This window comes from Sediminimonas sp. (assembly GCF_024637375.1).
Classification (GTDB): Bacteria; Pseudomonadota; Alphaproteobacteria; order Rhodobacterales; family Rhodobacteraceae; genus Sediminimonas.
The window spans coordinates 1-99365 of record NZ_JAGXFK010000087.1 but is presented as its reverse complement, the minus strand read 5'-3'; the positions used below and the strand labels follow the sequence as shown (position 1 = coordinate 99365).

Here is a 99365-nt window from a genome sequence, read left to right as displayed (position 1 = left end):
CCGTGAGCGACCCGATGTCGCCGCGCAACAACCGGCTGGAACTGATCTTGCTACGTGAGAAAGGTGTGTAGAGTAACAAGGATTTTAGCCGTTAGCGTCGCGTTAAGCTCGCGGCGGTAGCTCTGGTGCATGACAGGATGTAGATGCAGCAGAAAGGCGTATCAATGACGATTTCCTCCTCGCTCAATGCAGGTGTCGCGGGCCTGACGGCCAATGCCAGCCGCCTTGCCGCGATATCGGACAATATCGCGAATTCGGGAACCTTTGGCTACAAGCGGATGGATTCCGACTTTCACTCGATGGTGACAAGTGGCAATTCCGGCCCCTATTCCGCCGGCGGCGTGCGCGCGACCACGCAGCGCTTGATCGACGAACGCGGCGCTCTCGTGTCGACCGGCAATCCCACCGATCTGGCGGTGCGGGGGCGCGGCTTCCTGCCGGTTGCCAAATCCACCGAAGTCGCCAGCGGCAATGGCGCCAACCAGATGCTGCTGACGACGACAGGATCGTTCCGGACCGATGCCGACGGTTATCTAAAGACCGAATCCGGCCTGATACTGATGGGCTGGCCCGCGCTGGCCGACGGCAGCATTCCGGCGTTTCCCCGTGACACCGGTGCCGGGTTGGCGCCGGTCCAGATCGACGTCAACCAGTTTTCCGGCGAACCGACCAGCCACATCGACCTCGGTGTGAACCTGCCGGCCACGGAAACCGAGGCGGCGGCCCCCGGTGACCCGCGCCAGTTGTTTGTGGAATACATCGGCAACCTCGGTCAGTCGGAAAGCATCGAGGTCAGCTTCACGCCGCGAATTCCAGCGACGGGTGCGTCCAATGAATGGACGATGCAATTGCGCGATACCGCGAGCGGCGGCGCGCTGATCGGCGAATACGCGCTGCAATTCGACAGCACGCGCGGCGCCGGCGGCACCTTGCAATCGGTCAACACCTTAATCGGTGGGGCTTACGACCCGGCGACAGGTAGTTTGACGGTCAACGTCGCCGGCGGACCGATGGAGATCAACATCGGCACGCCCGGCGCGGCCGATGGGCTGACGCAGCTTTCGGACAGCTTCGCGCCGGTCTCGATCTCGAAGGACGGGTTCCCGGTCGGCAACATGACCTCGGTGGAGGTGGATGAAAGCGGCTTCGTCCACGCCATTTTCGATACCGGGATCAACCGCAGGGTCGCGCAGATCCCGTTGGCCGACATGCCGAATCCGAACGGGATGATCTCGCTGGATCAGCAAACCTACATGCCCTCGCCTGAAAGCGGCACGTTCTTTCTATGGAACGCCGGCGAGGGGCCCACGGGCGAGGTGGCGGCCTTCGCGCGCGAGGAATCGGCAACCGACGTGGCCGGCGAGCTTACCGACATGATACAGACGCAGCGCGCCTATTCGTCCAGCGCCAAGGTTATCCAGACCGTGGCGTTGTCCTTGGCCGAACCCACCTTCTTGCCGGTGGAGATCTGGCTTTGGGTGTCGGAAAGGTTGGTGTTGATGGTCTTGAGCGTTTGCAGCGCAACCATCGCGCTGTTGTTCGTAAGAACGCTGGACATGGCATTTCTTCCTTCAATCTGCGGGCGGTTTCGCGCCCTGTTCATGGTCCTGCCGTTTGCAGGAACGATCAAAGGTCTTCTGACCCGTGCAACCGGGGTCTTTCTGCTGGCTGCGCCATCCGGGTTTCCGAATGCTGGTCAAGCCTGTGGCCGAAAACGCTAAGAGAATGCTAAGCATCGCGCGGCGAGAGCCCGGAATTCACCTAAAATGCCGATCATCTGCGCTGATGCAGTCGGTGCGCGTCTTGCCCGATAACGGTGCGTGCGCCGGTCATGTCGTAGGTATTGAGCGCCTGCCGGCGCGCGCCGATGGCACGCATCGCCGTGCGCATCCCTTCCAGCGCGCTGTCCAGCAGCGCGCGGTTGCGCGCGATATGCGCCCTCGCCCTGTCGAGGCGCGCGCCGGTCGCGGCGCCGTGAGCCTCCAGGTCGGTCACCAGCCGCTCCTTCTCGGCCAGCAGGCCTGGCAGTGCTTCGACGTCGCCGTCGAGTGCCGCGCGGCGTTCCCTGTCAAGCATGTCTTCGAGACGGTCGAGGATCGATCACTATCCATCGTGTCGCTCCTTGAGGGCATGAAACAGCGCCTCGGACAGGCCGATGCCGCCGGCCTTTGCCATCTCTTCGGCCTGTGCCTGCCGGAGGAAAGAGGCGAACTGCTCCTCCCCGGCGCCACCCCCGAACGTGTCACGGGTTTCCCCGAGCCCCGCTGATTTCAACATCTCGGCAAGAAAGCTGGTTTCGAGCTTCCGCGCCGCGTCACGCAGCGCGGCGTCGCCATCGGGCACGGGGCCGCGGCGCGATGGCGGCAATGTCACGGCTGCCGGGGGCGGCAGGGGTGCGGGGCCGGTCATGGGCAGTACCTCCAATTCGACGGGTTTTTCCCAGCCTGCCCGTTGACGGGTAAACATGCGGTAACCGAATCCGGGTTATCTGCGGTACGTCCCCAGGCAGCAGAGGTTCTTATGCCAGACGTTCACAACGCCCTGTCCCCGGCGCCTCGTGTTGAGCGGACGACGCAGTCCGTGGGCTGGCCGCCCGCCGCCGAGGGGGTGGCCGATGCGGGCCTACGCACGCCCTTCGCCGCGTTCTTCCAGGAGGATGCCATCCGTGGCCGGCAACCGGACGAGGACATGGCAGAAGGGGACATGGCGGAACAGGGCCTGTCCCCAGCCCCGGCCGATGGCGACGACGAAGCGGCAACGGGGGAAGTGCCGCAATTCCCGGTGCGGCCGCAGGCCCAGGCGGATTCGCTGCGAACCGATGGTCTTTCCGGCGGCCCGGCGGCCCCCGGGCCGGCCAGCATCGCCTCACCCATGGGGCAAGCCGTTGGCGGTGCGCCCGCTGCCGCCCCGGCGCCGCCGATGGTGGCGACCACCATCCCGGCGCAAGCCGCTCCCGAAGGGCGGCAGACCTCGCTTGCGCCCGCCGAATCGCCGCCCGAACGGCAAGCGACCGCTGCAACGGTGCAGCCCGCCCTTCTGCGCTCCGCCGACGAGCCTGCAAACCAGGCCGCCGCTGTCCGCACCGATGCCGCCGCTCGGCCCGGTTCGCGGGCGGGCACCGCCGTGGTGCAGCCGGCCACCGTGCCAGCCGCCGGTGAGACGGCTAGTGCCCCCGCCGCTATACGCATCGACGCGGCCCCGAACGCGCCGCGCCGGCAAGGGCGGGCCGAAGCGGGCAAGCCGGATCGCGTCGCGACCGATGCCGGGATGCGTGTCGGCGTGCGCCTTTCGGGCCGGGTGGCGGCGGTGTCGGGACAGGAATCCATCGCCGTGATGCGGCTCGCATCCGGGGCGCAGACGGCTGAACCGACCGCCGGAAAGCCTGCCTTTTTCTCCGAACGGGAGCTTTCCGAGATGTCGTTTCCCGCTCCGGGGCAAACCGCCGGGGCGGCCGTGCGCCTTTCCGCGGCCGCCCAGGCGCCGGCAGAGGTTGCACGCCACATCGCCACGCAACTGGCCGATGCAATCCCGCAGGCCGCGGGCGGCGATGTGGAACTGGCGCTCAACCCGCGGGAACTGGGCCGTGTCCGGATCAGCCTGAGTCATCAGGACGCCGGGCTGGCGATGGCGATCACTGCCGACCGTAGCGAAACGCTGGAACTGATGCGCCGCCATATTGATCAGCTCGCGCGGGAATTTCGTGACCTCGGTTACGGCGACGTGACCTTCAGTTTCGGGCAATCGGGCCAGGGGCGCCCGGATTCCGGCACCGGGCCGAACCCGGAGACCGCGATCGCCGCTGCCCCAGCGGATGAACAGGCGATGCCCCGCGCATCGACGCCACCTGGCGGCGGCACGGGCGGGGCAGGCGGTCTTGATCTCAGGGTATAGGAGTCAATCATGGACATCGCCGCGACAGCCGCACAGACCGGCACGCAACCGCAACCATCGAAGACCTCCGGCGCGGGTGCGATCAGCTCGGATTTCGAGACCTTCCTGAAAATGCTGACGGCGCAGATGCGCAACCAGGATCCGATGAATCCGGTCGATTCAACCGATTACGCGGTGCAACTGGCCACGTTCTCATCGGTCGAGCAGCAGGTTCTGACCAATGACCTTCTCTCGGGGCTTTCGGCGCAAATCGCCAGCGGTATCAGCGACCTGGCCGGGTGGATCGGCATGCAGGTACGCGCCCCGGTTTCGGGCCGTTTCGATGGCGCGCCGGTGGAATTGACCTACGCGCCCCAACCCGACGCCGGGCGCCATGTGCTTGTCGTGCGCGACGCGCAAGGCGATGTCGTCAGCCGCAGTACCCTGCCCCCGGGCGAGAGCACCACGTCATGGGCCGGGGTCGATTCCCACGGTCGCCCGGTCGAACCGGGGCGCTACCGCTTCGAGGTGGAAAGCTACACTGGCGACACCTTGCTGGGCACGCAGCAGGCGCAGGTTTATGCGCGCGTGACCGAGGCGCGAATCGAGGACGGCGAGCCGGTCCTTATCCTCGAAGGCGGGGCGCGCGTTGCACCCGGCACGGTAACCGCGCTGCGTGCCGGCGACTGAGCGGGCTTGTCGCCGATGGCCGCTTTGCCTAGCGTCCGCCGACATCTTGGAAGATGATCGGAATCGACCGTGCCGGACGCAGACGACCAGACGGAACTTGCATGTTTCCTGCAAGCGCAGGGCGTCGTGCCGGCGGCTGCGCGCTGGACCGCGATGCCGGGTGGGCGCACCAATCGGCTGTGGCGGGTTTCACACGGCGCGGAGGGCGAATCCCTGGTCGTCAAGTCATATGCGGGCGCGGCGGCGAACCCGATGTTTCCCAATGATCCGGTGGCCGAGGCGCTGACGCTGCGCCACCTCTCGGGGCGTGGATTGGCGCCCGAGTTCCGGGCGCTGCTGCGCACCCCGAAGGGCGCCTGCCTTGTCTACCGCTATGCGCCCGGCGCGGCGTGGCGGGGCAACCCGGCCCCCGTGGCGCGACTGCTGCGCCGGCTTCACCGGTTGCCGGCGCCCGATGGACTGCGCGCCCTGCCGGGCGATGCCGATGACCTGGTCGCGCAAACCCGCCGCATCCTGGCCCACCTGCCCGTGGAGCAGGCGCAGCGCCACTTGGCGCGTCAACCGGCGCAGGCGCAGCCACCCCCGGCGCGCTGCGACGCGCTGCTGCACGGCGACGTGGTGCCCGGAAACCTGGTGGTGGAGGGTGATCGGGCAATCTTGATCGACTGGCAATGCCCGGCGCGCGGCGACCCGGTCGAGGATCTGGCGATATTCCTGTCGCCCGCGATGCAGCAGCTCTATCGCGGCAGCCCGCTGAGCGGGTCTGAACGCGCCGCGTTCCTGGCCGAATATGACGATCCCGAAACGGTCGCGCGGCTGCACGCGCTGGCACCTTGGCATCACTGGCGCATGGCGGCATATTGCCTGTGGCGGATGCATTGCGGCGCGAGCGAATACGCGGCCGGTTATGCGATGGAGCGCGATGCACTGCGGCGACGCAAGGGGGCTTGAGGCCCCGCGCGCGGGGTTCAGGACAGCAGAACCAGGGCGGCGAACATGCCACCGGCCCCTGCGGCAGTACCGCCGATCACCCACATGGCGGGCCACAAGCGGCTGGGGCGCGGCGCCGGTTCTGGGTCCGCGGCCTGCCGGATCAGCGCGGCCTCCACCAGCCGCGGCAGACGCGGGCCGAACCGCGCCAGCACTTGCGCCGTGCGGGCCAGGTCGCGGCTCAGGGCGCGGGGACCGATGCTCTGGCGGATGTAGTCCTCGACGATGGGCTTGGCGACCTCCCAGATGTTGATCTGCGGATACAGGGAACGCGACACCCCTTCGACCACCACCATGGTGCGTTGCAGCAGGATCAGTTCGGTCCGGGTTTCCATGCCGAACCGTTCGGTCACCTCGAACAGGTAGCTCAGCAACCGCCCCATCGAGATGTGCGAGGCATCCATGCCGAAGATCGGCTCGCCGACCGCGCGCAGGGCACGGGCGAACTCGTCGACATTGCGGTCGGCGGGCACGTACCCCGCCTCGAAATGCACTTCGGCGACGCGCTGGTAGTCGCGCTTGATGAATCCGTAGAGGATCTCGGCATAAACGCGGCGTGTGTACTCGTCGATATGCCCCATGATGCCGAAGTCGTAGGCGATGATGTCGCCATTCGCCGCGACCTTCAGGTTGCCCTGGTGCATGTCGGCATGGAAGAACCCGTCGCGCAGCGCGTGGCTGAGAAACAACCGCAGCACGCGCTGGCCCAGCGCCGCGCGGTCGTGCCCGGCGGCATCCAGCGCGGCGTTGTCGCCTAGGGGCACGCCCTCGGCCCATGTCATCGTCATCACCCGTCGCGCCGATAGCGGCCATTGCACCTCGGGTAGGCTGAATCCGTCGTCGTCTCCGGTGTTGGCCGCGAATTCCGATGCCGACGCGGCTTCGAGTCGCAGGTCCAGCTCGCCCATGACCACACCTTCGAAATGGGCGATCACCTCGGTCGGGCGCAGCCGTCGCGAGCTTGGCGACAGCAATTCGATCATGCCGGCGGCAAAGTAAAAGGCGTCGATGTCGCGGCGGAAGGCGCGTTCGATCCCCGGGCGCAGCACCTTTACCGCCACGTCCTGGCCGTTGTCGCGTCGCCGCGCGCGGTGTACTTGCGCGATCGAGGCTGCGGCGACGGGTTCCGACAAGTCCACGAACGCCGCGTCTACGGCGACGCCCAGCTCGTCCTCGATGCTGGCCTTGGCCGCCTCGATCGAAAACGGCGGCAGCTTGTCCTGAAGCACGCGCAACTGAACCGCAAGTTCGTCGCCCACGACATCGGGCCGAGTGGAAAGAATCTGTCCGAACTTGATGTAGGCCGGCCCCAGCGCGTTCAGCGCCCGCGTCGCCGGCGGCATCATGGGGTCGCCCTTGTAGCCCAGCCACCGAAACGGCCATGCCAGCGAGCGGAACACGATGCGCAGCGCGCGCGGCGCGTCGAAGGCATCAAGCACCACGCCCATGGCGCCGGTGCGCTCCAGTGTCGCGCCGGTGCGCATGAGGCGCCATATGTTGTGGGGCCCGCGCATCGCTCAGAGTTTCCAGCCGGAATGCAGGGCCGCGACACCCATGCTCAGGTTGCGGTATTTCGCCTGCTCGAACCCGGCATCGCGCAGCATCCCCAGGAATGTCTCCTGGTCGGGAAAGCGGCGGATCGATTCGACGAGGTACTGGTAGCTGTCGCGGTCGCCCGCGATAAGCTGACCCATGCGCGGGATCATGTTGAAACTGTAGATGTCGTATACCCGTTGCATCAGGTCGTTGGGTATCTGGCTGAATTCCAGCACCATAAGCCGCCCGCCGGGGCGCAGCACGCGCCATGCCTCGGCCAGCGCATCGGCCGGGCGGGTGACGTTGCGGATGCCGAAGCTGATCGTATAGGTGTCGAAACTTGCATCGGCGAACGGCAGCGCCATCGCATCGCCCACGACCCAGTCGAGCGAATCGGCAAGCTGCGCGGCCTCGGCGCGCTTGCGCCCCTCGATCAGCATCGGCTCGGTCAGGTCGAGCACGGTGGCGTGACCATGGCCGGCCCGTGCGAGGTAGCGGAACGCGATGTCACCGGTTCCCCCCGCCACGTCCAGCAGCCGCGTGCCCGGACGCGGTGCCAGCCAATCCATCATTGCATCCTTCCAGATGCGGTGAATGCCGGCCGACATGACGTCGTTCATCAGGTCGTATTTCGAGGCGACGCTGCCGAACACCCCGCGCACGCGCGTCGCTTTTTCCGATTCCGGCACCGTCTGGTAGCCGAAATGCGTGGTTCTGTCGTCCTGCTCGCTCATCAAACCTTGCCGATCCTATACCTCACCCTTCTTATAGGGCGCGGGCGGGCGGCTGCAATGCGCCCGTATGTCCCTGATCAGGAGGTGCCCATGCCGGAACTGCCCGAGGTCGAAACCGTGCGCCGTGGTCTTGCCCCGGTAATGGAGGGGCATCGTATCGCGCGGGCCACGCTCAAACGCGCCGATCTGCGCTGGCCGTTCCCGCCGGATATGGCCGCGCGGCTGACGGGGCGGCGGGTCACGGTGCTCAGGCGGCGGTCGAAATACATCCTCGCCGATCTTGATTCGGACGAGTCGCTGCTGATCCACCTGGGCATGTCGGGGCGGATGCTGGTTTCGGGCGATCCAACCGGCGATTTCCTGCACGCCCACGCGACGCCGGAAAAGCACGATCATGTCATCCTCGACATGGACAATGGCGCGCGGATCACCTTCAACGATCCGCGCCGTTTCGGAGCGATGGATTTGTTACCCACTGCCGCGCAGGAGGCGCACCCGCTGCTAGCGTCGCTTGGCCCCGAGCCGCTGGGAAACGCCTTTGACGAACCCTATCTGATTGCCGCGCTGCGCGGGCGCCGGGCGCCGGTCAAGTCGGCGCTGCTGGATCAGAGAATCCTGGCCGGGCTGGGAAATATATATGTCTGCGAGGCGCTTTACCGCGCCGGCATCTCGCCGCGGCGGAGGGCGGGACGGATCGCGGCGTCGCGCGTTGCGGCGCTGGTCCCGGTGATCCGGCAGGTACTGCGCGACGCGATCGCGGCGGGCGGCTCGTCACTGCGCGACCACCGTCGCACCGATGGCGAACTGGGATATTTCCAGCACCGTTTCGATGTCTACGGCCGCGAGGGCGCCCCGTGCCGGACACCGGGCTGCAGCGGAACGGTGCGCCGCATCGTGCAGTCGGGGCGGTCGAGCTTCTACTGCCCGCGCTGTCAAAGATAGCTTGAACCGACTCCGCGAATGGGTCAGGAGTCGGGCCTGATCGAAACAAGCGAAAGCAGATTTCATGGCCTATGAGACGATCATCGTCGAAATCGAAGATCACATTGCCCTGATGAAGCTCAACCGCCCCGAAGCCATGAACGCGTTGAGCGAAACGCTGCTGAGCGAGCTGGCGCAGGCGCTGACCGAGGCACAGAAGAACGACAAGGTGCGGTGTATCGTCATCACCGGGTCGGACAAGGCCTTCGCCGCCGGCGCCGACATCAAGATGATGAGCGAGAAAAGCTTTGCCGATGTCTTCGCCGGGGATCTCTTCACGCCCGAAACCGAACAGATCATGCGCGTGCGCAAGCCGATCATCGCGGCGGTGTCGGGCTATGCGCTGGGCGGCGGGTGCGAACTGGCGATGATGTGCGATTTCATCATCTGCTCGGATACCGCCAAGTTCGGCCAGCCCGAAATAAACCTCGGCGTCGTGGCCGGCATCGGCGGTACGCAGCGCCTGACCCGGCTTGTGGGTAAGTCCAAGGCGATGGACATGAACCTGACCGGCCGCTTCATGGAAGCCGAAGAGGCCGAGCGCTCGGGCCTTGTCAGCCGCGTGGTGCCGGCCAAGAAGCTCATGGAAGAAGCGATGAGCGCCGCCGAGAAGATCGCCGAAAAATCCATGATCACCACGATGGTGGTCAAGGAGGCGGTGAATCGGTCCTACGAGACGACCCTGCGCGAGGGGTTGCTGTTCGAACGGCGGGTGTTCCATTCGCTGTTCGCGACAGATGATCAGAAGGAAGGCATGAACGCCTTCCTGGAAAAGCGCAGCGCGCAGTTCCGCGACCGCTGAGCGGCGCAGACGCACGTCCGGGGCGAGGGCGTCGCGGCGCCTGCGAGGCGGGGATTTTGCCCTTTGCAACCGCTTGGAATTGGCGTATAGGCGCCCGATGTAAATGCGCGTGATGCCCGCTCTGGCAGGACACTTCCGGTGGTTCCCACCCGGTCGAGCTGAAATGCGCAAGAGATATCGTAACAGCCCGGAAGCAAGGGAACAGACATGGCCAACACGCCGCAATCCAAGAAACGCGCCCGTCAGAACGAAAACCGTTACCAGATCAACAAGGCGCGCCGCTCGCGCATCCGCACCCAGTTGCGCAAGGTCGAAGAGGCAATCGCCTCCGGCGACAAGGACGCGGCCACCGCCGCCCTGCGCGCGGCTGAACCCGAACTGATGCGCGGCGTCACCAAGGGCGTGTTCCACAAGAACACCGCAGCGCGGAAGGTTTCGCGGCTGGCATCGCGCGTCAAGGCGCTCGGCTGATCCGCAACGCCACAGTCGCCAAAACGCACCGCGTTTCAAAGCGTCGCCATGTGCGGCGCTTTTCGCGTTTTGTGTGGTATTTCAATGCATCCGAGATTCTTTTTCGCGATATCGGAGTCAAGGCGTAAGTTCAGTTGCCAGTGCCAGAGCCGCGTTGCTACCTTGCGGGTGCGATTCACGTCGTCTTGGGGGGACAGGCCAGGTCACAAGCCCGAAATTGCGGGCCGACAACGTGCAGTTGTGCGTGCTGCCCCGCAGTGCCGTATGACCGCTTGTGCTGAATTCAGGGGTATACCCTGGCCTTGTCCGACAAGTTGCAGTGCGCGTTTCTCGCGGCCACCCGTGGCGTGCCGGCGATCCGGCAGCAACGGCAGGGTGTGGTCGGTCGCGTGCAGACGGTCCGGTACAGGCCGCATTCTCCACCGCCGTGGCGGTGGTGCGTGCGACGGGGGTATCGCGTGCCGGTATCAGTAATGCGGATGCGTTGGTGTCTATGTCCGCAGGCGGAATGGAAACGGTGTGGAACGGGGACGCATGACACAGGATCAATGGGGCGAGTTGCAACAAGGGCTGCTCGCGACTGTGGGCAAGAACAACTATACGAACTGGATCGAGCCTCTTGAATTCGCCGAGATTTCCGAAGGTGTCGTGACCTTCCGGGTGCCGACCAGTTTTCTGGGCAATTACGTCTCGCAGAACTTCGGCGATCTGATTTTGCACAAGTTCATCCAGGCCGGCGAAGACGTCCGGCGCATTCATTTCCAGGTGGTCGAGCACGGCGCGCCACGCGGCAATGGGCGCCCGGCCCGCAAAACGCCGGACGGCGCGCAGCAGGGCCGCGACCGCGAAACCGGACGCGGCGGCGCCGTACCGGGCGCGCCCCTGGACGAGCGGTTCACCTTCGACACCTTCGTGGTGGGCAAGCCCAACGAACTGGCCCACGCCGCGGCACGCCGCGTTGCCGAGGGCGGGCCGGTCACGTTCAATCCGCTTTTCCTCTATGGCGGCGTCGGGCTGGGCAAGACGCACCTGATGCACGCCATTGCGTGGGAGTTGCGCAGCCGCCGCCCCGAACTCAACGTCGTCTACCTGTCGGCGGAACAGTTCATGTACCGGTTCGTGCAGGCGCTGCGCGACAGCAAGATGATGGATTTCAAGGAACTGTTCCGCTCGGTCGATGTTCTGATGGTCGATGATGTCCAGTTCATCGCCGGCAAGGGCTCGACCCAGGAAGAGTTCTTTCACACCTTCAACGCGCTGGTTGACGGCAACAAGCAGATCATCATCTCCGCCGATCGCGCGCCGGGCGAGATAATGGATCTGGAAGACCGGATCAAAAGCCGCCTGCAATGCGGCCTGGTCGTTGACCTGCATCCCACCGATTACGAATTGCGGCTCGGAATTCTGCAAACCAAGGTCGAAACCCACCGCAAGCAGTATCCGGGGCTTGAGGTTAGCGATGGCGTGCTCGAATTCCTCGCCCACCGGATCAGCACCAATGTCCGGGTTCTGGAAGGCGCGCTGACCCGGCTTTTCGCCTTTGCCTCGCTGGTCGGGCGCGAGATCACGATGGAACTGACGCAGGATTGCCTGGCCGATGTGCTGCGCGCCTCGGAACGCAAGATCACCATCGAGGAAATCCAGCGCCGCGTCAGCGAGCACTACAACATCCGCTTGTCCGACATGATCGGGCCCAAGCGCGTGCGCAGCTATGCGCGACCGCGGCAGGTAGCGATGTATTTGTGCAAGCACCTGACCAGCCGGTCGCTGCCGGAAATCGGCCGCCGTTTCGGCGGGCGCGATCACACCACCGTCATGCATGGTGTTCGTCGGATCGAGGATTTGAAGACCCAGGATGGTCAGATCGCCGAGGATCTGGAAATGCTGCGCCGCACGCTCGAGGCCTGACGGGTCGCCGCCCGCCCCCCGCGTGCGACAACGCGGGGGCTTGCAGTCTTGACGCCCCCGCGTTTCCGTTGGACAAAACTCCGAAAAAAACATCTTGAGCCGGCCGGGGAAACCGATACCTTGCCCCACCCGGCAGGAAAGGGAACGAGGGTCATGAAACTGAGCATTGAACGCGGCGCGCTGCTCAAGGCTGTCAGCCAGGCGCAATCGGTCGTCGAACGACGCAACACGATCCCGATTCTTGCCAACCTGCTGATCGAGGCCGAAGGCGACCAGGTGCAATTCCGCGCCACCGACCTGGATATCGAGGTGGTCGATATCGCGCCGGCAAAGGTGGAACGCGCGGGCGCGACCACGGTTTCGGCGATGACCCTGCACGAAATCGTGCGAAAGCTGCCCGACGGAGCGTTGATCACCCTGAGCGAGGACAGCGCCGCCGGACGCCTTTCGGTGCAGGCGGGGCGGTCGCATTTCAACCTCGCGACGTTGCCGCGCGAGGATTTCCCGGTCATGGCAAGTTCCGAATACGCGTGTAATTTCAGCGCCCCGGCGCCGGTGTTGCGGCGGCTTTTCGACAAGTCCAAGTTCGCCATCTCCACCGAGGAGACGCGCTATTACCTCAACGGGGTCTACATGCACGTGGCCGAGGCGGAAGGCGGCCGTGTGCTGCGCTGCGTGGCCACTGACGGCCACCGCCTGGCCCGGATCGACGCCGATCTGCCCGAGGGCGCCGCCGATATGCCCGGCGTGATCGTGCCGCGCAAGACGGTGGGCGAGTTGCGCAAGCTGCTGGAAGACGACGACACGCAGATCGCCGTGTCGGTGAGCGAGACCAAGGTACGCTTCGCCACGCCTGGTATTACCCTGACATCCAAGGTGATCGACGGCACCTTTCCCGACTACACCCGTGTCATCCCGCAGGGGAACACGCGCAAGATGGAAGTGGACGCGCGCGAATTCGCGTCCGCCGTCGATCGGGTCGCGACCGTCAGCTCCGAACGCTCGCGCGCGGTCAAGATGACTCTCGACGAGGACCGCCTGGTGCTGTCGGTGAATGCCCCCGACAGCGGCGCCGCCGAGGAAGAACTGGCCGTGGCTTATGGCGACGAGCGACTGGAAATCGGGTTCAACGCGAAGTACCTGCTGGAAATTGCCAGCCAGGTTGACCGCGAGAACGCGGTATTCCTGTTCAATTCCTCGGGCGATCCGACGCTGATGCGCGAGGGCAACGACACCAGCGCCGTCTACGTGGTCATGCCGATGCGCGTGTGACGCCCGTCGGAGTCTCCGGCGGGCGTATTTCGGGCAAGATGAAGGGGCGGTGAATGCCCGGTGTCCATCTGTCGCGGCTGATCCTGTCGCATTTCCGCTCTCATGGCGCCGCGCGGCTTGATCTTGACGCTCGCCCGGTGGCGATTTTCGGCCCCAACGGCGCCGGCAAGACCAACATTTTGGAGGCGGTATCGCTGTTTTCGCCCGGTCGGGGCCTGCGCCGCGCCAGCGCCGAGGAAATGTCCCGCCGGCCCGAGGTGCTGGGCTGGAAGGTTTCCGGCGTGGTGCAGGGGCCGGGGCGCGCGCACGAGGTCGAGATCTGGTCAGAGGGCGGCGCGGCACGGCAGCTCAGGCTTGACGGCAAGGCGGCCAGCCAGACGGCTTTGGCCCGCACCGCGCGGGTCTTGTGGCTGGTGCCGTCGATGGACCGGCTGTGGACGGAAGCCGCCGAAGGGCGGCGGCGATTCGTGGACCGTGTTGCGATGAGCTTTGCGCCCGAACATGCCGAGGCAACGCTGGCCTACGAGAAAGCGATGCGCGAGCGTAACCGGCTGCTCAAGGACCAGGTGCGCGATGCGCATTGGTACGCGGCGCTGGAACGTCAGATGGCGGCGGCGGGCGCGCACATCCACACCAACCGCCTTGCCGCGCTGACCAGGCTGCACGCGGCGCAGGATGCGGCGCAGACCGCGTTTCCGGCGGCGCAGATGGAACTGACCCAGACCGAGGGCGCGATGCCCGAGAGCGAGGGAGATCTGCTGGAGGCACTGCGCGAAAGCCGCTTTCGCGACCTGGCCGCGGGGCGCACCCTGGTCGGGCCGCACCGCACGGACCTGCACGCCGTATTCGCCGCCAAGGGCGTGCCGGCGCGGGAGTGTTCGACCGGCGAACAGAAGGCGCTGCTGATATCGCTGATCCTTGCCAATGCCCGCGCACTGCTGGGCGATCTGGGAGCGTCGCCGATTCTGCTGCTCGACGAGGTCGCCGCGCATCTTGACGCTGGCCGCCGCGCCGCGCTTTACGACGAAATCCTGGCGCTGGACGCGCAGGCGTGGATGACCGGCACCGGGCCGGAGCTTTTCGCGGAACTGGGTGCGTGGGCGCAGTATTTCGAAGTGACGGAAACCGGCGGTATCAGCCATACTGAAAGGAAGGACAATCCGTGACCCCTCAACGCGTAAGCCTGATCACCCTTGGCGTGACCAGCCTCGAACGGTCGAAAGAGTTCTATGCCGCGCTTGGCTGGACACCGGCCGAAGAGCAGGACGGCGTTGCCTTCTACCAACTGGCCGGTCTCGTGCTGGGTCTTTTCGGGCGAGAGGCGCTGGCCGCGGATCAAGGTCGGCCCGATGCGGTGCTGGGCACCGGCGCCATGACCCTTGCGCAGAACTTTGCGACCGAGGCCGAGGTGGACGCGGCATTCGACGCGGCGCTTGCCGCCGGGGCGAAGGCACTCAAACGGCCCGAAAAGGTGTTCTGGGGCGGCTACTCGGGATATTACGCCGACCCTGACGACCATGTCTGGGAGGTGGCAATGAACCCGTTCTGGATTCTGGCGGCGGACGGGTCGCTGACATTAACGGACGCGAAATGACACTCTCGGGCGGTGACCTGGTGCTCTATGCGGGGGCGCTTCTGATTTTGTTCATCACGCCGGGGCCGGTTTGGCTGGCGGTGATGGCGCGGGCGCTTTCGGGCGGGTATGCGGCGGCCTGGCCGCTGGCCTTCGGGGTTGCGGCGGGCGACGTGGTCTGGCCGTTTCTGGCCATTCTCGGCATGAGCTGGGTGGTGGCCGAACATGAAAGCGTGCTCACAGTGATGCGCTGGGTGGCCTGCGCGGTGTTCCTCTACATGGGTTTGTCCACGATCCGCCGCGCCGACGCGGCGGTCGCCGCCGACCGCCGGCTGACCCGACCGGGGCGATGGGCCGGGTTCGTCGCGGGCGTGGCCGCGATTCTGGGCAACCCGAAGGCGATTCTGTTCTACATGGGCGTGCTGCCGGGCTTTTTCGACCTGGGCCGCGTGACCGGCCCGGATATCATGGCGATCGTGGCGCTGTCGGCGCTGGTGCCGTTTGTCGGCAACCTGGGAGTCGCTCTCGTGGTCGACCGGATGCGGCGCATTCTGACCGCGCCGGCGGCATTGCGAAGGCTGAATCTGGCCGCCGGTACGCTGCTGATCTTCGTGGGCGTGATCGTGCCCTTCACATGACACAAAATATGGGGCGGAGACGTGACATTCCCCCCCATGGGTCGTATAAAATCACAGCAATCACAAAGGGTTTTCCCTATGGCCGAAGACAGTCAGGCAGGCGGCGCATACGGCGCTGAATCTATCAAGGTTCTCAAAGGGTTGGAGGCGGTTCGCAAACGCCCCGGCATGTATATCGGCGACACCGACGATGGTTCGGGCCTGCACCACATGGTCTACGAGGTCGTCGATAACGGCATCGACGAGGCGCTGGCCGGTCATGCCGACGCGGTGAACGTCACGATCCATGCCGACAGCAGCGTATCGGTCAGCGATAACGGCCGCGGTATTCCCGTCGGTATTCACGAGGGCGAGGGCGTCTCGGCGGCCGAGGTCATCATGACCCAATTGCATGCCGGCGGGAAATTCGACCAGAATTCATACAAGGTGTCGGGCGGTCTGCATGGCGTCGGTGTGTCGGTGGTAAATGCACTGTCCGACTGGCTGGAACTGCGCATCTGGCGCGACGGCAAGGAACATTACGCCCGGTTCGAGCATGGCGACACCGTCGAACACCTGCGCGTTGTCGGCGATGCCGGTGGCCGCAAGGGCACCGAGGTTCGGTTCCTGGCCTCGACCGACACGTTTTCCGACCGCGACTATGTTTTCGAGATGCTGGAAAAGCGCCTGCGCGAGCTGGCGTTCCTGAACTCGGGCGTGCGCATCATCCTTGTCGACGAGCGCCCCGCCGAACCCCTGCGCAGCGAGCTGTTCTACGAGGGTGGCGTGCGCGAGTTCGTCAAGTATCTCGACCGGTCGAAGGTTTCTCTCATGTCGGAACCCATCCACATGATCGGTGAGCGTGACGGGATCATCGTCGAGGTGGCGATGTGGTGGAACGACACCTTCCACGAAACGGTGCTGCCGTTCACCAACAACATTCCGCAGCGCGACGGCGGTGCGCACATGGCGGGATTTCGCGCCGCCCTCACGCGGACGATCAACTCCTATGCGCAGTCCAGCGGCATCGCCAAGCGCGAAAAGATCAGCTTCACCGGCGACGACGCTCGCGAAGGGCTGACCTGCGTGCTTTCGGTCAAGATGCCCGACCCGAAGTTCTCCAGCCAGACCAAGGACAAACTGGTCAGTTCCGAGGTGCGCCCGGCGGTCGAGGGGCTGGTCAACGAACGCCTGTCCGAGTGGTTCGAGGAAAATCCGAACGAGGCCAAGGTGATCGTGTCCAAGATCATCGAGGCCGCGCTGGCCCGCGAGGCGGCGCGCAAGGCCCGCGACCTGACGCGCCGAAAATCGGCGCTGGACGTGAATTTCCTGGCCGGCAAGCTCAAGGATTGCTCCGAGAAAGACCCGTCCAAGACCGAGCTTTTTATCGTCGAGGGCGACAGCGCCGGCGGCTCGGCCCAGACCGGGCGCGACCGGGGCACGCAGGCGATCCTGCCGCTCAAGGGCAAGATCCTCAACGTCGAGCGTGCGCGCTTCGACCGGATGCTCGCCAGCCAGGAAATCGGCAACCTGGTGATGGCCCTTGGCACCGGGATCGGGCGTGACGAATTCGACATCTCGAAACTGCGCTACCACAAGATCGTCATCATGACCGATGCCGACGTGGACGGCGCCCATATCCGCACGCTGCTGTTGACGTTCTTCTATCGACAGATGCCCGAACTGATCGAGGGCGGCTATCTGTATATCGCGCAGCCGCCGCTCTACAAGGTGACGCGCGGCAAGTCCGAGGTCTATATCAAGGACGAGGCGGCGATGAACGACTACCTGGTCCAGCAAGGCACCGAGGGCGCGGTGCTGCGGCTGGCGGACGGGCAGGAAATCGTCGGCCCCGACCTGGTGCGCGTGGTCGAAGAGGCGCGGCGCCTGAAGCGCGTTCTGGATGCATTCCCCACGCATTATCCGCGCCACATACTGGAACAGGCGGCGATCGCGGGGGCCTTTGCCCCCGGCGCGATCGACGCCGACCTGCAGGGCGTGGCCGACAAGGTGGCGGCGCGCCTCGACCGGATCGCGGCGGAATACGAACGCGGCTGGCAGGGCCGCGTCACCCAGGACCACGGCATCAGGCTGGCCCGCATGTTGCGCGGGGTCGAGGAAGTGCGCACCCTGGACGGCCCGATGCTGCGCTCGGGCGAGGCACGCAAGACCGGCAGTTTCACTGAAAAGCTGCAAGAGGTGTACGGCGCCCCGGCCGAGTTGCACCGCAAGGACCGGCATACCCGTATCTACGGGCCGCTGGGGTTGTTGCACGCGATCCTGACGGAGGGCGAAAAGGGCCTGACATTGCAGCGCTACAAGGGGCTTGGCGAAATGAACCCCAACCAGTTGTGGGAAACCACGCTGGACCCGGACGCACGCACCCTGTTGCAGGTCAAGATCGACGACGTGGCCGAAGCCGACGACCTGTTCACCAAGCTGATGGGCGATGTTGTCGAGCCGCGGCGCGAATTTATCCAGACCAATGCCCTGAGCGTCGAGAACCTCGATTTCTGATCGCCTGCAAGGAACCGACCATGACCAATCATCTTTACCGCCACGACCTGCCTGACGATCTGAACCTTGGCACGGTCGTGGCCATTGATTGTGAAACGATGGGCCTCAACCCGCATCGTGACAGGCTTTGCGTGGTGCAACTGTCGGGCGGCGACGGTGACGCGCACATCGTGCAAATCGCGCAAGGACAGCAAGAGGCGCCCAACCTGTGCCGCCTGCTGATGGACCCGCAGGTGCTCAAGCTGTTTCATTTCGGCCGCTTCGACATCGCCGCGATGCACAACACCTTCGGCGCGCTGGCCGCGCCGGTCTATTGCACCAAGATCGCCAGCAAGCTGGTGCGCACCTATACCGACCGGCACGGGCTCAAGAACCTGCTACAGGAACTGTTGGGCATCGACGTGTCCAAGCAGCAGCAAAGTAGCGACTGGGGCGCACCCGAACTGAGCGCGGCGCAGCGCGACTATGCCGCCAGCGATGTTCTGCACCTGCACAGCCTGCGCGATGTGCTGGATGCGATGCTGGCGCGTGAGGGCCGCACCGATCTTGCGCAGTCCTGTTTCGATTTCCTGCCGACGCGCGCCCGCCTCGATCTTGCGGGCTGGCCCGAGCAGGACATTTTCGCGCATTGATGGACTGGCGCGACTCGATCCGCTTTCACGTCATTGCATGGCTCAAGATCCTGTTGCCACTGGCGGCGCTTGGGCTGCTGGCCACGTTGTTCATGTTTTCCAGGACAATCGACCCGACGGCGGTCGAACCGATCACGGACCTTGATCTGCGCCAGCGTGCAAAAGACGAACAGATGACCGCGCCGGTCTTTGCCGGTGCCTCGGATGCCGGGGACCTGGTCAGGTTGACCGCCGACGCGGCGCGCCCCGACCCCGAAACACCGGGACGGATGGTGGTCGACGCGCCGCGCGCGCACATGACGATGGTCAGCGGCGGCCGCATCGACCTGCGGGCGAACACGGGGGTTTTCATGCTTTCCGAAAGCCGCGGCAGCCTGGCGGGATCGGCATTCCTGAGCAGTTCCGCGGGATACCGGGTCTGGACCGAGCGGCTGGACATGGCGCTGCGGGAGATCCGTGTGGAAAGCCGCACACCCATAGAGGGCGAAGGGCCGCCGGGGCGCTTCACGGCGGGGCGAATGCTGATTACCGCCGAGCCCGACGGCACCGGCGTGCAATTGCTTTTCACAGACGGTGTCAAGCTGGTATACGAACCCGACAGATAGGATACGCGCCCCATGTCCCTTGCCCGATACTGCCTGCTGGTTCTTCTTTGTGTGCCGTCCATGGCTGCTGCACAGCAGGCCGACATCGCGTTCGGTGCCGAAACGCAGGACACCGACCAACCCGTCGAGGTGACGGCTGACGCGCTGTCGGTGGATCAGGAAAGCGGACACGCGGTGTTCTCGGGCAATGTGCTGGCCGCGCAGGGCGAGATGAAGCTTTCCGCCGACCGCGTGCTGGTGGTCTATTCCGCCGATCAGGCCCGCATCGCGCGGCTCGAGGCAAGTGGCGGTGTCACCCTTGTCAGCGGCTCCGACGCCGCCGAAGCGCAAAGCGCCGATTACGACATCGACGCCGGCGAGATCGTGATGCGCGGCGATGTCGTCCTGTTGCAGGGCGACAACGTGCTCAACGCCCAGAACATGACGGTGGACCTGAATACCGGCACGGCGCGCATGGATGGCCGCGTGCGCACGATCATGGCGCCGGGGGACTGAGCGATGACCGCCGCCGAGCTGTCCGTGACCGATGGCGATTCCGGCCTGGCCGCATGGAACCTGCGCAAGAGCTATCGCAAGCGCGTGGTCATCCGCGATGTCAGCCTGACGCTCAACCGCGGCGAAGTGGTCGGCCTGCTGGGACCGAACGGGTGCGGGAAATCGACGACCTTCTACATGGTCGCCGGGCTCATATACCCCGAGGCCGGGCAGGTGCGGATTGACGGGCGCGATGTCGGCAACCTGCCGATGTTTCGCCGCGCCCGTCTGGGAATCGGCTATCTGCCGCAGGAAATGTCTATTTTTCGTGGCCTTAGCGTCGAAGACAACATCGCCGCGGTTCTCGATATCTCGTGCCCCGACCGGCACAAGCGCCGCGAGCGGCTTGAAGAGCTGCTGTCGGAGTTCTCGATCGAGCACCTGCGTCGGGCCCCCGCGCTTGCCCTTTCGGGGGGCGAGCGGCGGCGCGTGGAAATCGCGCGCTGCCTGGCGTCCGATCCGAAATACCTGTTGCTGGATGAGCCCTTTGCCGGGGTCGACCCGATCAGCGTCGGCGACATCCGCCACCTGGTCGCCGACCTGCGCAACCGCGGCATCGGCGTGCTGATCACCGATCACAACGTGCGCGAGACTCTCGAAATCGTCGATCGCACCTACATCCTGCACGATGGACAGGTCTTGATGTCCGGCACGCCCGACGAAGTTGTGCAGAACGAAAACGTGCGCCGCGTCTATCTTGGCGAAAGTTTCCGGGTTTCCTGACGGAATATCCCGCGGTTGTGATTTGCCGACGCCGGGCAAACGGATTCGATTGACAGAGCCCCTTGCTGTCGCCTCAAATGGGGCCATGACATTCGAAGATCGTGCAGCGTTGAGGCTCATGGCTTTGCAGGCAAGGCCCGCACGCATGCAGTATGGCGGAATGTCTAATCCCAGCACTCGAACCTGAAACGCACGCTGCAATTCGTGCATTTCCGTGTGGGTTCGAACTGTCACGTAAAGGAGAAAACATGCTCTATCAGGTCAGTGGAAAGCAGATCGACATCGGCGACGCGCTGCAAACCCATGTGAAGGATGAACTGGGCGCGATTCTGACCAAGTACGCGCAGCGCCCCACGGATGCCAATATCGTTTTCTCCAAGTCCGGGCACGAGTTCGTGTGCGAGGCGATGGTACACCTTTCCACCGGTCTGACCGTCCAGGCCAAGGCGCACGCCCACGAAATCTATGCTTCCTTCGAGGCCTGCGCCGAGAAGATGGACAAGCAGTTGCGGCGCTACAAGCGACGCCTGAAGGATCATCACCGCGAGCGTCAGGGCCCGGTTGAAGTCATGGCGGCATCCTCGTATATCCTCGCCTCGGAACAAGGCGGTGAGGATTCGGAACCCGACACGTTGCAGCCGATGATCATCGCCGAGACCGAGACGCGCATTCCATCGCTGTCGGTTGGCGAAGCGGTGATGCAGATGGAGCTTGCCGGGGCACCTATCCTTGTTTTCAGAAACGAACGCGGCGAAGAGGTCAACGTCGTCTATCGCCGCGAAGACGGAAACATCGGCTGGATCGAGCCGCGGTACTAGAACACGCCACCTCGCGGGCGCGAAACCACGACAGGACGGATCATGCAGATTTCGGGAATTCTCAAGCCAGAGGCGGTAAAGGTCGTCACCTCGGCGTCCAGCAAGAAGCGGCTTTTGCATGATCTGGGCGATCTGGCCCATGCCGCCTACGGGGTCAGCGCCCCGGCCACGGTCGAGGCGCTGATCGAGCGCGAAACGCTTGGCCCCACCGGTGTGGGGCATGGCGTGGCGCTGCCCCACGCCCGGCTGGACGAGATCGACAGCGTTTGCGGGGCGTTCATCGTGCTGGAAAAACCGATAGACTATTCCGCCGTTGACCGGCAGCCCGTGGACCTGGTCTTCGCGCTGTTCGCGCCGCAGAACGCCGGCGTCGAGCACCTCAAGGCGCTGGCGCTGGTGTCGCGGACGCTGCGCGAATCCTCGGTCTGCGCCAAGCTGCGCGCCAATCGCGACCCCGAAACGCTGCACACGATCCTGACCGAGGCCCAGGCGGCGCAAGCCGCCTGATGTCGGGCATGTTGCCCACTCGGTAAGGTCGGACAGAACCGACCAAGCGCCGCGATCTCTAACCCCAGCGGTCGAATCCGAAGGTCACATAGTCGCGCTGGTATACCTTGGCGGCAAGATCCTCGATCTTGTCGTCGTAGATATCGGCCAGCGCGAAGGGCGTGTCTATTGCCGGGCCGGGCGGCGCAGGAGCATCGGGATATCCCGTCGCACGGGCAAGCGCGGGTAGCGCCTGCGCCATTTCATCTTCGCGCAGCACCTGGTCGGGAAGGGCGAAACCCGCGAAATCCTGTAGCGCCTGGGTTTGCGTGGCCCAGGCCGAATCGATCCGCAGCCCGGTTTGCCCGGCCAGGTTCGCCTTGACGAATTTCAGGAACGCCACGAACGCCTTGCGGTGCGCATCGTGGTCGTAGCGCGCATCGGGCATCTTGCCGGGAATCGGCAGGTTGTGGACCCGCCGCAGCGTCTTGCGGATCTCGGCAAGATTGCCCGGACCGGGCATCAGGATGCGCTGGCAAAACGCCGCATGCGCACGTGCCACCGGGTGACGCAGCACCGTGAAGCTGCGGTGGCCGGGGCGGTCGCGTTTCCATTGCCGCAGCGTCTTCTGGGTAAAGCCCGATTGCAGGTCGTCATCGGCGACACCGTCCAGCGCGGCCAACCATTGCCGAACCTCGGCCTCGGGCCCCGAGCGCACCGGCAGGTAGAGAAGCGGTGCCCGCGCGGCGGCCACGTAGCTGGGCACCGCCGGCCCGCGGCGGGGCTCGAAATTCGGCGTCCGGCTGAGGTTGAAGCGGTCGAGATCGGCCAGCGCGGTCTGCATGGCGTCGAAGTTCTCGACCTTGGCCGAGAGGGGCGCGGGGTTCTGCGGCTTGAGGCTCTGGTCCAGCGACGCCAGGCTTTCCTCGACGCCCAGGAACCGCGCCAGCCCGTTCATCACGTTGAGATCCTGCAAGTCCTCGTAAGCGATATGGAACGCCGTCTGCCCGCTGGTTTGCAGCGCGTTGTGCAGCCTGATCTGGAACTGCTGCAACTGGTCGAGGAAGTCGTGAAACTCGCCCGCGTCGAAGGCGGCGACCGCGTCCTTGCGCCGTTTCACGTTGGTCAGCTTCCACTGGCCCGTCTGCTGCACGATCTTCCACGACACGTAGCTGTCGACGGGGTTGCGTGTCAGGATGATCTTGGCGCAGCGCGGGTCGGGCAAGGCGATATCCAGCACCCGCGGATCGTGGTCATGGAAGAACCGGAACCCCGCCAGAACGCCGGACTCGTCCCGTATGGCATTGATCAGGGCCTGCGGGTCGGCCTCGCGCTCGGCCTGCGTCAGGCCCAGAAGGTCGTCGCGGTTGGGATAGCCGATGAAATGCGGATTGAATGCCTCGCCGTGACAGGCAATCCCGGGCAAGGTGTTGAGATTGGTCTCGAGGAAATTCGATCCGGTTCGCATTTCCGCGAAGATCACGAAATAGTCGAAGGGTCTGGGCATGTTGTTCTGTCACCGTACCAGATAGGGTTTCGGCGGCGATCCGTGGCGTGTCGGTACCGTCTGTTCCACCGGGAAGTCACCCATCAGGTACGGATGCATCCCCTGGTTCTTGAGGTTTTGAAGGAACTGGCCGAACCCGGCCAGATCGACCATGCGCGGCGCCTCGGACAGGCGGCGCGCCGTTTTCTGGGTGATCTCGTCGATGACGGTTTGCAGCGGTTCCATCGGGGACTCGACGAATTCCGCCATCGTCCATATCCGGATTCGCGCCTTGACATAGGGCGAATGCAGCACGTCCAGGAAATCGTTTTCGATCTTTTGCAGCAGCGCCGCTTCCTTGCGGATGTCTGCGAAATCGCGGTTCGACTGGAACAGCGGCACCGCCCAGGCCCCGCTGATCACCGAAATCTGCGCGTTGGGGTCCTTGGCGATATCCCAGTTGATGGCCTGGTTGTCGCGCGGTCCGATGCTGAAACATTGTCGCTCGCCGCGGGTGTTCCAGATCAGGTTGGTCAGAAACCCCTTGGGGTTGTAGTCGCGCAAAATGGCGCAATCCGAAAGCGCCCCGTTCATCACCGATTGGCTGTCGGCGAATTCCGCCCGCTCCGGCGCGAACAGATGCCCGTGTACCCGCGTACCGGTCGCCCGCGCCAGCCACGGCTTGAAGTCGTCGAAAAGCTCGGCGAAGCCCTGGAAAACCGAGTACCGCCCCGCGGTCACGCCGTTTTCCCAGCCCTCGTTCGGGAACCGGCTTTGCATGTAGAGGCCCGCCCGCCCCCGCGTGCGCCGCTCGACCGCCTTGGCAAAAAGACGGTCGATCTTGCCGGGGTTGGGTTCGGTCTTGTTCATGGCGCCGGCGCTGTCGGTCAGGAACGCGTCATAGAGCCGGTCGGCATGGGCCCATATCTTGCGCGCCACGAAGCAATCCGACCGGCGCAGCAATTGCAGGTGGTCGTCGTAGAAAATGTGCGGCTTTCCCTGGAAGTCGAACTTCGACAGGGTCAGCGAGCGGCTTTCGATATTGAGCGAATATTGCCGCGCGAGGGTCTGGAAATAGCACTCGTCGGGGATCCAGACGCGCTTGAAATAGCGGTCGAGCACGGGGCGGCGCGGATCCTGCAGGATGGACGACAGGGTCCGTCGGGTTAGGCACCACCACTGGCTGCCCATGTGCGGGACGATCCCGTCGGGGATCCTGCGCTTGAACCCGACGCGGCGCTGGAATTCGACGTATTTGTCGAAAAGATAGCGGTGCTTGCGCCAGCTGAACGGAAACCGCAACGTGAATCGTTCGTGATCGAGGCCGCCGACCGTCCAGGGCACATCCGCGGTCGTCGCGCTTTCGACAAAATCGGTGCGCGGGCGCGCCTTGAGGTAGTCAATCAACTCCTGGACGGGACGCAGCGGCAGGCACGACCCCGAGGTCAGATAGACATGGGTGACATCGGGAAACGCCTCCAGCATGCGTTCGGCGGCATCCTGCGTTGCCGCGACAATTCCCCATGTGCCCCATTCGCAGCGATGTCGCCGGCCGAACCTTACATCGTCCAGGTCGGACAGGGCGGCGACAAAGGCGTTGTGCGTTTTCGCGGGCACCGACTTGTCGATATGAATCACCACCGGGCAGCCGGCGGCGTTCCAGTGCCGGGCGACCTGTTCCGCGCGCCCCAGCGCGGTGTGCACGAGCATCACGATGCCGACGCTCATGCCCAGTTCCCCTTCGACATCAGGCCCAGGATCTCCAGTTGCCGCCAGTTGATGTACCGCTCGGACCACTTGCACCACAGGTCCGGTTCGTCCTTGAGGCGGGCCGCGTAGGTACGGTATTCAAGGCTGGCGGCGTAGTGTTGCTTGCGCTTGAGTTCCTCCATCGCCTTCTCGGTAAAGGTGTCCAGGAACTTTGTGTGCAGCAGCGCGCCGCTGGCCTTTTCGCCGCCCCACTCGTCGTAAACCCTGTTTAAACCCCGTGGCAACAGCATGTGGGTGGAACTGACATAGGCATAGCGCCAGTTCCACTTGACCAGCGGCACCTTGTTGAGGGCCGGCGCCTTGTCCGGCATATCCCGGAAGAACACGCGCGACCGCGGGCCGCCCTGAATCCACAGGTTGCCATAGTAGTCGTTGCGCCGGATCGTGTAGTTGCCCGCATCGAACCAGTTGGCGATCTCAAGCGGGTCCTGGCCGGCGCGATAGGGTTGCGCGTCGAGACGACCCTTTGGGTACATGTCCAGCAGCATGGCGCTGAACGACCTGATCGACGACGCATCCAGCCAATCGGTCAGCGCCCTGAGCGGGCGGGTGTCGCAGAACGGGTAGATGAAGAATTCGTCCGGGTCCACGACCAGCGACCAATGGTCATGGGCATACCGCATCTGCAACCAGTTGAGCCAGTCGACCCCGAAGCGCGCCCGCTTGTAGCTGCGCCGCGTCGTCCACAGCGATACGTCTGATTGGTCGGCCAGGTAGTCGAGCGACCCGTCGGTGCTGTCGTTGTCTACGATCAGAAAGTGGTTCACCCCCAGGTCGCGGTAGTACTGCAGGAAGTAGGGCAGGCGCACCGCTTCGTTGCGCAGGGTCGAGAACAACAGGATGTCGCCGGGCTTGATACGCTTGGTGCGGTTGGCCACCAGGCGCAGATCGCGGCGCTTGCGAATGGCACGGACAAGGAAGCGCCGCCGCTCGACCCTGAGGCGATATGACTTCCACGCACCCAATACGTTTTCCTTCACCCGGACAGCGCGACCTGACAACCTGAGGTTCAGGCGGGGCTATCACAGGACCGTAAACACGGTCTTGAAATGCATGTCCCAAGTCGGCGGTTGAAATGGGCGCGCGTGCCTGCCTGCCGAATGCCCTGCCTCGTGGTCGGCCATCAGCCCGATTATTGTTCTGCGCCAAGGATACCGATCCTTAGGGCTAACGTAAATGGGAATGTCGCCAAGGATTTCCCGGTACACCGGCAACGGCGCGCAAACGACCGGAGTGCCCAGTGCCGCCGCCTCGATCGGTGGCAGGCCATAGCCCTCGACCCGGCTGGGAAACAGCATGCCGGCCGCGCGGTCGACAAGCCCGGCCAGCGCCGCGTCGTCAAGCCCCGGCAATTCGTGGATGTGCGGGCTGCCGCGCACCGCGTCGAGACGCGCGAACACCGTATCGTTCATCCAGCCGCGCGCGCCGCAGATCAGAAGTTGCGGCATTTTCGCGTCGGGCAGTTCGCGGGCCAGATCGTCCCATATGTCCAGCAACAGCGCGTGGTTCTTGCGTGGCTCGATCGTGCCCACGGTGCAGAACCAGGGCCTGGTGGGGTCGATTCCCGGCGGCAGCGCGGCCTGGTTGCTCACGGTCGGCATGTCGACACCCAGATGCGCCACCAGGGTGGGCGGCACCGGGCCATGGCCCTGCATGTGGCGGTGCACGTCCGCCTCGGTCGCGGCCGAGTTGCACAGCACGACATCGGCAGTCTCCTGTACCCGGCGCAGCATCGCGGCAAAGGCCGCGGGCGTTTCCGGGCGTTGGAATTGCGGATCATCGAGCGGGATCGTGTCGTGGATCATAACGGCGATACGGGCGCCGGGAAGCTGGCGCAGGGCTGCCAGAACGCGGTGCGTCAGGTTGGAATGGCCCACGTTGACATACTGCACTCCGCCGGGGAAATGCCGCCGCATCATCCGCGCCAGCCCCACCGGCAAACAGCGCGCCCGCGCCAGGCGGCGCAGGTCGGCCTCGGCGCGGCGGCGCGCGGGGTCGAGACGGCGCGCGAGACGAGACAACCCGTCGGGCCGGCCCCACGCGGTGCGCCCCTCGACCCGGTCGAGCAGCGCCGCCATGCCGTCGCGGTCCAGAAGGACGAAGCCGTAGCTGCTGCGCACAAGCGCGAAAAACTGCGTCTCCAACCCCGCGAAGCGGCGCAGATAGGCCAGTTCGACCCGGTCCACCCCGGTGGCGACGCGCCCGGCCCGCCGGACAAGTCGCGTCAGGTCCAGCAGGCGCGGTGGCGTGCGGTCATTGCTCATAGTGCCCGGTCTGGTGCCAGCGCCACGCGTCCGTGATCATCTGCGCAAGGCTTGAACGATGCGGTTTCCATCCAAGCTCGGCCTCGGCCCGCGTCGAGCCCGACACAAGCTTGGTGCAATCGCCGGGCCGGCGGGGGCCCTCGCCATGCGGGACGGCGTGACTGGTGACGCAACGGGCGGCGTCCATCACCTCGCGCACCGAAAACCCGTGTCCGGTGCCAAGGTTGAACACTCGGCTGCCCTTGCCTGCGCGCAGCCATTCCAGCCCCAGGACATGCGCATCGACCAGGTCGCAGACATGCACATAGTCGCGGATGCAGGTGCCGTCGGGCGTGTCGTAATCGGTGCCGAAGATGGTCAATGCCGGCCGGGTGCCGGCGATCGCTTCCAGCATCACGGGGATCAGGTGCGTCTCGGGGCGGTGAAACTCGCCCACCGCGGCCTCCGGGTCCGCGCCGGCGACGTTGAAATAGCGAAAGATCACCGCGTTCAGCCCGTGCGCGGCGCCGAAATCGTTCAGCATGTCCTCGATCGCGCGTTTCGAGGCGCCGTAGGCATTGATCGGCTGTTGCGGGGTCGCCTCGTCCAGTACCACGTTGTCGTGCTCGCCATAGGTCGCACAGGTCGAGGAAAAGACGAAATCCAGGCACCCGGCCGCCACCGCGGCCTCGATCAGGGTCAGCGATCCGGCGGCGTTATTGCGCCAGTAAAGGCCGGGCTGCACCATGCTTTCGCCGACTTGGCTGAGCGCCGCGAAATGCATCACCGTGACGGGCCGGTAGCGTTCGAATACCGCGTCCAGGCGCGCACGATCCAGCAGGTCGCCCTGCTCGAACGGCCCGAACCTGACCGCGTCGCGCCAGCCGGTCGAGAGGTTGTCATAGGTGACGGGCACGTATCCGGCGGCCTTGAGTGCCTTGCACGCGTGTGAGCCGATATAGCCCGCGCCGCCGGTGACCAGAACGTGTTCCACGCGCGATCCCCCGGTTATTGCGCCGCTGCCGCGCCCGCGTAAAGCCCTCTGAGATAGCCATCCAGATCGTCGTGCAGGTCTTCACGCGCCAGCCCGAATGCCACGGTAGCTTGCAGAAAGCCGGCTTTTGATCCGCAGTCGTAGCGCGTGCCCTCGAAGCGGTAGCCGTGTACCGGGTCGTCGGTGCCGATCTGTCCGGCGATGGCGTCGGTCAGCTGCACCTCGCCGCCGGTGCCGGTCTTGATCTTGTTGAGGTTGCGCAGGACGTTGGGCGTCAGGATATAGCGCCCGATCACCGCCAGGTTCGAAGGCTGCGTGCCCGGTTCGGGCTTTTCGACCATGCCTTTGACATTGACCAGCCGCCCCTCGCTCGATGCGCAGTCCAGGATGCCGTAGGACGACGCCTTGTCCTCGGGAACCTCCATCGCGGCGACCATGTTGCCGCCGATCTCGGCATGCGCCTCGACCATCTGTTGCAGGCACGGCTTGTCGGCCGCCACCACGTCGTCGGGCAGGATCACCGCGAAGGGTTCGTTGGCGATCAGGTTGCGTGCGCACCACACCGCGTGGCCCAGTCCCATCGCCTTGTGCTGGCGGACATAGGCAATGGCGCCGCTTTCCATGTTGGTGGTCTTGAGCGTTTCCAGCAGCGCATTCTTGCCCTTCTTGCGCAGCTCCTGCTCAAGTTGGGGCGCGTGGTCGAAGTAATCCTCCAGCGCGTTCTTGCCGCGCGAGGTGACGAAGATGAATTCCTTGATCCCGGCGGCGCGCGCCTCGTCGATCGCGTACTGGATCAGTGGACGATCGACCAGCGTCATGATTTCCTTGGGGATAGACTTCGTCGCCGGCAGGAACCGCGTACCCAGCCCGGCGACGGGAAAAACCGCCTTGGTCACCTTTTTTTTCATGAACGCCCTCGTATCTGTTCGGTGCCGCTTGCGCAGCCATGAAAGTTCGGTTCAGGAGCGCGCTGCGCACGCCCCGACAATTCAATTGCGCGTTCCGCCCGGGCACCGTGCGAACACGGGGCCCTAGCCTGCATATTGTTCCCGGTTTAAGGACGGAGTGCCAAGAAATCAACGCAGATCGAAAACTCTTTGCGCCTCGCGCTCGCGGCGTTTCGACAGGGTCCAGAGCCTGAGGGGCGGGTCGCGCCGGTCGCTTTTTCCGAACAGGCCACCGGTCTGTTCCCAGTAGCCCGCCTCGCGGAACCGGACCCGGTGATAGAGGCTGGTGTGTGTGACCAGCAGCAAGCTCACCGTCACGCCTTGCTGCGCCAGCCCGGCCGCGCGCCGGCGCAGGCGCGCGGCATCCCATATTCGCCCGCCAAGGAATGCGTCTTCGCCGGTTGCCAACGACGGAAAGGGCGTGAACGCGCCCGCCTCGTCCCGCAGCGGCGGCAACGAGCCGGGCAAGTCGCGCGCCAGCCCGTCGGCGATCCCGTCCTCCAGCCCGCGCAGCAGCGGCGCGACGTCGCGCGGCTCGACCGCGCCCATGACCATGCGTGCCAGGACGCGGCGGCGTTGTTCGTCGCGCAACCGGTCGAGGTGGCGCGCGTGGTCTTCGTCCGGGCAGTGCCGCCGCAGGAACACCGCCGTTGACGCGCCGACGTCATGCAGGCCGTACAGCCGCCGCCCGGTGCCGCGCCGGGCCGACGGCGCAGCGGCATGGTGCACCTGCGCCAGCGGCACGATGACGGTGCGATACCCCGCCTGCGCCAGCCGCAAGTTGAGGTCGGTTTCGTCGTGGTAGAACCTGTAGGCCGGGTCGAACCCGCCCAGCCCGGCCAGCACCGCGCGTCGCACCGCCATGTTGGTGCCCTCGGTGCGTGGCACCTCGCCCGCGCCGGTCGTCGGCGTGGCGGGGGTGGGGCCTTGCAGGGCCACATCCCGCGACCATCCGCCGCAGTCTATCACCCGCGCTTCGGCCTGGAAGGTGATGCCGTTGCGCCCGCGCACGAACCCGCCGGTGGCGGCGACGCCCGGGTCGGCGAAAGGCGCGGCAAGGTGATGGAGCCATTTCGGCTCGGCCACCGCGTCGTCGTCGATGAAGGCGACGACGTCGCCCGCCGCGGCGGCGATGCCGATGTTGCGGGTCGCCCCGATATTTGCCACGTCGCACCGCCGCTGCACGATTTCGCCGGCAAAGGGCAGGCACTGCACCGCGTCCAACCCGGCACGGTCGGCGACGACGATCACCTCGTAGGCGGGGTATTTCAGCCGCGCCAGCGCGCTCAGGCACAGCCGCAATTCGCGCGGGCGCGCGCGGCTGACCACCACCACGCTGACCGCGGGCGCGGTCATTCCATGCCCATCTCGGCCATCATCGCCTCGATGCGGGGTATGTCCTCGGGGTTGTTCAACTCCCAAAACTGACGCCCGCGGGCGGCGACCTCGACGCACAGGATCGGGAGGTCGTGTTCGAGAAAGCGCAACTGCTCCAGCCCTTCCAGCCCTTCCAGCGGGCCGGGGGCACGGCGCGCGTAATCGGCCAGCGCCGCTGCGCGATATGCGTAGGCGCCGACATGGTGAAAAACGGGCGTTTCGGCCTCCGGGGCGTAGTTGCCCGGCGTGTAGGGGACGACCTCTTTCGAGAAGTAGAGCGCGCGACGCGAGCGTCCGAAAACGGCCGTTGTGCCGCCCACGCGACCGGCGCGGCGGTCCTCCAGAAGGCCGTTCAGCGCCCGTCCGTCGCAGCGTAACACCGGGGTCGCAACCGCCGCTGCCGGGTCGGCGCGCAGCCCTTCCACCAGGTTCTCGATGAACCATGGCGGCGTCAGCGGCGCGTCGCCCTGGAGGTTCACCACGATGTCGAAGCCGCCGCCAAGCGCCGCATGGGCCGCGGCGCAACGTTCGGTGCCGTTGGCGCAGCTTTCGGGCGTCATCACCACCTCGGCGCCGAAGGCCTGCGCGGCATCGCGGATGCGCGCGTCATCGGTGGCCACCACCACCCTGTCGCTGCCATGCACCCCGCAGGCCGCGTGCCACGACCGTTCGATCAGGCTGCGGGCCGCGCCACCGGCACCGCGCAGCATCGCCAGCGGTTTGCCGGGGTAGCGGCTGGAGGCATGGCGCGCGGGGATGACGATCAGCACGCTCATGACGCGGGCTTCAGCTCCACCCCGGGGGCGTAGGCGATGAAGAACGGGTTCTCGAAGCCCGGTTTGCCGTAGCGCAGCGGTGCATGATCGTCGAAGCGCACGACGTGCCCGCCGGCGCCGTGCAGCACCGCGTGCCCGGCGGCGGTGTCCCATTCCATCGTCCGCCCCAGTCGCGGGTAGAGGTCGGCCTCGCCCGTCGCCACCAGGCAGAACTTCAGCGACGATCCGGCGCTGGTCATGTCCCTGACGGCGTAGCGCTTGATATAGGCGTCGGTGGCCGCATCGCGGTGTGATTTACTGGCCACCACCATCAGCGCCGAGTTGTCAGGTTTCCCGGTACGGATTGTACGGGTTTTCCCGATCGTGTCGGGGTTGAGTTCGCCCGTTTCCTCGACGCTGCTGCCGTCGGCAAGGGTCAGGAACATGCGCCCCTTCGCCGGGGCATAGACCACGCCGCGGGTCGGCACGCCATCCTCGACCAGCGCGATGTTGACGGTGAAATCGCCGCGCCGGTGGATGAATTCGCGGGTGCCGTCCAGCGGGTCTACGATCAGGAAGGTCGCCACGCTTTGTGCGTGCGACGCGGCCTGTTCCTCGGTCACCAGCGCGATGTCGGGAAAGGCGGCGCGCAGCCCGTCCGAGATCAGGGCATCGGCGGCCTCGTCGGCCTCGGTGACCGGGCTTTCGTCGGACTTGAGCTTGACCGCGAAATCGTCCGCGTCATAGATTTCCATTATCCTGTTGCCTGCCGCAATCGCGAGGCGGCGCATCTCGCCGATCAATGTCTGGTGATCCAATGTTTTCTCCGGGTCAGTCGTGGCCGCGCAGGGGCGGTTTTGTTGCCAAATTCGCGTGGCTCCCTTATGGTACGGCATCATCGGAACGGCAAGAATTCCCTGATACCCGTCCCTTGGACAGCGGAGAATTGAGGCGATGTTTCAACAATCGACGCGCCGGTCGGGCGTGGTCTCGGCCCTGATATTCGGGGAACTCGTCTATCACGGCATCGTGCGCGATATCCGCAAGACGCACGGTAACGCGCTGATGTCGATCCTGCTGAACATGCTGCAGATGTTCATCCTGGTCGCGGTGTTTTACGTGATGTTCACGGTGCTGGGCCTGCGTGGCGCGGCGCTGAGGGGCGATTTCCTGCTCTACATCATGTCGGGCATTTTCCTGTTCATGGTGCACAACAAGACGTTGGGCGCGGTCGTGGGCTCGGAAGGGCCGGCATCACCGATGATGAAACACGCCCCCATGAACACCATCGTGGCGATCGCCTCGGCCTCACTCGGGGCGCTGTACATCCAGGTTCTGTCGCTGGTGGCAATCCTGTTCATCTACCATGTCGGCTTCCACCCCTTCGTGATCGATCAGCCGATACCGGCCTTCGGAATGGTGCTTCTGTCATGGTTCGCCGGGCTATCGATCGGGCTGGTCCTGTTGGCGCTGAAGCCATGGTTTCCCGTCTTCGTCGGCGTGGTCACCACGATCTACCAGCGCGCCAACATGATCGCCAGCGGCAAGATGTTCGTCGCCAATACCTTGCCGCCGTCGATGCTGGCGATGTTCGACTGGAATCCGCTGTTTCATGCCATCGACCAGTGCCGCGGGTTCACCTTCATCAATTACCTGCCGCGCAACAGTTCGGTGGAATACCCTGTCTATTTCGGCATCGCGTTCCTGATGATCGGTTTGATGGGAGAGTTCTACACCCGCCGCCATGCTTCGTTGAGCTGGTCCGCCCGCCAGTGACCCGCCAGCCGGGTCAATCCACCACGCGTAGCGTCAGGTTGATGCGCCCGCCGCGGGGCAGCAGGGTGCTGCTGCCCGGCTTGACCCGGTCGATGCCGTGATACACCAGCCGCACCTCGCCGCCCATGCGCAGCACATCACCCGAGCGAAGCCAGATCGACTCGGTCTTGCCGCCGCGGGTGGTGTTGCCTATGCGGAACAGCCCCTCGTCGCCCAGTGACAGCGACAGAACGGGCCAGCCGAAATCGGCTTCGTCGCGATCCTGGTGCAGGCCCATGCGCGCGCCCTCGTCATACCAGTTGACCAGGCAGCAATCCGGGGCACGTTCGGGGCTCACCAGATCGCGCCAGACGGCCAGGACGCGTTCGGGTATCGGTGGCCATGCGTCGCCGTCGGGGTGGTGTGATGCATAGCGATAGCCGCTGCGATCCGACACCCACCCATAGCGCCCCGCCGATGTCATGCGCACGCTCATCCGCCGGCCCCCGGGCGTGACCGGTGAAAACAGCGGTGCCTGACGGATCACCGCGCGCAGATCCTCCACCAGGGCCTGCTGTTCCGGCGGACTCAGATACGCCTCGAAAACGTCCACGCCACGTATCGAAATCGTCGGCCGCGTCATCGAAACCCCTTTCGTGTCATTTCCGTCCTGCCGGCTTGGGCGGGATTCGTTTCAGTTGTCCGGCGCGCGGCGCTTGCAGCGTGCCGGCCCCCTCCTTATATACCCCTCGAAACGCGGCGGACGACCCCCGGACGCCGCACCCCGGATCGGGGCAGGATGCCATAACGGGTCCGTGCCTCGTGTAATCGCCTTGACTCAAGAAGGGATCGAAAAAAGATGTCCAAAGTAATCGGTATCGACCTCGGCACCACCAACAGCTGCGTCGCCATCATGGATGGCAGCCAGGCGCGCGTGATCGAAAACGCCGAGGGCGCGCGCACGACGCCGTCGATCGTCGCGTTCACGGATGACGAGCGGCTTGTCGGCCAGGCGGCCAAGCGCCAGGCCGTGACCAACCCGACCAACACCATTTTCGGCGTCAAGCGCCTGATCGGTCGCCGCAAGGATGACCCCGATCTGGCGAAAGACAACAAGAACATGCCGTTCAACGTCGTCGACGGCGGCAACGGCGACGCCTGGGTCGAAGCCAAGGGCGAGAAATACAGCCCCAGCCAGATTTCCGCCTTCATCCTCGGCAAGATGAAGGAAACCGCCGAATCCTACCTGGGCGAAGAGGTGACGCAGGCCGTGATCACGGTGCCGGCCTATTTCAACGACGCCCAGCGCCAGGCCACGAAGGACGCGGGCAAGATCGCCGGCCTCGAAGTTCTGCGCATCATCAACGAGCCCACGGCGGCCGCGCTGGCCTATGGTCTTGACAAGAAGACCAGCGAAACGATCGCGGTCTACGACCTCGGCGGCGGTACCTTCGATATCACCATTCTCGAAATCGACGATGGCCTGTTCGAGGTGAAGTCCACCAACGGCGACACCTTCCTGGGTGGCGAGGACTTCGACATGCGGGTCGTCAACTACCTCGCCGAAGAGTTCAAGAAGGAACACGGCGTTGACCTGACCAAGGACAAGATGGCGCTGCAGCGGCTCAAGGAAGCCGCCGAAAAGGCCAAGATCGAGCTGTCGAGTTCCAGCCAAACCGAGATCAACCAGCCGTTCATCTCGATGGACAAGGACACCGGTCAGCCGCTCCACATGGTGATGAAGCTGACGCGGGCCAAGCTGGAAAGCCTGGTGAACGACCTGATCAAGTCGTCGATGAAACCCTGTCAGGCGGCGCTCAAGGATGCTGGCCTGACCAAGGACGACATCGACGAAGTGGTGCTGGTCGGCGGCCAGACGCGGATGCCGAAAGTCATCGAGGAGGTGACCAAGTTCTTCGGCAAAGAGCCGCACAAGGGCGTGAACCCAGATGAGGTGGTCGCCATGGGTGCCGCCATCCAGGCCGGGGTGCTGCAGGGTGATGTCAAGGACGTGGTCCTTCTGGACGTGACGCCGCTGAGCCTCGGCATCGAAACCCTGGGCGGCGTGTTCACCCGTCTGATCGACCGCAACACCACCATCCCCACCAAGAAGAGCCAGGTATTCTCGACGGCAGAAGACAACCAGTCTGCCGTGACCATCCGGGTCTTCCAGGGCGAGCGTGAAATGGCGGCCGACAACAAGATGCTCGGCCAGTTCAACCTCGAGGACATCCCGCCGGCTCCGCGCGGCATGCCGCAGATCGAGGTGACCTTCGACATCGACGCCAACGGGATCGTGAACGTTTCGGCCAAGGACAAGGGCACCAACAAGGAACAGAAAATCACCATCCAGGCATCCGGCGGCCTGTCGGAGGACGACATCGAGAAGATGGTCAAGGACGCCGAGGAAAACGCCGAGTCCGACAAGGCACGGCGTGCGTTGGTCGATGCCAAGAACCAGGCTGAAAGCCTCATCCACTCGACCGAGAAGTCGCTCGAAGAGCACTCCGACAAGGTGGACCCAACCACCGTCGAGGCGATCGAACTGGCCATCTCGGCGCTCAAGGACGACCTCGAGAAAGACGATGTCACCGCCGACAAGATCAATTCCGGCATCCAGAACGTGACCGAAGCGGCCATGAAGCTGGGCGAGGCGATCTACAAGTCCAGCCAGGAAGAGGGCGAGGAAGCCCCCGAAGCGGCCGACGAGCAGGCCAAGGCCGGTGGCGACGACGATATCGTCGATGCAGATTTCGAGGATCTCGACGACGAAAACAAGCGCTCGTAACCGCGCGCCAGAACCTGAGCGGGCCGGTCCGGGTGGCTGGGCCGGCCCGTCACGTTCCTGACAAGGGGAAACCCAATGGCAAAACGCGACTTCTACGATGTGCTGGGCGTCCCTCGGGGCGCCTCGGCGGACGAGATAAAGAAGGCCTACCGCAAGAAGGCCAAGGAACTGCACCCGGATCGCAACGCCGACAACCCCGAAGCCGAAAAGCAGTTCAAGGAAGCGAACGAGGCGTACGAGGTTCTCAAGGACGCCGAAAAGAAGGCGGCCTACGACCGGTTCGGCCATGCCGCCTTTGAAGGCGGCATGGGCGGTGGCGGACCGCGGCCCGGTGGGCCGGGTGCGGGGCAGGGCGATTTTGCATCGGCCTTCTCGGACGTGTTCGACGACCTGTTCGGCGACTTCATGGGCGGTGGACGCGGCGGCGGTGGCCGCGGCCGGGCGGCGCGCGGCTCCGACCTGCGCTACAACCTGTCGGTGACCCTGGAAGAGGCCTATTCGGGGCTGTCGAAAACCATCCGCGTGCCCACGTCCGTGCCTTGTGACGCCTGTGACGGCAGTGGCGCCGAAAGCGGCTCGCAACCCACCACCTGCCCCACCTGTTCGGGTATGGGAAAGGTGCGGGCGCAGCAGGGCTTTTTCACCGTTGAACGCACCTGCCCCACCTGCGGGGGGCTGGGCCAGATCATCCAGAATCCATGCAAGGTTTGTGCCGGGCAGGGGCGCGTCGAGAAAGAGCGCGCGCTGTCGATCAACGTGCCGGCCGGTGTCGAAACCGGCACCCGCATCCGCCTTGCCGGCGAGGGCGAGGCCGGGATGCGCGGCGGCCCGACGGGCGATTTGTACATCTTCATCGACGTGGCGCCGCACGAGTTGTTCGAGCGCGACGGCAACAACCTGCATTGCCGCGTGCCGGTGTCGATGGCCACCGCCGCGCTGGGCGGCGATATCGAGGTGCCCACCATTGACGGCGGCCGGGCGCGGGTGAAAATCCCCGCAGGCAGCCAGTCGGGCCGCCAGATGCGCCTGCGCGGCAAGGGCATGCCGGCGCTGCGCGGCGGTGGCCATGGCGACATGTTCATCGAACTGGCGGCGGAGACCCCGGTGAACCTGACCGCGCGGCAGAAGGAGTTGCTGCGTGAGTTCGATGAGATGTCCGAGGACAATAACCCCAATTCCAAGACCTTCTTCTCGTCGGTCAAGAGCTTTTGGGATGCGATGAAAAGCTGAACCACTGCCCGTGTGAACGGATCGGCCGCGAAAGGGCGCCGCGTTGTTGCGGCGCCCTTTGCACATCCCGGATCACGCAGCCATGCACCACCGTGGCCGCGTTAACCGGATATTCACGCTGCGTGCGCAGGCTGCGGACATGACCCGCCGAAACGCCTTTTGCGAGGGGCCTTTGCCCCTGTTCGACAGCGACGAAGTGCAGGCCGTACAGCCGCTGCCGGGCGGGCGCGTGCCTTCCTACATGGCCGACCACCGCCAGCGGCTGCGTGCCCGCTTCATGCAGGGCGGCGCGCAGCCGATGCCGGACTACGAAATGCTGGAACTGGTGCTGTTCCGCGCCATCCCGCGGCAGGACGTCAAACCGCTGGCGCGCGCCCTTATCGACCGGTTCGGGGATTTCAACCGCGTCCTGTCGGCCCCCGTCGCCCGCCTGCGCGAGGTGCGCGGCGTCGGTGTGCGCGTGGTGGAGGAACTCAAGATCGTCGAGGCCGCGGCACACCGCATGGCCCGCGCGCGCGTCATTGACCGCCCCGTGATTTCGGGCTGGGATGCGGTACTCGACTACTGCCATACCACCATGGCGCACCGTGATACCGAACAGTTCCGCATCCTTTACCTGGATCGCAAGAACGTGCTGATCGCGGACGAGGAACAGGCCCGCGGTACCGTCGATCATGTGCCGGTCTACCCCCGCGAGGTGGTCAAGCGCGCGCTGGAGCTGAACGCCAGCGCGCTGATCCTGGTACATAACCACCCGTCGGGCGACCCCGGCCCGTCGCAGGCCGACATCTCGATGACCGCGCAGATCGTGGCAGCGGCCGAGGCACTGAACATCGCGGTGCACGATCACCTGATCATCGGCAAGTCGCGCGAGCTGAGCTTTCGCGCCGAGGGCTACCTCTGACGGGGCCGACTCAGCGCACCCATACCTCGACCCGCCGGTTGATGCGCCGCCCCCAGGCGCTGTCATCGCAGGCCATGGGCATGGCCTCGCCGAAACTGGTCACGTCGATGGCAAAGCGCGCGGTATCGGCGGTCGGGGCCGCGTCCAGAATGGCCTTGCGCGCGTTTTCGGCGCGGCGCAGCGCGATGGTACGGTTCAACCCGGCGGAGCCCTGGCCATCGCTGAACCCCACAAGCAGAAGGCGTCGCCCGTCATATTCCCCGTCTTCGAGCGCCCGCGCCAGTTGCCGCACATTGGTGCGCGATTGCGCATCCATGCGCGTCGACCCGGTGTCATAGCGAAATGTGGTCGTCAGTCGCTTCAGTGGCGCCAGGGTGGCGACCATGTCCTGCAAGGCGTCCAATCGGGCCTTCCCTCCGCCCGCGCGCGAGATCGCGTTGACCAGGCGGATGCCTTGCGCGTCGATACCGATCTCCTCGGCGCCCAGATCGGTGAAGCCTGCGCGCTGGATCACCTGCTGCGCCGCCGGGCCGCCGATATAGGCCATGAACTCGCGTCCCAGTTGCGGCAGCCGGCGCATCGGGCGGTAGAGCAGCAGCGGCATGGTGAGTGGGTAATCCTCGGTCTTGACGGAGCGGCGGCTGGCGCCGAGGGGAAAGCCGCAACTGCCGCTCAGCGCCAGCCGCCGCGTGCCGTCGCTGGCTGCGCTGCTGGCCAGCCCGATACCGAACGGATCGGCCGCGACGGCCGCGACCAGCGCCGCGTCGCTGTCGTGAAAAACCGTGTTCGCTGCCGGCGTGTTTCGTACCGGCGTCAGCATGAGATCGACCACCGCCTGACCGGCGCCCGCGTCGCTCTGGCCAAGATGCGGGGTAATGGGCGCGTCCGGTCCGCCCAAGGCGGCCCAGTTGTCGATACCTCCCGAAAACACCCGCGCCAAATCGGCGAGCGTGATCGTGTCAAGCGGGCTGTCCCGGGCGACGATCGGCACCAGCGCGTCAAGCGCGATCACCCGGCTCTGTCCCGGCGCCGCGAGATCGCCCAGCCCGGTGGCGCGGCCGCGGGCGGCCTCTTCCGCGCGTACCTCGCGGCGCGACATGACGATGTCGGCCTCGTTGGCCAGCAGATCGGCAAAGCCCTCGTCGCTGCTGGAAGACCTGATGCGGAACCGGCCTGCCTTGCGGCCCGTCCGTGGGTGCGACAGCAGATAGTGCTGCGCGCCGTTGGGCGACGCCTCTTTCTGCAGCGTGTAGCCGGCGCGCCGTGCAAACCCCCTGACCAACGCCGGCAACAGGACGCGCGCCATCGTGGGCGCCCCTGAAATTCTTATCTCGGCGACGAAATTCTCGAGGTTGGGGCAACCGGGCCCTTCGCACAACACACCGCTGCCATCCACCGTCAGTTCGCCGTAAACCGTCTCGACCCGATAGAAGCGCCCGTCAAAGCCCAGCAGGGTGCCGGAAATCTCGATGCCGCCATCGCGCGACGACAGCCGTACATCCTGCGCCGCCACAGGGCTGGCGCAGATCGCGAAAACGGTCAGTGCGGCGGCGATGGCCGCACGCGCAATGGTCATTTGAGCTGCCTCGACTACCCACGCCTCAGTTGCGGGCGATATTCAGGTCTCGGTCGAGGTTTTTCAACACAAGAAAATCGCCCTTGGCGTCGCAGTCGGGCATTGCCATCGACAGGTCATGCGACTTCAGCGCGTCGCCGGATGCCAACTGCAACACCTGCGCGCTCACCTCGTGGCCGCAATTGGCGCCGGTGACCTCGGCCTCGATATTGACCACGACATCGGCGTTGCCGCCGGGAAAGGTGTAGACATCGGCGCGCAGGCCATCGGGCCCGGTTCCGTCGCCGAAATGGTGAAACATGCCGTCGTCGTTGCGAGGCGCCGCCTGGTCGCCGCTGCCGGCCCAAAGGTGCCCGGGCTCGCCGTAGGCGGCACCATCTTCGAAGGCGTGCAATTGCAGGCCGTCGTCGCCCTGCCATTGCAGGACGACGCGTTGATGCGTGGGCAGGTCCGGAACATGGGCCTGTGCGACGGCGCCGTTGCCATCGCCGAAAGAGACGATGTAGATCGCGCGCTCTGCCAGCGCCGGGGCGGTGACGGTGGCCGAGCCGTTCGGTCCCACCGGGTGGGAAAACATCATGCCATTGTGGTGAAAGGTCACGTTGCGCCCTGCAAGGCAGGGGTCGGAAAGCGCCAGGCGAACCATGGCGTCGGGCGCGGCCGTGGCGATGAATTGCGGCTCGCAATCGGCGCGCGGGGTATCGTCGCCGCCCGTCACGCCGCGATCGGGGCCCGCGACAAGCATTTTCCGCGGTGCGACCGGGCGCGCGACCGGGTCGATCGGGCGCACCGCCATGTCGGGGGCGGCAGCGGTGAAGGTGATGTCGGTGAGCGTCAGCTCGGGGCCCCGTGATTGCAGCGCCGGCTGCGCCTGGGCCACTTGTATGGCGCGGGTCGGGGCCGGGGACGTGGTGTTGGCGAGATGGAAGCCGTAGCCGATACCCAGTGCCGAGGCCACGGTTCCCCCCACCAGCATCAAGGGTGGCAGCTTGATCATTTCAAACCCCTTCGCGGTTTGCGGTTCAGGGGCAATTGAAGCATCGAAAATGGGCGCCACTGTGGCGTCGCCGCGGAGTCAATGAGGCGTGCGCCGCCGCGCGTGCGAACGGATCAGAGAAGATCAGAGAAACCGCCCGTGGCAGTGCTTGAATTTCTTCCCCGAGCCGCAGGGGCAGGGCTGGTTGCGACCAGGGTTGCCCCATGTCGACGGGTCGCTTTCGACGAAGCCCTCGACCGCGTCGGGCAGGGCCGCGCCCGTTCCGGCGGTCTCGTCCGGTCCGGTGGCCTGCGCCTGATCGGCGGCCTTGTCCAGTTCGGCCTGCTGGGCCTGCATCTGCTCGATGAGTTCCTGCTGCTCGGCCTCGGTCATCGGGCGTACCTGCGCCAGCTTTTGCGTCACGTCTTCGCGCAGGCTGTCGAGCATGCCCTCGAAGAGCTGGAATGCCTCGGTCTTGTATTCGTTGAGCGGGTCGCGCTGTGCATAGCCGCGAAAGCCCACGACGCTGCGCAGGTGTTCCAGGGTCAGCAGGTGTTCGCGCCACTTGCCGTCGATGGTTTGCAGCAGCACCTGCTTCTCGATCCGGCGCATGGTATCGGGACCGAAGGCGCCGGCCTTTTCGGCCATCATCGCCGCGGCGGCCTCTTCCAGGCGCTCGGCGATGTGCTCGTCGTCCACGCCTTCTTCGTCGGCCCATGCGACAACCGGCACGTCAATACCCAGCTTGTCGATGCACGCGGCGTGCAAACCTTCTGTATCCCACTGATCGGCATATGTTTTCGGCGGCATGTACTGGTCGATCAGGTCGTCGATCACCTGGCTGCGCATGTCGGAGATGATCTCGGATAGGTCATCGGCCTCCATGATCTCGCGGCGCTGGCTGAAGATCACCTTGCGCTGGTCGTTCATCACGTCGTCGAATTTCAGCAACTGCTTGCGGATGTCGAAGTTGCGCCCTTCGACCTTGGCCTGCGCGCGTTCCAGCGACTTGTTCACCCACGGGTGAACGATCGCCTCGCCTTCCTTCATGCCGAGGCCCGACAGAACCTTTTCCAGGCGCTCGGACCCGAAGATTCGCATCAGGTCGTCTTCGAGGCTGAGGAAGAATGCCGACCGCCCCGGGTCGCCCTGGCGTCCCGAGCGGCCGCGCAACTGGTTGTCGATACGCCGGCTTTCGTGGCGTTCGGTGGCCAGCACGAACAGGCCGCCGGCCTCGATCACCTTGGCGTTCTCCTCGGCGTGTTCGGCCTCGATGCGCGCGCGCACTTCCTGCGGGTCGGCATCGGGGTCGGCGTCGAGCGCGTCCTGCACCTTCAACTCGACATTGCCGCCAAGCTGGATGTCGGTGCCGCGCCCCGCCATGTTGGTGGCAATGGTCACCGCGCCCAGTTTGCCGGCCTCGGCGATGATCTGCGCCTCTTTCTCGTGGTGGCGCGCGTTGAGAACGTTGTGCTCGATACCTGCCTCGGTCAGCAGCGTGCTGAGCATTTCGGACTTGTCGATCGAGGTGGTCCCCACCAGCATCGGCTGCCCCTTGGCATGCGCCTCGCGGATTGTCTCGACGATGGCATCCAGCTTTTCCTGCTGGGTGCGGTAGACGGCATCGTCGTCGTCGACCCGCGCAATGGGGCGGTTGGTGGGTACCTCGACAACGCCCAGCCCGTAGATCTCGGCGAATTCATCGGCCTCGGTCAGTGCGGTGCCGGTCATGCCGGCCAGTTTCTCGTAGAGGCGGAAATAGTTCTGGAACGTGACCTGCGCCAGCGTGACGTTCTCGGGCTGGATCTCGACCCCTTCCTTGGCCTCGATCGCCTGGTGGAGCCCGTCCGACAAGCGCCGCCCGGGCATCATCCGGCCGGTGAACTCGTCGATCAGCACAACCTGTCCGTCGCGCACGATGTAGTCCTTGTCGCGCGTGAACATCTTGTGGGCCTTCAGCCCGTTGTTGACGTGGTGCACGATGGTCGTGCTTTCGGGATCGTAGAGCGATTGCTCCTCGGGCAGGATGCCGCGGGCGTGCAGTATCTGCTCCAGCTCCTCGTTGCCCTCGTCGGTGAAGGTGACGGTGCGCTGCTTTTCGTCGAGGACGAAATGCTCGTCCGTCAACTCCGGGATCAGCTTGTCGATGGTCGTGTAAAGATCGCTGCGGTCGTCCGACGGCCCCGATATGATCAGCGGCGTGCGCGCCTCGTCAATCAGGATGCTGTCCACCTCGTCCACGATGGCGAAGTGGTGGCCGCGCTGGTACATTTCTTCGAGGCTGGCCTTCATGTTGTCGCGCAGGTAGTCGAAGCCCAACTCGTTGTTGGTGGCGTAGGTGATATCGGCGGCGTAGGCGCCCTGTTTCTCGTCCTCGGCCTGGCCGGGATAGACCACCCCGGTGGTCATCCCCAGTGCCCCGTAGACGCGGCCCATCCATTCGGCATCGCGCCTGGCGAGGTAGTCGTTGACGGTGACGATGTGCACGCCCTTGCCGGTCAGCGCATTCAGGTAGGCCGGAAATGTGGCAACCAGCGTCTTGCCTTCGCCGGTCTTCATCTCGGCGATGTTGCCCTGGTGCAGGAAAATGCCGCCCATCAGCTGCACGTCGAAGGCGCGCAGGCCCAATGTGCGGCGCGCGGCCTCGCGGCAGTTGGCAAATGCCTCGGGAAGCAGGTCGTCGACACTTTCGCCGTCGGCCAGGCGTTTCTTGAATTCGTCGGTTTTTTCCCTGAGGCCTGCGTCGGGTAGCTTTTCGAACTCGGGTTCCAGCGCGTTGATCTGTTCGACCATCGGGCGCGTCGCCTTGATCTTGCGGTCGTTCGGGGTGCCGAAGACCTTCTTGGCGATTGATGAGAAACCCAGCATGTTCAATCCGTTCCCGTATTTCCGCTCGTGCGTGGCCACAGGCTTGCCCGCGGTTTCCACTATGCCTACAAGGGACGGGAAATGCAGCCTGACCTTGGCCCTACCGCGATGTAAGGGGAGGCTGCATGAGTGTCAACGCCGCGCGCGGAAAGCGTGCAAATCAAGGACGAATCAATGACTGGACACCGCAGATTTCTGTCAGCGCTGGTGCTGGCGGTCTTCGCCGCCTCGCCGGCCGCCGCGCAGGACACCACCGACACCGCCGACAATTCCGGCGCGGCAGCGGCGGCCGACACCGTCGTGGCCACCGTGAACGGCGATGAGATCACCCTGGGTCAGATGATCATCGCGCGCAGCAGCCTGCCCGAGCAGTACCAGTCGATGCCGGACGATGTACTGTTCCAGGGCATTCTCGACCAGTTGGTGCAGCAGACATTGCTGGCCCAGACCATCGAGGACAAGATGCCGGCGCGGGTAAAGATGGCGCTGGAAAACGAGAAGCGCACGCTTCTGGCCTCGGAAGTGGTCAATTCCATCGTCGGCGGGGCGCTGACCGAGGATGCGATCAAGGCCACCTACGAGGAAACTTACGCCAACGCCGAACCGGCACGCGAGTGGAACGCCTCGCATATCCTTGTCAAGACCGAGGAAGAGGCCGCCGCACTGGCCGCCCGCGCCCGCGAGGGCGAGGACTTCGCCAAGCTGGCGCGCGAGCATTCGACCGGCCCTTCGGGCCCTGGCGGCGGCGAATTGGGATGGTTCGGAGGCGGCGAGATGGTGCCAGAGTTCGAGCAGGCGGTCACCGAGTTGGAGGCCGGGCAGGTCTCGGACCCGCTAAAAACGCAATTTGGCTGGCACGTCGTCCGCCTGAACGATACGCGGCTCAAGGACGTGCCGGCGCTTGACGAGGTACGCGAAGAGCTGACCGCGCAGGTGCAGCGACAGGCCGTCGAGGCGCGGGTGACCGCGTTGCGCGAGAGTGCCGAGATCGCGTTGCCCGGACAGGAAGGTATCGACCCGGCCGCGCTCGGGAATATCGAGCTTCTCAAGGACTGAGCCATGGCCATGACGCCCGCGCGCTCGCCGCTTGCCCCCGATGGTTTCCCGCGGTTGCCCCGGGTCGCCGGGGTGCGCTTTGCCAGTGCCGAGGCCGGGGTGCGCTATGCGGCCCGTGCCGATGTCATGCTGGCCCACCTGGCGCCGGGCAGTACCGTCGCGGGCGTCTTCACCCGGTCGGCCACCCGCGCGGCGCCGGTGCTGGATTGCCAGGCCAAGATCGGCGCCGACAGCGATGCCGGCGCCGCGATCATCGTCAACTCCGGCAATGCCAACGCCTTTACAGGCAAGTATGGTGCGCGTTCGGTAGAGGCGATAAACGCGGCGGTCGCCGAACGGCTGGGCCTGCCGGCGGAACGGGTGTTCCCGGCCTCGACCGGGGTGATAGGCGAGCCACTGTCGCATGATCGCATTGTCGCCGTACTTGACGAACTGGCAACGGGGCTGAGCCCGTCGGGCGTCGAGGGCGCAGCGCGCGCCATCATGACCACCGACACCTTCCCAAAAGGCGCCGGGCGCGAGATTTCGGTGGCCGGCGGCGGCACGGTGCGCATCGCCGGCATCGCCAAGGGCTCGGGGATGATCGCGCCGGACATGGCGACGATGTTGGTCTATATTTTTACCGACGCGCGGATCGCGCGCCCGGCGCTGCAATCGCTGCTGGGGCGGCTGACCGATCGCACCTTCAACTGCATCACCGTCGATAGCGACACTTCGACCTCCGACAGCCTGATCGTCGGCGCCACCGGCGCGTCGGGGGTGGACGTGGACGACGACCCCGCCTTTGCCGCGGCGCTGGAGGCGGTGATGCTGGACCTGGCGCAGCAGGTGGTGCGCGACGGCGAGGGGGCGACCAAGTTCGTCGAGGTGCGCGTGACCGGTGCGGCCAGCGACGCCGATGCGCGCACCCATGCGATGTCGATCGCCAATTCGCCGCTGGTCAAGACCGCGATCGCCGGCGAAGACGCCAATTGGGGCCGCGTGGTGATGGCAGTGGGCAAATCCGGTGCCGCCGCCGACCGCGACCGCCTGTCGATCCGGTTCGGCGATATCACCGTGGCCGAAAACGGCTGGGTCGCGCCGGGCTATGACGAGGCTGCCGCCAGCGCCTACATGAAGAACGCTGAACTGGTCATCGGTGTCGATATCGGGCTCGGGCAGGGGCAATGCACGGTCTGGACCTGTGACCTGACCCATGGATATATCGACATCAACGCGGATTACCGGTCGTGAAAATCGTTCTTGTTTCGGCCGTGGCCCTGATCGACCGCGACGGGCGTGTCCTGCTGACGCAGCGCCCCGAGGGCAAGGCGATGGCCGGCCTGTGGGAATTTCCCGGCGGCAAGGTCGAGCCGGGCGAGACACCCGAAACAGCCCTGATTCGCGAACTCCGCGAGGAGCTGGCCATCGACACCTGGGAAAGCTGCCTCGCGCCGCTGACCTTTGCCAGCCACGGCTACGACGATTTCCACCTGTTGATGCCGCTGTTCGCCTGCCGCAAATGGCAGGGCATACCGGCCCCGCAGGAAAAGCAGGCACTCAAATGGGTGCGCGCGGATGCCTTGCGCGACTACCCCATGCCGCCCGCGGATATCCCACTGGTCCCGATCCTGCGCGACTGGCTTTGACCACGAAAAAGGGCCGCAATAGCGGCCCTTTTCGCATGATCGCATTCGCTTTGGATCAGGCGAGCTTGCGCTCGACTTCCTCGCGTTCGAAAATCTCGATCACGTCGCCGGGGCGGATGTCGTCGTATTTCTCGAACGCCATCCCGCATTCCTGACCAGACTGAACCTCGTTAACGTCGTCCTTGAAGCGTTTCAGCGTTTTCAGCGTGCCTTCGTGGATCACCACGTCGTCGCGCAGCAGGCGCACGCCGGCCGAGCGGCGCGCGATGCCTTCGGTGACCAGGCAGCCGGCCACCTTGCCGACGCCGGTGACCTTGAAGACCTCGCGGATCTCGGCATAGCCGATGAACCGCTCGCGGATCTCGTTGCTGAGCAGGCCGCTTGCTGCCGCTTTCACGTCATCGACGAGGTCGTAAATCACCGAGTAGTAACGGATCTCGACGCCCTTCTGGTTGGCGCTGTTGCGCGCCGGCGCGTTGGCCCGCACGTTGAACCCGAAGACCGGCGCGCCCGATGCTTCGGCCAGGCCGATGTCGGATTCGGTGATCGCGCCGACGCCCGAGTGCAGCACGCGCACGCGCACCTCGTCGTTGCCGATCTTTTCCATCGCCTGAACGATCGCTTCGGCCGAGCCCTGCACGTCGGCCTTGACCAGAATCGGCAATTCCTTGACGTTCTCGTCTTCCTTGGCCTTGGCCATGAGCTGTTCGAGCGACGTGCCGGCCCCCGCGGTGGAGCGCTTTTCCTTGGCCTTTTCCTGGCGGTATTCGGCGATTTCGCGCGCTTGCGCTTCGGTTTCGACCACGTTGAGCACATCGCCCGCTTCGGGCGTGCCGTTGAGGCCAAGCACCTCGACCGGCACCGACGGCCCGGCCTCGTTCACTCGGTCACCGTGATCGTTGATGAGGGCGCGCACCTTGCCCCACTGTTCGCCTGCGACGAAGATATCGCCCCGGCGCAGTGTGCCCTTCTGAACAAGAACCGTGGCGACAGGGCCGCGGCCGACATCCAGTTTGGCCTCGATCACGGCGCCTTCGGCGGCGCGGTCGGGGTTGGCCTTGAGTTCAAGAATCTCGGCCTGAAGCGCGATGGCTTCTAGCAACTCGTCAAGCCCCTGCCCGCTTATGGCACTGACCTCCACATCCTGCACGTCGCCCGACATCGCCTCGACGACCACTTCGTGACGCAACAGATCCGAGCGCACCTGATCGGGGTCGGCGGCTGGCAGGTCGACCTTGTTGATCGCGACGATCATCGGAACTTCGGCGGCCTTGGCGTGGTTGATCGCCTCGATGGTCTGCGGCATCACCGCGTCATCTGCGGCGACCACCAGCACGACGATATCGGTCACCTGCGCGCCACGCGAGCGCATCGAGGTGAACGCCGCGTGGCCCGGCGTATCGAGGAATGTAAGCGGCGCGCCGCTGTCGGTCGTCACCTGGTAGGCGCCGATATGCTGGGTAATGCCGCCGGCCTCGCCCGAGACAACCTTGGCATCGCGAATCGCATCCAGAAGCGACGTCTTGCCGTGATCGACATGGCCCATGATGGTAATCACCGGCGGGCGCGGCTTGAGGTCTTCGTCCTTGTCTTCGATCGCGTCGATGACATCTTCGACATCGGCATCGGACACGCGCTGTACGCGGTGGCCGAATTCCTCGACAATCAGTTCGGCGATATCAGCGTCGATGGTCTGGTTCTGGGTGACCATCATGTCGTTCTGCATCAGCGCCTTGACGACATCGGCCACGCGCTCGGCCATGCGGTTGGCCAGTTCCGACACCACGATCTGTTCGGGTACCTGCACCTCGCGCACGACCTTTTCGCGTTCGACATTCTGGCCCATGGCCTTCTGACGGGCGCGTTCCTGCTTGCGCTTCATCGCCGCCATGGATTTCTGCCGGCCACCTTCGCCGCCCGAAAGCGCCTGGTTGAGCGTCAGCTTGCCCGCGCGGCGGCTGTCGTCGCCCTTGCCCTTGCCACGGGCGGGGCGTTCGTCCTGTGGGCGTTCCTTCTTGCGGGCTTGCGCCGGGGCGGGCTTGCCGCCGCCGCGCGCCGGCGCCGGCACGTCTTCGGGGGCGGGCTGCGCGGGGGCGGTGGCCTTCTTCTCGGCCTCTTCCGACTCGCGTTTGGCGCGCGCCTCTTCCTCGACCTTGGCCTTGAGCGCATCTTCGCGCTCGCGTTCCTCGCGCTCCTTCGTCTCCGCCTCCTCGCGGCGACGCTGGCGCTCTTCCTCGCGCGCGCGCTCGTCCTCGGCGCGCTTCTCGGCCTCGCCGGCTTCGCGCGCCTTGGCAGCTTGCAACGCCTTCAGCCGGCGTTCCATTTCGGAATCGGAGATCCCGCCGGGCCGCTTCTTGGGGTCGCCCTGTGCGGGTTTGCTGCCCTGCGCGTCCGACCCGGCGGACTTGCCCGCCCCCGGCTTGGGAACCACAACGCGCTTGCGCTTGGTTTCCACCACGACGTTCTTGGTCCGGCCGTGGCTGAAGCTCTGCTTCACGTTCCCCGAACGGGGCCCGCCACGTACACCCAAAGTCTTCTTGCCGTCGTTGTCGCTCATATGGCTCTTCTATCCTTTCCGGCGGCCTTCGCGCCGTCCGAGACGCGCAGACCCTTCAGTCTTGCCGCCTCCTCTACAACACGCGCGGACAAACCTCCAGCGCCAAGCGCTGCATGTATTACAGTTTGTCGCCCGAAGGCCGAACCCAGCTCGTCTGCCGTCAGCCAGCCGATAAAATCACCGCGGTGCGGCGTGCTCAGTTTCGACTTGCCGCGCTCCGACCCGTCGCTGGCCTGGATCAATACCGTCGCCTGTTCCTTGGCGAGCCAATCCTTGACCTTCTCGTAGCCCGCGACGGCCGCGCCGCCTTTTCGGGCCAAGCTTATCAAATCCACCACGCGCCGCGCCAACAGCGCCTCGACCCTGTCTGCCAGGTCGTCGGGCACCCGCACCGGCTGCTTGGCGGCGCGGGCGAAAAGGTTCTTGCCGGCGGCGCGTTCGAGCGCGGCGCGCCGCGCCGTCACCCAGATACCACGTCCCGGCAGTTTACCCAACAGGTCGGGCGCCACCTCACCGTCGGGTGAGACGACGAAGCGGATCAGGGCCGATGTCGGCAACACCTCGCCCGTTGCGATGCATTTCCGCTCGGGGCCATCGCCGGCTTCATTTCCGCTTCGCTCTGTGCGCGCCATCCAGTTCTCCTGCCGATCCGGGTCAGGCCCCGGCCCCGGTTTCGGCGTCTTCCGCGTCTGCTTCGACGTCCTCATTGGCGCCGCCGACCAGGTCATCGGGGTCGACCCAGCCCAGCATTACGCGTGCCGTCATGACCATGTTCTGCGCCTCGGCGAGCGAGACGTCGAATTTTTCCAGAAGGCCCTCGTCCTTGACGCGCTCGCCGTCGATGGTCGTCCAGCCGCCGGCCAGTTCCCAGTCGGCGCAGGTTGCGAAATCTTCCAGCGTCTTGATGCCGTCCTCGGCCAGCGCCTCGACCATCTGGGGTGTCAGGCCCTCAAAGTCAACCAGGCTGTCCTCGACCCCCATTTCGCGGGCACGATCCAGCGCCGCCTTGGCCTGCGCTTCGAGATTGTCGCGCGCGCGGGCCTGAAGCTCGTCGGCTGTGTCCTCGTCGATGCCGTCGATCACAAGCAGTTCGTCGCGTTCGACATAGGCCACCTCTTCGAGCGAGCTGAACCCCTCGGACACCAGAAGCTGGGCAAAGAACTCGTCGAGGTCCAGCGTGTCCATGAACAGCTGGGTGCGCGTTTCGAATTCCTTCTGGCGGCGTTCGCTGTCCTCGGCCTCGGTCATGATGTCGATGTCCAGCCCGGTCAACTGGCTGGCCAGCCGCACGTTCTGGCCGCGCCGGCCGATGGCGAGACTGAGCTGCTCGTCGGGTACGACCACTTCGATCTGGCCGGCATCCTCGTCGATGACCACCTTGCTGACCTCGGCGGGTTGCAGCGCGTTGACGAGGAAGGTCGCCTGGTCCTCGTTCCACGGGATGATGTCGATCTTCTCGCCCTGCAATTCGTTGACGACCGCCTGCACGCGGCTGCCGCGCATGCCCACGCAGGCGCCGACCGGGTCGATCCCGCTATCGTAAGAGATCACGCCGATCTTTGCGCGCGAGCCGGGGTCGCGCGCGACCGCCTTGATCTCGATGATGCCATCGTAGATTTCCGGCACCTCCATCTTGAACAGTTCCGCCATGAACTGCGGATCGGTGCGCGACAGGAATATCTGCGGGCCGCGCGTTTCGCGGCGCACGTCCTTGATATAGGCGCGGATGCGGTCGTTGGGGCGATAGGATTCGCGGCCGATCTTCTCGTTGCGGCGCAGGATCGCCTCTCCGCGGCCCACGTCGACGATGACGTTGCCGTATTCCTCGCGCTTGACCAGCCCGTTGATGATGGTGCCGATGCGGTCCTTGAATTCCTCGTACTGGCGGTCGCGTTCGGCTTCGCGCACCTTTTGCAGGATCACCTGCTTGGCGCTTTGCGCGGCGATGCGGCCCATCTCGACGGGGGGGACCTCCTCGACATAGGTGTCGCCGACCTTGGGGTCGTCCATGTACTGGCGGGCCTGTTCGACGGTCATCTCGGCCTGGTAGTTTTCCAGTTCGTCATCCTCGACCACGGTGCGCACGCGGGTGAATGTGGCGCGTCCGGTCTTGCGGTCTATCTCCACGCGGATGTCCATCTCGCTGCCGTAGCGGCTCTTGGCGGCGCGGGCGAGGGACTCTTCCATCGCTTCCACCACCAGCGCGGGGTCGATCATCTTTTCGCGGGCCACGGCCTCGGCGGTTTGCAGCAGTTCAAGCTGGTTGGCAGACGTGATCGCCATGGGTTCAGTCCTCCTCAGACCGGGTGTCGGTCTCGATTTCGTCGAAAGCGGTTTCGTTCAGGGTGCCGGAATCCTTGCGGCTTTTCAGCATGTCGCGGATAAGATCGTCGGTCAGCACCAGCTTGGCATCCGACAGCCAGTCGAATTGCAGCCCCACGGTGCCTTCGGGCAGGTTGATCAGAACTTCATCGCCCTCGGTGCCCGCGAGCATGCCCTTGAAGCGGCGGCGCCCGTCGATCAGTTCGGTCGTTTCCAGTTTGGCCTCGTAGCCCTCGAAGGCTTCGAAGTCCTTCATCCGGGTCAGGGGGCGGTCGATACCGGGGCTGGACACTTCGAGCGTGTATTCGTCGAGGATCGGGTCTTCGACATCCAGAATCGCGTTCAGCGCGGTGCTGATCTCGGCGCAATCGTCCACCTCGATGCCGCCCTCGGGACGATCGGCCATGATTTGCAGCGTGGTTTTCTTGCCGCTCATCAGGCGCACGCGCACCAGTTCGAACCCCATGTCCTCGATCACGGGGGTGACGATCTCGGCCAGCCTGCGATCCATGGCGGCTTTGGCGATCAGGTCGTTGGTCATGCGGACAGACCTGCCTTTCGGGCACAAAAAAACGGGCGCTGCGGCCCGTCGTTCGTTCCCGGTGGGGCGTGGGTTTGGACCCCCGACGCGCCGCATTTGGATGCCATATACGCCTCGATATACGAAACCGCAAGGGGCAATCTATGGCGCGCGCCTACGCCTCGGCGATGCGGTCCATGACGCGGACAAGTTCGGCGCTGATGCCCGGCTCCGACAGGGCGTGCCCGGCGTTGCGGATCATGCGCAGATCGGCCTCGGGCCAGCGTTGCGCCAGCGACCAGGCCGAATGCGGCGGGCAGATCATGTCATAGCGGCCCTGGACGATGATCCCGGGAATATGCGCGATAAGGCCGATGTCGTCGAGGATCTGCCCGTCGCGGTCGAGAAACACGCGGTTGGTGAAATAGTGGTTTTCCAGCCGCGCGAAGGCGCGCGAGTAATGGTCGGGCGTATCGCCCCCGGCCCCGGTCGAAGCAACCGAGGCGAGCGCGTTTTCCCAGGCTGTCCAGGCCTTGGCATGTTCCGTCTGCACGCGCAGATCGGGCGCGAACAGGCGCTTGTGATAAGCCGCGATCAGGTCGTCGCGTTCGTCCTCGGGAATCAGGCCGACGAACCTTTCCCAGACTTCGGGCCAGAACCGCCCGGCGCCGCCACCGTAGAACCATTGCAATTCTGCTTCGGTGGCCAGGAACACCCCGCGCAGGATCAGCCGCGCGACCGAGTCGGGATGGGCCTGGGCATAGATCAGCGCCAGTGTCGCCCCCCAACTGCCGCCGAAAACAGTCCAGCGGTCGATCTCCAGTTCGGTGCGGATTCGTTCGATATCGGCGACCAGGTGCCAGGTCGTGTTCGCCTCGACGCTGGCATGCGGCTGTGACCGGCCGCACCCGCGCTGGTCGAACAGGATCACGCGGTAGGCCCGGGCATCGAAATAGCGCCGCATCGCCGGGCTGCAGCCACCGCCCGGCCCGCCATGCAGCACCACGACGGGGCGGCCGCCGGGGTTGCCGGATTGCTCGACATAGATCCTGTGGCCATCGCCGACGTCGATCATCCGCTGATCGAACGGCTCGCGCGGTGGATGCAGGTAAGCATGTGCGCTCTTTTGGCTCGGGAATTTGTCCATGATAGTCCTATATCAACCACGGGCACTCAAAAGAGCACATGGAGAGCAGAATGCAAGCCGGTCACAGCACCATCGATTCGTCCGAAGTTGCCAAGTTCGAGGCCATGGCCGCCGAGTGGTGGGATCCGAACGGAAAGTTCAAGCCGCTGCACATGCTCAATCCGTGCCGACTCGACTATATCACCGGGCAAATCGCGGCGGAATTCGATCGGGATCTGAGCGGCGCGCAGCCCTTTGCCGGCTTGCGCCTGCTCGATATCGGGTGCGGCGGCGGGCTGTTGTCGGAACCCATGGCGCGGCTTGGCGCCGAGGTCGTGGGCGCCGACGCGGCCGAGCGCAACATCCCGGTCGCGCAACTTCACGCGCAGCAATCGGGGCTGGATATCGACTACCGTTTCACCACCGCCGAGGCACTGGCCGAGGCGGGCGAGCAGTTTGACGTGGTGCTGAACATGGAAGTGGTCGAACACGTTGCCGACCCGCTGGCCTACCTGACCGCCTGCCGGCAGTTGCTGCGGCCCGGAGGGCTGCACATTTGCTCGACCATCAACCGCAACCCGAAAAGCTTTGCCATCGCCATCGTGGGCGCCGAGCACGTCATGCGCTGGCTGCCCAGGGGCACGCACCAGTGGTCGAAATTCATCACCCCCGACGAGCTTTACGACCTGCTGCGCGAGGCCGGGTTCGACCCGGTCGACCGCAAGGGGTTCGTCTTCAACCCGGTGTCGTGGCAATGGCGGCTCTCGTCGCGAGACCTGAGCGTGAACTACGTCACCACCAGTGTGACAGTGTGAAACGGTCCGGTTGAGCGGCGCACTCAGCCGTCTTCGAGCTTGAGCCGCAGCTCGCGCAGAATCGGCAGCATGGCGCGCACCTTGTCTTCGCCCAGTTCGGCGATCAATTCGCCGATCATGGGTGAAATCGCCGCCAGTGCCGAATCGCGCGCCCGCCGCCCGGCCGGGCTGATGGCGACCATCTTGCGGCGCGCATCGTCCCAGTCGGGCCGGATGTGGATATAGCCCGCCCATTCCAGCTTACCCAGCGTGTTGGTCATCGCACCGCGGGTGACGTGAAAGCTGCGTGCCAGTTGCGCGGGGCTGCGTTCCACTCCGGCCCGGGCAAGGTGGTTGAGCACCGAGAAATGCGAAATCTCCATGCCCTTGGGCAGGATGCGCGACAACCTGTTGCGCACCAGTTGATCGGCCGTCAGGATTTCACTGAACAGCGCAACGGCAAGGGCATTGCTGGGGTCATCCATCCGGGCCATCGAATTCGCGATCATGCTCGAGCGCGGGAACGCGCCTACGTGCTTGTGCCACGTCTTGCATGTCCAGATCAACGAATGTGACGCCCGGTGCGGTGCCGGCATCCGCCAGCACCTCGCCCCATGGGGCCACCGCCAGGCTGTGCCCGTGGGTCTCGCGCGGCTTGCCTCGCGTCGCTTTGTGGCGCCCGGTCTGCGCCGGGGCCAGTACGAAGCTGCCGGTCTCGATCGCGCGGGCGCGCAGCAGCACCTCCCAGTGTGCGGCGCCGGTGACCGGCGAGAACGCCGCCGGCACTGTAAGCACCTGCGCGCCGGTATGGGCCAACCGCCGGTAAAGATACGCAAACCTGACATCGTAACAGATGCTCAGCCCCAGCCGGGCAAAGGGCGTGTCGGCACATACGGCACGGTTGCCGGGCCGGAACGCGGCCGATTCGCGGAAGGTTTCGGTTTCCGAGACCTGCACGTCGAACATGTGAATCTTGTCGTAGCGCGCGTGAACGGCCCCGTCCGGCCCGATCAGGAACGAGCGGTTGGCGAAACGCCCGTCGTCGTCGCCGGTTTTCAGCGCCAGCGATCCGATCAGCAGCCACAGCCCCAGTTCGCAGGCCTGGTCGCGCAGCGCCGCCAGCGTCGGATCGTCATCCTCGGGGCTGAGCACCTCGTGCTGCCGGGTGCGGCTGGTCGAGACGCAGTTGGTCACCTCGGGCGTCAGCACCAGGTCGGCGCCGCCCGCGGCCGCCTGCCGCACCCGCGCCTGCGTCGCGGTCAGGTTCTCGGCGGGGTCGTCGCCGGAATTGAGTTGCAGCAGCGCCGCGCGCATGCCGCTCACCCGGCCAGCAGCGCGTCGAGCTTGCCAGCCTTTTCCAGCGCATATAACTCGTCGCAGCCGCCCACATGGGTGTCGCCAACAAAGATCTGTGGCACCGTCCGCCCGCCATTTGCACGCTGGATCATCTCGGGCTTGCGCGCCGGGTCGGCCCAGACGTTGACCTCGGAATAGCTGACGCCTTTCTGCTTCAGCAGCCGCTTGGCCGCATGGCAAAAGCCACACAGGGGCGATGTGTAAATCTCGACCGGTTGCATACGTGAATTCCTTTCGTTTCCGTGTTTGTCGCGGATTTAGGCATGCTTTGCAACGCGCGCCAGTGTCATGACGCAAACGTGCGCGGCCCCGCCCGCGAGGCAGGCATCGGTGGCCGCAGCCAGTGTCGCGCCGCTGGTCATTACGTCGTCCACGATCAGCACCGGCCGTCCCTGCAGGCGCGCGGCGCGGCGCGGGTGAACCGTGATCGCGTCGGCCAGCAGGCCGAAACGCGCTGCGCGGTCGACGCCCTCCAACGGCCGCGTGCGGCGGCGTCGGTGCAGCAGATCGGGGCACACCGGCAGGCCGGTCTGCCGGCCCAGGTGATGCGCCAGCAGTGCCGCCTGGTTGAAACGTCGCCTGAGCATCCGTGTCCAGTGCAGCGGCACAGGCGCGATCAGCATGTCGGGGGCAAGCATGGGCCGCGCCGCGCGGGCCATCCACAGGGCTGCCGGGCGGGCGATATCCTGCCGGTCGCCGTGTTTGAGCCCAAGGATCATCTTGCGGGCATTGTCGCGGTAAAGAAGCGCCGCGCGCCCCTGGGCCCAGGGGCGCGGCATGGCCATGCAATCGTCGCACAGAACCGGCGCCTCGCCTGCCTCGCCGGGCAACGGCACGCCGCAGGTGTCGCAGACCAGTCCACCGACGAAGGGGGTATCGCGCCAGCACGCGCCGCATAGGCCGAAGTCGCTGTCCACCTGCACGCCGCAGGACAGGCATCGCGCCGGGTAGAGCACGCGCAACGCGGTTTGAAACTCCATGCGCAGCCCCCTATCTTGGCAGTCATGACAGACGCCCCCCGCCTGACCGACCGCGCCGCGCTGATGCGCAACCGCACCCGAGCCGCCCGCGCGCCCGCGCGGTTCCTCCAGCAAAGCGCGCTGGAGGAACTCCAGTTTCGGCTGGAAATGGTTAACAGAGCCTTTACCAAGCCCGCCGTCGTGACCGGTGACGCCACGTTCTGGGCAGAGCAGTACCCGCAGGCGCGCGTTGTCGGCGACGACGAGGTGTTGGCGCTTGAGCAAGGAGCGCACGACCTGGTCATTCACGCGATGGCGCTGCACTGGGCCGACGACCCGGTCGGGCAGTTGATCCAGTGCCGGCGGGCGCTGCAACCCGACGGCCTGTTGCTGGCGGTGCTGTTCGGCGGCGATACCCTGCAAGAGCTGCGCGCCGCCCTTGCCAGCGCCGAATCGCGGGTGACGGGGGGGCTTTCCCCCCGTGTTCTGCCGATGGGGGACATCCGCGACCTGGGTGCATTGTTGCAACGGGCGGGACTTGCGCTGCCGGTGGCCGATTCGGTGCCGCTCAGTGCCAGTTACCGCGATGCCTTTCACCTGATGCACGATCTGCGCGCCATGGGCGAGGGCAACGCGCTGGCGCAGCGCATGCGCCGGCCGACGCGGCCGGCGGTCCTGCGCATCGCCGCCGATCTTTATGCCGAAACCCATGCCGGCGCGGACGGGCGCATCCCGGCCACGTTCGAGCTGATGTTTCTCACCGGATGGGCCCCCGACGATAGCCAGCCCAAACCGTTGCGGCCAGGCTCGGCCACCGCGCGGTTGGCCGATGCCCTGGGCAGCGTCGAAAAGCCCCTTGCAGATTGACGTGCGCGGATCACCCGTTATGTCAGCCGCAGATATGCGCCGAAATCGCCGCGCCGAAGTAGTCAATTGGGAGCCGCCAGATGCCGCACGCCACCGATACCGCAACGCGCCCCGCGCACGCCCCGGCCGATCATCCGGCGATCAAGCCGCAGAAGATCGGCGTGCTGCTGGCCAATCTCGGCACCCCCGACAACTACGATTACTGGTCGATGCGCCGCTACCTGAACGAGTTCCTGTCGGATCGCCGGGTGATCGACTACAGCCCGTGGAAATGGCAGCCGTTATTGCAGCTTGTCATCCTTACCAAGCGCCCCTTCACCAGCGGCGCCGCTTACAAGTCGATCTGGAACGAGGACAGGGGCGAAAGCCCTTTGATGACCATCACCAAGAATCAGACCGCGGCAATCGCCAAGGAAATGCAGGCCCGCCACGGCAATAGCGTGATGGTGGATTTCTGCATGCGCTACGGCAACCCTTCGACCCGCTCGAAAGTGCGCGCAATGGTCGAGGCGGGATGCACCAGGATCCTGTTTTTCCCGCTTTACCCACACTATGCCGGCGCTACCTCGGCCACGGCGAACGATGCGTTCTTCAAGGCTCTCATGCAGGAGACATGGCAGCCGACCGCGCGCACGGTCGCGCCGTATTTCGAGCATCCGTTGTACATCGAGGCGCTGGCGGAATCGGTCGAGAAAGCCTATGCCGACGTCGCCGCGCGGCCCGACATCCTGGTGGTGTCCTATCATGGCATGCCTAGGCGCTACCTGATGCAGGGCGATCCGTATCACTGCCAGTGCCAGAAAACGACGCGCCTCTTGCGCGAGCGGCTGGGCTGGGACGAGACCCGGATCACCACCACGTTCCAGTCGGTGTTCGGCCCCGAGGAATGGCTCAAGCCCTATACCGTGGACGAGGTCGCGCGGCTGGCGAAAGAGGACGGAAAAAAGAAGATCGCCGTCATTGCACCAGCCTTTTCCGCCGATTGCATCGAGACGCTGGAAGAAATCAACGAGGAAATCCGCGAAAGTTTCGAAGAAGCGGGCGGCGAACAGTTCACCTACATCCCGTGCCTCAACGATACCCCGGCCCACATCAAGGCGCTGAGTGCCGTGATCGACGAGAACCTCAAGGGCTGGATCGACTGACGCGGCACAGCGGGCCTGGGGCCTGGCGGAGCCGGAAAAAGAAAAGGCGGTGGAACACGTCCACCGCCTTTCCAGGTTTCATGGTCTTGCAGTCGTGCGATCAGTGAGAAACGACGACGGCGATTGCGGCCAGCAGGATCAGCGGCACCAGAACGTTGCCGGCCGAGGAGCTGGCGGTCTCTTCCACGATAACCGGCGCTTCGACGACGGGCTCGGCATAGCTCCCGGCAAAAGCGGTCGATGCAGCGGCGGAAAGAGCAGCAGCGAGAACGAGTTTCTTCATGTTATCCTCCAGAAATTCGCCTACCGACAATACATTTGCGGCAGGCACCCAAGACTTACCTCGTGAGTCTGTCTAAGCAGTAATGTCGCAAAAATGCAAACCCAAGTTGACGGTGCCGGCGCGCAAACGATTGCGATGTGGTCAAATAAGCAACACTTGGGTGCCCACTTTCGTCAGCTTGAACAATTCCTGGATATGTTCGTTGTAAAGGCCGATGCAGCCGTTCGACGAACGCCGACCGATCTTGCGCGTGTCGTGGGTGCCGTGGATGCGGTAATACGTCCAACTCAGGTACAGCGCGTGTGTTCCGAGAGGGTTTTCCGGGCCGGGCGGCACGTAGTCGGGCCATTCGGGGTTGCGCCGCTTCATTGCCGGGGTGGGCCGCCATGAGGGGCCTTCGACCTTGCGCACCACGCGGGTGCGGCCGCGGCGCGTCAGATCCTCGGTGAGCGGCACGCTGGAGGGATAGAGTTTGTAGATGCTCTCATCTTCCGACCAGAAATGCAGCGCGCGCGAATCCACATCGACAAGGATCGCGCCATTGCGCAGGTTGGTGAAATAGGGCCGCCAATCAAGCGCGCGGAACGACGATATGTTCCGGCGGACGCTCGGCGACAGGGCTTCTTCCGTCTCGACGGTGTCAGGCCCCGTGGGTGCTTGTTGCGCAAGCACCGGTGCGGCGGCGAAGGCCGAGCTGCCCATGACGAAGGCCCTTCGCGAAAAACGTGTCAAACCGGGTTTCTTCATCTTGCTGCTCCACAACTCCACAAACCATCGGATCAGGTAATCCGGTTCTAGATATATGGCTTGAATGCAGCACTCGCAAATCAAACCGATGTCAGAAACCTCTTCTCACGCGGATGTGCGTTTGAAAATCGCCACGCGCCGCTGTAAGCAGGTACGAAATTATTCTGGATCCTTCTCATGATGCGACTTCTGTCCGTTTTCGGTGCCCTTGCCATTCTGCTTGCCGCGTGCACGACGCCGGAACCGTCAGCGCCCTCCATGGGATCTGACGGCAAGCCGCTGCCGCGGCTCTACCGGATCGGTTTTGCCGACAAGTCCAAGGTTCAGTTTCGCATGCTGGATGCGGTGAATTCGCTGCGCGAGGCCGCGGGCGCACGGCCACTGAAGCTGAACGCACGGCTCAACGCCGCGGCCGAGACGCATTCGCGCGACATGTCCCGCCAGAACCGGCCGTGGCATTTCGGGTCGGACGGGTCGTCGCCCATCAACCGGGTCCAGCGCAGTGGCTATGATGGCGTGTTCCTGGGCGAGAACATTTCCGAGACCTACGAAACCGAATTGCAGACCCTGTCGGCCTGGATGGAAGAACGCAGTACCCGGCGCGTGATTACCAACAGGCAGGCCACCGACCTGGGCTTTGCCTGGTATCAGGAACCCAACGGCAAGATATGGTGGACGCTGATCACCGGCGACGGGTCGCAGGGCACGCAGGAACAAGTCACGGCAGAATAGTTATCGGCGTGTCGTTGCGCACCATCGCGTAGATATCTTCTATTTCGCGGTTGCTGACCGAGACACAGCCCGCCGTCCAGTCGCGCCCGCCCAGGATGTAGGGCAAGGGCCGGCCATGAATGAAAATGTCGCCGCCCGGGTCGCGCCCGGCCGCCTCGGCGCGGGCGATGTCGTCTTCGTTGGGATACGAGATACCGATGGACAGGTGGAATTCACTGTCGGGGTTGCGGCGGTCGATCAGGTACTCGCCCTCGGGCGTGCGGCCATCGCCCTCTTGCTGCTTGTGCCCCTCGGGGGCAAAGCCCATCCCGACGTTGTAGCTTTTCAGCGCCGTGTCGTTGTGCATCAGGTGCAGCTTGCGCTCCTGCTTGAGCAGGATCAGCCGGGTCACCTCGGGGCCGTCATAGGTGCGGAACTTGCTGGCGCAGCCGGCCAGCGCCGCGACCGCCATCAAAACCGTCAGAATCCGCACCATTCCACACCTCCGCGCCTTGCGCTTACGCCGGTTCCAGCCCGGCCACCAGTTCGACATGCGTGGACCAGCGGAACTGGTCCACCACCTGCACGAAACCGACGCGATACCCCGCGCGAATCATTATGCGCGCGTCGCGGGCGAATGTCACCGGGTTGCACGACACCATGGCAACGCGGGCCGGACCTGCGCGGGCCAGCTCGGCGGTCTGTGCTTCGGCTCCGGCGCGAGGCGGGTCGATCACTGCCCCACCGAATTGGCGTAACTCGTCGGCGCACAACGGGCGGCGGAACAGATCGCGGGCCTCGGTCGTGACGGGCTTGAGCCCGGTGGCATGCCGCCAGCCGTGATCCAGTGCCCCCAGCATTGCGGCGTCCCCCTCGACGGCATGCACCCGCGCCGCTTCGGCCAGCGGCAAGGCGAAAGTGCCGCAGCCCGCGAACAGATCGACGACGCGATCCGCGCCCGACAGCGCCTCGGTCACGGCGGCCTGCAACGCGCGTTCGCCCTCGGCGGTGGCTTGCAGAAAGGCGCCCGGCGGCGGCGTCACCCGGCACTGGCCGATGGCCTGTTCGGGGCGTGCGCGCATCGCGATGACTTCGCCATCCCATGTCAGCCGCGCAAGCGCGTATTGGCCGGCCACCTCGGCCAGCGTGGTGCGCAGCGGCGCGTCCAGTGCCTTGCCGTCGCGCACCGCGATGTCCAGACCGGCCAGCGAGGCGGTCGCCTGCACGCTCAGCTCGCCCTTGCGGCTGGCGCCCGTGCGTGCCAGCGCCTCGGCCACGGGCAGCGCCGCCATCAATTCAGGGCACAGCAGATGGCAGTCGGGGATCGGCACCACCGTATCCGAGGCGCGCGCGTGAAACCCGGCCATTGCCCCGGATTTGCCGCGCCGCGCCGACAGCGTCGCGCGGCGGCGCGAACCCGGCGGCGAGGTCACGATGGGGCGCAGCGGCGCCTCGATTCCCTGCGCTGCCAGTGCCTGCCGAACCACGTCGACTTTCCAGGCCGCGACAAAGGTGTTGCTGACGTGCTGCAACTGACAGCCGCCGCAATTCTTCGCGTGGCGGCAGGGCGGCTTGACCCGGTCCGGGGACGGCTCGAGGATGCGCACCTGTTGCAGCCGGTCGCCCTCGCGCACGCCTTCCACCAGTTCGCCGGGCAGGGCGCCCCGGGCATAGACTGGCCCCTCGGCAACCCCGTCACCGTGCAGGCCAAGTCGGTTGATCCGGTGCTGTTCCACGGTGTCGCGATCCCCTTTGTTCCTGCCAGGCCCACGGCGCCTCGGTGCCACTGTCAGCCGAGCAATTCCTCACGCGTGAGCCGAAAGCCCGACGCGATCCAGCGACGTTCCAGTTCTTTCAGACGCCGGCCCAGGGCCGGCCCCTGCAGCGCCGGCATCAGGTCGGCCGCCTTGACCGGGAACTCCGCCGCGGCGCCGGCCTCGACCGCGGCAAGGTCCGCCGGGTCGAGCGGAGTTTGCAAGATCGCCGCGCGCAACAGCACGATATCGCGCGCCTGTGCCGCGCCGTGGCGGTAGCCGAGCGCCGCCGCCCCGTCGCTGTCGCCGATGCCCTGGCGCAGTACCGCCAGCGTGCGCGTCTCGGCATTGCTCAGGCGCAGCCCGTCCTGAAGACCCTCGCCGCCGAGGGCGGCAAGGCGGCGCATCGCGTTGGCTGGCGTGGCCGATTCGCGCTCCAGGTGCACCAGCGGGGCGAGCGCCGTGTCATTCGCGCCCGGCAAAACCCGCGCCAGAACCCCGAGGTTGCGCATCGTGGCCACGGCCGGCGCCGGGTCGGGGGCAGACAGTAACTTGCGAAGTTCGCCGCCGATGCGTTCGCGCGACAGTGCACCCAGCCCGTCGAGGGTGGCCGCGATGGCCGCCAGCGCGTCCGCGTCGGGGCCGCGGTCGGCATCGCCATACCAGGCATGAAAGCGGAAAAAGCGCAGGATGCGCAGGTAATCCTCGCGGATGCGTTGTTCCGGGTCGTCGATGAACCGCACCCGCTGCGCCCTCAGATCCGCCAGCCCGCCCAAGGGGTCGCGAAGCGTGCCGTCGGGCGCGGCATAAAGCGCGTTCATGGTGAAGTCGCGGCGGTGCGCGTCTTCCTCGACGGTCTCGGCATAGGCCACGATGGCGTGTCGCCCGTCGGTTTCCACGTCGCGTCGCAGGGTCGTTACCTCGTGCGGGACATGGCCGCTGATCACTGTGATGGTGCCGTGGTCGATTCCGGTAGGCACCGCGCGCAGGCCCGCCCGCGCGGCCAGTTCCATGACCGTTTCCGGGTACGCGTCGGTGGTGATGTCGATATCGCTCACCGGCTGGCCCAGCAGCGTGTTTCGCACGCAGCCGCCCACGAACCACGCCTGATGGCCGGCATGCGTCAGAGCCGCGCATGCCGCCTGCGTTTCCGCCCTGTTGATCCAGTCGGCCGAAAGCTTCATGTCTTCGCCATTGCCTCTGCCAACGTGCGCAGCATGCGCGCGGTCGCGCCCCAAATGTAGTAGGGCCCGTAGGGAACGGTGTAATAGCGCCGCTCTTGCCCGCGCCAGCGCCGCGACTGAATGCTGTAGCGCGCCGGATCGGTCAGGTGGTCGAGTGGCACCTCGAAGATTTCGTCCACCTCGCCGGGCTCGGGCACCGGGGTAAACGCATCCTCCACCCACGCCAGAACCGGCGTCACCGTGAACCCCGTCACCGTTTCGTGGGGCGGCAAAAGGCCCAGCACCAGCACGTCATCGGGCGCCAGCGCGATTTCCTCGTGTGCTTCGCGCAGCGCGGTGGCGGTGAGGTCGGCATCATCGCGGTCCTGCTTGCCGCCGGGAAAGGCGATTTGCCCGGGGTGATGCTTGAGCCCCGAGGCGCGTTTCGTCAGCACCACGCGCGGCCCGTCAGCCGCCGCACGCAGCGCCACCAGAACGCCGGCGGGGCGCAATTTGCGCCCGGCGGCCAATACCACATCCGGGTTGAGGTCGAAATCCGACGACGGGGCTGTTGCCTGCGCCTGCGCCAGCGCCGATGTCAGCCGTGCAAGAGGATCAGTCCGCGTCACCGGCATCCTTTCCCGCCTCGAAGCCCAGCGACGCCGGGTCAAGGTCATAGTGCGCGCCGCAGAACTGGCAATCGGCCGTGACGCGCCCGCCTTCGGTGGTCATGTGCGCAATGTCGCGCGCCAAGTAGATCGACAGGCTGCTGCGCACGCGCGCTTCGGAACAGGTGCAGCCGAAGCGTACCGGCTGTGTCGCGAAGACGCGCGGGCGCTCCTCGTGGAACAGCCGCACCAGCAGGTCGGTCGGCGCCAGGCGTGGCCCGATCAGCTCCAGGTCGTCCACCGTATCGAGCAGCAGGTTCACGCGGGTCCAGTTCTCCGCATTGTCGCCCGACACCAGGTCGCGTGCATGCATGAGCCCCGCCGCGCCGCTCGCGCCTTGGTCGGCACCGGGCGACGCCTGGGGCATGTGCTGCAGCATCATCCCGCCGGCGCGCCAGCATTCGGGCACCCCCGGTTCGCTGGACTTGCCGAAGCTCAGCGCAAAGCGTGTCGGCAGTTGTTCGGACTGGGCGAAATAGGCCTCGGCACAGGCGGCGAGCGAATTGCCCGCCAGCGGCGTCAGGCCCTGGTAGGGCGTCGTGCCGCGTCCCTGGTCCAGAAGGATGGCGAAATAGCCTTCGCCGATCTGGCTGAACGCGGGCTCGGCGGTGAGCCTGTCCGCGTCGAAGCTGGCATAGGCGCGGATGCGCGCCGGCTCGCCGTCTTGCGTGGGGGCGAAGTAATCGGTGGCGATCATCCGCACCGCGCCTTTCGACTGCACCTGCAGCGACAATTTCCAGCGCAGCTTGATGGTCTGGCCGATCAGCGCCGTAAGCAGGGTCATCTCGGCCACCAGCGCCTCGATCTGGGGCGGGTAGGCGTGCTGTCGGAGCACCCCGTCCAGCACCCCATCGAGGCGGACCAGGCGGCCACGAATGTCCGCTTTGTCCAACTGGAACGGCAGCACCGTGTCGTCCCAGGCGATTTTCGATCCCAGTGTCATGATTACCCCTGTGCGCCTTGTTCTCGCATACCGCGTCGATATAGGCGGGGCAAGGCATCGACCAAGGCGGGGGTACAGCGATGATCAGGCGGTTCGGCAATCCTCCACGGCGCGACCAGGCGTATCGGCGCCGTGTCGGTGCCTATGCGATCTTGCCGCGCGGCGATGACGTGTTGCTCACCCACCAATCCTGGCCGTGGCCAGAGCTGCAACTGCCCGGTGGCGGTATCGACCCCGGCGAATCGCCGCTCGCCGCGCTGCACCGCGAGGTGCTGGAGGAAACCGGCTGGAAGATCGCGGCACCGCGCCGGGTGGGGGCTTTCCGGCGTTTTGCCTACATGCCCGACTACGACTTGTGGGCGGAAAAGATCTGCCTGATCTATGTTGCCCGGCCGGTTCGGGCCTTGCATGAGCCCACCGAACCGGGGCACCGCGCGTTGTGGCTTTCCGCGGGCGCGGCGGCCGCCCGGTTGCGCAATGGTGGCGACCGGCACTTTGCTGCGTGGTGGCTGTGGCGGGCCCACCGTCAGAACTCCAGCAGCACGGCCGAGATGTCGTCGGCCAGGTCGGTGTGGCCGGCGTAATCGTTCAGCCGGGCCAGAACCCCGGTCAACAGGTCGCTGCCGGTCAGGTCTTGCATCCCGGCAAGCATGTCCATCAGCCCCTCGTCGTTGAGAAGGCTGCCATCAGGCGCCGCGCATTCGGTGATTCCGTCTGACTGGATCAGCAGCCGGTCTCCGGGGCGAAGCGTGGTTTGAGACTGCTCGAAGGTCGCGCCGGGGATCAGCCCGACAGGCAGGCCACCGGTGCCGATTGCCTCGATGCGCCCGTCGCGGCGCTGAACCAGCGGATGCGGGTGGCCCGCCTGGGCAAAGCGCACCGTGCCGTCGCGGATGTCGACATCGGCCAGCAGGAGCGTGAAGTAGTGCTCGGTCGCCATTTCGTCCAGGATCATGCGGTTGAGAATTCCCACCGCCTGCGCCGGCGCGCGCGGCGCATAGTGGCCGTCGGCGGTCTTGCGCAGGGCGATGTTGTGCTCGGGCGCTGCCGACGAAAGGTAGCCGGCAAGCCGCGCCGTCATCAGCGCCGAACTGATCCCGTGCCCGGATACGTCGATCGCGAACACCCCGAAATGCGCCTCGTTGATCGGGTAGAGCCCGACCAGATCGCCGCCGACATGGCCGCTTGATTGAAGCACTAGCGACACCCGGGCGGGTCCGAACACGCGCTGACGGTCGCGCAGAAGTGACTGTTGCAGCTTGCGCGCCTCTATGAGGTCGCGGTCGAGCGCATCGTAGAGTGTCTGCAACTGGTCCAGCGTATCGCTGAGCAAACGGTTCTTTTCCTTCAGGTCGCGCTGCGCGCGCAGCAGCCGCGCGCCGGCGTTGATGCGTGCGCGCAACTCGGCAGAGTTGACAGGCTTGTTGAGGAAGTCGTCGGCGCCGCAATCAAGGCCGCGCGCCACCGCTTCCTTTTCGGCCTTCGAGGTCAGCAGGATGAAATAGCCGTACTGGTCGCGCGGGATGTCACGAAACGCGCGGCAGAATTCCAGCCCGTCCATGCCGGGCATCATCCAGTCGCTGAGCACGATGTCGGGCGGGGTTTCGCGGCACTGCGCCAGCGCCTCGGTGCCCGACGCGGCCTCTCTCACCGCGAAGCCCCAGCGCGCCAGCGAGGCCGACAGGATGCGCCGCTGCAACTTGCTGTCATCGACCACAAGGACGTTGCGCACATGCTCAACCTCGATGCGACCGGTCGATGGCTCGGATGTGGGCCCGTCCAAATGCGCCCCCTGTCAACGCTGTGCGTGTTTTCGTTCGCCCGAGCCTAGGCGGCACGGCCTTAACAATCTGTGAAAGGTCGCATTCTACGCAGTTTCCCGGGCTCTTAAGGCTTGCGTTAAGCCTTGCGCGCCAGCCTTTGGCCGGAACACGAGTAACGAGGAGTCTGCCATGATCGACTGGGATCGCATCGCCGAGCTTAGAGATGAAATCGGGGTCGAGGATTTCAACGACGTGGTGGCGCTGTTTATTGACGAAGTCACCGAGGTGGTCGAGGCGCTTCGCGCCGACCCTGCGCCCGGCAAGCTGGAATGCCAATTGCATTTTCTCAAGGGCAGCGCCATGAACCTGGGCTTCGCGCGCTTCGCCGCGATCTGCCAGGCCGGTGAACAGGACGCCGCCGCCGACCGCGCCGAGCAGGTCGACGTGGCTGCGATTCTGGCCTGCTACGACGAGTCGAAAGCCGCCTTCCTGACGGGTTTGCAGGCGCGGCTCAGCGCCTGACTCAGATCAGGAATTCGGCCAGGATCGCGTCGTCGGTGATGTCGCGGTAGGTGAATCCGGCCGTATCGAGCCGCTGGAACAGGATGTCGAAATTGGCCGCCTCGCGCGTCTCGATCCCGATCAGAACAGAGCCGAAATTGCGCGCCGACTTCTTCAGGTATTCGAACCGCGCGATATCGTCCTGCGGCCCGAGAATGTTGAGGAATTCCTTGAGCGCACCGGGCCGCTGCGGAAGACGCAGGATGAAATATTTTTTCACGCCCGAGTAGCGTTGTGCGCGTTCCTTGACCTCGGGCAGGCGTTCGAAATCGAAATTGCCGCCAGAGGTGATGCAGACGACCGTTTTGCCCCGTATCCGCGCGGCCACGTCATCCAGCGCGTCCACCGCCAGCGCACCTGCCGGTTCCAGCACGATGCCCTCAACGTTGAGCATCTCCAGGATGGTGACGCAGATGCGGTCCTCGGGCGCGGCGAAAACGTCGTCGGGGTTCACATCCGCCAGCCGCGCAAAGGGTTTGGCGCCGATGCACGCCACCGCCGCGCCATCGACGAAAGAATCGACGCGCTCCAGTTTCACAGGCGTCCCCGCGGCCAGCGCCGCGGCAAGGCTGGCGCCGCCCTGCGGCTCGACAAAGCTGTAGGCGCAGGCATCACCGAAGTAGCCGCGCACGCCCGCCGACAGCCCGCCGCCGCCTACCGGCAAGATCACCCGGTCGGGCAGCCCGGCCATCTGTTCCTCGATCTCGACGGCGACCGAGGCCTGCCCTTCGATCACGTCGGTATCGTCGAACGGGGCAAGGAAATGCGCGCCCTTTTCGGCGCAGAACGTTTTGGCCGCGGCGAGCGTGTCGTCGAAATAGTCGCCCGTGAGGCGGATCTCGACCGCGTCGCCGCCGAAGGTGCGGGTCTTGTGGATCTTCTGTTGCGGCGTTGTCACCGGCATGAAGATCACGCCGCGCACGCCGAAATGGCGGCACATGAAGGCCACGCCCTGCGCGTGGTTGCCGGCGCTGGCGCACACGAAAAGCCCCTTTTCCGGGTTGCTTTCCAGCACCTTGCGCATAGCGTTGAACGCCCCGCGCAACTTGTAGGACCGCACCGGCGACAGGTCTTCGCGCTTGAGCCATATGTCGGCACCGAAGCGTTCCGACAGGTGCGCGTTGCGTTGCAACGGCGTGGCCGGGAACACCGCACGCATGGCGGCGGTGGCGGAACGGGCGGTGTCGCGGAAACTGGTCATTGCAATTGTCTGGCCCAGTCGGATCAGCGGCGCAAGCCCCCGCCTTGCCCCGCGCCGGAAAACCCGCTAAGCGCGCAGCGACCGTTGATGACAAGGGGAAACATGATGTCCGCGCCCAAGAAAGTCGTGCTGGCCTATTCCGGGGGTCTGGATACCTCGATCATCCTGAAGTGGCTGCAAACCGAGTACGGCTGCGAGGTGGTGACATTCACCGCCGACCTGGGCCAGGGCGAGGAGCTGGACCCCGCGCGCCAGAAGGCCGAGCTACTGGGGATCAAGCCCGAGAACATCTATATCGAGGATATTCGCGAGGAGTTCGTGCGCGATTTCGTGTTCCCGATGTTCCGCGCCAACGCGGTTTACGAGGGGCTCTACCTGCTGGGCACCTCGATCGCGCGGCCGCTGATTTCCAAGCGCCTGGTCGAGATCGCCGAGGAAACCGGCGCCGACGCGGTGGCACACGGTGCCACCGGCAAGGGCAACGACCAGGTGCGGTTCGAATTGGCGGCCTATGCGCTCAACCCCGATATCAAGGTGATCGCGCCCTGGCGCGAGTGGGATCTGACCAGCCGCACGAAACTTCTGGATTTTGCAGAGAAAAACCAGATCCCCATCGCCAAGGACAAGCGCGGCGAGGCGCCGTTTTCGGTGGATGCCAACCTGCTGCACACCTCGTCCGAGGGCAAGGTGCTGGAAGACCCCGCGCAAGAGGCGCCGGAGTATGTATATCAGCGCACGACAAGCCCCGAGGATGCGCCCGACGCGCCCGAATTCATCGAGATCGGGTTCGAGCGCGGCGACGCCGTCAGCATCGACGGCCAGGCGATGAGCCCGGCCACAGTGCTGACACGGCTCAACGAGTTGGGCGGCAAACACGGGATCGGGCGGCTCGACCTGGTCGAGGGGCGCTTCGTGGGCATGAAAAGCCGCGGCATCTACGAAACCCCCGGCGGCACCATCCTGCTGGAGGCGCACCGCGGGATCGAGCAGATCACCCTCGACCGCGGCGCGGCGCATCTCAAGGACGAACTGATGCCGCGCTATGCCGAAGCGATCTACAACGGCTTCTGGTACAGCCCCGAACGCGAGATGTTGCAGGCCGCCATCGACCATTCGCAGCGCCATGTCACCGGCACGGTGCGGCTGAAGCTTTACAAGGGGTCGGTGCGCACCGTTGGCCGCTGGTCGGAGCACAGCCTCTATTCCGAAGCGCATGTCACCTTCGAGGACGACGCCGGCGCCTACGATCAGAAGGATGCGGCCGGGTTCATCCAGCTCAACGCGCTGCGGCTGAAACTGCTGGCGGCACGGGAGCGGCGGTTGAAGGGCTGAAAAAACCGGATCGGTATCACGTCGGTATTGCGTCGGTATCCTGTCGGCGTATCCGACGGTCAGAGCTTGTGGCGGGTAAGCGCATGGTAGGCCGGCATCGCCGCATCCGCCAGCCGGGCCTGCGCACCGGCCAGGTCCGGCAGATCCCTCTCGGGCGGTGCGAAGCCGGTGCTTTGATGCACGGCCCCGTACCAGTGCGGTGCCCAGACGCCATCGTCGGGGTGCCCGCCCCGGGACCACGACAGCATGCGCGGGGTCCAGTCCAGACCGATTGCCGCGCACAACCGCGCCAGCATCGTCGCCGGGTCGCGGCGGATGTCGGCCGAGTCGATCACGACAGGATCATGCCCCTCGGCGCGGAGCTGCTGGAAAAGCTCCAACTGCTGGGTAAAGCCGATATCCGAAAGCGTCGGGTTGTCGTACTTGGCCGAGAAGCTGGCGGCGACGCGCGCCGGGTGGCGAATGAGAAAGACGTTGGTGATATCGCCGATCCAGTCGCGCGGTATTCCGGGGATCATGTGCTGCGCCATGTGCTTGTGGTAGAAATGTGCCTTGGCCCCCGGCACCGGCCCGGTCAGCGCCGCGACCACGCGGCCCGGGTCGGTGGGCTGACTGGCCATGATCGCGTCGCGCATCGGGTGGTCCAACCCGGTACGCGCGAGATAGGCGGCGTAAAAGGGCTCGTCCACGACGGCGCAGTCGCCGCGCGCGGCGAAGGCATACATCATGGCGGTGGACAGGTTGCGTGGCCCGGACCACATGGCGATGTGCATCATGCCCCCTCGGCGACAAGCGCCTTGTAAAGCGCGCGGATACGCTCGGTCACGGGGCCCATTTCGCCGGTGCCGACCTGGCGTCCGTCCACCGTGGCCACCGGGGTCTGGGCGCCGAAGGTGCCGGTGAGGAACGCCTCGTCCGCGCCGTAGGTGTCGACCAGGGAAAAGTTTCGCTCGAACACGGGGATGTCGTTTGCACGGCACAGGTCGATCACCTTGGCGCGGGTAATCCCGTTCATGCAGTAGTCGCCGGTGCTGGTCCAGACCTCGCCGCGGCGCACGATGAAGAAGTTGCAGGCGTTGGTGGTATTCACGAAGCCGTGCACATCCAGCATCAGCGCCTCGTCCGCGCCGGCCTTTTCGGCGGCGATGCAGGCGAGGATGCAGTTGAGCTTGGAATGAGAGTTCAGCTTGGGGTCCTGGCTCATCGGCAGGCCGCGGACATGCGGAACCGTGGCCAGGCGTATGGGGCGCGGCAGGCTGGGGCGGGAATGTTCCATGATGATCGCCACGGTCGGGCCCTGGCGGCTAAGCGAGGGGTGCTGGAAGGGCCGTGCCTTCACCCCGCGGGTGACCATCAGCCGGGCATGCGCGTCGGTTTCCATGCCGTTGGCGCGCTGTGTCTCGTCCAGCGCCGCGATCAGTTGCGCGCGGCTCAGGCCGATATCGAGGTCGATGGCGCGCGCGGCCTCGAACAGCCGGTCCAGGTGATCGTCAACAAATGCCCAACGCCCGTTGTAAAGGCGCAGCCCCTCCCACACGCCGTCGCCCAGCATGAAGCCGCTGTCGTAGACGCTGACAAGCGCGCGCTCGCGCGGCACAAGCTGGCCGTTCAGCCAGATCAGGATGCCGGCGTTGCGCGCGTCGTCTTCGGCCTGGTGGGTGGTGACGTGGTCGGTCATGCTGGCCCTTTCGTTTTGCGCGCTACCTTAATCGGCAGGCGCGACGATGCAATCCGGGCGCGCGGTGTTCACGCGGCTTCACGCCTTCGTGTTATCGCCCCGCACCGGCTTGGTGAAACAGTGGTTGGAGGGCATGGTGTACGCGGGTTTCCAAAAGAGGGCATGCATGTTCAATATCCTGGAAAACGCGCGGCTGGCCGCCCTGGCGATCGCGATTGCGGTGGGTCTGATGGTCGATGCACACCCGGCGCATGCCGGGGCCGAGCAGAAACTGGTCGTCGCCGGCGGCTGTTTCTGGTGCGTCGAGGCCGATTTCGAGAAGGTGGCGGGCGTGCGCGAGGTGGTGTCGGGCTATACCGGCGGCACGCTGGACAACCCGACCTACAAGCAGGTTTCGCGTGGCGGCACCGGCCATTTCGAGGCGGTCGAGATCATGTTCGACCCGGACCGGGTCAGCCGCGAGAAGCTGCTGGAGATGTTCCTGCGCTCGATCGACCCGACCGACGCCGGCGGGCAGTTCTGCGACCGTGGATCGCCCTATCGCACCGCAATCTTTGTCGATGGCCCGAAAGAACGGGCATTGGTCGAGAAGGTGCTGGCCGAGGCCGAGGCGGCCCTGGGCCGCGACATCGTTACGCCGATTCTGCCGCAGGCGGAATTCTACGAGGCCGAAAAATACCACCAGGACTACTACAAGAGCCAGGAAGTGGTTCTGTTCACGCGCTTTGGTCCGACCACGCGGGCGAAATCGTACAAGAAGTATCGCAAGGGCTGCGGCCGCGATGCGCGGGTGCGCCAACTGTGGGGTGACGCCGCCCCCTTTGCCGGCAACGCCGGCGGCTGAGTCGGCGGGCGCTGGCGGACAGCACTGGCGACCCCGGCAGGAAGGGAAGCGAATAGGTTCGAAGGGTCATATACTCTTGATTATCAGGTACTTCACGTGCATGTGTGTCACACATTACTCCACACATTATGGTGCGCACCGTGAAGACCAAGAACCACCACATGATCAAACGCGGGGAGAGGTGGCACTTCAAGCTCCGCATCCCTACTGACGTGATGGACTTCTACGCGGGCCGGGCTTCCAAGTTCATTGAGCAGTCGCTGAAGACTGGCGATGCCATTGTAGCTAGGAAGCTCCGCGATGCCAAACTGAAGAAGTATCAAGACCTGTGGTCCGAGATGCGCCTTCGGCAGCATAGACAGCCAAGCCAAAACACAACAGCGCCCCCTGAGAATCTGAGTGATGACGCAATGCTGCTTGAGGAGCGAGAAGCAGCGCCGGAGGATATCCCTGAACACATTACCTTCCTATCGGACAAGATTGACGCCCTCGCATACCCGAAAGCGCCCTCAGGAGACGTGGACGAACTCGACGAAGCACGGGACGAGGTAATCAAGAGCGGTAAAGGGGCAGCGATATGGCGTGAGATACAGATACTGCGAGGGTCCCTTACGCCCCTTGAGCCGTACTGCTGGGAGTGGTTCGAGACGAAGAGGGGCAAGGCGCACAAGACGAAGACGGAGTATTGCCGCGCCATTTCCATCCTACTGGATCGATTCCCCTATAAGGAGGAGATCACCCAGCGCAAAGCACGGCGATTCCTGCACGACTTGTTGACCGATAACGCCAAAGCCACAGTGCAGAAATACACGACAGCCTACCGGGGCATCTGGCGGTATCACGGCTGGAGGAGTGATGAGCAGATGTGGACGGTGCGCGAGATGGACAGCGCCGTAGATACGACTGAGGTGCGGGCTGTGACCAATGATGAATACTTGCGGATCATGGACGCGATCAAGGACACCAAAATGCGACGACTATGGTTGGCTGTCAGGATTGCAGCTTACAGCGGCGCATCGCGAAGCGGTATCTGTGGACTTCGACTTGAAGGTGCCGAGACCGACAACCCGTCACTATATTTGCCGGAGACCAAGAGGGCTTGGCGCACAAGACGCATACCTTGTCACCCCGAGATACTTGAGGACGCGGCTGAGTGGGTAAGTTCGCCTCTCGCACCCACCACGCTTACGAACGAGTTTTCAGCGGTGAAGAAGAAACTGGGGTATCAGAGGGATTTAGTCTACCATAGCTTCAGGCACTCAGTCACGAACAAGCTGGAGAATGCACGAATCAGTTCCCGTGAGATCAAGCGACTGTTGGGCCACAGGATCGGAAATATCACCTTCGACACCTATAGCGCAGAGGGCTTGGGATATGACGTGCTGAGCGAGGTGGTGCAGAAGGTCACTTGGCCGGAGGTGGAATGGTGATCGGAACCAGAATGCGCTGACGAGCAGGGGTTGAATGATCCTTGCCGACGTTCTCTTCAGCCCGGACATAGCCGCCGTGCTTGTGGATCGCGGGCAGCACCACACGGGTCACCCAGTTCTGGAACGCCTTGGCTTCGGGCTTGTCTGAGCGCATGACCAGCTTGTACATGCCGCTCTCGCAGGTAATCACCTGAGACCGTACCCTTTTCTGTACCTGATACAGTTTGCGTTCATCAGCGCTAAGGTTCTTGGTCGCATGGCCGTGCGACGTCTGCTTGATGCCCAAGGCATGGAGTACGTCAGCCGACACGAACCAAGGCTGGCCGTCGATGTCGATGACGCGGATGTCGTGGCCGTTGAAGTTGAAGAGGGTCAGTGCGTTGGAGGACGTGTCTGGGTGCCACCATTGAAGAAAACCCGAGTGGACGCTGAGGCGACGGCCCCAGAGCAACGCCGCACGGGTCTCTTCGGCTGGTCCGTGGCTTCTGCTTCGGGTTCCCGTGGACGAGGTGAAGTCGCCTTGGCGGGGGCCTGAGGCGGGGCTTTTGCCGTTGCGAGGGTATGCAGCTACTGACTGTGCATTCTGCATAGGCTGGGATCAGCGATTTGGATCACTGTACCGAAGAGAACACCAGAAATGAACGATGAAACACAAGGGGTTACGCGCCCCAAGCGAATGCGTATGGCCTTGAACAAGCTCAAGACGGAACCTGAGACCTTCCAGTTCCGCGAGTTCGAGACAACGGAGGACCACGTGCGGGGGCTGGCCGATGCCATCGCCGCTGGGCAAACGCTCGACGCCATGACCGTGTGGAAGCGCGGAGAAGGCGATTTTGTCGTGGTAGATGGCCATCACAGACACGCGGCCTACGCTGCCAGCAGACACACCAAGGCTGTCCCGGTGATCGTTCACGAATGCTGCGAAGCCGACGCGATGCTCTTGGCTCTGAACGAGAACACGAAGACGAAACTGCCGATGACCAAGACGGAGCGTGACAACGCGGCGTGGCGTCTGGTCTGCTCGGATCATGGCCTGTCAAAGGCACAGACAGTCAAGGCCACTGGCGTGAGCGACGGTACCGTTGCGAAGATGCGCAGGGCGCGAAAAGCGCTGGAGCAGGAAGACGCAGTCCTTCCCGATACGTGGTGGTCGGCAATGCGGGAATGGAACGGGATTGAGCCAGAGGAGTGGGACGAGGACATGCAGGAGCAGGTGATCGAAGCGCGGGCAAAGGCGCTAGATGATGAGATTGGTGCATCCCTTGGAAGCATGGGCAGCCGCCAATGGGAAGCTGTTGCCCGTGTCCTTGAGCGTCGCTTATCGAAGCTGACCTTGGCCTACGTGCTGGACGAGTTGCGCCAAGGCTGCGAGGAGGAAGAGGATGATTTCCCCTTCTGACCTCAGGAATGTTTGGGGCGCAAACATCTGAGCGGCTTACCACTATACGGCAGGAAGCTTTCGCCCCCCTGTGGGTTACGCTGGGGGGTGAGGGGGTGACGATCAGGGGGCAGGGCCACCACAAGGTGCAGCCCTACTCCTTGTCCCGCTCAGCGGCGCTCTGGGCTTGCCTCAGCAGCTATCACACGGGGCGGGGTCAGGTAGACCCGGAGGCGCCCGAGGCAGAGGAGGTATTCCTTGCCGCTGGGGCCGTGCAGTACTGCGCATTCGACGCGTCGTAGCGTGATGGTGTCGCGCTGGGCGTAGAGGCGTCCAAGGAACGGAATGGTGATGTGAATGAGGTCTGTCATGATTGCGTGTCCTTCTAGGTGGTGAACCACGCAAGGCGCTGATATCCAATGCCAATCTGCATTAGTGACCTTGCCATACGCTGTGCCATACACCTGCCGGAATGACAAGCAACCAGTGCCCGCACCACGGAAGGCAGCTTGCGATGTGTCCGTAGGGCTATAGGCCTGCGTACATCTCCGGGGGAGTCCGGACGGGTGTCCACAAGGGTTGACTAGGGACTACGTACACTATAATCAGCGTACAGAACCCAAACGTACACGAGGACACCATGACCAAGACCATCTTCTACGCGCGTGTTTCCACCGCTGACCAAACCCTTGACCACCAGAAGGCGCAGGCAGAGGCGGCAGGCTTCGAGATTGACGAGGTGATCGCTGACCACGGGGTCTCAGGCGTCAGTACGACGCTGCAAGAACGTCCTGAAGGCAAGCGACTGTTCGACAAGCTGCGTCATGGGGACACGCTGGTAGTGCGCTGGGTGGATCGGCTGGGTCGGAACTATCAGGACGTCACGGACACGATCCGGCACTTCATGCGGCAAGGGGTCGTGGTGAAGACCGTGATCAATGGGCTGACCTTCGACGGGGCCACACAAGACCCCATGCAGGAGGCCGTGAGAGACGCACTGATCGCCTTCATGGCAGCAACGGCACAGGCGCAGGCGGAGGCCACGAAGGAAGCCCAGAAGGCTGGCATAGAAGCCGCACGGCAGGACAAGGTAAAGTACCGGGGCAAGAAGCCCAGTTATGACCGAAAGGCGCTGGGCGTGGTCGTGGACATGCTGGGCAACGGGGCAGGGACATCGGAGATCAGCAAGGCGACAGGGCTGACGCGGCAAACGGTGCTAAGGATCAAAAAAGACCCTGCAGCGGCTGAGAAGGTCTTGGGTAGGTGGGGGATGTGACTACCTGTGGAGCTTATGTTTCCTGTCGTAGCTACGGTTGAATTTGTGCTTGGTTGACGCTGGTGCGGGCGCGGACGGCCCAGAGCCGACCTTCATGCCGCCCGCAGCGGATGGCCGGAGCCAGCCCTTCTGCGTCATTCGTCGCTCAGGTCGTGATCCCGTCTCTATCAGGTTGATTTTCCGCACACAGTCAAAAATTGCAGCGACCAAGAAAAGACAATGCTCTATTGCCACATGCCTCCTGGTAAGCCGTCAAGTCTGTGGGTAGCCCCTCCAGATCGCCAGCCGTAGCCTCAACGCAAATCAAATGGTCGTAGAGGAATTTGACGGATCCTTCTGCTATGTCCATTCTTGGAATATTCATAGTACGTTCGTCATCAAGGTGCGCGAGGAACATGTTTCGATATTCGCGCATATCATCGATGTATTTTTTGAACTGATCATCTGTTTCATCGAGATGTTTGAGCATATCAACTTCAAAACCCTGGCAACTTACAACTTCACCCCAACAGTGCTTTCCTCTTCTATCGCCGAAGAGCTTGCACCATTCGAGCACTGCCATGTCGATGAAGTTTCCGTCAATCGTCGCAAGAAGTTCCCCATACTCACCAGGGACTAGTCTCTTATGCCACGCGCGGTAGTAGGCTAAATTCCTGGAGAAATGACAACAAAGTAATGCCACGCGACGAAGTCGTTCCCTTTTGGTTAAGCCTGTCATTGTCCGCCCCGTCGAAGGTTGTTCTACGTATATGATGGCTGGGATCGTATCCCTTCTTCTAGCTCAATGCTAGGGATTCGCCCGTAGGGTTGAGCCTCAGACGACGCCACTCAAAACGCCACACATTTTCACCGCATTGGGTGGATTTCTAGTGTGTAAGCTCTTGATTTTGAGGTAATAACTATGACTGGCGACCCCGGCAGGATTCGAACCTGCAACCTGCCCCTTAGGAGGGGGCTGCTCTATCCGGTTGAGCCACGGGGCCGCGCGGGCACCCGTTTAGCGGCTGCGCGCGGCTTGAACAAGGCCGGCGCTTCACGCTAGCATCGCGGCGACCGCATTTTCAGGACAATTCGCCGTGACAACACATGACCACCGCCCGCTGACCCTGCGCGATGTGTCCGAAGCCGCGGGCGTGTCGGAGATGACCGTCAGCCGTGTCCTGCGCGGCAAGGGCGACGTGTCGCCCGACACCCGCGCGCGGGTGCTGACGGCGGCCAAGGCGCTTGGCTACGTGCCCAACAAGATCGCCGGTGCGCTGGCCAGCCAGCACGTGAACCTGGTGGCGGTGATCATCCCGTCGATGTCGAACATGGTGTTTCCCGAGGTGATGACCGGCATCAGCAAGGTGCTGGAGGATACCGACCTGCAGCCCGTTGTGGGGATTACCGACTACCTTCCCGAGAAAGAGGAAAAGGTGCTCTACGAGATGCTGTCGTGGCGGCCTTCGGGGGTTATCATCGCCGGGCTGGAACATTCCGACGCCAGCCGCGCCATGCTGCGCGCCGCCGGTATCCCGGTGGTCGAGATCATGGATACCGATGGTCACCCCGTGGATGCGATGGTGGGGATATCTCACCGCCGCGCGGGGCGCGAGATGGGGCAGGCCATCCTTGCTGCAGGGTATCGCAAGATCGGCTTCCTGGGCACCAAGATGCCGCTGGACCACCGTGCGCGCAAGCGGTTCGAGGGCTTCACGCAGGCGATGGCCAAGGGCGGGGTCGAGATCGAGGATCAGGAATTCTATTCCGGCGGCTCGGCGCTGGCCAAGGGGCGCGAGATGACCCGCGCCATCCTCGACCGCAGCCCGGACCTGGATTTTCTTTACTATTCCAATGATTTGATCGGGGCCGGCGGGCTGCTCTACCTGCTCGAAGCGGGATACGACATCCCCGGGCAGATCGGGCTGGCCGGTTTCAACGGGGTCGAGCTGTTGCAGGGATTGCCGCGCAAGCTGGCCACGATGGACGCCTGCCGCGCCGAGATCGGACGCCGCGCCGCCGAGATCGTCGCGGCGTACAGCCGCGGCGAAGAACCCGCCGAGCGCGCCGTCGAACTGACCCCGACGATCAGCTATGGCGACACCCTGCGCCGCTGAGCCCTGGACTCAGGCGCTGCACATGCCCTTGATGCGCGCGGCCAGATCCGGGTCGGCCGCCAGCGTGTCGGCGGCAATGGTGCGCGCCTCGTCCAGCAGCGTATCAGGCGCGCAAACCCGGTCGATCAGCCCGAAGGACAGCGCCGCCTCAGTGTCGATCTTCTGTCCGCCCATCAGCAGCAGCTTGGTCCGCGCCGGCCCGATCAGCGCCGCCATGCGCCCGGGATCGGACGGTTGCGGCAGGTAGCCCAGTTTCATCACCGGGTAAAAGAACTTCGCCACCGGCACCGCCAGCCGCAAATCGCAGGCCAGCGCCATGCCCATGGCGCCGCCGGCCAGCGTGCCGTTGAGCGCCGCGATGGTCAGGCCCGGCAGCGCCGCGATCGCCGATGACAGCTCTTCCCACAGCGGGCTGGTGGCCAGCCCGGCGCGCGCCGCGTCCAGGTCGGCCCCGGCGCTGAACACCCGGCCCCGCCCGGTGAGAATCAGCGCGCGGGCATCGGTGGCCGCGTGGGCGATACGCAGCAGTTCCTCCAGCATCTCGGGCGTCAGCGAATTGGCCTTGTCGGGCCGGTCGAGCGTGACCGTCCACAGCCCGTCATCGCCACGATCGAGCGCGATCATTCCAGCCCCACGCGCTTGCGGATGCCGGCATCGCGCAGCGACACCTCGCGCCCGATCCAGTCGTCGGCGTCGGGGGAGCACATCCACAGCAGGGTGCGCGCGGGCCATTCGGGCGGAACGTGGTCGGACCAGTCCAACTGCGCCACCGGGCCGATGCCGCTTTGCTTGATGGTGCGTTGCATGTCGGTGGCCACGGTGCCGGGCGACAGGCCCATGATGCGCAGCCCGCCGCTGCGCGCCTCGCGGTCGGCGCAGGCGGTCAGCATCGCCGCGCCCGCCTTCGAGGCACAATAGGCGCTCCAGCCTTCCAGCGGGTTGTGCGCGGCGCCTGAACTGACGGTGATGATGGTGCCGCCGCCACGCTCCTGCATCACGGGAATCGCGGCCCGCATGCCATGGAACACGCCGGTCAGGTTGATCTGGATGGCGCGCGCCCATGCCTCGGGGTCGGCTTCGGCCAGTGCGCCGATCGGCTCGATCACCCCGGCATTGCCGATCACGATGTCGAGCCCGCCGAATTGCGCCACCGTCGCCGCAACGGCGGCCTCGACATCGGCGTAGCGGCTGACATCGCATTGCAGCGCCAGTGCCTGGGCGCCGATTTCCTCGGCCAGCGCGGCGGTTGCCTCGGTGCTGCGCGCGGCCAGCGCGACATTGGCGCCGGCGTCGGCAAAGACGCGCGCGGCGGCGGCGCCGATGCCGCGGCTGGCGCCGGTGATCAGAACGGTTTTTCCTGTCAGGTCGGTCATCGGTCTTCCCCTTCGTTTGCGCCCCCGTGGTAGACCGCCGTGCGGGGCCGGTCCAGCACCATGATCGCTTGACGCGACGCCGACATGCAGTGAAGCTGTGCAGGTGAATTTTATAAAGGGCGAGGTACGATGACCCGAATTTGGATGACCCAGGCAACCGTGGCAGCCGCTTTGACATGTGCGGCGCCAGCCCTGGCCGACGTGACGGCCAGCGAGGTCTGGCAGAATTACAAGGCAAGCACCGCGGATATGGGTGTGACCATGACCGCGACCGAAAAGAACACGCCGCAGGGGCTGGACGTGCGCGACATCGTCATGCGCGTCGAGTTGTCCGAGGACGAGGGCCGCGTGCGCATCGAGGTGCCGGAACTGTCGTTCACCGAAAGCGGCGATGGCACGGTCGAACTCACCCTGCCCGAGGTAATGCCGATCGTCGTGACGGTACACCCCGCCGAGGACGACGAAGTTGATACCGTCGAGTTCACCGTCGAACATGCCCACAGTGGGTTTGTCACGGTGGTGTCGGGCAGCCCGGAGGCGATGAAATACGCCTACTCGGCGGCTGAATCGGAAATCCGGGTGACACAGGTCCTGGTCGATGGCGAGCCGATGAATATCGACCAGGCGAGGATCAGCATGGAAGCCCTGGCCGGGGTCAGCGAGGTCGTGCAGGGCGCGGTACGCCGTTACGATCAGACCATGACAATGGCAGCCATGAGCTACGATATCGACGTCAGCGCGCCCGAGGACGCGACGGGCCAAGCACAGCTTGCCGGTTCGCTTACCGATCTGAGTTACGACAGCGAATGGCGCATCCCCGAGGGGGCGGAGTACCGCGATGACATGGCGGCGGCGCTGAATGCGGGGCTCTCCATGGGCGGCACGCTGTCCTACGCGACCGGTGAAAGCACCTTTTCCGTCAAGTCCCCCGGCGAAAGCAGCGAGGGCAGTTCGCGCTCCGCCGGCGGCGGGTTGGATTTCTCCCTCTCGAAAGACGGTCTCGTCTATGGGCTGGAAGCGCGCGATGTCGCGGTTGAGATCGCCAGCACCGAGGCCCCGTTCCCGATTGCCGTCAGCTTCGAAGAACTGGGCTTCGACCTGGCCATGCCCGTCAGCGCCAGCGATGCGCCGCAGGATATAGGCCTGAGTCTGGTGTTGGCCGGGCTTGCGGTGCCCGAACAGCTCTGGGCCATGGTCGACCCCGGCGGCCGCCTGCCGCGCGATCCCGCGACGCTGCGTCTTGATCTCGCAGCCAGCGGCGTGCTCACGGAGGACGTGATGGACGCGCAGGAGATGGAATCGCTCGACGCCCCGCCGGGCGAATTGCGTGACGCGCGCGTGAACACGCTGGAATTGTCGGTGGCCGGTGTCGAACTGACCGGCGACGGGGCCTTCACCTTCGACAATACCGACCTCGACACTTTCGAAGGTATGCCGCGCCCCGAGGGCAAGCTGTCGCTCAGGCTGTCGGGGGCGCATGGGCTTCTCGACAAGCTCACCGAGATGGGGGTGGTCCCCGAGGACCAGGTGACCGGCATGCGCATGATGCTCGGGCTTTTTGCCAAGCCTGCCGGGGACGACGTGCTGACTTCCGAGATCGAAGTGACGCCCGATGGCAAGGTGCTGGCCAACGGGGAGCGGCTGAAATAGGGGCGGCGCATCGCAACGGATCAGCCCTTCCGGAAAAGTGGGCGTGCGCCCTGCTGAGCCGGGCTGGCCTATCGCCGTTCGGATGACGGATCACCGCTCAGGTGGTGCGATCTGTTGCGAACCCTGGTTTCGGGTGACTATTGCCCGGGGCCATCCGACGGCGCGAGCCGCGCCAGCAGGTCCGCATGCAGTGCCAACGACCCGGCCAGCACGCCGGGCATCTTCGGCCATGGCCGGTTGAAAAGCAGCGGCGCGCCGGTGCGGTCGCTGACCGCCGCGCCTGCCTCGGCCAGGATCAGCGCCCCGGCCGCGATGTCCCATTCCCAGCTATCGCGCAGCGTCAGCATCGCGTCGAAGCGCCCCTCGGCCACCAGCGACAGCCGGTAGGCCAGCGACGGGCGGTGGTGGCGCGCCAGAGACGGCACCTGCCCGTCGCGCCAGTTCGCCGGCTCCAGCGCCGGCCGCGCCGCCAGAAGCGTGGCCCCGGTCAGCCCGGCCCGCGCCGAATGCCTGATCGTTCGGCCATTGAGCGTGGCGCCACCGCCGGCCCGCGCGGTGTACATCTTTTCCTTCGCCGGCAGGTAGACAACCGCCGCCGTTACCCGGCCGCCTCGCACCACCGCGATCGAATGCGCCCAGGTGCCCGACCCCTCGATGTAGCTGCGCGTGCCGTCGATCGGATCGACCACGAAAACCGCCCCGCGCGCCAGCCGCTCGGTGCTGTCGGGGCTTTCCTCGGACAGCCAGCCATAGCCGGGCCGGGCGGTGCGCAACCGGTCTTCCAGCACCGCGTTCACCGCCATGTCGGCGACAGTCACCGGCCCCGCGCCGTCGGGTTTCTCGACGATCTCCAGGTCGCCGCCTACGTGACGCCGGGCCACCTCGGCCGCGTCCCGCGCCGCGCCGATCAGCAGCGCCAGATCGGCCTTGTTGTCATTCTCCGGCAATCGTCATTCCCTCGACCAGCAGCGACGGCACCACCCGTGACAGCCACGGCCGCGCATCGTTGGCGGGGGTCAGCCGCATCAGCATATCGCGCAGGTTTCCGGCGATGGTGCATTCGTTTACCGGGTAGGCGATTTCGCCGTTTTCCACCCAGAACCCGCTGGCCCCGCGCGAATAATCGCCGGTATTGGGGTTGATCGTGGCGCCGATCATCGCCGTCACCAGCAGCCCGCTGCCCATGTCGCGCATCAGTGCGGCGCGGCCTTGGGTGCCCTGGGTCAGGGTAACGTTCCAGTTCGACGGCGACGGCGGCGCCGAGGTGCCGCGCGCCGCGTTGCCCGTCGATGGCAGGCCCAGCTTGCGACCGGTGGCCAGGTCCAGCGTCCAGCCGGTCAGCACCCCGTCATCGACGATGGCGCGGCGCCGCGTCGCCAGCCCCTCGGCATCGAAGGGGCGCGAGCCGGCCACCCGCGGGCGGTGCGGCTCCTCGATCAGTGACAAGTCCGGCGGCAACACCGCCTGCCCGCGCGCATCGCGCAGCCACGAGGCCCCGCGCGCGATCGCGGTGCCGTTCACCGCCGCCAGCAGGTGGCCGATCAGGCTGGCGGCCACGCGTTCGTCGAACAGCACCGGGAACGCGCCGGTACGGGGCCGGCGCGACGACAGCCGCGCCACCGCGCGTTCGCCCGCGCGGCGGCCGATCTCTTCGGGCGGGCGCAGATCGGCCTGGAATATGCGCATGTCGCCGTCGTGGTCGCGTTCCATGCCGGTGCCGCTGCCGGCGATGGCGACGCAACTCAGCGCCCGGTCGCTGCGCGAATAACCGCCCGAAAACCCGTTGCTGGCTGCCAAATGCAGTTGCCTGCGGCCATAGCCGGCGCTGGCCGATTGCACCTGGGCGACGCCGGCTATCGCCAGCGCCGCTGCCTCGGCGCGGCGCGCGTCTTCTTCCAGCGCGGCGGGGCCCGGCTCGGACGCGGGGTCGCACAGCTCCAGCGCCGCGATGTCCCAACCGCGCGCCAGTTGATCCGGCGCGGCCAGCCCTGCGGTGGCATCCTCGGGCGCTTCGCGGGCCATGGCCACGGCGCGCTCGGCCATTGCGGCGATGGTCTCGGGGCGGGTATCGGAGGTCGCGACGCAGGCCTGACGGCGGCCAAGCAGCACCCGCAGCCCCAGGTCGGTGCCTTCGGACCTTTCCGCCTGCTCCAGCACGCCACCACGCACATCGACGCCCAGCGACGTGTCGGTCACCGCCATCGCATCGGCGGCCTCGGCCCCGGCTTGTTGCGCGGCCTGCAAGAGCTTGTGCGCCAGGGTCTCGGCAGTCTCGGTCATCGGCGGGTCACCTCGTGCGTGTCGGATGCATTCGCAGGTAGCCCGCATCGCGCCCCCTTGCAAGTCGGGCCGGTCGCGTGCCGCGACGACGCGCTGGCCATCGCCCGGCGCCACCGCCATAAAGGGGCGCAATCGAAATCAGGGAGACCCATAATGTACGAAGTCATCGGCAACGCCAAGAGCCGCGCATTCCGCGTGATCTGGATGCTTGAGGAATTGCAGCAGCCCTACACCCACACCGACGTGGCCCCGCATTCCGAGGCGGCGCGCGCCTCGAACCCTTCGGGCAAGATACCGGCGCTGCGCGTGGGCGATGCGGTGTTGACCGATTCCACCGCCATCCTGACCTACCTTGCCGACAAGCACGGCCAGCTGACCCACCCGGCCGGCACCATCGACCGCGCGCGGCAGGACGGGTTCATGCACACGGCGCTTGACGAGCTGGACGCGGTGCTGTGGACCGCCGCGCGCCACAGCTTCATCCTGCCAGCGGATCGGCGCGTGCCGCAGGTCAATGACAGCCTGAAATGGGAATTCGCCCGCAACGCCGCGCGGCTGGCCGAGCGGATCGAGGGCCCCTACCTGATGGGCGAGACGATGACCATCGCCGACATCGTCACGGCGCATTGCCTCAACTGGGCCTATGCCGCCAAGTTCCCCATCGAAGACGAGCGTCTGCTGTCCTATGCGAAAGGATTGCGCGCGCGCGAGGCGTTTCGCCGCGCGGCGGCGCGCTTGGGTTAGAGCATGTCGCTCGAAAGCGGGAACCGGTTTCGAGCTTCCAGTCACCTGAATCCATAATGCGCATCGTTGATTGCGACAGTCCCCGGATCGCTTGCGATCCGGTTCGCGCCCGACCCCGCCCCCCCCAGGGCGGGCGCGAAACTGTCCGACATTTCAACATGTTGCCACGCTTGCGCTGTGCCATTATCATGCGCGACACCGCACCGCGCCCACCCTCGGGGTCGGGCGCGAACCTGCCGTCGCACCGAAAATCAATGATGCGAACTTCGGTTCCGCCTTACTAGGACATGCGGAAACAACAAGTCAGAGCGGGCCGCGTGACTGCGAATGAACGCGACCCGCTTCAGGCATCCGGCGCCCGCGCCGCCCAGCGGGCGGCGTGGCGCCCGGCCCGGAGCCCGGTCGCCAGGCAGGCGGTCAGCAGGTAGCCGCCGGTGGGTGCCTCCCAATCCAGCATCTCGCCGGCGGCGAAGGTGCCGGGCCGGTCGCGAATCATCAGGCCGCCGTCAAGCGCATCAAGGCGCAGCCCGCCGGCGGTGGAAATCGCCTCGTCCATGGGTCTTGGCCCTGCCAGCGGAACCGGCAGCGCCTTTATCAGCGGCGCCAGGTCGTCGGGCAGGGGGCGGGCGAATTCCATCAGCAGCGCCTGTTTCACCGGGCTCAGCCGGAGCGCCTTGCGCAGGTGGTTGGCAAGGCTGGCCTTGCCGCGCGGACGCGCCAGCCGCGCGCGCACGGCGTCCAGCGGCAGGTCGGGCGCCAGGTCCAGCGTCAGCGCCGCGCCCTCGCGCAGCGGCCGCGACAGCGCGTAGATGCCGCCGCCTTCGACCCCGTGGCGCGAGATCACGAATTCGCCCCGCGTCACCATGCCCCCCGCGCGCAGGGTGACGTTCTTGACCGGGGCGCCGAAATGGCGCGCCATGTGCGCCGACCAATTCACGACAAAGCCCACATTGGCGGGCTGGAACGGGGCCAGCGGCAGATCGCCCATCAGCCCCGCCCAGGCCCCGTCCGACCCCAGTCGCGCCCAGCTTGCCCCGCCACAGGCCAGCACCGCGACCCGCGGGCGCAGCAACCGCACGCCGTCGGGCGTGTCGAAGGCAAAGTCACCGGGCCACCCCGTCCAGCGCCAGCGCGTGTGCAATCGCACGCCCAGGCCGTCGAGCCGCGCCAGCCAGGCGCGCAGCAGCGGCGAGGCTTTCATCGAGGTGGGAAACACCCGCCCCGACGAGCCGGTGAAAACCGGCTGGCCCAGGCCGCGTGCCCAGTCGCGAACCGCGTCGGGGCCGAAGGCCGCCAGCGCCGGGCGCAGCAGCGGCGCGGCCGCGCCATAGGCGGTGAGGAACTGCGCGAAGGCTTCGTCCCTGGTCAGGTTCAGCCCCGATTTGCCGGCCATCAGGAACTTGCGTGCCGGTGATGGTTTGGCCTCGGCCACCAGAACCGTGCGCCCGGCGTGTGCCAGCGCCTCGGCCGCCATCAATCCGGCAGGGCCCGCGCCGATCACCAGCGCATCGCAAAGGGTGGTAGGCGCAGGCGGGTCTTGTTCTGCCATCCCGGGGGGTTATCCTTTCGAACCGCGGCAGGGCGGGAATGGGGCCATGACCAGCGAACAGGCGCAGGATCCGATTTGCCCGCTATGCGGCCGACCCATCCCGGCGGATGCACGCCAGAGCCTGCACCACCTGACACCGAAACTGAAGGGCGGCAAGGGCGGCCCGGTGGTGCGACTGCACCAAATCTGCCACAACGAGATCCACGCGGCGCTGACCGAGGCAGACCTGGCCCGCGACTACAATACCATCGCGGCGCTGCGAACCCATCCGCGGCTGGCGCGGTTCATCGCCTGGGTGGCGACGCGCCCGCCGGGATTTCACTCGAAAACACCCGGACGGCGGCGGAAATGAGGGCGCTGGCGGAGCGCGGCTGTGCCGCGCGCATGATCTCTCGTCGTCCGCCTTCGGCGTCCTCCTCGGGGCCTCCGGCGGGAGTAATTGGGGAAAGATGAAGCGGGGCCGGGCTCTTGCGCCGGAGGCGTCAGGCGTTTGGGGCGCCGGTGTCAGCGCGGGCGCTTTCCCATGCCAGCATCGCGCGCTTGACGGGCAGGCCCCAATGGTAGCCGCCGAGGCCGCCGGATTTGCGCAGCGCCCTGTGGCACGGGATCAGCCAGGACACCGGGTTGCGCCCCACCGCGGTGCCCACGGCGCGCGCGGCGCGCGGCTGTCCTATGGCATGGGCGATCTCGCCATATGTGGTGACGTGGCCGGATGGGACGGTTAGCAGCGCCTCCCACACCTTGATCTGGAACGGTGCGCCGATCATGTGCACCTTCGCGGCGCCCCCGTCGCCGAAAGCGGCGCAGACCCAGCCGCTTAGCGCCTTGGGATCATTGAGGAAATCCGCCTCGGGCCAGCGGGCGGTCATGTCGGCCCATGCCGCCGCCGCGCCGACCTCTTCGGTGAAGGCCAGCCCGCACAGGCCGCGCGCGGTGCCCATGGCCAGAACCTTGCCGAACGGGCTGTCAAAGTGGCCGTAGCGGATGGTCAACCCCGCGCCGTGGCGGGCATAGGCACCGGGGCTCATCGCTTCCCATCGCAGGAACAGGTCGTGCAGCCGCCCGCCCCCCGACAGGCCAGCGGCGCCAGCGGCCTCCAGCGTGCTGGTTTGCGCCCTGAGCAGCGCCCGCGCGTGATCCAGCGCCAGGTATTGCTGGTATCGCTTGGGCGACACGCCCACCCAGGCGGTGAACAGGCGCTGGAAATGCGCCGCGCTCATCCCCATGCGCGCCGCCAGTTCGTCAAGGCGCAGCGGCGCCTCGGCCGCGTCGATCTCGGCGATGGCGCGGCGCATCACGCGGTAGTGGTAGGCCTGTCCGTGCGCGGTGGGAATGCCATCGGCGGTATTGGTGTCGGTTCCTGCGGTCATCGCGTACCCCTTCACGCCCACACTACCCCGCAAGCCCACCCGGCCGCGACCCGGAACTTGCGCTTTCGCCGCAGGGGTTTCGCTTGCCTCCGTGGTGCGGGGCGGGCATAGATCGGCCATGGCCAGGCAGTTGGATTACCACACGATCCGCGAGATATTCAGCCGTTTCCACGCGGCGGAACCCGAACCCCGCGGCGAGTTGGAGCATGTCAACGCCTTCACCCTTGTCGTTGCGGTGGCGCTGTCGGCGCAAGCCACCGATGTGGGAGTCAATCGCGCCACGCGCGGGTTGTTCGCAGTGGCCGATACGCCAGCGAAAATGCTGGATCTGGGCGAGGAGGGGCTGATCGCGCATATCAAGACGATCGGCCTGTACCGCAACAAGGCGAAAAACGTCATCAAGCTCAGCCGCATCCTGGTCGAGGATTATGCCGGCGAGGTGCCCAATTCGCGCGCGGCGCTGCAATCGTTGCCCGGCGTCGGGCGCAAGACGGCCAACGTGGTGCTCAACATGTGGTGGGGCATGCCCGCGCAGGCGGTCGATACGCATATCTTCCGTTTCGGCAACCGCTCGGGCGTGTGCCCGGGCAAGGACGTGCTGGCGGTAGAGCGCGCCATCGAAGATCACATCCCGGCCGATTTCCAGCGCCACGCGCATCACTGGATGATCCTGCATGGCCGCTATACCTGCCTTGCGCGCAAGCCGAAATGCAACGCCTGCCTGATCCGCGATCTGTGTCAATACGAGGACAAAACACCATGAGCAAATACCAGGTTGTCGGTATCGGCAACGCCATCGTCGATGTCATCTGCCCCAGCGATGACGCTTTCCTTTCCCGCATGGGCATCCAGAAGGGTGTGATGCAACTGGTCGAGCGCGAGCGCGGCGAGTTTCTCTATGATTCAATGACCAGCCACACCAAGCGACCCGGCGGTTCGGTTGCCAACACGGTCGCTGGGCTGGGGGCGCTGGGGCTGTCGACGGCGTTCATCGGGCGTGTGCGCGCCGACGCGCCGGGGCGGTTCTATGCCGAGGAGATGGCGCGCGACGGTACCGATTTCGTCAACCCGCCGGTGCCGGTGAAGAAGGCCGATCAGCCCACCTCGCGCAGCATGATCTTCGTGTCGCCCGATGGCGAGCGGTCGATGAATACCTACCTGGGCATCTCGGCCTACCTGGGGCCTGACGACGTGCCCGACGATGTGGCCGGGCAGGCCGGCATCCTGTTCCTTGAGGGGTATTTGTACGACAAGCCCGGGGGCAAGGCGGCCTTCGAGGCCGCCGCGCGTGCCTGTCGCGCGGGCGGCGGCATGGCCGGCATCGCGTTGAGCGACCCGTTCTGCGTCGATCGCCACCGCGACGATTTCCGCGCGTTGGTGCGGGAACTGGATTACGTCATCGGCAACGAACACGAGTGGCAGTCGCTCTACCAGACCGAAGACCTCGGAAGCGCGCTGGAAACCGCCGCATCGGAAAGCGGCATGATCGTGTGCACGCGGTCTGGCCATGACGTGGTGCTGGTGCAGGGCGAGGACAGCGTTACCGTTCCGGTGCACGAAGTCACGCCGGTCGATGCCACCGGCGCTGGCGATCAGTTCGCCGCCGGGTTCCTGTATGGCATCGCCACCGGCCAGCCGCTGGATGTTGCCGGGCGCATGGGCTGCGTCGCCGCGTCCGAGGTCATCGGCCATTTCGGCGCCCGGCCCGAGGCCGACGTGAAGGCGCTATTCGCCGAACACGGGTTGATCCGAGGGGATTGACCCGGCGCACATGCCGGCGGGCTGTTTGCGGATATTGCCGTGGCCTCCACCGTCGGTGGCTGAAATGGCTGAAATGGCTGACGCAGGTCGCAGGCTGTATCGCTCCGCAACGCGGGATGCGGCGGGCACTGCGCGGCGGCGCGTGCAGCGCCTTGATCCCGGGCTGTGCCCGGCCCGAAATGCACCGCATTTCCATCAGCCCAGATTGTCCCGCCAGTAAGTCCAGTATACCGTGCCCCAATGGCGATTCCGGTCGAAACGTTCTTCCTGGCCCCCGAGGACGAGGGCACGCTCCAGGCGCGAATCCGGGCGATGATCGCCAACGGCATCCTGTCGGGGCGGTTCCAGCGCGGTGAAAAGCTGCCTTCGACGCGGGCCCTGGCGGCGCACCTGGGTGTCTCGCGGATCACCGTGACGCTGGCCTATACCGACCTGCAGGCCAGCGACTACCTTACCTCGCGCGGGCGGTCGGGGTTCTTCGTCTCGGCCACCGCGCCCGAACCGCGCCCCGTTCCCCCGGCGCCACCACGGCGCGATGCGGTGGACTGGACCCGCGCCATCGGCCAGCGGTTCACCGGTGGCGCCACCGGCGAGAAACAGCACGACTGGGCCAGCTACGACTACCCGTTCATCTATGGCCAGGCCGACCCGGCGCTGTTCGACCACGCCAATTGGCGGTTGTGCGCGCTCAGGGCGCTGGGCGCACGCGATTTCGGCACCCTGACGGCTGACCTGTATGACCGCGACGACCCGCGGCTGGTGGAGTTCATCGCCCGCCACACGCTGCCGCGGCGCGGCATCCTGGCCCACCCTGACGAGATACTGGTGACCATGGGCGCGCAGAACGCGCTTTGGCTGGCGGCGCAGGTGTTGCTGAACCAGCGGCGCCTGGCGGCGGTGGAAAACCCCTGCTACCCGGCGCTGCGCGACATCCTGATGCAGGCGCGCTGCCGGTTGGCGGCGGTGGACGTGGATGCCGGCGGCCTACCGCCCGATGCGCTGCCCGACGACACCGACGTGCTGTTTACCACGCCGTCGCACCAATGCCCGACCTCGGCCACGATGCCGGTGGCGCGGCGCCATGCCCTTCTGGAGCGCGCCCGTGCTCTTGATGCATTGATCGTCGAGGACGATTACGAATTCGAGATGTCGTTCCTCTCGGCGCCGTCGCCGGCCCTCAAGTCGCTCGATGAAGACGGCCGCGTTATCTACGTGGGCAGCTTTTCCAAGTCGCTGTTTCCGGGCCTGCGGTTGGGATACCTGGTGGGGCCGGCGCCGTTCATCCGCGAGGCGCGCGCCCTGCGCGCCACGGTGCTGCGCCACCCGCCGGGGCATGTGCAGCGCACGGCGGCCTATTTCCTGGGCCTGGGCCATTACGACGCGCAGATACGCCGCATGGGGCGGGTGTTGTCAGAGCGCAGGCAGGTGATGCAGGACGCGCTGGATGCGCACGAACTATCGGTAGCGGGGCAGGGGGCGTTCGGCGGATCGGCGTTCTGGATGCGCACTGCGCACGGGCGCGACAGCGCCGCGCTGGCCCGGGCGCTCAGGGCGCACGGCGTACTGATCGAGCCGGGGCACAGCTTTTTCGACCCGGCACGCCCGCGGCATGATTACTACAGGCTCGCCTATTCCTCGATTCCGGTCGAGCGTATCGCCGAGGGCGTCGCCCGCATCGCCGCCGCGCAGGCCGCGGCGTGACGCGCGCCGGGCGTCGTGCAATTTTCATCGTGCCGCGTTATGCCCCGGCAACGCACCCATTTCAGGCAAAGGCCCCATAGTGACCCAAGACCCCTTTCCCTTCCTGTCGCCCATCCAGGCCGATGCGCCCCGCCGTCTGCTTGAGCGTGCTCGCGGACTGGCCATACCGCGCGTGGCGCTGGCCAACGCGGGCGCCGAAATTCCGTTGTCGGGCCTGCGCGAGGCTGCCGAGGCCGGCCTGGCCGAACCGATACTGCTGGGCGACCGTGACAAGATCCGCGCCGCCGCCGAGGCGATCGGCTGGGACATCGCCGGCCTGCGCCTGATCGACGCGCCGCGCGACAGCGCCAGCGCCGCCGCCGCCGAGCTTGCCCGCAAGGGCGAGGCCGACGCGATCATGAAAGGGCAGGTGCACAGTTCGACCTTCCTCAAGGCGCTGCTGACCCGAACCGCGGGGTTGAGGGATTCCGGGATGCGCTGCGGGCATGTGCTGCACATCACCGCGCCGGGGTCCGACCGGCCGCTGCTGCTGAGCGATGCCGCGCTCAACGTGGAGCCCGACATCACCACCCGGCAGGATTGCTTGCGCCATGCCGTGACGCTGGCTCGGGAACTGGGGGTTGAGCGCCCCAAGGCGGCGATCCTGTCGGCGAACGAGGACCCGATCCCGTCGCTGCGCGATTCGGTCGAGGCGGCGCAGATCGCCGAGTGGGCCCGCACCGCGCTGCCGCAGGCCGACGTGGCCGGGCCGATGGCGCTGGACCTGATATTCTCGCGCGATGCCGCGCTCGCCAAGGGCTACGAGTCACCCGTCGCCGGCGATGCCGACATCGTGCTGGCCCCCGGCATCACTGCCGCCAACGCGCTGTTCAAGCTGATGGTGCTGGGGATGGGGTGCTGTGCCGGTGGCCTGGTGCTGGGGGCGAAGGTGCCGATCCTGCTGACCTCGCGCTCGCAGGGGGCGCCGGCGCGCATCGCCTCGGCGGCGATGGGGGTAATCGCGGCCGCGGGAGGTGGACAATGATTCTGGTCGTCAATGCCGGGTCAAGCTCGATAAAGGTGGCGCTGTTTTCCGAGGCGCTGAGCCGCGAGATGGCGGCCGAGGTGGCCGGTATCGGTGGCGACGCGCATCTGGATGTCGAGGGCACCGACACGCCCGTCGTCGCGGCAGACCATGGCGCGGCGCTGGATCACCTGCTGGAGGCACTTGCGGCGCGGGGTGTCACGCCCGATTGGCTGCGCGCGGCGGCACACCGGATCGTGCACGGTGGCGCCACGCTGACCGCGCCGGCGCGGTTGAGCGATGCGGTGCTGGCACAAATCGAGGCATGCAACCCGCTGGCGCCGCTGCACAATCCGCACAACCTTGCGGCCATTCGCGCGCTGGCGGCCCGCGCGCCCGCCTTGCCGCAATTCGGAAGTTTCGACACCGCCTTTCACGCCACCTGCCCGGACATTGCCACCACCTATGCCCTGCCCGAGGCCGAGCGTGCCAAGGGCATCCGCCGCTATGGCTTTCACGGGCTGAGCTATGCCGCGCTGGTCGAGTGGTTCGGGGCCGATTTGCCCAAGCGTCTGCTGGCGCTGCATCTGGGCGGCGGGGCCAGCCTGTGCGCCATCCGCGACGGGCGCTCGGTGGCCAGTTCGATGGGCTATTCGCCGCTCGACGGGTTGGTGATGGGCACCCGCCCCGGCGAGATCGACGGCATGGCGGTGCTGCGCATGGCCGCCGACCACGGGCTGGACGGTGCCGCGCACCTGCTCAACCACGACAGCGGGCTGCGGGCGCTGGGCGGCACGGCAGACATGGCCGCGCTGCTGGCGTCGGACGATCCGCACGCGCGCTTTGCGGTGGATCATTACTGCTACTGGGCGGCGCGGCAGGCGGGGTCGGCCATCGTGGCCATGGGCGGTCTGGATGCCATCGCCTTTACCGGCGGCATCGGCGAGAACGCCGCGCCGGTGCGCGACGCGATCGCGCGGCGCCTGTCATTCCTGGGCGAGGTGCCGGCGCATGTCGTCCCCTGCGACGAGGAAGGCCAGATCGCGCGCGACGCATTGCGCCTGCTGGGGTAGCGGGCGCCCCTCACGCCCCGCCATCGAACATCGGCGCCACGCGCCGGTGCCAGAACCGCAGCACGCGCACCCGGATCGCCCAGTAGGTAGCGGCCAGCACCAGCAGGATCACGATGTTGCGCCACGGGATGATGCGCACGTTCGGGCCCTCGACCGGCCAGACCTTGACGGCGTTGGGAAAGATCGAAAACAACTCGCTGCGCCAGCCGTAATGGCGGATCGCGACCCATTGCGTCGTGTCCTCGCCCTGCTTGCTGATCAGGTTGGATGCCTCGGCCTGGAGGTTCGCCGTGTCGAACTTGAAATACGGCGGCCAGCCCCAGCCGGTATCTTCGTTGCGATAGATCATCGGCTTTTCGTCGGCGCGGAACGTCTGGATGAAGAACACGTCGCGGTTGACCGTGCCACTGGCGTTGCCCGACCCGCCGCTGGCCCAGAAAATGCTGTTGGCGCCGAAATCGACCCGCTTTTCATAGGTATTTCCGATCCGCGCGATGTCGTGCTGCGGGAGCGTGTAATGCAGGAACGCCGCCACCAGCAGCCATAGCACGATCCTTGCACCCCATTTCACGTAAAACCACATGGACGGCCCCTTGTTGTTGTGCCCGGCCGCGCGCGCCTGTCGAGTCGCGACAGCGGGCTCCGACTTCCGTCATACGCCGATTGGCGCGCGGCGGCAAAGGGGGATGCGTGCCTGTGCGGGCTTGATCCCCGCGGTCGCGCCGCGCACACTGCGAGAAAATCGGAACAGTGGTCGGGAGATAATCCATGAAGCCCATCGTACTTGCATTCGCCCTCGCGGCGATGGCTGCCACACCGCTGGCCGCGGACGAGATTACCGACGCGCTGGAATCGGCCCGCGATGCCTACGAGGCGGGTGACATCCAGTACGCAATAGAGGAACTGGATTTCGCCAAGCAGCGGCTCGCGGCGCTCAAGACCGATGAACTGGCACAGTTCCTGCCGCCCGCACCCGAGGGCTGGGAAAGGCGTCTCGACAGCGAGATCGGCGGGGCAATGGCGATGATGGGCGGCGGGTCCGGCGCCGAGGCCGAGTACACGCCCGCAGGCGAGGGCGCCGGCTACACCATCACCATGATGGCCGACAGCCCGATGATTGCCGCGGTCGCCGCGATGATGTCGAACGCCGGCATGATGGGTGTTCAGGTCGAACGGGTCGGTCGGCAGAAGTTCATCGTGCAGGACGGCGAAGTGACCGGTCTGGTCGCCAACCGAATCCTGATCAAGGCCGCGGGCGCCGACCCCGATACGCTTCTTGCCGCGCTCGAACAGATCGACTACCGCGCGCTTGGCCGGTTCGGCCAATAGCACCGCCGCCCGGAGGATCACCCGCATGACCGCCCGCCCAGGCCCCGCCAACCTGATTACCGACGTGCCCGGCCTGCGGGTCGGCACCGCGCACGACAGGCATGTGAAAACCGGCGCCACGGTGCTGCTGTCCGACGCGCCGCTGACTGCTGGCGTGAACGTGATGGGCGGCGCGCCGGGCAGCCGCGAGACCGATCTGCTGGCGCCCGACAAGACCGTCGAGCAGGTCAATGCGCTGGTGCTGTCGGGCGGCTCGGCCTTTGGCCTCGACGCCGCATCGGGCGTGGCCGACGCGCTGCGCGCGCAGGGGCGCGGGTTTGCCGTGGGCGATCAGCGCGTGCCGATCGTGCCAGGTGCGATCCTGTTCGACCTGATCAATGGCGGCGACAAGGACTGGTCGGAAAACCCGTACAAACGCCTGGGCGCGCAGGCGCTCGACGCCGCGGCGGCCGATTTTGCCCTGGGCAGCGAAGGGGCCGGAACCGGCGCCACCACCGCCACGCTGATGGGGGGGCTGGGGTCGGCCTCGCTGCGGCTGCCCTCGGGCCACATGGTGGGGGCACTGGTGGCGGTCAACGCGCTGGGTTCGGCGGTTGTCGGGCAGGGGCCGCATTTCTGGGCCGCGCCGTTCGAGATCGGGGCCGAGTTCGGCGGCCTCGGCCCGGCGCCGGACTTTGCCGATGTGCTCACGCCGCCGACCAAGCTGTCGGCACACGCCAACACCACCATCGGCATCGTCGCCACCGATGCTGCGCTTTCGCAGGCGCAATGCACGAGGATGGCCACCGCCGCGCAGGACGGGCTGGCGCGGGCGCTGCTGCCATCGCACACGCCGATGGACGGCGATCTCGTGTTCGCCGCCGCGACCGGCGCGCGGCCGCTGACCGACCCGCTTGCCGATACGCTTTACCTGGGCCACGCGGCGGCCACCTGCATGGCCCGCGCCATCGCGCGCGGCGTGCATGCCGCCACGCCGCAGCCGGGCGACCCGCTGCCGTGTTGGTGTGCGATCTAATCGGCCGCGTTGACGCGCGTCAGTTCCAGGAACACGTCCTGAAGGTCGGCCTGTTCGGTGCGCACGTCGCTGATCGAGATGCCGGCGGCGTGCACCGCGTCCAGTACCGCCTCGGCCGGGGTCTGGCGCGCGTGGTAATGCAGCGCCAGCGCCCCGTCGGCGCGTTGTTCGACCTGCACGCCCTCGGCCTCGGGCAGGGTGGTCGGCGGCGAAGCGGGCTGGATCACCATCGTCTTGTGGTCGATGCGGCCCAACAGCCGGGCGGTGCTGTCGCGCGCCACCACCGCGCCATGGTTGATGATGGCGATCTCGTCGCACATCTCTTCGGCCTCTTCCAGGTAATGGGTCGTCAGGATGATGGTCATCCCGTCCTCGTTCAGGCGCCGCACGTTGGTCCACAGCATCTGGCGCAGTTCGATGTCCACGCCTGCCGTCGGTTCGTCGAGCACCAGGATATGCGGGTGATGGACCAGCGCCTTGCCCAGAAGCAGCCGCCGCCGCATCCCCCCCGACAGGGTGCGCGAATAGGAGTTGGCCTTGTCCTCCAGCCCCACCAGCCGCAGGATCTCGTCGGTGCGGCGTTGCGCGCGGGGCACGCCGTAAAGCCCCGCCTGGACCTCCAGCGCGCCACGCGGCGTGAAAAACGGATCGAGGTTCAACTCCTGCGGCATCACCCCGATCGCGGCGCGCGACTGGCGCGGGTTCACGTCCTGGTCGAAGCCCCAGATCGAAACCCGCCCGGCGGTCTTGATGACCAGCCCGGCCAGAATGTTGATCAGCGTCGATTTCCCCGCCCCGTTCGGGCCCAGCAGGCCAAACACCGACCCGGTGGGAATGTCGAGGTCCACGCCGCTGAGCGCCTCCTTGGGCGGCTCGTTCTTGTGCGCGGCATATGTCTTGCGAAGCTGCTCGATCCGGATGGCGTTGTCGTCGCCCATGCTGCCCTTGCTCCTTGCGTCGTCATCGCTCATAACGGACCTAATTCAGATGCATGCGAAAGGGAATGACCCCCGATGACGATCGACGCCCCGGAAACCAAGGTTGTGGATAGCTGGCGCGTCGCTTGCGACGGCGGCGAGGGTGCGCTCGGCCACCCGCGGGTCTGGCTTCAGATCCCGCACGAGACGGGCCATATCGACTGTCCTTATTGCGACGCCCGCTACATCCACCGCGATTTCGAAGGCAAGGTCTGAAACGCCGGTAACGTCGGCCTGGCGGCGTGCGGCGTTGCCGCACACATGATCTCTCGTCGTCCGCCTTTGGCGTCCTCCTCGGGGTGGATGGCCGCGGCTGTGGGCGTGTTCGCGCGGGCGGGAGCCTCCGGCGGGAGTATTTCGGGAAAGATGAAGCGGCAGGGAACGCACTGGATGCCGGGGGCGGGCCGTGGCATACCGGCGGGGACGCCGCCGGGGGAGGATTGCACATGACATTCGGCAAGGGCTGCCACCTGCATCTGATCGACGGATCGGCCTTTATTTTCCGGGCCTACCACGCGCTACCGCCGCTGACGCGCAAGTCCGACGGCTTGCCCATCGGGGCGGTGGCCGGGTTTTGCAACATGCTGCAGCGCTATATCGACGGCAATGCCGCAGATCGCGATGCGCCCACCCACGCGGCGGTGATCTTCGACAAGGGCAGCCACACGTTCCGCAACGATCTGTATGACGCCTACAAGGCCAACCGCGAAGAGATGCCCGAGGAGCTGCGCCCGCAGATCCCGCTGACCCGCGAGGCAACACGCGCCTTCAACATCGCCTGCGAGGAGGTGGAAGGCTACGAGGCCGACGACATCATCGCCACGCTGGCCTGCCAGGCGCGCGACCTGGGCGGGCGGGTGACGATCATCAGTTCCGACAAGGACCTGATGCAACTGGTCGGTGGCGGGGTCGAGATGCTGGACGCGATGAAGAACCGCTGCATCGACCGCGACGCGGTGATCGAGAAATTCGGTGTACCGCCCGAGCGCGTCGTCGATGTGCAGGCGCTGGCCGGTGACAGCACCGACAACGTCCCCGGCGCGCCGGGGATCGGGGTCAAGACGGCGGCATTGCTGATCCGGGAGTTCGGGTCGCTGGAGGCGTTGCTTGACCGGGCCGACGAGATCCCGCAACCCAAGCGCCGGCAGACCCTGATCGACAAGCGCGACCAGATCGAGATGTCGCGGCAGTTGGTGCAGCTTGATTGCGAAACGCCGCTGGATTTCACCCTCGATGACCTGGAGGTGCGCGCGCCCGACCCTGACATGCTGCTGCGTTTCCTGGCCGAGATGGAGTTTCGCACCCTGTCCAAGCGCATTGCCGAGGCGCTGGATGTCGAGCCGCCGGTGATTCCCGACACCAACCCGCGCGGCGCCGAGCCCGACAGCGGCTCGCCCGCTGCGCCCACCGATCTGCCGTTCGAACCGGAAACCTACGAATGCGTGACCAGCCAGGAGGCGCTTGACCGCTGGGTTGCCGGGATTCGCGCCCGCGGGTACGTGGCGATCGACACCGAGACGACCTCGCTGGATACGATGCGCGCCGAGTTGGTGGGCATTTCGCTAAGTATCGAGCCCGGGCACGCCTGCTACATCCCCCTCGGGCACAAGGACGCGGACGGCGGTGGCGAGGGGCTGTTCGGCTCGGATGCGCTGGAACAGGGGCAATTGCCCCGCGACGCGGTGCTGGATGCGCTGCGCCCGGTGCTGGCCGACGACGCGATCCTCAAGATCGGCCAGAACCTGAAATACGACGCCAAGATACTGGCCCGTCACGATATCACCATCAGCCCCATCGACGACACGATGCTGATGTCCTACGCGATGAACGCGGGCCTGCACGGGCATGGGATGGACGTGCTGTCGGAACGTTACCTGTCGCACGCGCCGATCCCGATCAAGGATCTAATCGGCAGTGGCAAGTCGGCCATCACCTTTGACCGCGTCCCCATTGCCGAGGCGGTGAAATATGCCGCCGAGGATGCCGACATCACCCTGCGCCTGTGGGAGGTGTTCCGCCCGCAATTGCACCAGACCCGCGTCACCACCGTTTACGAGACGCTCGAACGCCCCCTCGTGCCGGTCCTTGTCGCGATGGAACGCGCGGGCGTGAAGGTGGACCGGGACACGCTGTCGCGCATGTCGGGCAAGTTCGCGCAGAAGATGGCCGCGCTGGAGGAGGAGATTCACGACCTGGCCGGCGAGCGGTTCAACATCGGCAGCCCCAAGCAACTGGGCGAAATCCTGTTCGACAAGATGGCGCTGGAGGGCGGCAAGCGCGGCAAGACCGGCGCCTACGGCACCGGCGCCGATGTGCTGGAGGATCTGGCGGCGCTGCACGACCTGCCCGCGCGGGTGCTGGACTGGCGCGCGCTGTCCAAGCTGAAAAGCACCTATACCGACGCATTGCCCGGCCATATCAACCCCGACACCGGGCGCGTGCACACGTCATACATGCAGACCGGGGCGAATACCGGGCGGCTGTCCTCGACCGATCCGAACCTGCAGAACATCCCCGTGCGCAGCGAAGAGGGCCGCCGCATCCGCGAGGCTTTCGTGGCCGAGCCGGGCAACGTGCTGGTCAGCCTCGACTACTCCCAGATCGAGTTGCGTATCCTTGCCCACATTGCCGGGATCGACGCGCTCAAACAGGCGTTCCGCGATGGGCAGGACATCCACGCCATGACCGCGAGCGAGATGTTCGACGTGCCCATGGACGAGATGACCCCCGACGTGCGCCGCAAGGCCAAGGCGATCAATTTCGGCGTCATTTACGGCATCTCGGGCTTCGGCCTGGCGCGCCAGTTGCGCATTCCCCGGGCCGACGCGCAGGGATTCATCGACCGCTACTTCGAACGCTTTCCCGGCATCCGCGCCTACATGGACGACACCGTCGCCTTCGCCAAGGAAAACAAGTTCGTGCGCACCCTGTTCGGGCGCAAGATTCACACGCCCGAGATATCGGCCCGGGGCCCCGGCGCCGGCTTTGCCAGGCGCGCCGCGATCAACGCGCCGATCCAGGGCACCGCGGCCGACATCATCCGCCGTGCCATGATCCGCATGCCCGACGCGATCAAGGGCATCGACGCGACGATGCTGTTACAGGTGCATGACGAGTTGATCTTCGAGGTGGCCGAGGACGCCGTCGATACTCTCGTTGCCCGCGCCCGCGAGGTGATGGAAGGCGCCGGCGCCCCGGTGCTCAAGCTCGACGTGCCGCTGGTGGTCGATGCCGGGCAGGGCGCCAACTGGGCCGAGGCGCATTGAGCGCCGCGCGGGCGCTCAAAGCCCCGCGTCGAGCGCCGCAATGATCGCGTCGCCCATCTGGCTGGTCGATGCGGGCGTTGCGCCATCCTCGGCCATCAGGTCGGCAGTGCGAGTGCCGTCGGCCAGCACCTGTTCGACCGCGCGTTCCAGGCGCGCGGCCTCGTCGCCCAGGTCGAAGGAATAGCGCAGCGCCATCGCGAAGCTCAGGATGCAGGCGATCGGGTTGGCCTTGCCCTGCCCGGCGATGTCGGGCGCGCTGCCGTGCACGGGTTCGTAAAGCGCCTTGGGCCGGCCATTGGCCATCGGTGACCCGAGCGAGGCAGAGGGCAGCATGCCGAGGCTGCCGGTCAGCATCGCGGCGGCGTCCGACAGGATGTCGCCAAACAGGTTGTCGGTGACGATCACGTCGAACTGCTTGGGGTTGCGCACAAGCTGCATCGCGCCGTTGTCGGCATACATGTGCGTCAGTTGCACATCGGCATAATCGCGGTCGTGCACCTCTTGCACGACCTCGCGCCACAGGATGCCCGACTCCATCACATTGGCCTTTTCCATCGAGCAGACCTTGTTGCCGCGCTTGCGCGCCAGTTCGAATGCCGCGCGCGCCACGCGCTCGATCTCGGATTCGGTATAACGCTGGGTGTTGATGCCGACGCGTTCGTTGCCTTCCTTGAAGATCCCGCGGGGT

At 65.7% G+C, this 99365-nt stretch carries 99 protein-coding genes, 1 tRNA gene and 1 pseudogene; 50 read left to right on the top strand and 51 right to left on the bottom strand.

Annotated elements, in window-relative coordinates; all coding sequences use genetic code 11:
- Positions 1 to 143 precede the first annotated feature (143 nt).
- Positions 144 to 1427: pseudogene (locus tag Q0L89_RS13590) on the top strand (flagellar hook-basal body complex protein); the annotation flags it as partial.
- On the opposite strand, the gene Q0L89_RS13585 reads toward Q0L89_RS13590, so the two are convergent.
- The 3 genes from Q0L89_RS13585 to Q0L89_RS13575 form a co-directional block, all read right to left on the bottom strand.
- The gene (locus tag Q0L89_RS13585; protein ID WP_296766126.1) at positions 1394 to 1528 is read right to left on the bottom strand and encodes a hypothetical protein; all 135 of its coding nucleotides are present in this window, start codon (positions 1526 to 1528) and stop codon (positions 1394 to 1396) included. The pseudogene Q0L89_RS13590 and the gene Q0L89_RS13585 sit on opposite strands and share 34 nt — an antisense overlap.
- 245 nt (positions 1529 to 1773) lie before the next feature.
- Complete coding sequence (locus tag Q0L89_RS13580) at positions 1774 to 2076, bottom strand: flagellar biosynthesis protein FlgN (RefSeq protein ID WP_296766118.1); 303 nt, start codon at positions 2074 to 2076, stop codon at positions 1774 to 1776.
- Between the two features lie 27 nt (positions 2077 to 2103).
- A complete protein-coding gene (locus Q0L89_RS13575; protein ID WP_366937910.1) occupies positions 2104 to 2343 on the bottom strand; it encodes a rod-binding protein in 240 nt (79 codons plus the stop codon).
- 237 nt (positions 2344 to 2580) lie between these two features.
- On the opposite strand from Q0L89_RS13575, the gene Q0L89_RS13570 reads away from it, so the two are divergent.
- The 3 genes from Q0L89_RS13570 (at position 2581) to Q0L89_RS13560 (ending at position 5511) form a co-directional block, all read left to right on the top strand.
- On the top strand, positions 2581 to 3891 hold the full coding sequence (locus tag Q0L89_RS13570) for a flagellar hook-length control protein FliK (RefSeq protein ID WP_296766112.1): 1311 nt from the start codon (positions 2581 to 2583) through the stop codon (positions 3889 to 3891).
- A 9-nt stretch (positions 3892 to 3900) separates the two neighbouring features.
- Positions 3901 to 4560 (top strand): flagellar hook capping FlgD N-terminal domain-containing protein, encoded by a 660-nt coding sequence (locus Q0L89_RS13565; RefSeq protein WP_296766109.1) that lies wholly within the window; start codon positions 3901 to 3903, stop codon positions 4558 to 4560.
- Positions 4561 to 4629: 69 nt separating this feature from the next.
- Positions 4630 to 5511 carry a phosphotransferase gene (locus Q0L89_RS13560; protein WP_296766106.1) on the top strand — a complete coding sequence of 294 codons (882 nt, stop codon included), beginning with the start codon at positions 4630 to 4632 and terminating at the stop codon, positions 5509 to 5511.
- Positions 5512 to 5528: 17 nt separating this feature from the next.
- Here the strand turns inward: Q0L89_RS13560 and ubiB are convergent, their stop codons facing one another.
- Both ubiB and ubiE read right to left on the bottom strand, forming a co-directional pair.
- Positions 5529 to 7064, bottom strand: coding sequence for a 2-polyprenylphenol 6-hydroxylase (gene ubiB, locus Q0L89_RS13555; protein ID WP_296766104.1), 1536 nt, complete (start codon positions 7062 to 7064; stop codon positions 5529 to 5531).
- Positions 7065 to 7067: 3 nt separating this feature from the next.
- The gene (gene ubiE, locus Q0L89_RS13550) at positions 7068 to 7820 is read right to left on the bottom strand and encodes a bifunctional demethylmenaquinone methyltransferase/2-methoxy-6-polyprenyl-1,4-benzoquinol methylase UbiE (RefSeq protein ID WP_296766101.1); all 753 of its coding nucleotides are present in this window, start codon (positions 7818 to 7820) and stop codon (positions 7068 to 7070) included.
- Between the two features lie 90 nt (positions 7821 to 7910).
- On the opposite strand from ubiE, the gene mutM reads away from it, so the two are divergent.
- The 15 genes from mutM to Q0L89_RS13475 all read left to right on the top strand — a co-directional run bounded on the left by mutM (position 7911) and on the right by Q0L89_RS13475 (position 21780).
- On the top strand, positions 7911 to 8762 hold the full coding sequence (gene mutM / locus Q0L89_RS13545) for a bifunctional DNA-formamidopyrimidine glycosylase/DNA-(apurinic or apyrimidinic site) lyase (protein ID WP_296766098.1): 852 nt from the start codon (positions 7911 to 7913) through the stop codon (positions 8760 to 8762).
- A gap of 64 nt (positions 8763 to 8826) precedes the next feature.
- Positions 8827 to 9603, top strand: a complete 777-nt coding sequence (locus Q0L89_RS13540) for an enoyl-CoA hydratase (protein ID WP_296766096.1) — start codon at positions 8827 to 8829, stop codon at positions 9601 to 9603.
- 207 nt (positions 9604 to 9810) lie between these two features.
- Positions 9811 to 10074: a 30S ribosomal protein S20 gene (gene rpsT, locus Q0L89_RS13535; protein ID WP_296766094.1), complete on the top strand. Its 264-nt coding sequence runs from the start codon at positions 9811 to 9813 to the stop codon at positions 10072 to 10074.
- 534 nt (positions 10075 to 10608) lie between these two features.
- Positions 10609 to 11982 carry a chromosomal replication initiator protein DnaA gene (gene dnaA / locus Q0L89_RS13530; RefSeq protein ID WP_296766091.1) on the top strand — a complete coding sequence of 458 codons (1374 nt, stop codon included), beginning with the start codon at positions 10609 to 10611 and terminating at the stop codon, positions 11980 to 11982.
- Positions 11983 to 12135: 153 nt separating this feature from the next.
- Positions 12136 to 13254 (top strand): DNA polymerase III subunit beta, encoded by a 1119-nt coding sequence (gene dnaN / locus Q0L89_RS13525; RefSeq protein WP_296766088.1) that lies wholly within the window; start codon positions 12136 to 12138, stop codon positions 13252 to 13254.
- Between the two features lie 53 nt (positions 13255 to 13307).
- Positions 13308 to 14420 (top strand): DNA replication/repair protein RecF, encoded by a 1113-nt coding sequence (gene recF / locus Q0L89_RS13520; protein ID WP_296766086.1) that lies wholly within the window; start codon positions 13308 to 13310, stop codon positions 14418 to 14420.
- Entirely contained in the window at positions 14417 to 14848 is a 432-nt protein-coding gene (locus Q0L89_RS13515) for a VOC family protein (protein WP_296766083.1), read from the top strand. The genes recF and Q0L89_RS13515 overlap by 4 nt, the downstream gene beginning before the upstream one ends.
- On the top strand, positions 14845 to 15465 hold the full coding sequence (locus Q0L89_RS13510; protein ID WP_296766081.1) for a LysE family translocator: 621 nt from the start codon (positions 14845 to 14847) through the stop codon (positions 15463 to 15465). The genes Q0L89_RS13515 and Q0L89_RS13510 overlap by 4 nt, the downstream gene beginning before the upstream one ends.
- Before the next feature lie 78 nt (positions 15466 to 15543).
- On the top strand, positions 15544 to 17961 hold the full coding sequence (gene gyrB, locus Q0L89_RS13505; protein ID WP_296766079.1) for a DNA topoisomerase (ATP-hydrolyzing) subunit B: 2418 nt from the start codon (positions 15544 to 15546) through the stop codon (positions 17959 to 17961).
- A gap of 20 nt (positions 17962 to 17981) precedes the next feature.
- Positions 17982 to 18593, top strand: coding sequence for a ribonuclease H-like domain-containing protein (locus Q0L89_RS13500; RefSeq protein WP_296766075.1), 612 nt, complete (start codon positions 17982 to 17984; stop codon positions 18591 to 18593).
- Positions 18593 to 19198, top strand: a complete 606-nt coding sequence (locus Q0L89_RS13495) for a hypothetical protein (RefSeq protein ID WP_296766073.1) — start codon at positions 18593 to 18595, stop codon at positions 19196 to 19198. Before Q0L89_RS13500 ends, Q0L89_RS13495 begins: the two co-directional genes overlap by 1 nt.
- Positions 19199 to 19258: 60 nt before the next feature.
- Positions 19259 to 19693, top strand: coding sequence for a lipopolysaccharide transport periplasmic protein LptA (gene lptA, locus Q0L89_RS13490; protein ID WP_296766070.1), 435 nt, complete (start codon positions 19259 to 19261; stop codon positions 19691 to 19693).
- Between the two features lie 3 nt (positions 19694 to 19696).
- Positions 19697 to 20455, top strand: coding sequence for an LPS export ABC transporter ATP-binding protein (lptB, locus tag Q0L89_RS13485; protein ID WP_296766069.1), 759 nt, complete (start codon positions 19697 to 19699; stop codon positions 20453 to 20455).
- A 248-nt stretch (positions 20456 to 20703) separates the two neighbouring features.
- Positions 20704 to 21273, top strand: coding sequence for a ribosome-associated translation inhibitor RaiA (gene raiA / locus Q0L89_RS13480; RefSeq protein ID WP_296766066.1), 570 nt, complete (start codon positions 20704 to 20706; stop codon positions 21271 to 21273).
- A gap of 42 nt (positions 21274 to 21315) precedes the next feature.
- Positions 21316 to 21780, top strand: a complete 465-nt coding sequence (locus tag Q0L89_RS13475) for a PTS sugar transporter subunit IIA (RefSeq protein ID WP_296766064.1) — start codon at positions 21316 to 21318, stop codon at positions 21778 to 21780.
- 58 nt (positions 21781 to 21838) lie between these two features.
- Here the strand turns inward: Q0L89_RS13475 and Q0L89_RS13470 are convergent, their stop codons facing one another.
- The 9 genes from Q0L89_RS13470 to cysQ all read right to left on the bottom strand — a co-directional run bounded on the left by Q0L89_RS13470 (position 21839) and on the right by cysQ (position 32149).
- Positions 21839 to 23266, bottom strand: coding sequence for a nodulation protein NodH (locus tag Q0L89_RS13470; RefSeq protein WP_296766061.1), 1428 nt, complete (start codon positions 23264 to 23266; stop codon positions 21839 to 21841).
- A 9-nt stretch (positions 23267 to 23275) separates the two neighbouring features.
- The gene (locus Q0L89_RS13465) at positions 23276 to 24973 is read right to left on the bottom strand and encodes a beta-1,6-N-acetylglucosaminyltransferase (RefSeq protein WP_296766058.1); all 1698 of its coding nucleotides are present in this window, start codon (positions 24971 to 24973) and stop codon (positions 23276 to 23278) included.
- Entirely contained in the window at positions 24970 to 25980 is a 1011-nt protein-coding gene (locus Q0L89_RS13460) for a glycosyltransferase family 2 protein (RefSeq protein WP_296766056.1), read from the bottom strand. The genes Q0L89_RS13465 and Q0L89_RS13460 overlap by 4 nt, the downstream gene beginning before the upstream one ends.
- Positions 25981 to 26037: 57 nt before the next feature.
- Positions 26038 to 27279, bottom strand: a complete 1242-nt coding sequence (locus tag Q0L89_RS13455; protein ID WP_296766053.1) for a glycosyltransferase family 1 protein — start codon at positions 27277 to 27279, stop codon at positions 26038 to 26040.
- The gene (gene galE, locus Q0L89_RS13450) at positions 27269 to 28252 is read right to left on the bottom strand and encodes a UDP-glucose 4-epimerase GalE (protein ID WP_296766051.1); all 984 of its coding nucleotides are present in this window, start codon (positions 28250 to 28252) and stop codon (positions 27269 to 27271) included. The genes Q0L89_RS13455 and galE overlap by 11 nt, the downstream gene beginning before the upstream one ends.
- 14 nt (positions 28253 to 28266) lie before the next feature.
- Positions 28267 to 29160 (bottom strand): UTP--glucose-1-phosphate uridylyltransferase GalU, encoded by an 894-nt coding sequence (gene galU / locus Q0L89_RS13445; RefSeq protein ID WP_296766048.1) that lies wholly within the window; start codon positions 29158 to 29160, stop codon positions 28267 to 28269.
- 168 nt (positions 29161 to 29328) lie between these two features.
- On the bottom strand, positions 29329 to 30555 hold the full coding sequence (locus Q0L89_RS13440) for a glycosyltransferase (protein ID WP_296766045.1): 1227 nt from the start codon (positions 30553 to 30555) through the stop codon (positions 29329 to 29331).
- Positions 30552 to 31352: a manno-octulosonate cytidylyltransferase gene (locus Q0L89_RS13435; protein WP_296766043.1), complete on the bottom strand. Its 801-nt coding sequence runs from the start codon at positions 31350 to 31352 to the stop codon at positions 30552 to 30554. Before Q0L89_RS13435 ends, Q0L89_RS13440 begins: the two co-directional genes overlap by 4 nt.
- The gene (gene cysQ, locus Q0L89_RS13430; protein WP_296766040.1) at positions 31349 to 32149 is read right to left on the bottom strand and encodes a 3'(2'),5'-bisphosphate nucleotidase CysQ; all 801 of its coding nucleotides are present in this window, start codon (positions 32147 to 32149) and stop codon (positions 31349 to 31351) included. Before cysQ ends, Q0L89_RS13435 begins: the two co-directional genes overlap by 4 nt.
- A 136-nt stretch (positions 32150 to 32285) precedes the next feature.
- Between cysQ and Q0L89_RS13425 the strand changes: the two genes are divergently transcribed.
- The gene (locus tag Q0L89_RS13425) at positions 32286 to 33107 is read left to right on the top strand and encodes an ABC transporter permease (RefSeq protein WP_296766037.1); all 822 of its coding nucleotides are present in this window, start codon (positions 32286 to 32288) and stop codon (positions 33105 to 33107) included.
- Between the two features lie 13 nt (positions 33108 to 33120).
- Here the strand turns inward: Q0L89_RS13425 and Q0L89_RS13420 are convergent, their stop codons facing one another.
- On the bottom strand, positions 33121 to 33729 hold the full coding sequence (locus tag Q0L89_RS13420) for an alpha-ketoglutarate-dependent dioxygenase AlkB (protein WP_296766036.1): 609 nt from the start codon (positions 33727 to 33729) through the stop codon (positions 33121 to 33123).
- Between the two features lie 216 nt (positions 33730 to 33945).
- Here Q0L89_RS13420 and dnaK point away from each other — a divergent pair, with 216 nt between their 5' ends.
- The 3 genes from dnaK (at position 33946) to radC (ending at position 38008) form a co-directional block, all read left to right on the top strand.
- Positions 33946 to 35874, top strand: coding sequence for a molecular chaperone DnaK (gene dnaK, locus Q0L89_RS13415; RefSeq protein ID WP_296766034.1), 1929 nt, complete (start codon positions 33946 to 33948; stop codon positions 35872 to 35874).
- Positions 35875 to 35949: 75 nt separating this feature from the next.
- Positions 35950 to 37104, top strand: coding sequence for a molecular chaperone DnaJ (gene dnaJ, locus Q0L89_RS13410; RefSeq protein WP_296766033.1), 1155 nt, complete (start codon positions 35950 to 35952; stop codon positions 37102 to 37104).
- 139 nt (positions 37105 to 37243) lie between these two features.
- Entirely contained in the window at positions 37244 to 38008 is a 765-nt protein-coding gene (gene radC, locus Q0L89_RS13405) for a DNA repair protein RadC (RefSeq protein WP_296766030.1), read from the top strand.
- 10 nt (positions 38009 to 38018) lie between these two features.
- Here radC and Q0L89_RS13400 read toward each other — a convergent pair whose 3' ends face one another.
- The 3 genes from Q0L89_RS13400 to secA form a co-directional block, all read right to left on the bottom strand.
- Positions 38019 to 39584, bottom strand: a complete 1566-nt coding sequence (locus Q0L89_RS13400) for a phosphate ABC transporter substrate-binding/OmpA family protein (protein ID WP_296766027.1) — start codon at positions 39582 to 39584, stop codon at positions 38019 to 38021.
- A gap of 25 nt (positions 39585 to 39609) precedes the next feature.
- A complete protein-coding gene (locus Q0L89_RS13395; protein WP_296766025.1) occupies positions 39610 to 40581 on the bottom strand; it encodes a hypothetical protein in 972 nt (323 codons plus the stop codon).
- A 123-nt stretch (positions 40582 to 40704) separates the two neighbouring features.
- Positions 40705 to 43428, bottom strand: coding sequence for a preprotein translocase subunit SecA (gene secA, locus Q0L89_RS13390; RefSeq protein ID WP_296766022.1), 2724 nt, complete (start codon positions 43426 to 43428; stop codon positions 40705 to 40707).
- Positions 43429 to 43602: 174 nt separating this feature from the next.
- Here secA and Q0L89_RS13385 point away from each other — a divergent pair, with 174 nt between their 5' ends.
- The 3 genes from Q0L89_RS13385 to Q0L89_RS13375 are packed head-to-tail and all read left to right on the top strand — an operon-like array spanning position 43603 to position 46112.
- Complete coding sequence (locus tag Q0L89_RS13385; RefSeq protein WP_296766019.1) at positions 43603 to 44484, top strand: peptidylprolyl isomerase; 882 nt, start codon at positions 43603 to 43605, stop codon at positions 44482 to 44484.
- A gap of 3 nt (positions 44485 to 44487) precedes the next feature.
- Positions 44488 to 45717: a bifunctional glutamate N-acetyltransferase/amino-acid acetyltransferase ArgJ gene (gene argJ, locus Q0L89_RS13380; RefSeq protein WP_296766017.1), complete on the top strand. Its 1230-nt coding sequence runs from the start codon at positions 44488 to 44490 to the stop codon at positions 45715 to 45717.
- Positions 45714 to 46112: a (deoxy)nucleoside triphosphate pyrophosphohydrolase gene (locus Q0L89_RS13375; RefSeq protein ID WP_296766014.1), complete on the top strand. Its 399-nt coding sequence runs from the start codon at positions 45714 to 45716 to the stop codon at positions 46110 to 46112. The genes argJ and Q0L89_RS13375 overlap by 4 nt, the downstream gene beginning before the upstream one ends.
- Positions 46113 to 46167: 55 nt before the next feature.
- Here the strand turns inward: Q0L89_RS13375 and infB are convergent, their stop codons facing one another.
- The 5 genes from infB to pip form a co-directional block, all read right to left on the bottom strand.
- Positions 46168 to 48669, bottom strand: coding sequence for a translation initiation factor IF-2 (gene infB, locus Q0L89_RS13370; protein WP_296766012.1), 2502 nt, complete (start codon positions 48667 to 48669; stop codon positions 46168 to 46170).
- Complete coding sequence (locus tag Q0L89_RS13365; RefSeq protein ID WP_296766009.1) at positions 48666 to 49301, bottom strand: RNA-binding protein; 636 nt, start codon at positions 49299 to 49301, stop codon at positions 48666 to 48668. Before Q0L89_RS13365 ends, infB begins: the two co-directional genes overlap by 4 nt.
- Positions 49302 to 49323: 22 nt before the next feature.
- Positions 49324 to 50952, bottom strand: coding sequence for a transcription termination factor NusA (gene nusA, locus Q0L89_RS13360; RefSeq protein WP_296766007.1), 1629 nt, complete (start codon positions 50950 to 50952; stop codon positions 49324 to 49326).
- A 4-nt stretch (positions 50953 to 50956) separates the two neighbouring features.
- Positions 50957 to 51532, bottom strand: coding sequence for a ribosome maturation factor RimP (rimP, locus tag Q0L89_RS13355; protein ID WP_296766004.1), 576 nt, complete (start codon positions 51530 to 51532; stop codon positions 50957 to 50959).
- Between the two features lie 154 nt (positions 51533 to 51686).
- Entirely contained in the window at positions 51687 to 52658 is a 972-nt protein-coding gene (gene pip, locus Q0L89_RS13350) for a prolyl aminopeptidase (RefSeq protein ID WP_296766002.1), read from the bottom strand.
- Between the two features lie 50 nt (positions 52659 to 52708).
- Between pip and ubiG the strand changes: the two genes are divergently transcribed.
- The gene (gene ubiG / locus Q0L89_RS13345) at positions 52709 to 53452 is read left to right on the top strand and encodes a bifunctional 2-polyprenyl-6-hydroxyphenol methylase/3-demethylubiquinol 3-O-methyltransferase UbiG (RefSeq protein WP_296765999.1); all 744 of its coding nucleotides are present in this window, start codon (positions 52709 to 52711) and stop codon (positions 53450 to 53452) included.
- 23 nt (positions 53453 to 53475) lie between these two features.
- Here the strand turns inward: ubiG and Q0L89_RS13340 are convergent, their stop codons facing one another.
- From Q0L89_RS13340 to Q0L89_RS13325, 4 genes are read right to left on the bottom strand one after another with little or no spacing between them, the layout of a single operon-like run.
- Positions 53476 to 53916: a MarR family transcriptional regulator gene (locus Q0L89_RS13340; protein WP_296765996.1), complete on the bottom strand. Its 441-nt coding sequence runs from the start codon at positions 53914 to 53916 to the stop codon at positions 53476 to 53478.
- Positions 53909 to 54745: a carbon-nitrogen hydrolase family protein gene (locus Q0L89_RS13335; protein ID WP_296765993.1), complete on the bottom strand. Its 837-nt coding sequence runs from the start codon at positions 54743 to 54745 to the stop codon at positions 53909 to 53911. Before Q0L89_RS13335 ends, Q0L89_RS13340 begins: the two co-directional genes overlap by 8 nt.
- A gap of 5 nt (positions 54746 to 54750) precedes the next feature.
- Complete coding sequence (gene grxC, locus Q0L89_RS13330; protein ID WP_296765990.1) at positions 54751 to 55008, bottom strand: glutaredoxin 3; 258 nt, start codon at positions 55006 to 55008, stop codon at positions 54751 to 54753.
- A gap of 36 nt (positions 55009 to 55044) precedes the next feature.
- Positions 55045 to 55767 (bottom strand): ComF family protein, encoded by a 723-nt coding sequence (locus Q0L89_RS13325; RefSeq protein WP_296765987.1) that lies wholly within the window; start codon positions 55765 to 55767, stop codon positions 55045 to 55047.
- A gap of 24 nt (positions 55768 to 55791) precedes the next feature.
- Between Q0L89_RS13325 and Q0L89_RS13320 the strand changes: the two genes are divergently transcribed.
- Together Q0L89_RS13320 and hemH are read left to right on the top strand one after the other, a co-directional pair.
- Positions 55792 to 56613, top strand: a complete 822-nt coding sequence (locus tag Q0L89_RS13320) for a methyltransferase domain-containing protein (RefSeq protein WP_296765984.1) — start codon at positions 55792 to 55794, stop codon at positions 56611 to 56613.
- Between the two features lie 80 nt (positions 56614 to 56693).
- Complete coding sequence (hemH, locus tag Q0L89_RS13315) at positions 56694 to 57758, top strand: ferrochelatase (protein ID WP_296765981.1); 1065 nt, start codon at positions 56694 to 56696, stop codon at positions 57756 to 57758.
- A gap of 100 nt (positions 57759 to 57858) precedes the next feature.
- On the opposite strand, the gene Q0L89_RS13310 is transcribed toward hemH, so the two are convergent.
- Both Q0L89_RS13310 and Q0L89_RS13305 read right to left on the bottom strand, forming a co-directional pair.
- Positions 57859 to 58041: a hypothetical protein gene (locus Q0L89_RS13310; protein WP_296765979.1), complete on the bottom strand. Its 183-nt coding sequence runs from the start codon at positions 58039 to 58041 to the stop codon at positions 57859 to 57861.
- A gap of 141 nt (positions 58042 to 58182) precedes the next feature.
- The gene (locus tag Q0L89_RS13305; protein WP_296766123.1) at positions 58183 to 58788 is read right to left on the bottom strand and encodes a L,D-transpeptidase; all 606 of its coding nucleotides are present in this window, start codon (positions 58786 to 58788) and stop codon (positions 58183 to 58185) included.
- 177 nt (positions 58789 to 58965) lie between these two features.
- On the opposite strand from Q0L89_RS13305, the gene Q0L89_RS13300 reads away from it, so the two are divergent.
- The gene (locus Q0L89_RS13300; protein ID WP_296765976.1) at positions 58966 to 59520 is read left to right on the top strand and encodes a CAP domain-containing protein; all 555 of its coding nucleotides are present in this window, start codon (positions 58966 to 58968) and stop codon (positions 59518 to 59520) included.
- On the opposite strand, the gene Q0L89_RS13295 is transcribed toward Q0L89_RS13300, so the two are convergent.
- The 5 genes from Q0L89_RS13295 to Q0L89_RS13275 are packed head-to-tail and all read right to left on the bottom strand — an operon-like array spanning position 59507 to position 64027.
- Complete coding sequence (locus tag Q0L89_RS13295; RefSeq protein WP_296765975.1) at positions 59507 to 59995, bottom strand: L,D-transpeptidase family protein; 489 nt, start codon at positions 59993 to 59995, stop codon at positions 59507 to 59509. The genes Q0L89_RS13300 and Q0L89_RS13295 overlap by 14 nt on opposite strands.
- A 22-nt stretch (positions 59996 to 60017) precedes the next feature.
- Positions 60018 to 61235 carry a class I SAM-dependent RNA methyltransferase gene (locus Q0L89_RS13290; RefSeq protein ID WP_296765973.1) on the bottom strand — a complete coding sequence of 406 codons (1218 nt, stop codon included), beginning with the start codon at positions 61233 to 61235 and terminating at the stop codon, positions 60018 to 60020.
- A gap of 53 nt (positions 61236 to 61288) precedes the next feature.
- On the bottom strand, positions 61289 to 62437 hold the full coding sequence (locus Q0L89_RS13285; protein ID WP_296765971.1) for a CCA tRNA nucleotidyltransferase: 1149 nt from the start codon (positions 62435 to 62437) through the stop codon (positions 61289 to 61291).
- A complete protein-coding gene (locus Q0L89_RS13280; protein ID WP_296765969.1) occupies positions 62434 to 63051 on the bottom strand; it encodes a CoA pyrophosphatase in 618 nt (205 codons plus the stop codon). The genes Q0L89_RS13285 and Q0L89_RS13280 overlap by 4 nt, the downstream gene beginning before the upstream one ends.
- Positions 63032 to 64027: an Hsp33 family molecular chaperone HslO gene (locus tag Q0L89_RS13275; protein ID WP_296765967.1), complete on the bottom strand. Its 996-nt coding sequence runs from the start codon at positions 64025 to 64027 to the stop codon at positions 63032 to 63034. Before Q0L89_RS13275 ends, Q0L89_RS13280 begins: the two co-directional genes overlap by 20 nt.
- A gap of 80 nt (positions 64028 to 64107) precedes the next feature.
- On the opposite strand from Q0L89_RS13275, the gene Q0L89_RS13270 reads away from it, so the two are divergent.
- Entirely contained in the window at positions 64108 to 64611 is a 504-nt protein-coding gene (locus tag Q0L89_RS13270) for an NUDIX hydrolase (protein WP_296765965.1), read from the top strand.
- Here the strand turns inward: Q0L89_RS13270 and Q0L89_RS13265 are convergent.
- Positions 64554 to 65810 carry a SpoIIE family protein phosphatase gene (locus Q0L89_RS13265; protein WP_296765963.1) on the bottom strand — a complete coding sequence of 419 codons (1257 nt, stop codon included), beginning with the start codon at positions 65808 to 65810 and terminating at the stop codon, positions 64554 to 64556. The genes Q0L89_RS13270 and Q0L89_RS13265 overlap by 58 nt on opposite strands.
- Before the next feature lie 169 nt (positions 65811 to 65979).
- Between Q0L89_RS13265 and Q0L89_RS13260 the strand changes: the two genes are divergently transcribed.
- Entirely contained in the window at positions 65980 to 66312 is a 333-nt protein-coding gene (locus Q0L89_RS13260; protein ID WP_296765962.1) for an Hpt domain-containing protein, read from the top strand.
- A gap of 1 nt (position 66313) precedes the next feature.
- Here the strand turns inward: Q0L89_RS13260 and ilvA are convergent, their stop codons facing one another.
- Entirely contained in the window at positions 66314 to 67552 is a 1239-nt protein-coding gene (ilvA, locus tag Q0L89_RS13255) for a threonine ammonia-lyase IlvA (RefSeq protein ID WP_296765960.1), read from the bottom strand.
- A 105-nt stretch (positions 67553 to 67657) separates the two neighbouring features.
- Here ilvA and Q0L89_RS13250 point away from each other — a divergent pair, with 105 nt between their 5' ends.
- A complete protein-coding gene (locus Q0L89_RS13250; protein ID WP_296765959.1) occupies positions 67658 to 68884 on the top strand; it encodes an argininosuccinate synthase in 1227 nt (408 codons plus the stop codon).
- A gap of 59 nt (positions 68885 to 68943) precedes the next feature.
- Here Q0L89_RS13250 and Q0L89_RS13245 read toward each other — a convergent pair whose 3' ends face one another.
- Positions 68944 to 69657, bottom strand: a complete 714-nt coding sequence (locus Q0L89_RS13245; RefSeq protein WP_296766121.1) for an HAD family hydrolase — start codon at positions 69655 to 69657, stop codon at positions 68944 to 68946.
- Complete coding sequence (locus Q0L89_RS13240; protein WP_296765958.1) at positions 69657 to 70562, bottom strand: D-amino acid aminotransferase; 906 nt, start codon at positions 70560 to 70562, stop codon at positions 69657 to 69659. The genes Q0L89_RS13245 and Q0L89_RS13240 overlap by 1 nt, the downstream gene beginning before the upstream one ends.
- Before the next feature lie 166 nt (positions 70563 to 70728).
- Between Q0L89_RS13240 and msrA the strand changes: the two genes are divergently transcribed.
- Positions 70729 to 71406, top strand: coding sequence for a peptide-methionine (S)-S-oxide reductase MsrA (gene msrA, locus Q0L89_RS13235; RefSeq protein ID WP_296765956.1), 678 nt, complete (start codon positions 70729 to 70731; stop codon positions 71404 to 71406).
- Positions 71407 to 71546: 140 nt separating this feature from the next.
- Positions 71547 to 72836, top strand: a complete 1290-nt coding sequence (locus tag Q0L89_RS13230) for a DUF6538 domain-containing protein (RefSeq protein WP_296765955.1) — start codon at positions 71547 to 71549, stop codon at positions 72834 to 72836.
- Here the strand turns inward: Q0L89_RS13230 and Q0L89_RS13225 are convergent.
- Positions 72811 to 73287: a BRO family protein gene (locus tag Q0L89_RS13225; protein ID WP_296765954.1), complete on the bottom strand. Its 477-nt coding sequence runs from the start codon at positions 73285 to 73287 to the stop codon at positions 72811 to 72813. The two genes, Q0L89_RS13230 and Q0L89_RS13225, sit on opposite strands and share 26 nt — an antisense overlap.
- A gap of 186 nt (positions 73288 to 73473) precedes the next feature.
- Here Q0L89_RS13225 and Q0L89_RS13220 point away from each other — a divergent pair, with 186 nt between their 5' ends.
- A complete protein-coding gene (locus Q0L89_RS13220; protein ID WP_296765952.1) occupies positions 73474 to 74235 on the top strand; it encodes a ParB N-terminal domain-containing protein in 762 nt (253 codons plus the stop codon).
- A 149-nt stretch (positions 74236 to 74384) separates the two neighbouring features.
- Here Q0L89_RS13220 and Q0L89_RS13215 read toward each other — a convergent pair whose 3' ends face one another.
- Positions 74385 to 74585 (bottom strand): hypothetical protein, encoded by a 201-nt coding sequence (locus Q0L89_RS13215; RefSeq protein WP_296765950.1) that lies wholly within the window; start codon positions 74583 to 74585, stop codon positions 74385 to 74387.
- A 269-nt stretch (positions 74586 to 74854) separates the two neighbouring features.
- On the opposite strand from Q0L89_RS13215, the gene Q0L89_RS13210 reads away from it, so the two are divergent.
- Positions 74855 to 75490, top strand: a complete 636-nt coding sequence (locus tag Q0L89_RS13210) for a recombinase family protein (RefSeq protein WP_296765949.1) — start codon at positions 74855 to 74857, stop codon at positions 75488 to 75490.
- A gap of 190 nt (positions 75491 to 75680) precedes the next feature.
- Here the strand turns inward: Q0L89_RS13210 and Q0L89_RS13205 are convergent, their stop codons facing one another.
- Complete coding sequence (locus Q0L89_RS13205) at positions 75681 to 76052, bottom strand: hypothetical protein (protein ID WP_296765947.1); 372 nt, start codon at positions 76050 to 76052, stop codon at positions 75681 to 75683.
- 344 nt (positions 76053 to 76396) lie between these two features.
- Positions 76397 to 76473: transfer RNA gene (locus tag Q0L89_RS13200), tRNA-Arg, on the bottom strand.
- Positions 76474 to 76566: 93 nt separating this feature from the next.
- Between Q0L89_RS13200 and Q0L89_RS13195 the strand changes: the two genes are divergently transcribed.
- Complete coding sequence (locus Q0L89_RS13195; RefSeq protein WP_296765945.1) at positions 76567 to 77586, top strand: LacI family DNA-binding transcriptional regulator; 1020 nt, start codon at positions 76567 to 76569, stop codon at positions 77584 to 77586.
- Positions 77587 to 77595: 9 nt separating this feature from the next.
- Here Q0L89_RS13195 and Q0L89_RS13190 read toward each other — a convergent pair whose 3' ends face one another.
- On the bottom strand, positions 77596 to 78210 hold the full coding sequence (locus Q0L89_RS13190; RefSeq protein WP_296765943.1) for an enoyl-CoA hydratase/isomerase family protein: 615 nt from the start codon (positions 78208 to 78210) through the stop codon (positions 77596 to 77598).
- On the bottom strand, positions 78207 to 78959 hold the full coding sequence (locus Q0L89_RS13185; RefSeq protein WP_296765941.1) for an SDR family oxidoreductase: 753 nt from the start codon (positions 78957 to 78959) through the stop codon (positions 78207 to 78209). Before Q0L89_RS13185 ends, Q0L89_RS13190 begins: the two co-directional genes overlap by 4 nt.
- A 144-nt stretch (positions 78960 to 79103) precedes the next feature.
- Here Q0L89_RS13185 and Q0L89_RS13180 point away from each other — a divergent pair, with 144 nt between their 5' ends.
- Positions 79104 to 80609 carry a DUF2125 domain-containing protein gene (locus Q0L89_RS13180; protein ID WP_296765939.1) on the top strand — a complete coding sequence of 502 codons (1506 nt, stop codon included), beginning with the start codon at positions 79104 to 79106 and terminating at the stop codon, positions 80607 to 80609.
- 137 nt (positions 80610 to 80746) lie between these two features.
- Here the strand turns inward: Q0L89_RS13180 and Q0L89_RS13175 are convergent, their stop codons facing one another.
- Both Q0L89_RS13175 and Q0L89_RS13170 read right to left on the bottom strand, forming a co-directional pair.
- Complete coding sequence (locus tag Q0L89_RS13175) at positions 80747 to 81556, bottom strand: 3'(2'),5'-bisphosphate nucleotidase CysQ (RefSeq protein WP_296765937.1); 810 nt, start codon at positions 81554 to 81556, stop codon at positions 80747 to 80749.
- Positions 81543 to 82889 (bottom strand): TldD/PmbA family protein, encoded by a 1347-nt coding sequence (locus tag Q0L89_RS13170; RefSeq protein ID WP_296765936.1) that lies wholly within the window; start codon positions 82887 to 82889, stop codon positions 81543 to 81545. Before Q0L89_RS13170 ends, Q0L89_RS13175 begins: the two co-directional genes overlap by 14 nt.
- Positions 82890 to 83042: 153 nt before the next feature.
- On the opposite strand from Q0L89_RS13170, the gene Q0L89_RS13165 reads away from it, so the two are divergent.
- Positions 83043 to 83633 (top strand): glutathione S-transferase family protein, encoded by a 591-nt coding sequence (locus tag Q0L89_RS13165; RefSeq protein ID WP_296765934.1) that lies wholly within the window; start codon positions 83043 to 83045, stop codon positions 83631 to 83633.
- A gap of 343 nt (positions 83634 to 83976) precedes the next feature.
- On the opposite strand, the gene Q0L89_RS13160 is transcribed toward Q0L89_RS13165, so the two are convergent.
- Positions 83977 to 85182, bottom strand: a complete 1206-nt coding sequence (locus tag Q0L89_RS13160) for a TIGR03862 family flavoprotein (RefSeq protein ID WP_296765933.1) — start codon at positions 85180 to 85182, stop codon at positions 83977 to 83979.
- A gap of 46 nt (positions 85183 to 85228) precedes the next feature.
- Here Q0L89_RS13160 and Q0L89_RS13155 point away from each other — a divergent pair, with 46 nt between their 5' ends.
- The gene (locus Q0L89_RS13155; RefSeq protein ID WP_296765932.1) at positions 85229 to 85534 is read left to right on the top strand and encodes an HNH endonuclease; all 306 of its coding nucleotides are present in this window, start codon (positions 85229 to 85231) and stop codon (positions 85532 to 85534) included.
- A 130-nt stretch (positions 85535 to 85664) separates the two neighbouring features.
- Here the strand turns inward: Q0L89_RS13155 and Q0L89_RS13150 are convergent, their stop codons facing one another.
- The gene (locus tag Q0L89_RS13150; RefSeq protein WP_296765931.1) at positions 85665 to 86552 is read right to left on the bottom strand and encodes a bifunctional helix-turn-helix domain-containing protein/methylated-DNA--[protein]-cysteine S-methyltransferase; all 888 of its coding nucleotides are present in this window, start codon (positions 86550 to 86552) and stop codon (positions 85665 to 85667) included.
- Between the two features lie 118 nt (positions 86553 to 86670).
- Between Q0L89_RS13150 and nth the strand changes: the two genes are divergently transcribed.
- The 5 genes from nth (at position 86671) to Q0L89_RS13125 (ending at position 92090) form a co-directional block, all read left to right on the top strand.
- Positions 86671 to 87315 carry an endonuclease III gene (nth, locus tag Q0L89_RS13145; protein WP_296765929.1) on the top strand — a complete coding sequence of 215 codons (645 nt, stop codon included), beginning with the start codon at positions 86671 to 86673 and terminating at the stop codon, positions 87313 to 87315.
- Complete coding sequence (locus Q0L89_RS13140) at positions 87312 to 88313, top strand: adenosine kinase (protein ID WP_296765928.1); 1002 nt, start codon at positions 87312 to 87314, stop codon at positions 88311 to 88313. Before nth ends, Q0L89_RS13140 begins: the two co-directional genes overlap by 4 nt.
- A 240-nt stretch (positions 88314 to 88553) precedes the next feature.
- On the top strand, positions 88554 to 90014 hold the full coding sequence (locus Q0L89_RS13135; RefSeq protein ID WP_296765926.1) for a PLP-dependent aminotransferase family protein: 1461 nt from the start codon (positions 88554 to 88556) through the stop codon (positions 90012 to 90014).
- Positions 90015 to 90093: 79 nt separating this feature from the next.
- Positions 90094 to 91038 carry a phosphate acyltransferase gene (locus Q0L89_RS13130; protein ID WP_296765925.1) on the top strand — a complete coding sequence of 315 codons (945 nt, stop codon included), beginning with the start codon at positions 90094 to 90096 and terminating at the stop codon, positions 91036 to 91038.
- Entirely contained in the window at positions 91035 to 92090 is a 1056-nt protein-coding gene (locus Q0L89_RS13125) for an acetate kinase (protein ID WP_296765923.1), read from the top strand. The genes Q0L89_RS13130 and Q0L89_RS13125 overlap by 4 nt, the downstream gene beginning before the upstream one ends.
- Before the next feature lie 10 nt (positions 92091 to 92100).
- Here the strand turns inward: Q0L89_RS13125 and Q0L89_RS13120 are convergent, their stop codons facing one another.
- Positions 92101 to 92673 (bottom strand): DUF1523 family protein, encoded by a 573-nt coding sequence (locus tag Q0L89_RS13120; RefSeq protein WP_296765921.1) that lies wholly within the window; start codon positions 92671 to 92673, stop codon positions 92101 to 92103.
- Between the two features lie 221 nt (positions 92674 to 92894).
- On the opposite strand from Q0L89_RS13120, the gene Q0L89_RS13115 reads away from it, so the two are divergent.
- Positions 92895 to 93419, top strand: a complete 525-nt coding sequence (locus tag Q0L89_RS13115; protein ID WP_296765919.1) for a hypothetical protein — start codon at positions 92895 to 92897, stop codon at positions 93417 to 93419.
- Between the two features lie 25 nt (positions 93420 to 93444).
- Positions 93445 to 94434, top strand: coding sequence for a P1 family peptidase (locus Q0L89_RS13110; protein WP_296765917.1), 990 nt, complete (start codon positions 93445 to 93447; stop codon positions 94432 to 94434).
- Here the strand turns inward: Q0L89_RS13110 and Q0L89_RS13105 are convergent.
- On the bottom strand, positions 94431 to 95405 hold the full coding sequence (locus Q0L89_RS13105) for an ABC transporter ATP-binding protein (RefSeq protein WP_296765915.1): 975 nt from the start codon (positions 95403 to 95405) through the stop codon (positions 94431 to 94433). The two genes, Q0L89_RS13110 and Q0L89_RS13105, sit on opposite strands and share 4 nt — an antisense overlap.
- Before the next feature lie 42 nt (positions 95406 to 95447).
- Here Q0L89_RS13105 and Q0L89_RS13100 point away from each other — a divergent pair, with 42 nt between their 5' ends.
- On the top strand, positions 95448 to 95627 hold the full coding sequence (locus tag Q0L89_RS13100; RefSeq protein ID WP_296765914.1) for a zinc-finger domain-containing protein: 180 nt from the start codon (positions 95448 to 95450) through the stop codon (positions 95625 to 95627).
- Positions 95628 to 95857: 230 nt separating this feature from the next.
- Positions 95858 to 98677: a DNA polymerase I gene (polA, locus tag Q0L89_RS13095; RefSeq protein ID WP_296765911.1), complete on the top strand. Its 2820-nt coding sequence runs from the start codon at positions 95858 to 95860 to the stop codon at positions 98675 to 98677.
- Positions 98678 to 98692: 15 nt separating this feature from the next.
- On the opposite strand, the gene leuB is transcribed toward polA, so the two are convergent.
- Positions 98693 to 99365 (bottom strand): 3-isopropylmalate dehydrogenase (gene leuB, locus Q0L89_RS13090; protein WP_296765908.1); only part of this gene is annotated, 673 nt, incomplete at its 5' end.

Coding starts and splice junctions, on each gene's coding strand:
- Q0L89_RS13540 (WP_296766096.1), top strand. CDS start 8,827: ATGGCCTATGAGACGATCATCGTCGAAATCGAAGATCACATTGCCCTG.
- Q0L89_RS13275 (WP_296765967.1), bottom strand. CDS start 64,027: ATGACACTGGGATCGAAAATCGCCTGGGACGACACGGTGCTGCCGTTC.
- Q0L89_RS13465 (WP_296766058.1), bottom strand. CDS start 24,973: ATGAGCGTCGGCATCGTGATGCTCGTGCACACCGCGCTGGGGCGCGCG.
- dnaK (WP_296766034.1), top strand. CDS start 33,946: ATGTCCAAAGTAATCGGTATCGACCTCGGCACCACCAACAGCTGCGTC.
- Q0L89_RS13585 (WP_296766126.1), bottom strand. CDS start 1,528: ATGGTTGCGCTGCAAACGCTCAAGACCATCAACACCAACCTTTCCGAC.
- Q0L89_RS13270 (WP_296765965.1), top strand. CDS start 64,108: ATGATCAGGCGGTTCGGCAATCCTCCACGGCGCGACCAGGCGTATCGG.
- Q0L89_RS13245 (WP_296766121.1), bottom strand. CDS start 69,657: ATGCACATCGCCATGTGGTCCGGGCCACGCAACCTGTCCACCGCCATG.
- Q0L89_RS13205 (WP_296765947.1), bottom strand. CDS start 76,052: ATGGCAGTGCTCGAATGGTGCAAGCTCTTCGGCGATAGAAGAGGAAAG.
- Q0L89_RS13340 (WP_296765996.1), bottom strand. CDS start 53,916: ATGGATGACCCCAGCAATGCCCTTGCCGTTGCGCTGTTCAGTGAAATC.
- mutM (WP_296766098.1), top strand. CDS start 7,911: ATGCCGGAACTGCCCGAGGTCGAAACCGTGCGCCGTGGTCTTGCCCCG.
- Q0L89_RS13260 (WP_296765962.1), top strand. CDS start 65,980: ATGATCGACTGGGATCGCATCGCCGAGCTTAGAGATGAAATCGGGGTC.
- Q0L89_RS13495 (WP_296766073.1), top strand. CDS start 18,593: ATGGACTGGCGCGACTCGATCCGCTTTCACGTCATTGCATGGCTCAAG.
- ubiG (WP_296765999.1), top strand. CDS start 52,709: ATGCAAGCCGGTCACAGCACCATCGATTCGTCCGAAGTTGCCAAGTTC.
- ubiB (WP_296766104.1), bottom strand. CDS start 7,064: ATGCGCGGGCCCCACAACATATGGCGCCTCATGCGCACCGGCGCGACA.
- Q0L89_RS13180 (WP_296765939.1), top strand. CDS start 79,104: ATGACCCAGGCAACCGTGGCAGCCGCTTTGACATGTGCGGCGCCAGCC.
- Q0L89_RS13565 (WP_296766109.1), top strand. CDS start 3,901: ATGGACATCGCCGCGACAGCCGCACAGACCGGCACGCAACCGCAACCA.
- Q0L89_RS13385 (WP_296766019.1), top strand. CDS start 43,603: ATGACTGGACACCGCAGATTTCTGTCAGCGCTGGTGCTGGCGGTCTTC.
- lptB (WP_296766069.1), top strand. CDS start 19,697: ATGACCGCCGCCGAGCTGTCCGTGACCGATGGCGATTCCGGCCTGGCC.
- Q0L89_RS13170 (WP_296765936.1), bottom strand. CDS start 82,889: ATGACCGAGACTGCCGAGACCCTGGCGCACAAGCTCTTGCAGGCCGCG.
- infB (WP_296766012.1), bottom strand. CDS start 48,669: ATGAGCGACAACGACGGCAAGAAGACTTTGGGTGTACGTGGCGGGCCC.
- dnaJ (WP_296766033.1), top strand. CDS start 35,950: ATGGCAAAACGCGACTTCTACGATGTGCTGGGCGTCCCTCGGGGCGCC.
- Q0L89_RS13150 (WP_296765931.1), bottom strand. CDS start 86,552: ATGACCGCAGGAACCGACACCAATACCGCCGATGGCATTCCCACCGCG.
- grxC (WP_296765990.1), bottom strand. CDS start 55,008: ATGCAACCGGTCGAGATTTACACATCGCCCCTGTGTGGCTTTTGCCAT.
- Q0L89_RS13210 (WP_296765949.1), top strand. CDS start 74,855: ATGACCAAGACCATCTTCTACGCGCGTGTTTCCACCGCTGACCAAACC.
- Q0L89_RS13280 (WP_296765969.1), bottom strand. CDS start 63,051: ATGCCGGTGACGCGGACTGATCCTCTTGCACGGCTGACATCGGCGCTG.
- Q0L89_RS13120 (WP_296765921.1), bottom strand. CDS start 92,673: ATGTGGTTTTACGTGAAATGGGGTGCAAGGATCGTGCTATGGCTGCTG.
- secA (WP_296766022.1), bottom strand. CDS start 43,428: ATGCTGGGTTTCTCATCAATCGCCAAGAAGGTCTTCGGCACCCCGAAC.
- Q0L89_RS13125 (WP_296765923.1), top strand. CDS start 91,035: ATGATTCTGGTCGTCAATGCCGGGTCAAGCTCGATAAAGGTGGCGCTG.
- gyrB (WP_296766079.1), top strand. CDS start 15,544: ATGGCCGAAGACAGTCAGGCAGGCGGCGCATACGGCGCTGAATCTATC.
- raiA (WP_296766066.1), top strand. CDS start 20,704: ATGCTCTATCAGGTCAGTGGAAAGCAGATCGACATCGGCGACGCGCTG.
- nusA (WP_296766007.1), bottom strand. CDS start 50,952: ATGGCGATCACGTCTGCCAACCAGCTTGAACTGCTGCAAACCGCCGAG.
- Q0L89_RS13310 (WP_296765979.1), bottom strand. CDS start 58,041: ATGAAGAAACTCGTTCTCGCTGCTGCTCTTTCCGCCGCTGCATCGACC.
- Q0L89_RS13325 (WP_296765987.1), bottom strand. CDS start 55,767: ATGGAGTTTCAAACCGCGTTGCGCGTGCTCTACCCGGCGCGATGCCTG.
- Q0L89_RS13160 (WP_296765933.1), bottom strand. CDS start 85,182: ATGGCAGAACAAGACCCGCCTGCGCCTACCACCCTTTGCGATGCGCTG.
- Q0L89_RS13110 (WP_296765917.1), top strand. CDS start 93,445: ATGACCGCCCGCCCAGGCCCCGCCAACCTGATTACCGACGTGCCCGGC.
- Q0L89_RS13510 (WP_296766081.1), top strand. CDS start 14,845: ATGACACTCTCGGGCGGTGACCTGGTGCTCTATGCGGGGGCGCTTCTG.
- Q0L89_RS13435 (WP_296766043.1), bottom strand. CDS start 31,352: ATGAGCGTGCTGATCGTCATCCCCGCGCGCCATGCCTCCAGCCGCTAC.
- ilvA (WP_296765960.1), bottom strand. CDS start 67,552: ATGACCAGTTTCCGCGACACCGCCCGTTCCGCCACCGCCGCCATGCGT.
- argJ (WP_296766017.1), top strand. CDS start 44,488: ATGGCCATGACGCCCGCGCGCTCGCCGCTTGCCCCCGATGGTTTCCCG.
- lptA (WP_296766070.1), top strand. CDS start 19,259: ATGGCTGCTGCACAGCAGGCCGACATCGCGTTCGGTGCCGAAACGCAG.
- Q0L89_RS13365 (WP_296766009.1), bottom strand. CDS start 49,301: ATGGCGCGCACAGAGCGAAGCGGAAATGAAGCCGGCGATGGCCCCGAG.
- rimP (WP_296766004.1), bottom strand. CDS start 51,532: ATGACCAACGACCTGATCGCCAAAGCCGCCATGGATCGCAGGCTGGCC.
- Q0L89_RS13240 (WP_296765958.1), bottom strand. CDS start 70,562: ATGACCGACCACGTCACCACCCACCAGGCCGAAGACGACGCGCGCAAC.
- recF (WP_296766086.1), top strand. CDS start 13,308: ATGCCCGGTGTCCATCTGTCGCGGCTGATCCTGTCGCATTTCCGCTCT.
- Q0L89_RS13320 (WP_296765984.1), top strand. CDS start 55,792: ATGACAGACGCCCCCCGCCTGACCGACCGCGCCGCGCTGATGCGCAAC.
- Q0L89_RS13155 (WP_296765932.1), top strand. CDS start 85,229: ATGACCAGCGAACAGGCGCAGGATCCGATTTGCCCGCTATGCGGCCGA.
- dnaN (WP_296766088.1), top strand. CDS start 12,136: ATGAAACTGAGCATTGAACGCGGCGCGCTGCTCAAGGCTGTCAGCCAG.
- Q0L89_RS13455 (WP_296766053.1), bottom strand. CDS start 27,279: ATGAGCAATGACCGCACGCCACCGCGCCTGCTGGACCTGACGCGACTT.
- hemH (WP_296765981.1), top strand. CDS start 56,694: ATGCCGCACGCCACCGATACCGCAACGCGCCCCGCGCACGCCCCGGCC.
- msrA (WP_296765956.1), top strand. CDS start 70,729: ATGTTCAATATCCTGGAAAACGCGCGGCTGGCCGCCCTGGCGATCGCG.
- Q0L89_RS13220 (WP_296765952.1), top strand. CDS start 73,474: ATGAACGATGAAACACAAGGGGTTACGCGCCCCAAGCGAATGCGTATG.
- Q0L89_RS13295 (WP_296765975.1), bottom strand. CDS start 59,995: ATGGTGCGGATTCTGACGGTTTTGATGGCGGTCGCGGCGCTGGCCGGC.
- Q0L89_RS13185 (WP_296765941.1), bottom strand. CDS start 78,959: ATGACCGACCTGACAGGAAAAACCGTTCTGATCACCGGCGCCAGCCGC.
- Q0L89_RS13470 (WP_296766061.1), bottom strand. CDS start 23,266: ATGCCCAGACCCTTCGACTATTTCGTGATCTTCGCGGAAATGCGAACC.
- Q0L89_RS13105 (WP_296765915.1), bottom strand. CDS start 95,405: ATGAGCGATGACGACGCAAGGAGCAAGGGCAGCATGGGCGACGACAAC.
- Q0L89_RS13475 (WP_296766064.1), top strand. CDS start 21,316: ATGCAGATTTCGGGAATTCTCAAGCCAGAGGCGGTAAAGGTCGTCACC.
- Q0L89_RS13500 (WP_296766075.1), top strand. CDS start 17,982: ATGACCAATCATCTTTACCGCCACGACCTGCCTGACGATCTGAACCTT.
- Q0L89_RS13440 (WP_296766045.1), bottom strand. CDS start 30,555: ATGACCGCGCCCGCGGTCAGCGTGGTGGTGGTCAGCCGCGCGCGCCCG.
- Q0L89_RS13300 (WP_296765976.1), top strand. CDS start 58,966: ATGATGCGACTTCTGTCCGTTTTCGGTGCCCTTGCCATTCTGCTTGCC.
- Q0L89_RS13165 (WP_296765934.1), top strand. CDS start 83,043: ATGTACGAAGTCATCGGCAACGCCAAGAGCCGCGCATTCCGCGTGATC.
- Q0L89_RS13250 (WP_296765959.1), top strand. CDS start 67,658: ATGTCCGCGCCCAAGAAAGTCGTGCTGGCCTATTCCGGGGGTCTGGAT.
- Q0L89_RS13135 (WP_296765926.1), top strand. CDS start 88,554: ATGGCGATTCCGGTCGAAACGTTCTTCCTGGCCCCCGAGGACGAGGGC.
- nth (WP_296765929.1), top strand. CDS start 86,671: ATGGCCAGGCAGTTGGATTACCACACGATCCGCGAGATATTCAGCCGT.
- polA (WP_296765911.1), top strand. CDS start 95,858: ATGACATTCGGCAAGGGCTGCCACCTGCATCTGATCGACGGATCGGCC.
- Q0L89_RS13285 (WP_296765971.1), bottom strand. CDS start 62,437: ATGAAGCTTTCGGCCGACTGGATCAACAGGGCGGAAACGCAGGCGGCA.
- pip (WP_296766002.1), bottom strand. CDS start 52,658: ATGGACAAATTCCCGAGCCAAAAGAGCGCACATGCTTACCTGCATCCA.
- ubiE (WP_296766101.1), bottom strand. CDS start 7,820: ATGAGCGAGCAGGACGACAGAACCACGCATTTCGGCTACCAGACGGTG.
- rpsT (WP_296766094.1), top strand. CDS start 9,811: ATGGCCAACACGCCGCAATCCAAGAAACGCGCCCGTCAGAACGAAAAC.
- Q0L89_RS13395 (WP_296766025.1), bottom strand. CDS start 40,581: ATGATCAAGCTGCCACCCTTGATGCTGGTGGGGGGAACCGTGGCCTCG.
- Q0L89_RS13190 (WP_296765943.1), bottom strand. CDS start 78,210: ATGATCGCGCTCGATCGTGGCGATGACGGGCTGTGGACGGTCACGCTC.
- Q0L89_RS13140 (WP_296765928.1), top strand. CDS start 87,312: ATGAGCAAATACCAGGTTGTCGGTATCGGCAACGCCATCGTCGATGTC.
- Q0L89_RS13425 (WP_296766037.1), top strand. CDS start 32,286: ATGTTTCAACAATCGACGCGCCGGTCGGGCGTGGTCTCGGCCCTGATA.
- Q0L89_RS13305 (WP_296766123.1), bottom strand. CDS start 58,788: ATGAAGAAACCCGGTTTGACACGTTTTTCGCGAAGGGCCTTCGTCATG.
- Q0L89_RS13420 (WP_296766036.1), bottom strand. CDS start 33,729: ATGACGCGGCCGACGATTTCGATACGTGGCGTGGACGTTTTCGAGGCG.
- Q0L89_RS13335 (WP_296765993.1), bottom strand. CDS start 54,745: ATGCGCGCGGCGCTGCTGCAACTCAATTCCGGCGACGACCCCGCCGAG.
- Q0L89_RS13115 (WP_296765919.1), top strand. CDS start 92,895: ATGGCTGCCACACCGCTGGCCGCGGACGAGATTACCGACGCGCTGGAA.
- Q0L89_RS13400 (WP_296766027.1), bottom strand. CDS start 39,584: ATGACCATTGCGCGTGCGGCCATCGCCGCCGCACTGACCGTTTTCGCG.
- dnaA (WP_296766091.1), top strand. CDS start 10,609: ATGACACAGGATCAATGGGGCGAGTTGCAACAAGGGCTGCTCGCGACT.
- Q0L89_RS13100 (WP_296765914.1), top strand. CDS start 95,448: ATGACGATCGACGCCCCGGAAACCAAGGTTGTGGATAGCTGGCGCGTC.
- galU (WP_296766048.1), bottom strand. CDS start 29,160: ATGAAAAAAAAGGTGACCAAGGCGGTTTTTCCCGTCGCCGGGCTGGGT.
- Q0L89_RS13215 (WP_296765950.1), bottom strand. CDS start 74,585: ATGACAGACCTCATTCACATCACCATTCCGTTCCTTGGACGCCTCTAC.
- Q0L89_RS13580 (WP_296766118.1), bottom strand. CDS start 2,076: ATGCTTGACAGGGAACGCCGCGCGGCACTCGACGGCGACGTCGAAGCA.
- radC (WP_296766030.1), top strand. CDS start 37,244: ATGACCCGCCGAAACGCCTTTTGCGAGGGGCCTTTGCCCCTGTTCGAC.